Raw genomic sequence first — 112,710 nt, forward strand, 5'->3', positions numbered from 1 at the left:
AAGACGGCCGCACGGGCAGCGTGAGCGCCACGCTCAAGCTGTCGGACACGAAGACGTTTGCGCCTGTGAAGAGCGCCGCATGAAACCCGCGCCGTACCCGCTGGAGAAGCCCCCCACCATGACCACCAAAAAGATCGGCGACGTCATCCTCGACGTCAAGAACATCAGCCTCCGGTTTGGCGGCGTGAAGGCACTCACCGACATCTCGTTCAACGTGAAAGAGCATGAGATCCGCGCCATCATCGGCCCCAACGGCGCAGGCAAAAGCTCCATGCTCAACTGCATCAACGGCGTGTACACGCCGTCCGAAGGCTCCATCACCTTCCGGGGCAAGACGTTTGACCACATGAACTCGCGCCAGGTGGCCGAGATGGGCGTGGCCCGCACCTTCCAGAACCTGGCGCTGTTCAAGGGCATGAGCGTGATCGACAACATCATGACTGGCCGCAACCTCAAGATCAAAAGCAACCTGCTGATGCAGGCGCTGCGCATCGGCCCGGCCGAGCGCGAGGAAATCCGCCACCGCGAGTACGTCGAGCACATCATCGACTTCCTCGAAATCCAGGCCTACCGCAAGACCCCCGTGGGCCAACTGCCCTACGGCCTGCAAAAGCGCGTGGACCTGGGCCGGGCCCTGGCCATGGAGCCACAGGTGCTGCTGCTCGATGAACCCATGGCCGGCATGAACGTGGAAGAAAAGCAGGACATGTGCCGCTTCATCCTCGATGTGAACGACGAGTTCGGCACCACCATCGTGCTGATCGAGCACGACATGGGCGTGGTGATGGACATCAGCGACCGCGTGGTGGTGCTCGACTATGGCAAGAAGATCGGCGACGGCAGCCCCGACGAAGTGCGCAGCAACGAAGACGTGATCAGTGCCTACCTCGGCACGTCGCACTGATCAGGAGAACAACACATGGCATTCTTTCTCGAAACACTGATCGGCGGCCTCATGGCCGGCATGCTGTATTCGCTGGTGGCGCTGGGTTTTGTGCTGATCTACAAGGCCTCGGGCGTGTTCAACTTTGCGCAGGGCGCCATGGTGCTGTTTGCAGCGCTGGCCATGGCCCGCTTTGCCGAATGGATCCCCAAGTGGACGGGCATCGACAACCCCATCGTGGCCAACCTGGCTGCCTTCGTGATTGCGGGCGCCATCATGTTCGTAGTGGCCTGGCTGATTGAAAAGCTGGTGCTGCGCCACCTGGTGAACCAGGAAGGCGCCACGCTGCTCATGGCCACACTGGGCATCACCTACTTCATGGAAGGCCTGGGTCAGACGCTGTTCGGCAGCGACATCTACAAGATCGACGTGGGCATGCCCAAGGAGCCCATCTTTGCCCTGGAGTCCATGTTCCAGGGCGGCATCCTGATCAACAAGGAAGACGTGATTGCCGCGGCCATTGCCGCCGCGCTGGTGGCACTGCTGTCGGTGTTCTTCCAGAAGACCTCTACCGGCCGCGCACTGCGCGCCGTGGCGGACGACCACCAGGCGGCCCAATCCATCGGCATCCCTTTGAACCGCATCTGGGTGATCGTGTGGTGTGTAGCCGGTGTCGTGGCCCTGGTGGCCGGGATGATCTGGGGCAGCAAGCTCGGTGTGCAGTTCTCGCTGACCACCGTGGCGCTGCGTGCGCTGCCCGTGGTGATCCTGGGCGGCCTCACCTCGGTGCCCGGCGCCATCATCGGCGGGCTGATCATCGGCGTGGGCGAGAAGCTCTCGGAGGTGTACCTGGGTCCATTCGTGGGCGGGGGCATCGAGATCTGGTTTGCGTATGTACTGGCGCTGGTGTTTCTTCTCTTCAGGCCCCAAGGCTTGTTTGGAGAAAAAATCATTGACCGCGTGTAACCCATAACAACAAGAACAGGAGACTTCCATGCTCTACCGCGAAAACGGCCAGTTCAAGACCAGCTACCGCGCCGATCAGCAGATCTTCCCCATTGCGCAGGACCGCATTGCCATCGGCATCATCCTGGCCATTGCCTTCATCGCCGTGCCCATGCTGGCCAGCGACTACATCTTCCGCGCCATCCTGATCCCCTTCGTCATCATGGCGCTGGCGGCCCTGGGGGTGAATATCCTGGTGGGCTACTGCGGCCAGATCTCGCTGGGCTCGGGCGCCTTCATGGCCGTGGGGGCCTACGGCGCCTACAACTTCTTCGTGCGCTTTCCGGGCATGCCGCTGATTCCGGCACTGATCCTGGGCGGACTGTGCGCCACGTTCTTCGGCATCCTGTTCGGGCTGCCCAGCCTGCGCGTCAAGGGGCTGTACCTGGCCGTGGCCACGCTGGCCGCGCAGTTCTTCAGCGACTGGATGTTCCTGCGCATCAAGTGGTTCACCAACAACTCCGACTCGGGCTCGGTGTCGGTCAACAACCTGCAGGTGCTTGGCATGCCCATCGAAAGCGCTACCAGCAAATACCTGTTCTGCCTGGCGTTGCTGGTCATCGTGGCCCTGCTGGCCAAGAACCTGGTGCGCGGCGCCATTGGCCGCGAGTGGATGGCGATTCGCGACATGGACGTCGCCGCCGCCGTGATCGGCATCCGCCCCATGTACGCCAAGCTCAGCGCGTTTGCGGTCAGCTCGTTCATCGTGGGCATGGCCGGTGCGCTGTGGGCCTTTGTGCACCTGGGCGCGTGGGAGCCAGCAGCCTTCTCGGTGGAAATCTCCTTCCGCCTGCTGTTCATGGTGATCATCGGCGGGCTGGGCTCGATCATGGGCGGCTTCTTTGGTGCGGCCTTCATCGTGGTGCTGCCCATCGTGCTCAACCAGTTCCTGCCGGCCTTCATGGGACTCTTTGGCATCGAGGTGTCCACGGCGGGCGTCTCGCACGCCGAACTGATGATCTTCGGAGCGCTGATCGTGTGGTTCCTGATCGTGGAACCCCATGGCCTGGCCAAGCTGTGGTCCACCGCCAAGCAAAAACTGCGTCTGTGGCCCTTTCCGCATTGATAGGCCCACGCTGCAGGAAACCCCTTACTCGCAATTCCCGATACGTCCCTGTCGCATTGCCGCGTTAACTGTCTATCTGTTCTGTTTTCCCCCGTGCTTCAACACATTCATCCAAAGGAGACATCCATGAAGCTTTCGAAAATCGTGATCGCCGCTGCGGTGGTTGCTGCCGGTGTATCGTCCATCGCGACGAGCGCCTTCGCACAAGCCAAGGAGCAGTTCTTCCCGCTGCTGTCGTACCGCACCGGTCCCTATGCGCCCAACGGCGTCCCATGGGCCAACGGCAAGCAGGATTACATCAAGATGATCAATGCCCGCGACGGCGGCATCAATGGTGTGAAGCTGACCTTTGAAGAATGTGAAACGGGCTACGCCACGGACCGTGGCGTGGAATGCTATGAGCGCCTCAAGAGCCGCCCCGGCGTGTCGCTGTTTGACCCGCAGGCCACCGGCATCACGTTTGCGCTGACCGAAAAAGCCCCCGTGGACAAGATTCCGCTGATGACGCTGGGCTACGGCCTGTCGGTCGCGCAGGACGGCCAGGCGTTCAAGTGGAACTTCCCGTTCATGGGCAGCTACTGGACCGGCGCCGACATCCTGATCCAGCACATCGGCAAGGCCAATGGCGGCCTGGACAAGCTCAAGGGCAAGAAGATCGCGCTGGTGTACCACGACAGCCCGTTTGGCAAGGAGCCCATCCCGCTGCTGCAGGAGCGCGCCAAGATGCACGGCTTTGAGCTGCAGATGCTGCCCGTGACCGCACCCGGAGTGGAGCAGAAGGCCACCTGGCTGCAAGTGCGCCAGAGCCGCCCCGACTACGTGCTGCTGTGGGGCTGGGGCGTGATGAACTCCACCGCCCTGAAGGAAGCCCAGGCCACCGGCTACCCCCGCGACAAGATGTACGGCGTGTGGTGGGCTGGTGCCGAGCCCGATGTGCGTGACGTGGGCGAAGGCGCCAAGGGCTACAACGCGCTGGCCCTGAACACCTCGGGCCAGCAGCCCAAGGTGATCCAGGACATCCTGAAAAACGTGCACGACAAGGGCCAGGGCACGGGTCCCAAGGACGAAGTGGGCTCGGTGCTGTACACCCGCGGCGTGATCATCCAGATGCTGGCCGTCGAATCGGTGCGCCGCGCACAGGAGCGTTTTGGCAAGGGCAAGGTCATGACCGGCGAACAAGTGCGCTGGGGCATGGAAAACCTGGCCCTGGACCAGAAGAAGCTGGACGCGCTGGGCTTTGGCGGCGTGATGCGTCCCCTGTCCACCAGCTGCGCCGACCACATGGGCTCCACCTGGGCGCGCGTGCACACCTGGGACGGCAACAAGTGGAACTTCTCGTCCGACTGGTACCAGGCCGATGAGCAGATCCTCAAGCCCATGGTCAAGGCTGGTGCGGACAAGTACCTGGCGGACAAGAAGATGACGCGCCGGGATGCGGCGGACTGCCAGAGCTAAGCACATCCCCCAGAGCGGCTTTGCCGCTTCCCCCTTCTCTCTTAGCGCTGCGCGCTGCGGGAAGGGGGACAACGCCAGCGCGGCGGGGCGGCCCTTGCGCGGCGTTCCTCGCTTGGGCTGCGACGGTTTTTACGGCCAGTGGTTCGCGGTTGCGCTCTCGGGGGCAGCCGCCAATCCAAAGGGTTGTGCAACAACCCTTTGGATTGGTACAGGAAGGCAACACCATGGACTCCAACAGCAACATTGTTCTCAACGTCAACGGCATCGAGGTCATCTACAACCATGTGATCCTGGTGCTCAAGGGCGTCTCGCTGCAGGTGCGCGAGGGCTCTATCGTGGCCATCTTGGGGGGGAACGGGGCGGGCAAGACGACGACCCTGCGCGCCATCTCCAACCTGCTGCAGGGCGAGCGCGGCGCGGTCACCAAGGGCTCCATCGAGCTGCGCGGTGAGCGCATCGAAAACCTCTCTCCTGCCGACCTGGTGCAGCGCGGCGTGGTGCAGGTGATGGAGGGGCGGCACTGTTTTGCCCACCTGACGATTGAAGAGAACCTGATGACGGGCAGCTACACCCGCACCAGCAAGGCCGAGATCGCGGCCAACCTGGAGAAGGTCTACAACTACTTCCCGCGCCTCAAGACCCGCCGCACGTCGCAGGCGGCCTACACGTCGGGCGGCGAGCAGCAGATGTGCGCCATCGGACGCGCGCTCATGGCCAACCCCAGCATGGTGCTGTTGGACGAGCCATCGATGGGCCTGGCCCCACAGATCGTGGAGGAGGTGTTCAACATCGTGAAGGACCTGAACACCAAGGAGAAGGTCACCTTCCTGCTGGCCGAGCAGAACACCAACATGGCCCTCAAGTACTCGGACTACGGCTACATCATGGAAAGCGGCCGCGTGGTGATGGACGGCGCCGCAAGCGACCTGGCCAACAACGAGGACGTCAAGGAGTTCTACCTGGGCGTGGGCGGCGGCGAGCGCAAGAGTTTCAAGGATGTCAAAAGCTACAAGCGGCGCAAGCGCTGGTTGGCTTGAGGAGCCCCCTGTGGCGCTGCGCGCCTTCCCCCTCAGGGGGACGCACCCCGCGGCCTGGCAAAGCCAGTTCCACGGGTGCGCTGGTGGGTTAGCGCGGGCGACCAGGGCCGTGTTCTTTTTCAGACCTCGAACGAAATCACTCTCAATTTCATAGCTGCTTACGCTTGGTTGAAAAGCGCTAGAGGCATATTTCACTCAAACAACCTCACAAGGAAACCCAGGCATGAGCACGTTCTATGACGCCCTGGAAACGCGAAGCCCCGCCGAGCGCGAGGCGGCGCTGATGGCTGCGCTGCCGCAGCAGATCGCCCATGCCCAGAAGGCATCGCCCGCATTTGCCGGCATCCTGGCTGGCGTGGATGCAACCACCATCACCGGCCGCACAGCCCTGGCGCAACTTCCCGTCACGCGCAAGTACGAGTTGCTGGAGCGCCAGCAGGCGGGCCGTGCCACCAACGTGTTCGGCGGTTTCAGCGCGTTGGGCTTTGGGCCGGGCATGACCCGCGTGTTCGCCAGCCCCGGCACCATCTACGAGCCTGAGGGCACGCGGCGCGACTACTGGCGCATGGCGCGGGCCATCCACGCCGCAGGCTTTCGCAGCGGCGAGCTGATCCACAACAGCTTCAGCTACCACTTTGTGCCTGCGGGCTCGATGATGGAAACCGGTGCACACGCGCTAGGCTGCACCGTCTTCCCTGGCGGCACGGGCCAGACTGAACAGCAGGTGCAGGCCATGGCCGAGCTGCAGCCTGCGGGCTACATCGGCACGCCCAGTTTTCTGAAAATCATCGTCGAGAAGGCTGCCGAGATCGGCGTGGCGCTGCCCACAGTGACCAAGGCCCTGGTCTCGGGCGAGGCCTTCCCGCCCTCGCTGCGCGACTGGTTTGCCGAGCGTGGCATCGCGGGCTACCAGTGCTACGCCACCGCCGACCTGGGCCTGATTGCGTATGAAACCTCGGCCCGCGAAGGCCTGGTGCTGGATGAAGGCGTGATCGTCGAGATCGTTCGTCCCGGCACGGGCGACCCCGTGCCCGAGGGTGAGGTGGGCGAGCTGGTCATCACCACGCTCAACCCTGACTACCCGCTGATCCGCTTTGGTACTGGCGACCTGTCGGCGGTGCTGCCGGGCCAGTGCCCCACCGGCCGCACCAACACCCGCATCAAGGGCTGGATGGGCCGGGCCGACCAGACCACCAAGGTGCGCGGAATGTTCGTACACCCCGGCCAGATCGCCACCATCGCGCGGCGCTTTCCACAGGTGCAGCGCGCCCGGCTCGTGGTCAGCGGCGAGATGGCCAACGACCAGATGGTGCTGCAGGTGGAGACCACCGAAACCGCCGAGGGCCTGGCCCACCAGCTCAGCGACGCCATCCGCGAAGTGACCAAGCTGCGCGGCGAGGTGCAGATGGTGCCCCCGGGCACACTGCCCAACGATGGCAAGGTCATCGAAGACGCGCGCAGCTACAAGTAGCCCCTGAGAGCCCGCTGGCGTGCTCGCAGGGTCGGCCGGAGCGCGGCGCGAGCCGGTGCTGGCTACGCATGTAGGCGCCCAAAAGATGTGCATGCACATCAATGGCCAGGACATCGCGCCAGCCCTTGCGGCAGCGCAAAACATGTCCACTTTGCGCGTCGGGGTACCGCAGTGTTTACCCTTACAAACGCTATATTTTATATAGCATTTGAGCCAATAAACATCTGCACCACAGGCCTCTTTGGCTTAAAGACCATATGGCTTGTGTGCTACGTACTATCCGCAATGTTGCCGGAAATGCCCCTCGCTATCATGGCCCGTCATTTACAGGAGCACCCATGAAAACAACGCTGAAACTCGCCCTCGTCGCTGCCGCTGCAGTGGTCGCCTTTGGCGCCCATGCGCAGGACTTCCCCGCCAAGGACAAGACAGTCACCCTGGTGGTGCCCTTTGCGGCGGGTGGCCCCACCGACCGTGTGGCGCGCGACCTGGCTGAGGCGCTGCGCAAACCTTTGGGCGCTACGGTGGTGGTGGACAACACCGCCGGCGCGGGCAGCTCCATCGGTGCTGCCCGCGTGGCCCGCGCTGCGCCAGATGGCTACACGCTGCTGCTCAACCACATTGGCATGTCCACCATGCCTGCGCTGTACCGCAAGCTGTCGTTCAGCGTGCCCAACGACTTTGAATACCTGGGCATGGTCAACGAAGTGCCCATGACGTTGATCGCTCGCCCCACCATGCCAGCCAACAACTTCAAGGAGTTGACGGCCTGGATCCAGCAGAACAAGGGCAAGATCAACCTGGGCAACGCGGGCCTGGGCGCGGCCTCGCACCTGTGCGGCCTGATGTTCAAGTCCGCTCTGCAGACGGACATGACGGATGTGCCTTACAAGGGCACGGCCCCCGCCATCACCGACCTGATTGGCGGCCAGATCGACCTGCTGTGTGACCAGACCACCAACACCACCAGCCAGATCGAAGGCAAGAAAGTCAAGGCGTACGCCGTGACCACAGCCAAGCGCCTGACCACACCCGCGCTCAAGGACCTGCCCACTCTGGCCGAATCGGGTCTGAAAGACTTCAACGTGAGCATCTGGCACGGCCTGTACGCCCCCAAGGGCACGCCAGCCGACGTGCAAAAGAAGATCAACGAAGCCCTCAAGGTCGCGCTGAAGGATCCTGAATTCATCAAGAAGCAGGAAGCTCTGGGCGCCGTGGTCATCACCGACAAGCGCATTGAAGGCGCCGAGCACAAGAAGTTTGTGGCTGCCGAGATCGACAAGTGGGGCGCCGTCATCAAGGCCGCTGGCACCTACGCAGACTAATCCCATCGTCCCCGGGCAGGCTCGCCATGCGATCGCTGCCCCCCCTTTAAAAGCCGCCGCGTCGCACGATGCGTTGCGGCTTTTTTCATGGGTGTACGGTGGTGTACCAACCGCGCAATGCGCGAGACCCGCGCCCCCTGCAGATGCGCCGCAGCGACGGGATTGGGGTTATCCATCTGCACCAACCGCAACAGCGCGCGTAGAACCAGTACAGACAGACCTCCCCCCTTCCAACAAGGACCCCCATGGCACGCATTTCCGTTCACGCCCCCACCCGCCCCTCCGTCGCAACGGTTGCTGCCCATCCACGCGCGCGCCGCCAGGTGCTGGTCCTGGCCGCCACCAGTGCCATAGCGCTGGCAGGCGCTGCGGCGCTGTTGCCCTCGACCGCACGCGCCCAGGGTGCATGGCCCACCAAACCCGTGCGCATCGTTGTGCCCTTTGCGCCCGGTGGTACGACCGACATCCTGGCCCGCGCCATGGCACCCGAGCTGTCCAAGGCCTTCGGCCAGCAGTTCATCGTGGACAACCGCGCCGGCGCTGGCGGCAACGTGGGTGCCGAGATCGTCGCCAAGTCGCCCGGCGACGGCTACACGCTGTTGATGGGCACCGTGGGCACCCACGGCATCAACCGCGCGCTGTACGCGAAGCTGCCGTACGACCCCATCAAGGACTTTGTGCCCATCACCATGGTGGCGGCTGTTCCCAATGTGATGGTGATGAATGCCGACAAGGCCAAGGCCCAGGGCATTCACAACGTGCAGGATTTCATCCGGGTGGCCAAGGCAAACCCCGGCAAGATGAACATGGCCTCCAGCGGCAACGGCACGTCGATCCATCTGGCCGGCGAGCTGTTCAAGAGCATGACCGGCACCTTCATGCTGCACCTGCCCTACCGTGGCTCGGGCCCGGCACTCATGGACATGGTGGCAGGCAACGCAGACGTGATGTTTGACAACCTGCCCTCGTCGATGGCGCAGATCAAGGCAGGCAAGCTCACCGCACTGGCCGTGACCAGCTCCGAGCGCTCAGGCGCGCTGCCCGATGTGCCCACGGTGGAGCAGGCCGGTGGGCCCACCCTCAAGGGCTACGAGGCCAGCTCCTGGTTCGGCCTGCTGGCCCCGGCTGGCACCCCCACCGATATCGTCAACCGCATTCAGCAGGAAGTCGCCAAGTCCCTGGCCACGCCCGCCATGAAGGAGCGGCTGCTGGCCCAAGGCGCAATCCCCGGCGGCAACACCCCGGCCGAATTTGCCAAGCACATCGACAACGAGCACAAGAAGTGGGCGCAGGTGGTGAAGACGTCAGGGGCAAAGGTGGATTGATGGCTCCGTCACCCAGGCCACTCGCGCATCGGCGATGGGCCTGGGTCAGGCCTGCGCGCAATCACAGGACGCCACGGTAGCCTTCTCAAAACCTGCTACCGATCAGAGTGCCTGCGATCAGGTCACACACCCCAGACCACATCCACATCCGCCGCAGCACTGCGCTTGAGCATTTCGATGAACGGCGCAACACGCTGGCGCAAGCGCACGGCCTCGTTGAGTTCTTCAGCCGCGGCCTCATCGTTTTCCTGGGCTTCGGGCTGGGCTTCGTCGGCGATCACGGCCGCTTCCAGCGCTGCAATGGCGCCGGGAATCTGGGCAGCGGTCACGATACCGCTGGTGCCGGGGGTCTTGCCGATGATGGCCACGATCTGGCGCCCCTGGGGTTCGAGCATGATCAGGTCGGCAGTCGCGCGGGATTTGAACTTGTAGAGCATGGTCAATGGCCTATCGGAGGAGGTTGCCAGGGTCCGCATACATGTAGTCGCGGGTGAACGGATAGCTCGATTGTGCGCCTGGCATAAGGCATCTGGCCGTGTCGCCATCCGGCTTGATGGCCAGTCTTTGATGCAACGCCATCCAGCCACGTTCAAAACCCAGGGCGCTGCCCGCAAGATGCAGGCGGTACGCACGCAAGACCTTACCACCCTGCTCCACCCCACCTTGTGCGACCAGCACCTCACGGGCTGCAGGCAATCGGGCTTCGAGCCCGTCGGACCCCGCCCACAGCGTGCGCACGTAGTGCGGGCGCAGGTTCTCGGTGTCCACCATCTCCAGGCCCGCCCGGGCCATGTCGCGCAGCACCGTGCTTAGCTGCAACAGTTCGCCGCCCGGGAAGATGTATTGCTCGATGAAGTCACCCATGCCCGCGCCCAATTGCGCGTTGTCCATCCCGCCCGCCGTGATGCGGTGGTTCAGCACCAGCCCGCCCGGACGCAGCAGTCGGGACACTGTCTCAAAGTAACGCAACATCTGCGCGCGGCCCACATGCTCGAACATGCCCACCGGAGCGATCTTGTCGAAGGCTTGCTCCACCTGCAGCTCGCGGCAGTCCGCCAGCTGCATGCGCACGCGCCCCTGCAGCCCGCGCTCTTCAATGAGCCGCAGCACATGCACATGCTGGTTGCGCGTGACAGGGTGATGCCGGTGGCGTCCACGCGATAGTGCTCGGTCGCCCACAGCACCAGGCCGCCCCAGCCCGCGCACATGTCCAAGAAACGGTCGCCGGGTTGCAACTGCAGCTTGCGGCAGATGTCGTCGAGCTTGGCCTCTTGTGCCTGGGCCGGCATCAGGTCGGGTGACCGGTAGTAGGCACACGGATACCCACGGCGCGGGTCCAGCCACAGCGCGTAGAAGTCGTCCGACAGGTCGTAGTGAAACTGCGCATGGCGCGGGCCGGGTCGCGGATCAACAGGCCCGCAGCAGCGGCCATCAGGTCGCGCATGCCGCCTTCCAGCGCCACGCGCTCCTCGACGATGGCAGCGTCCACATTGCCAATCTCGCCCGTGGCCATGGGCACCGGCAAGGTCGCCAGACGCCCCTCCAGGTTGCGCAGCAAGTGCCTCATGCGGCACATCTTGAAAATTTTGCTGCACCGCACCAACACCCCGCGATGGCACCAGGGGGTTCGCCGGGAAGGCCCCATTGACAGCTTTTTGTTTAAGCCTAAACTATTTTGACATGAACATCCTCTGCATTGGCGGTGGGCCCGCCGGTCTCTACTTCGCCCTGCTCATGAAGCAGCAAAACCCTGCGCACCGCGTCACCGTGGTCGAACGCAACCGGCCGTTCGATACTTTCGGCTGGGGGGTGGTGCTGTCGGACCAGACGCTGGCCAACCTGCAGGCGGTCGACGCGCCCACGGCAGCCCTGATCGGCGACGCGTTCAACCACTGGGACGATATTGAGGTGTTCTTCAAGGGGCGCAGCGTGCGCTCCACAGGCCACGGCTTCTGCGGCATTGGCCGCAAGCGCCTGCTCAACATCCTGCAGGACCGGTGCCTGGCGGTGGGCGTCGAGCTGGTGTTCGAGACCGACGTGGCCGACGACCAGCAGCTCGCCGCGCAGTACAACGCCGACCTGGTGATCGCGAGCGACGGCCTCAACAGCCGCATCCGCACCCGCTACGCAGCCACCTACCAGCCAGACATCGATCTGCGCCAGTGCCGCTTTGTCTGGCTGGGCACCAAGAAAAAGTTCGACGCTTTTACGTTTGCTTTCGAGCAGACCGAGCATGGCTGGGTCCAGGCACACGCCTACCAGTTTGACGCCGACACCTCCACCTTCATCATCGAAACGCCCGAGGCCGTCTGGAAGGCCCACGGCCTGGACCAGATGGAGCAGCCCGAGGCGATTGCTTTTTGTGAAAAACTGTTCGCGAAGTACCTGGATGGCAACGCGCTCATCAGCAACGCCACGCACCTGCGCGGCTCGGCCAACTGGATCCGCTTTCCGCGAGTGATCTGCAACACCTGGGTGCACCGCGAGACCATCGGCGGCAAGCAGGTGCCCATCGTGCTGATGGGCGACGCAGCGCACACGGCACATTTCTCGATTGGCAGTGGTACCAAGCTCGCGCTGGAAGACGCGATCGACCTCGCCAACGAGTTCGCCACGGGGTTGCCCATCGATGAGGTGCTGCAGCACTACGAGGCGCGCCGCAGCGTCGAGGTACTCAAGATCCAGAATGCCGCGCGCAACAGCACCGAGTGGTTTGAAAACGTGGCGCGCTACACCGGCATGCCCATCGAGCAGTTCACGTACTCGCTGCTCACGCGCAGCCAGCGCATCAGCCACGAAAACCTGCGACTGCGCGATGCAGCGTGGCTGGAGGGCTATGAGGCATGGCTCGCGGGCGGCAAAGCCGCGATTCCGCCGATGCTCACGCCCTTCACGCTCAAGGGCCTCACGGTCAAGAACCGCATCGTCGTCTCGCCCATGGCCACCTACAGCGCGGTCGAAGGCGTGCCACAGGACTTCCACCTGGTGCACCTGGGCGCCCGGGCGCTGGGCGGCGCAGCGCTGGTGATGGTGGAGATGACCAGCCCCACGCCCGAGGGCCGCATCACCCCCGCCTGCCCCGGCCTGTGGAACGACGCACAGCAAGCCGCCTTTGCGCGCATCGTGAACTTTGTGCACGGCAGCAGCACGGCCAAGATCGGCCTGCAGCTAGGCCACAGCGGCCCCAAGGGCTCCACGCGCGTGGGCTGGGAAGGCACGGACGAGCCGCTGGAGGCGGGCAACTGGCCCCTGCTGGCCGCCAGCCCCCTCGCCTACGGAGCGCAGAACCAGACGCCTGCCGCCATGACGCGCGCCGACATGGACCGCGTGACCGCCGCCTTTGTGGACAGCGCCCGCCGCGCCGTGGCCTGCGGCTTTGACTGGCTGGAGCTGCACTGCGCACACGGCTACCTGCTGGCCAGCTTCTTGAGCCCCGCCACCAACCAGCGCACCGACGAATACGGTGGCAGCCTGGAGAATCGCTGCCGCTACCCGCTGGAGGTGTTGACCGCGCTGCGCGCCGTGTGGCCGGCCGACAAGCCGCTGAGCGTGCGTATCTCCGCGCACGACTGGCTCCCAGATGGCAACACCGCCGACGACGCCATCGTTTTCGCGCGGCTGTTCAAGCAGGCAGGCGCAGACCTGATCGACGTGTCCTCCGGCCAGACCACGCGCAACTCCCGCCCGGTGTATGGCCGCATGTACCAGACACCGTTTGCCGACCGCATCCGCAACGAGGTGGGCATTGCCACCATGGCCGTGGGTGCGATCACCGAGGCCGACCATGCCAACAGCATCATCGCAGCCGGCCGCGCAGACCTTTGTGCCATCGCCCGCCCCCACCTGGCCGACCCGGCCTGGACGCTGCACGCCGCCGCGCAACTGAGCCCCGTGGCCGCAACGCACACCGACTGGCCCGTGCAGTACACCAGCGGCCGTGACCAGATGCTGCGCGAAATTTCCAAGCAAAAGCAGGCGCAAGCGCTAGTGAATCAAGCGCCGACTGCTACAAAAATAGAAGCAATCGAGTAAACCACCATGGACCTCGAAGCCCGCCTGCACGGCGCCGCCCCCAGCGAACATCCCGAGGCCCTGCGCCTGTGGCTGCGCCTGCTCACCTGCACCCAGCTCATCGAAAAGCAGGTGCGCAGCCACCTGCGCGCGCAGTTCGACACCACCTTGCCGCGCTTTGACCTGATGGCGCAGCTGGAGCGCGCGCCGGACGGCATGAAGATGAAGGAACTCTCGCGCCGCATGATGGTGACGAGCGGCAACATCACCGGCATCACCGACCAGCTCGTGGCCGAAGGGCTGGTGGAGCGCATGGACGTGGAGGGCGACCGCCGCGCGTACCTCGTGCGCCTCACGCCGCAAGGCCGCGAGCAGTTCAACACCATGGCGCGCCAACACGAGCAATGGATCGTCGAGGCCTTTGCCACGCTGGGCGAGCGCGACATCGCCACCTTGTACCGCTTGCTGGGCAAGGTGAAGGAACACACACAGAACAATTCTTTGGAGACAGCCGAATGAAGCACTACATCGGGGCGAGCAACCCCATGCGCGAGCAGTTCAACCCGCAGGCCAGCTACGTGGCCGAGCATTTCGCGTGGAGCTTTGCCGACGGTGTGGGCACCGTCACGCTCAACCGGCCGGACCGCAAGAACCCGCTCACCTTCCAGAGCTATGCGGAGCTGCGCGACTTCTTCTACGCGCTGCGCTTTGCCACCGATGTGAAGGCCATCGTGGTCACCGGTGCGGGCGGCAACTTCTGCTCGGGCGGCGACGTGCACGAAATCATCGGCCCGCTGACCACCATGACCATGCCCGAGCTGCTGGAGTTCACACGCATGACGGGCGACCTCATCAAGGCCATGCGCGCCTGCCCGCAGCCCGTGCTGGGCGCTATCGACGGCATCTGCGCCGGTGCGGGCGCGATGATGGCGCTGGCCTGCGACATGCGCTACGGCACCGAGGCGACCAAGACCGCCTTTTTGTTCACCCGCGTGGGCCTGGCCGGTGCCGACATGGGCGCCTGCGCGCTGCTGCCGCGCATGATTGGCCAGGGCCGCGCCAGCGAGCTACTGTTCACCGGCCGCGCGATGACGGCGCACGAAGGCCTGGCGTGGGGCTTTTTCAACGACTTGTATGAAAGCGCCGACCTGCTGGCCAACGTGCAAGCCACGGCGCGCACGCTGGCCAGCGGCCCCACCTTTGCCCACGGCATGACCAAGACCATGCTGAGCCAGGAGTGGAGCATGACCATCGAGCAGGCCATCGAAGCCGAGGCCCAGGCCCAGGCCATCTGCATGCAGACCGAAGACTTCCGGCGTGCGTACGAGGCGTTTGCCGCCAAGCAAAAGCCCGTGTTTCAGGGAGATTAAGAAGGTGTGAACGAACCCGCCATACCCGCTCATCCCGCCAAAACACACCCGCTCGTCGTTGCAAATGCTCGCCATAGCTCAGGCTATGGCTGTGCTTTGCGCCTAGATCGGCCGCGTTTTCGCAGTCTGCTCGGCCACGCCGGGCTCATCCACACCTTCTAACCATGCACGTCGCAACACCCCCAGCCCCCCGCCCGCCATCGACGGCGCACCTGGCCCTGCCCTTTTTTGACGACGCTCACCGCGCGCTGGCTGAGGGCCTGGTGCCCTGGGCGGCCGCGCAAGAGGTGGATGAAACCGATGACCGCGCCGCCTGCCGCGACTGGGTGCAGCGCCTGGGCGCGGGCGGCTGGCTGCGCTACTGCGTGCCCGCCGCACACGGCGGCGCGCTGCCCGCACTCGACTCGCGTGCGCTGGTGCTGCTGCGCGAGACCCTGGCCTACCACTCGCCGCTGGCGGACTTTGCGTTTGCAATGCAGGGGCTGGGCAGCGGAGCGATCACGCTGGCGGGCAGCCCCGCGCAGCAAGCGCACTACCTGCAGAGTGTGGCGCGTGGCGAGTTGATAGCGGCGTTTGCGCTGAGCGAGCCCGAGGCGGGGTCAGACGTGGGTGCTATGCAAACCATAGCTGTGAGCGCAGATTCCACTAGCGCTACAGGCACTTTTCGCTTGAACGGCACCAAAACCTGGATCAGCAACGGTGGCATCGCCGACTTCTACTGCGTGTTCGCCAAGACCAACCCAAGCGGCGGCACGCGCGGCATCAGCGCCTTCATCGTCGATGCGAACACGCCGGGCCTGGACGCCTCGCGCCATATCCACGTGATGGCGCCCCACCCGCTGGCCACGCTGCAGTTCACCAACTGCAACGTGCCCGCCACCGCGCTGCTGGGCGACGAGAACGGCGGCTTCAAGCTGGCCATGCGCACGCTCGACATCTTCCGCGCATCGGTGGCCGCCGCCGCACTGGGCATGGCGCGCCGCGCACTGGCCGAGGCCGTGCACCACGCCCGCCAGCGCCGCATGTTCGGCCAGACGCTCGCGGACTTTCAGCTCACGCAGGCCAAGATCGGCGAGATGGCCGCGCTGGTGGACAGCGCCGCGCTGCTCACCTACCGCGCGGCCTGGCTGCGCGACACCGGTCAAACGCGAGTGACTGCGGAAGCTGCCATGGCCAAGATGGCCGCCACCGAAAACGCCCAGCGCGTCATCGACATGGCGCTGCAGTTGCACGGCGGGCGCGGCGTGGAAGTGGGCAGCAAGGTCGAATCGCTGTACCGCGACATCCGCTCGCTGCGCATTTACGAAGGCGCCACCGAAGTGCAGCAGCTCATCATCGGCAAGGCCGTTCTGCAGGAGTAACACGACATGAGCACCAGCAGCAGCACCGCCCCCTCCGCCCAGCCCGACCATTTCGTGCACGACCGCCTGCCCCCACCCGAGGCCTGGCCCACGCTGCGCTACGACCTGCCCGAGCTGCAGATCGCCAACCAGGCCAACCTGGTGCAGGCTTTGTTTGACCAGGCCGAACGTGCGGGCCACATCGACCGTCCCTTGCTGCGCGGACCGCACCGCACGTACACCTACCGCGACGCCCGCACCGAGGCCGCGCGCATTGCCGAGGTGCTGACGCAGGACCACGGTCTCGTGCCTGGCAACCGCGTGCTGCTGCGCGGCGGCAACACGGTGGAGATGGCGCTGGCCTGGCTGGGTACCGTCTACGCGGGGCTGGTGGCGGTGGCGACCATGCCGCTGCTTCGCGCGGGCGAGCTGGGCAGCATCATCGACCGCGCCCAGCCCACGCTGGCGCTGTGCGACGGCCGCCTGCTGGCCGAGCTGCAGGCCGCGCAGACGCAGCACCCCGTGCTCGCCACCATCGTGCCGTTTCACACCGCGCCGGACGCAGCCGACCTGCTGCAGCGCGCGCAAGGCAAGCCCGGCACCACGCCGCCCTGCCCCATGTCGGCGGACGACATCGCGTTGATGGCCTTCACGTCCGGCACCACAGGTTCCCCCAAGGCGGCCGTGCATACGCACCGCGATGTACTGGCAGGCTGCGAGGCCTGGCCGCGCCATGTACTCAGGGCCACGCCCGATGACATCGTGGCCGGCTCGCCGCCGCTGGCGTTCACCTTTGGCCTGGGCGGCTTGCTGGTGTTTCCGATGTGGGCCGGGGCCAGCGTGTACTTCCCCGACCAGCCCTACACGCCCGAAACCATGGTGCGGCTGATGCGCGACGCGGGCGTGACCATCTGCTACACCGCCCCCACCTTCTACCGGCAGATGGCGCCGTTCGCCAAGCAGATCGGACTGCCCCAGCTGCGCACCAGCGTGAGCGCGGGCGAAGGCCTGCCCGACGCCACGCGCCAGCTGTGGAAGGAGGCCACCGGCCTCGACATGACGGACGGCATCGGCGCCACCGAAATGTTCCACATCTTCATTTCCTCGCCCGGCGGTGAGAGCCGGCGCGGCGCCATCGGCAAGGTGGTGCCCGGCTACACCGCCAAGGTGGTGGACGACGATGGCAACGAGCTGCCACGCGGCACCGTGGGCAAGCTCGCAGTGATCGGCCCCACGGGCTGCAAGTACCTGGATGACCCGCGCCAGGCCAAGTACGTGAAGGACGGCTGGAACTACCCGGGCGATGCGTTCACACAAGACGCGGACGGCTACTTCTTCTACCAGGCGCGCGACGACGACATGATCATCACTGCGGGCTACAACGTGGGCGGCCCCGAGGTGGAAGACGCCCTGCTGCGCCACCCCGCTGTTGCCGAGTGCGGCGTGATCGGAGTACCGGATGAAGAACGCGGCATGGTGGTCAAGGCCATCTGCGTTTTGAAGCCTGGCCACACGGGCGATGCCGCCATGGTCAAGACCTTGCAGGACCATGTGAAAGCCACCATCGCCCCGTTCAAATACCCGCGCGTGGTGGAGTTTGTGGCGGCCCTGCCCCGCACCGAAACCGGCAAGCTCCAGCGCTTCAAGCTGCGCCAGGGTGCTGGCGCCTCGCCATCGCCCTCCCCCACAAAAACAACGACATGACGATGAAAAACACCCTTTTGCAGCCCGAGGGCTGGGTCACCCCCAAGGGCTACGCCAACGGCGTGGCAGCCCGCGGCACCATGGTCTTTACCGGCGGCCAGATCGGCTGGAATGCGCAGCAGCAGTTTGAGAGCGACGACTTCATCGACCAGACGAGGCAGACGCTGCTGAACGTGCGGGCGGTGCTGGAGGCTGGCGGCGCAGGCCCCGAACACCTGGTGCGGCTGACCTGGTACGTGACCGACCGCAACGAATACAACAGCCGCTTGAAGGAGCTGGGCGCGGTCTACCGCGAGGTGCTGGGCAAGAACTTTCCGGCCATGGCCTGCGTGCAGGTGGCGGGGCTCATGGAAGAGCGCGCGAAGATCGAGATTGAAGCAACCGCTGTAATCCCGGACTGAGCTTTTCCAGCCACCGCTGTAGCGCTTGCCCATACAGAATGAACGCCAGCGCCGCCCCAATCAACGGCAGCGCGGCAAACACCCAGCCCGTCAGCAGCTCGCCCCCCAGCGCCACGCCCACCAGCAAAGCCACTGCAGGGTTCACAAACGAATAGCTGCCCGCCAGCGCGGCCGACGTGTTCTGCAGCAGCCACAGATACGCATTGAGCGCTACCAAGGTGCCAAACACCAGCAGGTAGACCCACGCCGCCCACGACTTGGCTGTGACCTGGCCCAGGGCGCTCAACGGCTCAAACCACAACGCCACCAGCAGCCCCATGGCGCCCCCGACCAGCCACTGCGCGGCAGATGCCATGGCCGGGGCGGGCAACGACAGCTTGCGCGATGCATACGAGCCCACGCTCCAGCACAGCGGAGCACCAAAGGCCAGCAACGCCCCCAGCCAGGTGGCCGAAAAATCGCCCTCCAGCGCCAGCAGCAGCGCACCCGCCACGCCCAAGGCCAGGCCGATCCAGCTGGTGAACGGCACGCGCTCGCCGCCCCAGCGCGACCACAGCGCCAGCCACATGGGCATGGTGGTGACCACCGTGGCCATCAGGCCCGAGCCAATGCCCAGCTTCTGCGCAAAGCCCATCAGGTTCATGGCCAGAAACACCATGCAGCCACCCACCACGGCCGAGTTGCGCCATTGCACGCGCGTGGGCAATGCATGGCCTTGCCACAGCGCAATCAGCAGCATTACGCCCCCAGCGCACAGAAATCGGATCGCATTCATCAGCAGTGGCGGCATGCTCTGCAGCGCAATGCCAATGGCGAAATAGGTGGTGCCCCAGACGATGTAGACCAACAGCAGAGCCAGGGCCACCGCCCAGCTGCGCTGTGATTGGGCTTGCGCGTTGAAAATTGCCGGCATATTCTTCACCCGACCGAATAATTTATGGAAACCGTGAGGTTTTCGGAATTTTTACCAAAATCGACCGGCTATGCAAGCAAATATTCAGACAGACGACATGGACGCCAGAATTATTTCGGCGCTGGGAGCCGATGGCCGACGTTCGTATGCCGATGTGGGGGCCGAAGTCGGGCTGTCCACCGCCGCCGTGCACGAGCGCGTGAAGAAGCTGCTGGACAAGGGCGTGATCCGCCGGTTTTCGATCAGCGTGGACCCGGAGCGCGTGGGCCTGAACTTCACCGCGTTCGTGGCCATCCGCAACGACGGCGGCATCCACTGCCGCGATGTGGCGCCCCGCCTGCGCGCCATGCCCCAGGTCGAAGAGCTGCACAGCGTGGCGGGCGAATACGACTTTCTGGCCAAGGTGCGCACCACGCACGCCCGCGCGCTGGAGGATGTGATCTACGAGATCAAGGCCATCGCGGGCGTGGCCCGCACCACCAGCACGGTGGTGCTCAACACCGAGTTTGAGGACCGGCCGCTGGACCTGGGCTGGGTGAACGCTGACAAAGGCGGCTGACAACCGTGGCGGCCCATGAACCCCAGCAGCCCTGCCGCGTAGCGAGCAGCAGATCACGGCGACGGGCCCGCCACCGAACATGGCACCCCTGGATCTTCGTATTCCAGCTGGGTTGCCACCCACTGGCGAGTAGCCACCCCGTAGCGCTGGCCGATCGCCTGCAGGCTGTGGTCCAGCACACAGGCGGGGTGCACGGCCTCGTCCAGCAAGACCTTCGTCGCCGACGCATCGGGCGGCGAAGCCCGCAGCACCAGGCCGCTGCGCAGGTGCAAGGGGCTGGCATGGGCGTGCACCGCCTCGGCGCGTGAGCGGTAGGTGCGCGACCATGCATCGGCCGCCAGGGCCAGCGCCACATCGTCCACCCCGTCCACCACGGGGATGTCGATGCGCTCATGCCGCCAAAAAAGCAGGGTATTGACCGACAGGGCCCACACATGCGCAGGCGCGAGACCAAATAGCTCGCTGCGGTGTGCACTGTCCCAGGACGGAATGCCCAGTTCGGCCGCCACGGCATGCGCCCTCTCAGCACCCGCCAGCGCCTGCACCAAGGCCAGCGACACGGGCAGAGACGCTGACACGCCCGTGGTGGTCACCACAGGCCCGTCGGCCACATAGCGCCGCCCGGGAACATGCACTGCACCCGCGTGGCGCCGCAACAAGGTGCTGCGGTCATACCAGTGCCCGGCAAAGCGGCGCCCATCCAGCAGCCCCGCCCGGCCCAACACGCGCGCCCCCGCGCAGATGCCGACCACCACGGCGCCTTTGGCTGCCTGGGCCCGCAACCACGCCAGCACGGCCGGGTCGTCATCGGTGTGCAGGGCTGGCACCACCACAATGTCTGCGCCCTGGGGATACGCGGCGTCAAACGCCGCGAAGCTGTGTGACACCTCCACTTGCAGCGCAGGCATCAACGTGACAGGGCCTGCGCGGGGGGCCACCGCTTCCACCACGCCAACCTGGGCCTGTTGCAGCACGGCATGGGGCACCAGGAAGTCGGTGGTTTCCGTGCCCTCGTTCAATGCCAGCACGGCAATCACGGGCGCCGCGGCCCCGGCCAGCGGAGGCCGCAGGGCCAACGCCAGCGGCGCAGCAGCACCTGCCTCCTGGGCCGCTCCCGTGGACTGCACAGCGCCCGCTTCTGCACCCACAGCCCACACCACCATCGCTATCAGGCCCATGCCCAGCCCCCCCATCCAACGCCACAATATCGCCACGTCCCGCCTCCTGTTGACACCCATTCTTCGCCACGTTTAACGGCCCCAGCTTAGGTTGCGTCTTGATGTCTTGCCATGCCAAATCTGCCGCAGTTCCTGCCACCCTCACAGGCGCCGGCCCTTGCCGCGACGTAGTCCTGCTGGCTTTTGAAGGGGTGGAGGCCATCGACATTGCGGCACCCGCCAGCGCGTTCAGCAAGGCCGCGCTTGCGGTGCCAGGGACTTATCGTGTGCACATGGCGTCACCCCGTGGCGGCGCTGTGGGCACCAACGCGGGGTTTGCGTTGGCCAACACCTTGCCCATGCACTCCGTGAGCGGCCCCATTGACACACTGATCGTGGCGGGTGGTGAGGAAGACGCGCTGCGCCGCGCCATCTACGAGGACGGAGTGGGCAGATGGCTGGCCCAGGCTGCACAAAGGTCCAGGCGCGTGGCCAGCGTGTGCACGGGCGCCTTTGCGCTGGCTGCCGCAGGCCTGCTGGAGGGGTGCCAGGTGACCACCCACACCAATGCCTGCGACCTGCTCGCCCAACTGTGCCCCGGCGCACAGGTGCAGCTCGACCGCATCTTTGTGCGCGATGGCGCACTGTGGACATCGGCCGGTGTGACCACCGGGCTGGACATGGCCCTGGCACTCATCGAAGAAGACCTGGGCCGCGCCGTGGCCATGCAGATCGCCCGGGACCTGGCGGTGTTCACGCTGCGCTCAGACACAGCGCCGCAATTGAGCCCCGCACTGCTAGCGCAGGCCGATGCATCGGCCCGCCTGCGCGAGCTGATGGCCTGGATCCAGGGGCACCTGACCCACGACCTGTCGGTGGACGCACTGGCCCAGCGTGCGCACATGAGCCCCCGCAACTTCGCGCGTACGTTTGCGGAGCAAGCCCACTGCCCGCCAGCCCGCTTCGTGGCCCAGGTGCGGGCGCAGCATGCGGCGGCCCTTCTGCGACAGACCGACTGGTCCCAGGAGAAGATCGCGGCACGCAGCGGCTTCGGCTCCGTGGATGCGATGGTGCGTGCGATGCAGCAGCACCTGGGGATTGCGCCAGGGCAGTGCCGTGCGGCCAACAGGCTGGCCTGACCGGTCGCGGCACCGCGCTGTGACACCGATGCGGTCAGTCGCCCTGTGGAGGGACCACGTTCAGTGCGCCAAGGCGGCCTCGGGAACGAGGGCCAACCGTTCCACCCAGGCCATGTAGTAGCACAGTGGCTGCGTGACCAGCCCCGGCACCTTGGCATGGTCGTCATAGCGGCGCAGGCGGATGGCCTCCTGCGCAAAGGGCTGGGCCGCAAACTGCATTGCTTCTTGGGGTGTGAAGGCGCCCCCTTGCAACACCAGGCTGTGCTGCGACGCAGGCGACAGCGTCTCCCAGTACCCAGGCTCCATGGTGCACAGATAGCGCTTGGCATCCACATGCAGGCGGATGGGCTCCAGCACCGCGTCGGGCAGCAGTCCACGCAAGAACGGGATGGCCATGTACTGGTGCAGGTCGTCCTGCTCGGCCGTGTCGCCCACCGGTGCCAGCAGGTGTCCCAGGTCGTGCAGCAGGGCAGCTACGACCGTGGCTGGGGTTTCGCCCGATTTTTCGGCCCACTGCGCGCACTGCAGTGCGTGCTCCAGCTGGCTGACCGCCTCGCGGCCGTACTGGTTCCCGCCCCGCGTGGCGAGCAAGTGGGCAATGTCTTCAAGGCTCAGTGCCATGGTGTGCTCCTTGTCAGACCAGTGCCTTGCGGATGCGGGCCGATACCAGGTCGATGACACTCACGGTGACCACTATGATGAGCATGACCGCGCAGGTTTCGGCGTACTGGAAGCCCCGGATGATTTCCCACAGCACCACCCCAATGCCCCCTGCGCCCACCATGCCCACCACAGAGGCCGATCGCACGTTGGCTTCAAAGCGGTAGAGCGTGTACGAGATCCACAGCGGCATGACCTGCGGAATCACGCCATAAATGATCTCGTGCAGCGCGCTCGCACCGGTGGATCGGATGCCTTCCACAGGCTGCGGGTCAATCGCCTCTACGGCTTCTGAGAACAGCTTGGCCAAGGTACCCGAGGTGTGGATCCACAGGGCCAGGACTCCCGCAAATGGACCCAGGCCTACGGCCACCACGAACAGCATGGCGAACACCATTTCGTTGATGGCACGGCACGCGTCCAGCACACGGCGCACCGGCTGGTACACCCACCAGGGCACGATGTTGGACGAGGCCAGCAGCGCCAGCGGCACGGCGGTGACCACCGCCAGCGCCGTGCCCCACAGCGCGATCTGCAAAGTGACCAGCATCTCCTGCACATAGATCTGCCACTGCGCAAAATTGGGCGGAAAGAACTCCGCCGCATAGCTAACCATGTTGCCCGAGTCGTTCCACAGATCGAGCGGGCGCATGTCGGCGCCCTTCCAGGACGCCGCCAGCAACACCAGCAGGATGCCCCACGACAGGTACCAGGCCAGGCTGCGCTTGGGCGACGAGGTGTTGGCCAGTGTGGCCAGCGAGGGATTCAAAGCAGAGGACATGGAGACACCCGGGCCGCAACTAGAAACCTACGGACTACTTCAACGACGCCAGCTGCTGGTCGATCTCGGCCAGGCGGGTCTTCTTGTCGGCATCGGCCAGCGTGGCGTCGGACTCGATCTTGTTGCGCTTGCCGAACAGGTCCAGTTGGCGGATGGGTGTGAGCTGTGCGTTGGTCGATGGCTTGAAGCCAGACAACTTGGAGATCTTCATCACGATCTCCTTCTCGCGCGCATCGGTCTTGGCGTAGTTGTAGAAGAAGTCGCGGATCTTGGTCTTGGTGGCCTCGGGCAAGTCCTTGCGCATTACCAGCGGGTCCAGCGGAATCAGGGGCGAGGTCCAGACGATCTTGATGTCCTTGAACTTCTCGGGTTGGCGCTGCGCGTGATCTTGAAGTGCGTCTTCGCGTCGATCTTGTTCTGTGCAAAGGCGTAGTAGCCGGGCACCAGGAAGCCCGAGGTGGAGTTGGGGTCGCCGTTGCCAAAGCTCAGCGACTTGCCGTTCTTGAGCACGTCATCCAGCGTGGCCAGGGGGCTGTCCTTGTGCACGATGAGGTGCGAGTAGTAGCCCTGCGTGCCGTCGGCGTTCACCATCTGCGCAAAGACTTCGCCATTGGCGCGGTCCACGGCTTCCATGGCCGACTTGTTGCCCAGCCAGGCCACCTGCATCTTGTTGAAGCGCATCGCTTCGATGAGGCCGGCGTAGTCAGACGCAAAGAAGGCATTGATCTTCAGGCCGGTCTGCTTGGCCATGTCATCCAGCAGGGGCTGCCAGTCGGCCTTGAGGTTTTGCGAGGCCTCGGTCGAGATCATGCCGAAGTTGAAGTCCTGGGCCAACGCGCCCGTGGTCAAACCCAGCCCGAGTGTCAGGGCTGCACACAGTTTCTTGAACATGTTGAAAACTCCAGAGAAAGGAATTGAAAAGAAAAAAAGACCGTTCAGGCGGTCTGGACCATGGCGGGCGTCCATTGCGGCGCGGTCGTTGGTGCATGCACGGGTGCTGTGTGGGCACCCGCTGCATCCGACAGAATTTCGTCGGCGTGCACGCCATAGAGGCTGCGCAGCAAGGCGGGCGTGAGGGCCGCAGAGGGGCCGTCGTATACCAACTGGCCGTGGTGCAAGGCCACCACGCGGGGGCAGTATTTGATGGCCACATCCACCTGGTGCAGCGACACGATGACGGTGCAACGGTCCTCGCGGTTGATGCGTGCCAGGATGTCCATGACCTTGCGCGAGGACTCCGGGTCGAGCGAGGCAATGGGCTCGTCGGCCAGCACCACCTTGGCGCCCTGCACCAGCGTGCGTGCAATGGCCGCGCGCTGCTGCTGCCCGCCGGACAACGTGGACGCCCGCTGTGCATGGCACTCGGCAATGCCCACGCGGTGGAGCGCTTCCAGCGCCAGTGCGCGCTCCTGCGGCTTGAACATGCGCAGCCAGCCGCGCCACCAGGGCGTGCGGTGCAGCAGGCCCACCAGCACGTTCATCAACACCGGCAAGCGGTCCACCAGATTGAACTGCTGGAACACAAAGCCCACCTGCGAACGCACCTTGCGGATGTCGCTGTGGATGCGCCCACCCTGCTGTACGCACCGGCCATCCACCTCGATCAGTGAATCACTGGTCGCGTCGGCCACCACCAGGCCCGCCACATGGCGCAGCAGGGTGGACTTGCCGGAGCCCGAGGCACCGATCAGCGCCACCATCTCGCCGCGCTGTACGGTGAGGTTGATGTCGCGAAGGGCGTGTTTGCCGTTGGCGAAATGCTTGTTCAGTTGGTGGATGTGCAGTGCGGCAGTCATGGCAGCCTCCTGAGGGGTTAAGTCGTCTAGACAACCGAAGTGTGGTTGCCACGCGTGACAGTGCTTTGACAGTTGGGAGAAGTTTGGATGTCAGAGCGCGGTCTACAGCACGCGCTGCCCTTCGCGCCAAACACCCCTCACCACGGCCTGGCGGCCACCGTCGGGTAACTCAGCCATGTGCACCTGCACCAGGTCGGCGCGCAGGCCCGGTGCTAGCTCGCCGCGATCGGCCATGCCTGCCGCCTTGGCCGGGTTGCGGGTGACCGTGGCTACAGCCTGTGGCAGGGGCAGGATGTCGTCATGCACCAGCCGCATCACCGCGCTCAGCAGGCTGCCAGGCACATAGTCGGACGAGAGGATGTCCAGCAGCCCCAGCCGCGCCAGATCGGACGCCGCTACATTGCCCGAGTGCGATCCGCCGCGCACCACGTTGGGCCCACCCATCACGGTGAGCAAGCCACGCTCATGCGCCGCCTGGGCAGCTGCCAACGTGGTGGGGAACTCCGACATCGCCGCGCCCTCCGCATGGGCCTGCTCCACATGCGCCACCGTGGTGTCGTCGTGGCTGGCCAGCGAGATGCCGTGCGTGCGACAGTAGTCCACAAAGTACGCCCGGTGCGGCTCGGCGTACTGCGCCTGCAGCGTGGCAGCATGTGCCACCTGGCGCTCGAACTTCTCGGCGCTCCAGCCCTTTTTTCCGGTGTAGTAGGTGCGCGCCTGCTCAATGTTCTCCCACTGCCGCTGGCCCGGGGTGTGGTCCATCAGAGAGATCAACGACAGGCGCGGGTGGCCGTGGAACGGCTCGAACAGGTCGATGGTATTGGGCGCGGGCAGCTCGCAGCGCACATGCAGGTGATGGTCGGCACGCAGCAGGTTGCGCTCGGTGCAGGTGCCGATGGTGTCGAGCACGCGGTTCCAGGCGCTGCCACGCAGGCTGTCCACATCGGCCTCGCCCACACCCAGTGCATCCAGCACCGTGGTGATGCCTGCGGCCGCAATCTCGGCATCGTGCGCCAGCAAGGCAGGCATCTCGGCCCATTGCACTTTGGGGCGCGGCATGAGGTGGCGCTCGAAGTTGTCGGTGTGGATTTCCACCAGCCCGGGCAGCAGGTAGTCACCGCCGATGTCAATGCCCTGCAGGGCGGATGTGCCACCGCCGTCCACCGACGTGATGCGCCCACCATCCATATGCAGACTGCCCCGCACCACTTCGCCCGGCAGCACCATGCGGGCGTTCTTGAACACGGTCGCGGTCATGCTGATGCCCCCCGAAAGTCGCCCACGTTCACGCGGCGCGTGGCCACGGCTGCACCCACCTGGGCGTCGTGAAAAATGCCCACCAGGGCCGCCCCGCGCGCCACCGCCTCGCGGATCATGGCGATCACGGTATCGGTGTTGGCTGCATCGAGCGATGCGGTGGGCTCGTCCAGCAACAGCAACGGCTTGGGCTTGATCATGTTGCGGGCAATGTTGATGCGCTGCTGCTCCCCGCCCGAGAAGGTGGCGGGCGGAAGGTGCCACAGCCGCTCGGGGATGCGCAGGCGGGTCAGCCACTGCCGGGCGGTCTCGCGTGCGGCCTCGATGCCCGCTGGGTCGTCGCCGGCGTCTTCCGCCAGTGGCTCGGCCACCACGTCCAGCGCCGACACGCGCGGGATGACCCGCAGGAACTGGCTCACATAGCCCACGGTGTCGCGCCGCAGCTGCACCAGCGCACGCGGCGTGGCCTGTGTCACATCCACCACGGCGCCATCGGCCGAGCGCACGGTGATGCTCCCTGCATTGACTTGGTAGTTGGCGTAGATCATCTTGAGCAGCGTGCTCTTGCCCATGCCCGAGGGGCCGTCAAGCACCACACATTCACCGGGCTGCACGGCCAGGTCCACGTGGGCGAGCACGGGCAGTTCAATGCCGTTCTGGTGGTGCAGGGTGAAGCGCTTGGCCACCCCTTGCATCTGGAGAATGGGCGCAATGGAAGGTTGGTTCATGGCTGCAGTACCGAAGAAACGAGGAGCTGGGTGTAGGGGTGTTGCGGGTCGTCGAGTACCTGGTCGGTCAGTCCGGCCTCCACCACGCGGCCGCGTTGCATGACCACCATGCGGTGGGCCAGCAGGCGTGCCACGGCCAGGTCGTGCGTGACTACAATGGCCGCCAACTGCATCTGCCGCGTGAGCTGGCGCAGCAGGTCCAGCAGGCGCGCCTGCACCGACACATCGAGGCCCGAGGTGGGTTCGTCCATGAACACCAGGCGGGGCTGGGTGACCAGGTTGCGCGCAATCTGCAGGCGCTGGCGCATGCCGCCAGAAAACGTGCGCGGTGCATCGTCGATGCGCGCCGCGTCGATCTCCACGCGCTGCAGCCATTCGGTGGCCGTGGCGCGCAGGCGGCCATAGTGGCGCTCGCCCAGGCCCATGAGGCGCTCGCCCACGTTGGCGCCGGCAGATACATCCATGCGCAGGCCGTCAGCGGCGTTCTGGTGCACAAAGCCCCAGTCGGTGCGGGCCAGCAGGCGCTGCTGCGCTTCGGTCATGGCATAGATGTCCTGCAGCTCGCCACTGCGCTGGCGGAACTGCACCGTACCCTCGTCCGGAGCGCTGCGCGCCGCAATGGCGTTGAGCAGCGTGGACTTGCCGGAGCCCGACTCGCCGACCACGGCGAGCACCTCGCCAGGCCACAGGTCAAAGGACGCGCCTTGCAGCGCCACGCGGTCGCCGTAGCGCTTGCTGACATTGCGCACGCTCAGCAGCGGCGCAGCAGGTTCGGGGTGGTTCATGTGAGGGTCTCGACGACAAAGCTCAGGCCATGCTGCGCAAAGCCCAGGGATTCATAAAAGGCATGGGCGCCCTTGCGGCGGGCGCTGGACGAGAGCGCGAGCTTGTAGCAGCCCGCCTCGCGCGCCTGCTGCATCGCATGGGCCATCATCCGGCGGCCAATGCCACGGCCCTGCTGGTCCTGTGCCACCACCACGTCTTCAACGATGGCCGAGGGCGCCCCCCGGTGGGCCAGGTTATGCATGATGAGCAGCGCATAGGTGCCCACCACTGCATCGTGCTGCGCAGGGTCACAGGCCACCCACAGGCGGTAGCTGGGGTAGCGCGCAAACTGGGCCCAAACGGCCTGGGCTTCGTCCAGGGTCAACACATCTGCGGGGCTGTCTTCAATGGCTGCATACAGGGCCAGCACCTTCTCCAGGTCATCGCGCCGGGCTTCGCGAATGGGCACGGTGCTCATGCGGCGCCGCCTTCCACCTGCGCTGATTCGGCTTGCTGCGCCTGGCGCTCCTGGCAATAGTCCGAGTCGGAACACACATGCATTCGCCCGCCCTGGTCGTCGGTAATCACTTCGTCCAGAAAGCTGTCGGTGGCGCCACACAGCGCGCAGGCAGCGTCCCAGCGCTGCACTTCAAAAGGGTGGTCCTCAAAACCCAGACTCTCCACCGGCGTGTAAGGCGGCACGGCGTAGATGCGCTTTTCGCGCCCCGCACCAAACAGCTGCAGCGCGGGATTCATGTGCATCTTGGGGTTGTCGAACTTGGGGATGGGCGACGGCGCCATCACGTACCGCCCGTTCACCAACACGGGGTAGTCGTACGTGGTGGCAATGTGGCCGTAGCGCGCGATGTCTTCGTAGAGCTTGACGTGCATGAGCCCGTACTCGGCCAGGCCATGCAGCGTACGCGTCTCAGTCTCGCGCGGTTCCAGGCGCTGCATGGGTTCGGGCACCGGCACCTGGTAGACGATGACCTGGCCTTCGGCCAGCGGCGTCTCGGGGATGCGATGGCGCGTCTGGATCAGCGTGGCCTCGCGCGTGCGGGTGGTGGTGGCCACCGCCGTGGTGCGCTCAAAGAAGCGGCGGATGTTGACCGCGTTGACCGTGTCGTCCGAGCCCTGGTCGATGACCTTGAGGCAGTCCTGCGGGCCGATGATGGACGCGGTGACCTGGATGCCGCCCGTGCCCCAGCCATAGGGCAGCGGCATTTCGCGGGAGCCAAAGGGCACCTGGTAGCCGGGGATCGCCACCGCCTTCAGGATGGCGCGGCGGATCATGCGCTTGGTGCGCTCGTCCAGGTAGGCAAAGTTGAAGTGGCCGTCCACCGGTGCTGCGTCGGCAGGCAGGCCCATCACGGCGGGTTCCATGGGTGCGTTCATGGGGCTTCTTCCTCCAAAGGGGTTGCAGGGTGGGCGGCAGCGGCGCGCATCTTGCGCACCAGCTCCAGCTCGGACTGAAAGTCCACGTAGTGCGGCAGCTTCAGGTGCTGCACGAAGCCCGAGGCTTCCAGGCTGTCGCTGTGGCCCAGCACAAACTCCTGCATCTGTGCGGGGGACTCGACCGGCTCACCCAACTCATCGGCGCGCAGGGCGCGGTCCACCAGGCTCATGGCCATCGCCTTGCGCTCGCTGTGGCCAAACGCCAGTCCATAGCCGCGCGTGAACTGCGGGGGCTGGCTCTTGCTGCCTGCAAACTGATTCACCATTTCGCACTCGGTGATCTCGATGTCACCGATGTCGATGGCAAAGCCCAGTTCTTCGGGTTCGATCTCCACCGCCACTGTGCCCAGCCGCACCTCGCCCACAAAGGGGTGCGAGTGGGAATAGCCGCGCTGCGTGGAATACGCCATGGCGAGCAAAAAGCCCTCATCCCCGCGCGCAAGGTTTTGCAGGCGTGTGGCGCGGTTGGCGGGGAAGCGCAGTGGCTCGCGGGTCAGGTCCGTGGGCGCGGGGTCGCCAGGGGGCACGGGGCGGGTCTCGATCAAACCTTCCTGGTTGAGCAGGTCCACTACGCGCTGCGTGGGTCCGGGTGGCACCGCAGCTGCCGCAGCGGCAGGAGGCGTCACCGTGCCTTCGGCCAGCAGCTTGAAGTCCAGCAGGCGCTGGGTGTAGTCGTAGGTGGGGCCCAGCACCTGCCCGCCGGGCAGATCCTTGAAGGTGGCGGAGATGCGCCGGTCCAGTGCCATGCGGCTGGTGTCCAGCGGGCAGGTGGTGCCCAGGCGCGGCAGCGTGGCACGGTAGGCGCGCAGCAAAAAGATGGCTTCCACCAGGTCGCCCGCCGCCTGCTTAATGGCAAGGGCCGCCAGCTCAGGGTCGTACACCGATCCCTCGGTCATGACGCGGTCCACCGCCAGCTTGAGCTGCTGGCGGATCTGCGCTACCGAGAGTTCAGGCTGCGAGACATCGCCCCGGCGCTGGCGGGCCAACAACTGGTAGCTGTTGAGAATGGCGGCTTCTCCGCCCTTGACGGCTACGTACATGCTCAGACCTCCTGAAGGGCGGCAGCACCGCGCGTCGCCCGCGTTGTGCGCGGCAATCCCACGATGTGGCCCGCCGAGCCCAACAACACATCCACACCGCACGGAAACACTGCGTGGTTGGCCGCCCACTGGGTCTCGAAGTCGTCGGGCAACCCGTCCACCTGCAAAGCCGCCACGTCCTGGATGCCAGGTCCGCGCAACTGCCATGCCCCAGGGGCGTCTACCGTGGTTGCGGCGGTACGTGCCACGTCCACCACGCAGGTCGCCGACTGGTCGGGGTAGATGTCACTGCCCTGGGCCAGGCAGTGCAGCGCAGGCAGGGCGTCGCCCTGCGCCACCCACACAAATCGGGCCAGCGCAGCGTCGGCCACCAAGGTGCAGCCCGTGTGGAAGCGCAGCCACGCCCCCGCATCGCTGGCCGTCAGGCGGGGCGAGAGCCACAAGGTGCAGTCGCTGTCGAGCAGCGCCAGCAGCACGGCAGCCGATGCGGCATGCGCCACAGCCGGGGTCTGCGCGTCGTGCTCTACCGCCACAGTGCGGCCGGGGTGCGAGAGCGCCTGCAGCACCGCGCGGAACACTGCCTGGCTACCAAAGGACTCATTCGGAAATCCGGCACCCAGCGATGCCAAAGAGGTCGTGCTCATTCGGTCTCCTCCTCGTTGTCGGAACCACTTTCGCGCGCCACGGTGAAGAAGTCCACCTTGGTGCTGGCAGCACGCGCCTGGCGCTCGGCCTGGGTGTGGCGCAGATGCGTGCGGATCGGCTCCAACAATTGAGCGTCCAACACCGGCTGCTGCACAGGGTCTTGCAGCAGCGCATCGGCCAGGGCCGCCAACTGCACCTGGCGGTGCGAGCGGCCAAGCACGTAGGCCACGCCCACAGTAGCCTCTGTGGCATCCGATGAATTCGCCACGCGCAGCGCGCAGCGGGTGACGGTGACCTCGCCCAGGTTGAAGCGCTCGCCCGTGCCACCGGCGCGGCCCTGCACCATCATCAGACCGGTCTCGGGTGCACGCAGCCACCCTGCGGGACGGGTGGCATGCTCTTGCAACGCGGATTCGAGCAGCCCCAGCGGCGCCCGGGCCAGCAGCGCCATCCACTGCGCGCGACCCAGGGGGCGATCTGGCCCCGGGTTGTCAAAGGCTTGAAACATGGAAGTGGTACCCTGAAAGTTGTATAGACAAATTGAACAACTGGCGCCAGCTTAAAGAGCGCGCATGTAGGTTTCATGACAGCCAGCACTACCTCTCTCTCGTCCGCATTGCAGGTCGCACCCGCACCGTCCTTGCGCCCTGCGCGCGACAGCTTCTGGACCCGCATTGCCGCTGAACTGGCCGAAGCCATTGGCAGCGGCGTCTACCCACCAGGCCAGCGCCTGCCCTCGGAGCACGCACTGGCCGAGCAGTTCGGCGTGAACCGCCACACCATCCGCCGCTCTCTCGCCAGCCTGTGCAGCCAGGGGCTGGTGCGCATCACGCAGGGCAGTGGCACCTATGTCGAAGACTTTGCGGTGGACCTGGTGCTGGGTAAACGCACGCGCCACCAGCAGGGCCTGGCGCAGGCGGGCCTGCGCGGCAGCCTGGTGGTGCTGCAGGCGCAGACCACGCGGGCCACCGCTGCCTTGGCCAAGGCATTGCAGGTGCCATCGCGCAGCCCGCTGCTGGCGCTGCGTGTGCGGGGTGAGGCTGAAGGCCAGCCCCTCCATGTGAGCGAGCGTTACTTCCCTCTGCCGCGCTTTGAGAACCTGGCCACCGTGGTGCGCGAGACGGGCTCCATCACTGCAGGCTTCACCGCCCACGGTGTGGCTGACTACACCCGCCGCGAAAGCCGCATCACCGCCGAGCTGCCCAGTGCCGAAGTGGCTGCACAACTGCGCCAGCCCACGTCACGCCCCGTGCTGCAGGTGGAGAGCCTGAACGTGGACCTGGCGGGCACGCCCATCGAATGGGCGCGCGCCTGGTTTGCGGGCGACCGCGTGAAACTGACCATTGACCACGATGAACACCCCTGACACGCCCCCCTCCTCCCACCACCGCTATGCGGTCTATTTCGCTCCCAACCCTGGCAGCCTGGGCTGGCTGGCGGGTAGCCACTGGCTGGGACGCTGCGCCGCGCTGCTGCAGCCCCTGCAGCAACTCGCCATCGAAGGCGTCGCCGCTGACGACCTGCACCGGCTGACCGCTGCACCCCGCCGCTACGGCTGGCACGCCACACTCAAGGCGCCGTTTGCACTGGCGTCCGGCACCGACTGGATCACGCTGCACCAGGCCGTGCAGGCCTTGGCGCGCGGGCTGGAACCTTTTGTACTGCCGCCGCTACAGGTGCAACGCATCGACGACTTCCTGGCACTGGTGCCGCCGGCATTGCACCCTGCCAATGCGCAGATCCAGGAGACCGCTGCCACCTGCGTGACGGCACTGCAGCCATTGGCAGCACCGCTGTCCGACGCCGACCTCGCCCGGCGCCGCGCGGCGGGGCTCACCGCCCGGCAGGACGCCCTGCTGCAGCAATGGGGTTATCCGTTTGTGCTGGACGAGTTCCGCTTCCACATGTCCCTCACTGGCAGCCTGGCGCAGGTGGACCCGCCAACGCAGGCCCTAGTGTTCGATGCCGCACAGGAATTCTTCTCGGACCTGCCCATCCTCCAATTCAACAGCCTGGCCCTTTTTGCAGAGCCCACGCCCGGCGCCGACTTTGTGCTGCTGGACCACCTGGAGATGGGCGCATGACCACCGGCAGACTGATCTACTGCATGGGGCCCTCGGGTGCGGGCAAGGACAGCCTACTGGACTGGTTGCGGGCACACCTGCCCACCCCGTGCCCCGTGCACTGGGCACAGCGCACCATCAGCCGTGCCGCCATGCCTGGCGGCGAAGCCCATGAAAGTGTGTCGCCTAAGGCGTTTGTTGCGTTGCGCCAGGAACAGGCGTTTGCCCTGCACTGGGAGGCCAATGGCCTGGGCTACGGCGTTAGGCATGCTCAACTGGCGCCGCTGGCGCAGGGCCACTGGGTGCTGCTCAATGGTTCGCGCGCCTACCTGCCTGAGGCCCTGGCGCGCTTCCCGGACCTCGTGGCGGTGCACATCACCGCCAGCCCCCAGGTGCTGCGCCAGCGACTACTGTCGCGGGGCCGCGAGAGTCCTGAGCAAGTGGAGGCCCGCGTGCAACGCGCCATGGCCTACACACCGCCCCCAGGCTCTGCCAGCCTGGAGGTGCACAACGACGACGCGCTGGGCGATGCAGGCCGACGACTGCAGAACGCGCTGGAGCAGTTGCCAGGCTGGCCCCTGCACAGTGGCAAACTTTCACGCCAGCAACCCGCCTATTCGTAACCCCCGCGTAACCACCGCCATTCCGTCAGCCATCCACAGCGTCCCATGACCGCCATCACCATCTATCACAACCCCCAATGCGGGACCTCCCGCAACACGCTGGCCATGATCCGCAACAGCGGCGTGGAGCCCGAGGTCATCGAATACCTGAAAGCCCCGCCCGACCGTGCCACGCTGGTGGCTCTGATTGCAGCCACGGGCGAGCCGGTGATCAATGCAGTGCGTACCAAGGAAGCGATCTTCACCGAGCTGCAATTGGACGCACCGGGCATCACCGACGCGCAGTTCATCGACGCAATGCTGCAGCACCCCATCCTCATCAACCGCCCCATCGTGGTCACGCCCCTGGGCACGCGGCTGTGCCGTCCGTCCGAGAAGGTGCTGGACATCCTGCCCGCCCCGCAGCAAGGCGCTTTCACCAAGGAAGATGGCGAAGTGGTCGTCAACACGCAGGGCCAGCGTGTCTGAGGCAACCGCACACCCCGACGCCGTAGCGCACCGCGCGGCATGAGCGCCGCCTCGCAACGCTGGACCGTGGCGCGCCTGGGCACGGCCCAGACACTGGCATGGGCCTCGTCCTACTACCTGCCTGCCATGCTGGCCGCGCCCATGGCGCGCGACCTGGGTGTGGCCACTCCCACGGTGTTCGCCGCGTTTTCCGTGGCGCTCATCGTGTCGGCGCTGCTCGGGCCTTTCGCGGGCCGAGCCATCGACCGCCATGGTGGCCGCCCGGTGCTGGTGGGCACCAACCTGTTGTTTGCAGCTGCTCTGGCGGGCATGGCCCTGGCGCAAGGCCCGGTGGGCCTGTTTGCCGCGTGGGTGCTGATGGGCGTGGCCATGGGCTCGGGCCTGTACGAGGCGGCGTTTGCCACGCTGGTGCGGCTGTACGGCCAGGGCGCGCGCAGCGCCATCACCGGCATCACGCTGATCGCGGGGTTTGCCAGCACCGTGGGCTGGCCGCTGTCGGCATGGATGGAGACGCAGTGGGGTTGGCGCGGAGCGTGCGCGGGCTGGGCCGCATTGCACTTGCTGGTGGGCGTGCCGCTCAATGGCTGGCTGCCACGCGCTGGCGCTGCCGAGAAAGCATACCAACCATCGGTGGATGATCCCGCAAAGCCCACCACAGAACCGGCCGTATCCGACACGCCAGCCTCTGCACACCCGCTGCGCACCACCGTGCTGCTGTCCTTTGTGTTTGCGGTCACCTGGTTCACCAGCACCGCCATGGCGGCCCACCTGCCGCGCCTGCTGCAGGCCAGCGGTACGTCGCTGCAGGCGGCAGTGGCCCTGGCAGCGCTGGTGGGCCCGGCACAGGTGGCGGCACGCCTGCTGGAGTTTGGTTTTCTGCGCCGCCTGCACCCGCTGCTGTCGGCCCAGCTGGCAGCCGCCGCACACCCTGTGGGCGCGGGCCTGCTGATGGTGCTGGGCGGGCCTGCCGCAGCGGTGTTCACCGTGCTGCATGGTGCGGGCAACGGCATCCTGACCATTGCCAAGGGCACGCTGCCGCTGGTGTTGTTTGGCCCCGCAGGCTATGGCGCCCGCCAGGGCGTGATGATGGTGCCGGCCCGCGTGGCACAGGCCTTTGCACCGGTGCTGTTTGGCATGCTGCTGGACAGCACCGGGGCGGCCGCACTGTGGCTCACTACGCTGCTGGGCCTGGCTGCTCTGGCCGCCCTGTGGCTGCTGCGGCCCGTGGCGCAGGCCTGATCGATCAACCGCGCGGCACCACAAAATCCGCCCGCGCCGCGAGCGCTGTTTGGCGGGAATGGCAGCCCTCCAGATGGTCGTTCACCAGCCCCATGGCCTGCATGAAGGCGTACACCGTGGTGGGACCCACAAAACTCCAGCCCCGTTTCTTCAGGTCCTTGGACATGGCAATCGATGCGGGCGACGTGGACAGGGTGCGCGCCACTTCGCGCGTGATGCGCTCGGGCCGGTCGGCGGCGGCGGGCTCGTAGCGCCACGCGTAATGTGCGAGCGAGCCGAACTCGCGCTGGAGCTCCAGCGCCCGGCGCGCGTTGTTGATGGTGGACTCGATCTTGCCCCGGTGGCGCACGATGGCCGCGTCCTGCACCAGGCGCTCGACCTCGGCGGGGCCGAAGGTCGCCACCTGCTCGGCGTCGAAGTTCGCAAACGCCGCACGAAAGCCCTCGCGCTTGTTCAAGATGGTGAGCCAGCTCAGGCCCGACTGGAAGCCCTCCAGGCAGATCTTCTCGAACAGCCTGCGATCGTCAGCCACCGGAAAGCCCCACTCGTGATCGTGGTAATGGCGATAGAAAGGCGTGGCTTGGCACCAGATGCAGCGTGGGCAACCGGCCTCGTCGGCGAACAGACCGTCGGCCAGCGCGGGTTGGCGAGCAGGATCGGGAGAGGTCAAAGGGGTCATGCGCGGCATTCTAGAAACCACAACAGCCAGGCTGCGGACAGGGCTGGAGCAATGGGCTCGATCTGCCCATAAACTGCACTCCATGCGCCAGCCACTTCCCCGCCTGCGGGCCACTTTCAGCCTGATGTTTTGCCTGGTTCTGGCTGGCTGCGCCAGCACCACCGGCCCCACCAACGCGTTAGGCTACTACTGGCAATCGCTGCGCGGGCACCTGCAGATCATGCACGCCGCAGAGGCCATCGACGACTGGGTGGCGCGCAAAGACATTGCGCCCGCCCTGCGCGAGCGGCTGCAGATGGCGCAACGCGCGCGGGCCTTTGCGGTGACCGACCTCGGCCTGCCCGACAACGCCAGTTATCGCCGTTATGCCGACCTGAAGCGCCCCTCCGCCGTGTGGAATGTGGTGGCTGCACCTCCGTACTCCCTCACCCTGCACACTTGGTGTTTCCCGGTGACCGGTTGCATTGGCTACCGGGGCTACTTCACCGAGGCAGACGCTAGGGCAGAGGCGGCGGAGTTGGCCGCGCAGGGCCTGGAGGTGGAGGTGTATGGCGTGCCCGCGTACTCCACACTGGGCTACATGAACTGGGCGGGTGGCGACCCGCTGCTGTCCACCTTCATCGCCTGGCCCGAGGGCGACTTTGTGCGCCTGCTGTTCCACGAGCTGGCGCACCAGGTGGTCTATGCCAAGAACGACACCTTGTTCAACGAATCCTTTGCCACAGCGGTGGAGCGCATCGGCGTGGCACAGTGGCTGGCCACGCAGTCCACACCCGCCGCGCGCGATGCCTACGCCACCAGCGAGGCACGGCGCAGGGCCTTCCGAGCGCTCACGCGCGCCACCCGCACGCGCCTGGCGGCTATTTATGAGCAAAAAGAGCTTCAAGCGCTAGAAGTTCATGCCTTGAATGCTATGAAAATAGAAGCAATGAATACCTTCCGCGCAGACTATGCTGCATTGCGTGCGCGCTGGCTGGAGGCGCCCGAAGGCACCACGCCCCGAGCCACTACGGCCCAGGTGGCTGGCTACGACCGCTGGGTGGCGCAGGCCAACAACGCCAGCTTTGCAGCCCAGGCCGCCTACGATGAACTGGTGCCCGCCTTCGAGGCCTTGTTTGAACGCGAGGGCCGCCACTGGCCCCGGTTTTATGATGCCGTACGACAACTGACGCAGCAGCCCCAACCCGAGCGCCACGAGGCGCTGCGCTCCCTTTTACCTGACCCCCAACACCTCAAGGAGACAGCCGGTGCCTGACATTCATATCCACCGCGAACACCGCCTCGGCTTCAAGGAAGCCCGCAAGGTCGCCTTCTCCTGGGCCGAAAAGGCCGAAGAAAAATTCGACATGGAATGCACCTACGAAGAGGGCGAGAAAGAAGACCTGCTCACCTTCACCCGCTCGGGCGTCAAGGGTACCCTGCTGGTAGATGCGCACCAGTTCGAGATGAAGGCGCAGCTGGGCTTTCTGTTCGGCGCGTTCAAGGACCGCATCGAGGCCGAAATTGGCGAACAGCTCGACGCCCTGCTCAATGCGCCCCACCCCGGCGCCAAGAAGCCCACTGCCGACAAGAAGAAGCACGCAGCCGAGGCAAGCACAGACAAGCCAGGCACGAAGGCGGCGGCCAAACCTGCCGCCAAAGCCAAGAAGGCTTAGCCACCAGGGCCGTCACCATGACATCCACCGCCACGGACACTGCCGCCCACAGCCCGGCGTTTGACATCCTCTCCACACTGCTCCACACCCGCTACAGCTGCCGCGCCTTTTTGCCCGAGCCGCTGCCGCGCGCCACCATCGAAGCCATTCTGGCCACCGCGCAACGCACGGCCTCGTGGTGCAACGCGCAGCCCTGGCAGCTCACCATTGCCAGTGGCGCCACGCTGGAACGCCTGCGCGCTGCGCTGCAGTCACACATGGCCACCGCAGCGCCTGCGCCCGACCTGCCCTGGCCCCGCGAATACCGGGGCGTGTACCAGGAGCGGCGGCGTGAATGCGGCTGGGGCCTGTACGAAGCCCTGGGCATTGCCAAGGGCGACCGCGAAGCCTCCGCGCAACAGGCGGCGCAGAACTTCACGATGTTTGGCGCGCCGCACGTGGCCATCATCACCAGCGACGAGGCACTGGGCGTCTATGGTGCGGTGGACTGCGGTGCCTACGTCAGCAACTTCATGCTCGCCGCGCACAGCCTGGGCGCGGGCTCCATCGCACAGGCCGCGCTCGCGTCCTACCCCAGCGTGCTGCGCGAGGCGCTGGGCATTGGCGAGGACCGCAGCATCGTCTGCGGCATCTCGTTCGGCATGGCGGACCCCACGCACCCAGCCAACCATTTCCGCACCACACGCGCCGATCCGGCCAGCAGTGTGGTGTGGCGAGACTGAGAAAGTCTGACCGGACAGGCGTCAGGCAGCAGCGCGCAGCAAAGGGTTGCGCGTGTGCAGCAGCCCGAACAGGTTCTTGGGGTCTGACAGCTCCGGGATGAGTTCGATAGGGTGGCCCATGCCCAGCTCGGCCGCGGTATCGCGCAAGAAGCGCAGTGCAGAAAAGTCCTCCAGCGCAAAGCCCACCGAGTCGAACACCGTCACCGCCGCATCGCTGGCCCGGCCGGCGCATTGGCCTGCCAGCACCTCCCACAGCTCGGTCACAGCAAAGTCGGCAGGCAGCTGCTGGATGTCGCCTTCGATGCGGGTTTGCGGTGCGTATTCCACAAACACCTGCGCCTGCCGCAGCACGTCGGCATGCAGCTCGGTCTTGCCGGGGCAGTCGCCGCCCACTGCGTTGATGTGCATGCCGGGCGCCAGCATGTCGGGCGTGAGGATGGTGGCGTTGGTCTTGTCGGCCGTTACCGTGGTCACGATGTCGGCGCCGCGCACGGCCTCGGCGGAGCTGGTGCAGACCACGATGCGCAGGCCCGTGCCTTGCAGGTTGGCCTGCAGCTTGGCGGTGGCAGCCAGGTCGGTATCAAACAGCCGCAGCGTGGTGATGCCCAGCAGGTGGTGAAAGGCCAGCGCCTGGAACTCGCTTTGGGCGCCGTTGCCGATCAGCGCCATGGTGCGGCTGCCAGGCCGCGCAAGTGCGCGGGCGGCCACGGCCGACATGGCGGCGGTGCGCAGGGCGGTGGTGAGTGTGAGTTCACTCAGCAAAAGCGGAGCGCCCGTAGCCACATCGGCCAGCACGCCAAATGCCATCACCGTGGACAGGCCCCAGCGCGTGTTTTTGGGGTGGCCGTTGACGTACTTGAACGCATAGGTCTGGTTGTCGGCAATGGGCATGAGTTCGATCACGCCGTCGCGCGAATGGCTGGCCACACGCGCCGATTTATCGAACGCGCCCCAGCGCAGAAAGTCGGCATGGATGTAGTCGGCGATACCGTGCAGGCAGGCCTCGACGCCTTTGCGCCGCACCATGTCGATGACATCGGAGGCACTGAGGTAGCGGGTGGAAAAATGATGGTGTGAAGGCATGGCGCTTGTCTCCGAATGGGAATGGATACGGCTCCCTGCAGTGTCCCGAAGCGCCAAAACAATAGGAATCGCCCAATCTGCCGCATATTGCAGAGCTGTTTGCCGGTATGGCAGTCCAAACTGCCACTTTGTTCAAAAGCGCAAGACACCCTCTGGTGGCGCCAGCGCGCTATCCTCAGCGGCTTCATCCGCCCAGCACCATGACGCCTCCCCAAATACTCATCAGCGAAGTCGGCCCGCGCGATGGCCTGCAGTCCGTGCAAGCCACCATGCCCACGGCGGACAAGCTGCGCTGGATCGACGCCCTGGTGGCTGCGGGCCTGCGCGAGATCGAAGTCGGCTCGTTTGTCCCCGCACGCCTGCTGCCGCAGATGGCGGATGTGGCCGAGGTGGTGCGCCACGCGCTCACCTACCCCGGCATCACCGTGATGGCACTTGCGCCCAACCTGCGCGGCGCCGAGGCGGCGCTGGCGGCCGGGGTGCACAAGGTCACCCTGCCGGTATCGGCCAGCGCCGCCCATTCTCTGGCCAATGTGCGCAAGACGCGCGAAGCCATGGTCGAAGAAGTGCGTGCCGTGGCCAGGCTGCGCGACGCGCAGGCTCCCGGCAGCATGCTGGTGGAGGTGGGCTTGTCCACGGCCTTTGGCTGCACCCTGCAGGGCGAGGTGCCCGAAGACGATGTGATCTGGCTCGCAGGCCTGTGTGCCGAGGCTGGTGCCGATGAGGTGGGGTTGTCAGACACCAGCGGCATGGCCAACCCGGCCCAGGTGCGCCGCCTGTTCACGCGCCTGCGCGCTGAGCTGGGCGCCAAGGCCGGGGCTGCCCACATGCACAACACCCGGGGCCTGGGCCTGGCCAACTGCCTGGCGGCCTACGACGTGGGGGTGCGAACCTTTGATGCGTCGCTGGGCGGCCTGGGCGGCTGCCCCTATGCGCCGGGCGCGTCGGGCAACGTGGTGACGGAAGACCTGGTGTTCATGTTCGAAGCCATGGGCATTGCCACGGGGGTGGATCTGGAGCGCCTGATGGCCGCACGCGTGCCGCTGCAGGCGGGGCTGCCGGGAGAGCCGGTCTACGGCATGACGCCGGAAGCGGGACTGCCCAAGGGGTGGGTTCAGCGTTAGGCACCCTTGCACCCAAAGAAAAAGGCGACCGAGGTCGCCTTTTTCTTTGGAAGGAACACCGTATCAGCTCAGCGAGGTGATCAGGTCCACATACTGTTGCTTGGCCTCGTCGGCCCCCGTGCCCTTGAGCTTTTCCCAGGCGTCCCACTTGGCACGGCCCACCATGTCGGAGAAGCTGGGCTTCTTCTCGGTGTTGTCACCTGCGGTGGCTTGCTTGTAAAGCGCGTAGATCTTGAGCAGCGTGGCGTTGTCAGGACGCTCGCTCAGGTTCTTGGAATTGGCCACGGCGGCTTCGAAGGTGGCGTTGAGGTCGGCCATGTCGGTGTGCTCCTTGGGATATGTGGGGGGAGGGAAAGAACGGTGTCGGCAAGGGTTTGCTGCGTTGTATCTTACGGGCTGAGCATAGCCCGGGGCCGCTCAATCCATAGAGGCAAGCCCCCAAAAATCAAACAACAGGTGTACATCTGATGGTGACCCGCATTCCAGCCCCCCGCAAAGCCGCGCCCGGCACTGGTCAGAACCCCTTGCGCAAGGTGCGCGACCAAGCCCCCGAGGTGGCACGCAAGGCCGCCCAGGCCCTGCCCCCCGCAGCCCGCAAGGCCGCCACCGTGGTGCAGAAGAACGTGCGCCGCGCGGCCACCGGCATGCTGGGCCTGTCGGGCGAGCGCATGAGCAAGGTCGATACCGCCTGGCTGCGCATGGACTCGCACAGCAACCTGATGATGATCAACGGGGTGTGGACCTTGTCGCCCGGCATCACCTGGGAGGCCCTGTGCGACCGCGTGCAGCAGCGCCTGCTGCAGTACCCGCGCTTTCGCCAGCGCGTGGTGGAAGATGCCGCAGGCGCCACCTGGGTGGAGGACCGCAACTTCGACATCGCCGCACATGTGCTGCGTGAGAAGCTGCCCCACCAACAAGGCCACAGCATGCAGCGCGCGCTGCAGGACCGCGTGGGCGAACTCGCCATGCAGCCGCTAGATACCCGCCGGCCGCTGTGGCAGATGCACCTGATCGAAGACTTTGTCGGTGACGACGGCGCCAAGGGTAGCGCGCTCATCGTGCGCATCCACCACTGCATTGCCGACGGCATTGCACTCATCTCGGTGACCATGTCGCTGGTCGATGGCGGCTCCGAGCCCCCCAAACGCAAACCCCGGGCCGACAAGGACGGCGCCACCGCCGAGGACTGGATCGCCGACGCACTCATCAAGCCCTTCACCGGCCTCACCGTCAAGGCCCTGGATCTGGCGGGCGACAGCGCTGCCAAGTCGTTGCAGATGCTGGGCGACCCGGAAAAGGCCATGCACCACGGACTGGCCGGCACCATGGACATGGCCCGCGTGGCCTACCAGCTCGTCAGCGATGCGGCGGCATTGGCGCTCATGCCCGACGACTCCCCCACGCGCCTCAAGGGCCAGCCCGGCAGCGCCAAGCGCGTGGCCTGGTGCCCGCCGATCCCGCTGGAGGAGGTCAAGGCCATCGGCAAGGCACTCAACTGCTCCATCAACGACGTGCTGCTGTCATGCGTGGCGGGCGCCATCGGCGGCTACCTGCGCAGCCAGGGAGACGACCCTACGGGCCAGGAGATTCGCGCGATGATCCCGGTCAACCTGCGCCCCATGGAGGAGGCGTGGAAGCTGGGCAACCGCTTTGGCCTGGTGCCGCTGGTGCTGCCGATTGGCGTGGCCAACCCTGTCGAGCGCGTGTACGAGGTGCGCAAGCGCATGAATGCGCTCAAGGGCAGTACCCAGCCCATCCTGGCATTTGCCATGCTGGCCGTGGCGGGCCTGATGATCAAGCCTGCGCAGGATGCGCTGCTCAACCTGTTCGGCCGCAAGACCACGGCCGTGATGACCAATGTGCCCGGGCCCAAGGAGCAGCTGACACTGTGTGGCTCACGTGTCACGCAGTGCATGTTCTGGGTGCCGCAGTCGGGTGACATTGGCCTCGGTGTCTCCATCCTGAGCTACGGTGGAGGCGTCCAGTTTGGCGTGATCACCGACACCACTTTGTGCCCCGAGCCGCAGCAGATCATCGACGCCTTTGCACCCGAGTTCGACCAGCTGTCGCTGCTCACGCTGATGCTGCCGTGGGGCGACTGACTGCATCGGTGCTGCCGCGTATGCCGCCCTGCTCGCGTCTGAGGTGGGTGGTGGCCTTTCTGCTGTCTGCAGGCGGAGCGCACGCGGCCGTCGAAGAAGAAAGCACCCAGCGGCCCTACGTGGTGCGCGCCCAGCCCGGAGAGACACTGCGCGAGGCCCTGCATGCTGCAACCCCCATTTCGGTGGGTGGACAGCGCTTTCATGGCTACACCCGCTGGAACGTGCGCTGGACCTTCCGCTGGTGGCGCGAAGCCTCGGGCCGCTGTGCGATCACCGAGGTCAAGACCCGGCTGCGCACTGAAGTGCAACTGCCCGAGCTGCTGACAGCCAGCCAGGAACAGCGGGCAGTTTTTGATCGGTATGTGCAGGCGCTGTCCCACCATGAGCAAGGCCATGTGCAGATCGGGCGCGACGCAGCACAAGCCATCGACCAGGCCATCCGCCAGATGCCCGCAGCGTCCGATTGCGCCACCCTCGAGCGCGATGCCAACGCGCTGGGTCACCGGCTACTGCAGGACCATGTGGCGCGCGAAAAGCAGTATGACCAGCGCACGCGCCACGGTGCCACACAAGGTGCCCGGCTGAACTGAATACGCGGACTGCCGTCAGCAGGGTTGGCCTAGGCCGGCAAGCCCCTCTTCAAAGGCTCACCCTTCGCGTGGGGCCAGCGCAGGCACCAGGGCATTCGTCAGGCGGGACACCGTGGCCACAACCGCCCGCACGGGTTCGCCCATCTGCACGCGCACGATCGCGCCTTCCACCACTAGCGTCAGCGCTTGTGCATCCTGCGTCTGTTGGGCAGACACAGGTAGCAAGGTGGCGAGCAACGCCGTCATTTCGAGCTTGTGGCGCCTCGCGATCTCCACCACTTCCGGGACGGTCTCCCCCAGCTCGCTCACGCTGTTGATGAAGGCACAGCCCCGAAAGTGCTCACTGCCGAGCCACTCGGCCAGGGCCGGTGCCAGGGCGTGCACGCGATGCGCTCCTTGGCGCAGCGTCTTTCCGTGGCGCTGCAACGCGTCGGAAAACCAGGCCACCCAGCCCGCGTGCCGGTACTCCAGATACGCACAAATGAGGGCGTTCTTGCTCGGGAAGTGGCGGTAAAAGGTGACCTTGGTCACGCCAGATTCCGCGATCACCCGGTCGATGCCCGTGGCCCGAATACCGTCTTGGTAAAACAGCGCATGCGCGGTGTGCAGCAGACGGTCTCGGGGGGGCAGGTCTTGCCAGCCGGGAGGGAGCGGATCAAAGGTCATTCGCCCATTGTAGACAAGTCTGTCTACATGACTTTATGATGGCACGTAGACAGACCTGTCCACATCAACCCTTCACCGTCGAGGTTCCCATGGAAACACGCCCGCCTTTGCCCCCCTTTACACAACACACCGCTGTCCAGAAAGTGCGCCTGGCCGAAGATGGCTGGAACTCGCGCGACCCTGCGCGCGTGGCCCTGGCCTATACCGAGGACACGCGCTGGCGCAACCGCGCAGAGTTCCCCGTTAGCCGCGAGGCCGCGCGGCAGTTTCTCGAACGCAAATGGGCGCGCGAACTGGACTACAGGCTCATCAAGGAACTGTGGGCGTTCAGCGGCCACCGCATCGCCGTGCGGTTTGCCTACGAATGGCACGACGACGCTGGCCAGTGGTACCGCAGCTATGGCAACGAGAACTGGGAGTTCAACGACGCAGGTCTGATGGCCGTGCGCCACGCGAGCATCAACGATCTGCCCATCGACCAGGCAGATCGGTTGTTCTTCTGGCCACCGGGGCGGCGCCCGGACGACCATCCGGGGCTGAGCGATCTGGGGCTGTAAAACCAGAGACGCGATTTACTCCAGGTGGGGCCCTGAAGCGCTGCCCTGTACCGACTGGGCCACCGCATTCCAGAGCGCTTCTGCCGCAGGCCCCAGTTGTGCATGGGTCCGGTACAACCTGATCTCCAGATCTACATTCCAGCTGTCAGGGCCTGCAGCCAGCAGTCTGCCTGCCGCCAAGTCAGCATCAACCAGGCTGCGAGGCAGCCAGGCCATCCCCCGCCCGTCCAGCGCCATGGTCCTCAAGACGGACGCCAGATGGGCCGTGAAAACCGTTTGTGTGTGCGCTGCCCGCAGTGCCCCCTCGCTGGTTTTCTGCAGGATGTTTCCCAACCCGGAGTCCACGCTGTAGGCCAGGAGAGGCGCTATCGCCCCAGAATGCTCCGGCCGGTGAAGGGCTAGGCCATCAGGCCCCGCAGCACAAACGGGGAGCAGGACATCGCAGCCCACGCAGAGGGACGGATATCCCTCTATCTCCAATGGCCCTGGCGCCTGGGCATGCGCATGGCACAGCACAAACTGCACCTTGCTCTGGGCCAGCAGTGCCTCACACCGGTGCAGCATGTCGGACTCCAGCTGCAGCGTGCCTGCCATGGTGTGCGCTTCAAAACTGCGCAGCCAGCCCGGCATGAAGGTCAGCGACAAAGCATGTGTTGCGGCAAATCGCAGGCTCTTGGAATTCGCCTCCGCCACTGCACGCGCTGCACCCGGCAATCGCGCCACTTCGGCGAGCAAATCGGGCGCCACCCCTTGAAACCACTGCCCAGCCACTGTGAGTTTGACTGGTTGTGTGCTGCGGTCAAACAGCTCGGCGCCCAGCCACTCCTCCAGCGCCCGCACCCGGCGGCCAAACGCGGGCTGCGTCATGTGGCGATCTTCCGCCGCGCGCGAGAAGTTTCCGATCGAGGCCAACACCATGAAATCTTCGAGCCAGGAGATGTGCATAGCCGGTGCCTTGAAAGCATTGAAGAGAAGAAAAACGGCATTGGTCAAACGCTGCGCGGCTGCGGATCATACCGATCCCGACATTCGTTTCGATACACGGAGCAAGCCATGAAGATCGTTGAAATCAGAGAGAAAACCATCCCCATCAGTTCGCCCATCCGCAACGCCTACATCGACTTCAGCAAGATGACGCTGAGCCTGGTGGCCGTGATCACTGACGTGATTCGCGACGGAAAACCTGTGGTGGGCTATGGCTTCAATTCGAATGGCCGCTATGGCCAGGGCAAGCTGATGCGCGAGCGCTTCATCCCGCGTGTGCTCGAAGCCAATCCAGACTCCCTGATCGACGACAGCGGCAAGAACCTTGACCCGCACAAGATCTGGAACGCCATGTTCACCAACGAAAAGCCTGGCGGCCATGGCGAGCGCTCGGTCGCCATCGGCACCATCGACATGGCCGTGTGGGATGCGGTGGCCAAGATTGAAGGCAAGCCACTGTTCCAGCTGTTGGCCGACCGCTATGGCAACGGCACGCCCAACCGCAAGATCTTCGTCTATGCGGCTGGCGGCTACTACTACCCCGGCCAGGACCACGGCAAGCTCAAGGACGAGATGAAGAGCTACATAGACCGGGGCTACACCGTGGTGAAGAAGAAGATTGGCGGCGCCTCGCTCGACGAGGACCTGCGCCGCATCGACTCCATCCTCAGCGTGCTGCAGGACGGCCAGAAGCTGTGCGTGGATGCCAACGGCCGCTTCGACCTGGACACCGCCATCCAGTACGCCAAGGCGCTCTCGCAGTACGACCTGTTCTGGTACGAGGAGCCTGGCGACCCGCTCGATTTCGAGCTGCAGGCCACGCTGCGCCACTACTACAAGAACCCCATGGCCACGGGTGAAGACCTGTTCTCGATGCAGGACGCACGCAACCTGATCCGCTATGGCGGCATGCGCCCCGACCGCGACTGGCTGCAGTTTGACTGTGCGCTGAGCTACGGGCTGGTGGAATACCTGCGCACGCTCGACATGCTGAAGGAACACGGCTGGTCAGCCAGCCGCTGCATTCCGCACGGCGGCCACCAGATGTCGCTGAACATCGCCGCTGGCCTGGGCCTGGGCGGCAACGAGTCCTACCCCGACCTGTTCCAGCCCTTTGGCGGCTTCCCGGACGGCGTGCAGGTAGTGAACGGCCACGTGACGCTGCCGGACCTGCCCGGCATCGGCTTCGAAGGCAAGGCCGACCTGTACGCACAGATGCAGGCGCTGTCCGCCTGACCATCGCCCTCAAAACACAAACAGAAGGAGACAACGTCATGGGCATTCTGAAGCAAGGAGCTGCAGCCGCAGCCATCGGACTCATCGCCGCCAGCAGCACTACCAGCACGTGGGCGGAGTTTCCGGACAAGCCCGTCACGCTGGTAGTCCCGTTCTCTGCTGGGGGCCCCAGCGACAAGATAGCCCGAGACCTTGCCGAGGCCCTGCGCAAGCCCCTGGCGCAGACCGTGATCGTGGACAACACTGCCGGAGCGGGTGGCACAGTTGGTGCAGCACGCGTCGCGCGCGCTGCACCAGATGGCTACACCTTGCTGGTGCACCACATTGGCATCTCCACCGCGCCCGCGCTGTACAAGAAGCTACCCTACAAGACCCTGGAGGACTTCGAGTACCTCGGACTGATCAATGAGGCACCGTCCGCCCTGATCGGCAAACCCGGCCTCGCGGCCAGCAACTTTGCCGATCTGCGCCAGTGGATCAGCGCCAACGATGGCAAGGTCAACATCGCCAACGCCGGCGTGGGCTCGGCATCCCACCTGTGCGGGCTGGTCCTGCAGGCCAGCTTGCGATCGAAGATGACCTTCGTACCCTACAAGGGCACGGCGCCTGCCATGACCGACCTGATGGGGGGGCAGGTGGACCTGATGTGCGAGCAGGCCACCAACGCCGTGCCCCAGATCGAGGCGAGAAAAGTCAAGATCTACGGCGTTACCAGCAAGCAACGGATGGCGCTGCCGACATTGGCGCAGACGCCTACCTTGGCGGAGGCAGGGTTGGTGGGCTTCGAAATGTCGGTGTGGCATGGGGTGTATGCACCCAAGGGCACGCCGAAAGCCGTTCTGGAGAAGCTGAATGCAGCCATTCGCACCGCACTCAAGGACCCCGAACTCATCCAGCGCGAAGAAGCACTGGGAGTGCGCGTGGTGACCGACGCACGCCTGGAACCCGCAGAGCACAAGAAGTATGTGGAAAGCGAAATGCGCCGCTGGGCCAAGATCATCAAGGACTCCGGCGAAACTGCCGATTGATGCATGCAAGAAACAGCAAGGGCACGCCCCAAGGCGCGTCCTTGCCGTCGGCCATCCACGGATGGCTCAGGTCGCAGAGCAGGTGAAGCTCTCCGCCTTGCTCGCATCACCCGTGCCGTTGTAGCGCGGGAGCTTGGGGTACTCGCACACCGGGCGCTGGGCCACGGGTGTGCTGGTGCCGGGGGAGAACTTCGTGGCGACCAGCTTGTCAGGCGCCGCGCCCTTTTCCACCCAGGCGTCCATGGCGGCGAGCAGGTCGATGGAGCGCGGCTCGGTGCCTGCGCCGTCCAGGTCATGCCCGTTGGAGGGCGAGGTGACCATGCGCGCAAAGCCCTGCACCTTGCTGGCGCCCAGGCGCTGCTTGACCGTGTCGAAATAGTCTGCCGTGCGGTACAGCGACACGCAGGTGTCGCCCAGGCCGTACCAGATCAGCAGCTTGCCGCCGTTGTCGGCAAAGGCGGAGATGTCGGGGTCCGTGCCATCGATCATCTCGGCCAGCCGCGCGTACTGCGCCTGGTACTGCGTGGGGTCGTGGCTCAGGATGTTGGCGTTGGGGTTGCCCTCCACCAGGCGCGCGGCTTCCGTTACGGCCATGTGGTTGAACGAATCGGGCGTGTCAAAGCTGGTGCCGAACATGTACGACTGCCAGTCCGACGTGGACGCCCCGCCCCGGCCATAGCGCGGGTAGCCCACGGCACCGCGCGACAGGGTCACGGGTGTCTTGTGGTCGCTGTAGATGAGGCGGATGGATTCGATCTGGCCGGCCGTGAGGCAGCTGTCGTTGTCCGCACCCTGGCACAGCAGCTCGGTGGGCACGTAGTTGCACGCCTCGATGTTGCCGATGATGCCGTCCTTCAGGCCATCGAGGCCATCACACGCCGCCACCTCGGCTTTGGCATACAGCGCGATCTTGGCGGGGCTCATCCAGTTGTCGCGGCTCTTGAAGATGTGGCGCAGCACCGTGGGCCCCAGGTTGACCTGGTGCGCCTGCTGGCTGATGGCGGGCTCCATGGCCACCACGCCGTCGTAGTCCTTGGGGTACTTCTGCGTGGAGATAAGCCCCGACCGACCGCCGTTGGAATGGCCCATGTGGTAGCGCCGCACGGGGCGCTTGCCATAGAACTCGGTGGCGATGGAAGTGCCCACCTCCAGCACGAAATGGTTGGCGTCGAACGCGTGGTTGCGCAGCGCCACGTCGCTCTTGCCCCAGGCAAAGCCGCGGATCTGGTGGCCGGAGTCGGAGCTGATCTTCACGTACGGGTTGGCCGACGGGCCCACCAGCTGCTGGTACCACGGGTCGTCGGTGGGGATGAAGCCGTCAAAGCCACCACCACCAATGGTCAGCGTCTTGCCGTTCCACTGGGTCAGCGTGGGCAGCTCCACCGCCCAGTTGATGGTGGACTCGGGCGACGAGACGATCTGCCCGCGCACGATGCACACGTCGGGCAACGTGCCCTCGGCCTTGCGCAGCTCGGTACGGGTGACCTTGGCGCCATGGGGCAAGGCGGTGGATGCGTAGGCGGCGCAGGCCTCAGCCAGGGGCTTGCTGGCCAGCGGGGGATTGGCGTCGCTGCCGCCGCCGCAGGCGGTCAGGGCCAGGGCTGCCACAGTACCCAGGGTGCAGGCAGCGGTCCATCGCCCTGCGCGTGCCAGGGGGTGAGGGTGGCGCCGGGGCGCCACGGCGAAGGGGTGGGGGTTCGGGAACATGCAAGGGTCTCCTGTTATGGCGGTTCTTCAGGAGCCCAGGCCGGGCGGCGGTCTGGCCCGCACCGGTGTCTGGACTCCGGTGCGGACGATAGGAAAAGGCGGCGCGGTTGCAGCCTCTGCAAATGCAGAGGGAGCGGGAAACTACCGAGCCCTGCAAACCCGCGCGGGCCCCCCCGCAGCCGCTCGCTACTGGTGGCGCAGTGCGGCCACCAGCTCCAGCTTGTTGCTCACGCCCAGCGCGGCATAGGCCGTGCGCAGGTAGGTGCGCACCGTGGCGGGCGTGAGGCCCAGCGTGGCCGCAATGTCCTTGTGCGAGCGGCCCTGGGCGTACAGCATGGCGGCACTCAACTCGCGCGGTGCCAGGGCTTGCTTGTGCTGGCGCGACGCTAGGCTCACGGCCACCAGTGGCCCGCAGGGCTCCAAGCGCAGGCGGCAGGCCTTGCCCACCGACAGGGTGCAGGGCGCACCCGCCAGCGCCTGCGCCACCACCGGAGGCAGGTGGGTGCCGTGCCAGCCGGGGCTGGCTTCGCCCAACGCCCGGCTGATGCGCAGCCCGGCAAACAGCAGTTCGCCCGACGGCCGGGCCAGGGCAAAGCTGTCCCAGGGGCGGCCGGGCGTGTCGCTTTGCAGGCGCTGCAGACGGTGGTGCCATTGCTGCAGCAGGTGCAGGACGAATTCGCCGAACAGCACGGTCTCTCCGTCCGAGAATTCCGGCCGCGCTGGCGGGCGGTAGATGGAGACAAAAAACATGAGCCCGCTGTGGGGCAGCTCGGCCGTGAGGGCCATACAGTGGTACAGGCCGTGGCGCTGGCTGAAGGCGGCCACCTCCGGGTGCTCGGGTAACGGGCCCACCACGTCACGCTCACGGATCACCACCCCCAGCTGCTGCATGGACTGCAGCCCAAACAGGTCCACCGCCGCCAGCGCATTCCACTCCTCGGCAAAGCTGCGGCTCAGGCCAATGCTGCCGTGCAGCCAGTTGCGGGGTGCCACCTGCACATCGCCCGCCGAGACCTCGCCCCACCAGGCGGAATCAAAAGGCACCAGCCCCTGCAAGGTCTGCATGGCCTGGTGCAGCAAGTCCTGCGGGGCCACCTGCTGGGCTTGCTCCGACAGCCGGAGCAGGCTGCGGCTCAGCGCGCGCAGAGGGTCAGAGGCCATGGTGTCTCCTGGTTTTTGGAGGCGATGGTAGCCGCCACAGGGTGGCTACCCCAACCCCCCGTAAACCCAGAGCGTCCGCACGACCTCAGCGCAACACTACGATATTGATAGCAACTCAGCCATATAGCACTAGCGCCTGAGGCCTCTGGAACACAAAATCAGGCCGTCAACCCGTCCACTGCCTGGAACATCGACTGCCGTGCCTGGCTGATGATCTGGCCCTTCCACGCGTCCGTGTCGGTGTAGAAGGCCGCCAGCATTTGCGCCTTGATCTGGGCAGCCTTGTCAGCCGGAGTTTCGGGGTGCAGTTGGAGCCATTGCTCGGCACGGATGGCGTTCATCACGTCGAGCACGGGCACGGTGCCGTACTCCATGGCAATGCCGGTGTACTCGGCGTGGGGGCACTCGTCGTAGATCGAGGTCCACATCAGGCCGGTGAGGAAGGCCGAGGTGGACGAGCCGTCATAGATGGAGGTGACCGGCGTGGCGCCGCCGCCGTCCCACCAGGCGCGCGCGCGGGCCACGGCCACGGCGTTGTCATTGCCCGCATAGATGCGCTCGCCATGGCCGCTGGGGCCCAGGCCCGTGTGCAGGTCGATCCAGGCGATCTTCGACGCGGCCGCACCGTGCTGGCGCAGCACCTGGCGCAGCGTGCGGTTGCTCCAGGTGGGCTCGGTGCCGCCAAAGAACACTCCCTGCGGAAACTCGTGCTGGCCTTGCGAGATGGCGGCCTGCCACGCGGCCTCGCCCTTGTTGGCGATGTACTCCGCCACCGCTGCCTGGTTCTCAGGGCCGGGTGGCCACTGCTCGGGCAGCAGCAGGGGCTGCACCTCGCGGTAGGCCGTGTTCACGGGCAGGGGCTTGCTGAAGTCCTGGAAGTTGCGGTTCAGGTCCACGTTCTCGTGTGTGAAGCGGCGCACGTGCGAGAAGCCATACGGGTTGAGCGCGTGGATGTAGAGCGTGGCCACACCGGCATCGCGCGCCTTGGCGCGCCACTCGGCATCGTGCAGCGCAAACACCTGCACGCCGCTGCCGCAGTAGCCCTCGACGCCATGGCAGGCGCTGCTCACGATGAGCAGCTTTTTGGCATCGGCCGGGCCGTCGCGCACCACGTCCATGGCCAGGTCTTCGCCATCGCGGCCCTTGAGCGGGTGGGCGTGCGATTCGATGGACAGGCCGGCGGCTGCAGCGGCCTCCAGAAACTTTGTGCGCGCCTGGGCGTAGCTGGGCGAGAAGGCTTCAACGATTCCGGTCATGGGCAGGGCTTTCAGGAGTCAGTGGGAAGACAAAAAGAAAACCCGGGCACGCGCGCTGCGCACGCCCGGGTGGAGGAGGATCAACGGCGCGTCAAGCTGCTTCAGGCCACTTTGGCGGGCTGGGCCAGCCATTCCTCGGCCAGCTTGACCCAGTAGGTCGCGCCCAGCGGGATCAGGTCGTCGTTGAAGTCGTAGCTGGGGTTGTGCAGCATGCAGGGGCCACCGCCGTGGCCCATCTCGCGGTGGGCGCCGTCGCCGTTGGCAATGAAGCAGTACGCACCGGGCTTGGCCTGCAGCATGTAGGCAAAGTCTTCAGCGCCCATGGTGGGCTCCTGAACCACCACACGCTCTTCCCCCACGATGCCGGTCATGACCTTGCGGGCAAATTCGGCCTCGGCGGGCGAGTTGACGGTGGGTGGGTAGTTGCGCACGAACTCGAACTCGCAGGTGGCATCGTGCGCAGCGCAGTGGTTCTCGGCGATCTGGCGCATGCGCTTTTCAATGAGGTCCGTCACTTCGGTGGTGAAGGTGCGCACCGTGCCCTGCAGCTCGACGCTGTCGGGAATCACGTTGGTGGCCTCGCCCGCGTGGATCATGGTGACCGAGATCACGCCGGCGTCCACGGGCTTCTTGTTGCGGCTGATGATGGTCTGGAAGGACTGCACCATGCCGCAGGCAATCGGCACCGGGTCGATGCCGGTGTGCGGCAGCGCCGCATGGCCGCCCTTGCCACGCAGGGTGATCTTGAACTCGCTGGTCGATGCCATCACCGGGCCGGGGCTCACGGCAAAGGTGCCCACCGGCATGCCGGGCCAGTTGTGCATGCCGTACACGGCTTCCATGGGGAACTGCTCGAACAGGCCGTCCTCGATCATCACGCGGGCCCCGCCGCCGCCCTCTTCGGCGGGCTGGAAGATCAGGTACACGGTGCCGTCGAAATTGCGGTGCTTGGCAAAGTGCTGCGCCGCCGCCAGCAGCATGGCCACGTGGCCGTCATGGCCGCAGGCGTGCATCTTGCCCTGGTGTTTGCTGGCGTGGGCGAAGGTGTTGAACTCCTGCATGGGCAGTGCGTCCATGTCGGCGCGCAGGCCAATCGCGCGGCCACTGGCGCCGCCATCGCGCCCCTTGACGATGCCCACCACGCCCGTTTTGCCCATACCCCGGTGGATGGGAATGCCCCACTCGGTGAGCTTTTGCGCCACCACGTCGGCGGTGCGCACCTCTTCGAAGCACAGCTCGGGGTGGGCGTGAATGTCCCGGCGCACCGCTGCAATACTGGCCGCCTGGGTGACGATGGAGTCAATAACGTTCATGATATGTGTCCTTACGATCTCACAGTCTAGCCCGACAGCAACACACGTGCCAACCCGGGTTATTCGCTAGCCACCCATGATTTCTGCCCACGCCCTCGAACTTGCGCAAACCCTGGTGCGCATGAACACCGTCAGCCATAACTCCAATCTGGAGCTGATCCATTTCATCCGCGACCACCTGGCCAAGCTGGGCGTGAAAAGCCGCCTGACCTTCAACGACGACAAGACCAAGGCCAACCTGTTCGCCACCCTGGGCGAGGGCAAGCCGGCGGGTGTGATCCTTTCGGGTCATACCGACACGGTGCCGTGGGATGGACAGGACTGGACCATGGACCCGCTGAGTGCCCTGGTCAAGGACGGCAACCTGTACGGGCGCGGCAGTGCCGACATGAAGGCCTTTATTGGCATTGCCGTGTCGCACGCAGAACAGTTCCTGAACAGCGACGCGCCTTTTGCGGTCCATCTGGCATTCAGCTACGAAGAGGAGATCGGCTGCTTTGGCGTGAAGGAACTCATCGCCGACCTGCGCGACGCGAACATCAAGCCCCTGGCCTGCATCGTGGGCGAGCCCACCAGCATGATCCCCGCCATCGCGCACAAGGGTGTGTACCGCTACAAGTGCTGCGTGCGTGGCAAGGAGGCGCATTCGTCCCTCACGCCGCATTCGGTCAACGCCATCGAGATGGCCGCCCGCGTGGTGGGCCGGGTGCGCGACATGGCGGAAGACTTTGAAAAGAACGAGCCCCGCTTTGAGGGCTTTGACGTGCCGTTCTCGACCAGCAGCGTGGGCCAGTTCCACGGCGGCATTGCCGACAACGTGGTGCCGCGCGACGCCGAGTTCCGCTACGAGTTCCGCGACCTGCCCACGGCCAACGCCGCGCAAATGCAGTCCGAGGTGGTGGCCTACGCCAAATCGCTGGAGCCCGCCATGAAGAAGGTGGCGCCTGCAGCGGGTTTCGAGTTCGAGACCATCTGCGAAATCCCGAGCTTCCTGGGCAGCAAGGACGACCCGGTGACGCGCCTGGCGCAAGAGCTGTCGGGCGAAAAAGGCACCACCCTGGTGGCCTTTGGCACCGAAGCGGGGCTGTTCAAGAACGCGGGCATCTCCACCGTGGTGTGTGGCCCCGGCAGCATCCAGCAGGCCCACCAGCCCGACGAGTACGTGAGCCTGGAGCAGCTGGGACGCTGCGAGGCGTTCATGCAGGGGCTGGCGCGCACGCGCACGCTGGGCTGATCGCTTCGGGGCGGCGGGGGCCGGCGCGCGCCCGCCCCCCGTTCGGGATCAGGTCCTGACCCGGCCGTCCCCCGTCAGCATCGACATCTCGACAAACTTCGAGGCTGCGTGGCTGGTGCCACTGAACGACACCGGAAAGCCCGAGATCACCTGGTTGCCGATGGACTCGGTGCCCGTGATGAAGCTCTCGCGCGTGACCTTTCCGCCGGCCTGGGCCTGGCGCAGGCCCTCGGCGAACACGCGGGCGGCCAGATAGCCTTCCATGCTGGAGTAGTTGGGCTGCACCTTGTCGCCGCCCTTCTTGATGGTCTCCAGAAACTCGCGCGTGATCTGGCGTGAGGGCTGGTAGGGCGAGGGCACCACCTGCGACACCACCACACCCGCACCGTCCTTGCCCAGTTCGTCGGCCAGCGCCTGCGTACCCACAAACGACACGTTGTAGAACGTACCGCCAAAGCCCGCCTTGCGCGCAGCGCGCACAAAAGCGGCGGCCGACGCGTAGGCCGTGATCTGCACCACCGCATCGGGCGTGGCGGGCACCAGCTTGTCCACGGCCGCTTTCACATCGGTGGAATTGCGCTCTACCGTGGCCGTCGCCACAGGGGTCAGCTTCAGCTCGGCCAGCGCACGGGTCACACCGTCGAGCCCTGCCTTGCCATAAGCATCGTTCTGGTAGAACACCGCAATCTTCTTGAGCCCCAGATTGGTGAGCTGGCGCACGATGAGCGCGGTTTCGTCGTAATAGGACGCACGCACATGAAAGATCAGCCGGTTGAACGGCTGGCGCAGCGCCTCGGCCCCCGTGAAGGGGCCAAAAAACGGCACCTTCTCCTTGGTGAACAAGGGCAGCGCGGCCAGGCTGGTGGGCGTGCCGATGTAGCCAAACAGGGCAAACACCTCGTCGGCAATCAGCTTGCGGGTGTTCTCGGCGCAGCGCTCGGGCTCATAGCCGTCGTCCATGGTGCGGATCTCCACCATGCGCTTGCCCACGCCGCCCTGGGCGTTGAGCTGGTCAAAAAAGAGCTTGGCACCCTGGTTGAACTGCACGCCCAGCTGGGCGGCAGGCCCGGTGAAGGCGGCGGACTGCCCCAGCACGATACGGCCTTCGCCCTGGGCCCGTGCCAGGCCAAAACCACCGATAGCCGCTGCCCCCAAGCCAACCGAAAACTGCCTGCGCCCCAATACTGCGTGGTTCATGGTGAAATCTCTGCTCTTGTATGAAGTGGAGGGCATGCCCCTCTGCGCTGCCGGTAGGCAGCCTCCTTGGAACTGCGGCAACTTATGCATGCCCGTTCCAACCCTGATTGCCAGTTTAACGATCAAGTCCCCGAATGCCCACGCCTTCTGCCGCAAATACCCCTCCATCTGTGCCGATTCAGGTGCGTGGAGCCTGCCCGCACGATTGTCCTGATACCTGCGCCCTGCTGACCACCGTGGACGAGCACGGCGTGGCCACCCGCGTGCAAGGCAACCCCGACCACCGCCATACCGATGGCGTGCTGTGCGCCAAGGTGAGCAAGTACACCGAACGCAGCTACCACCCCGAGCGTGTGCTCACCCCGCTCAAGCGCACGGGCCCCAGGGGCAGCGGGCAGTTCACCCCGGTCAGCTGGGACGAAGCCCTGGCTGACATCGCGCAGCGCCTGCAATCCATCGCCGCCCGCGCGCCCGAGGCCATCCTGCCCTACAGCTACGCGGGCACCATGGGCATGGTGCAGGGCGAAAGCATGGACCGGCGCTTCTTCCACCAGCTGGGCGCCTCGCAGCTGGACCGCACCATCTGCGCATCTGCCGGGGCCGAGGCGCTGGTGCAGACATTGGGCGGCAAGGTGGGCATGAAGGTGGAGTTTTTTGCCGAGTCGCAGCTCATCGTCATCTGGGGCAGCAACTCCATTGGCAGCAACCTCCACTTCTGGCGCTACGCCCAGCAGGCCAAGCGCAATGGCGCACGGCTGGTGTGCATTGACCCCCGCAAGAGCGAGACGGCCGACAAGTGCCACGAGCACATTGCCCTGCGCCCCGGCACCGACGCCGCACTGGCCCTGGCGCTGATGCACGAGCTGATCGTGAACGACTGGCTGGACCACGACTACATCGCCCGCCACACGCTGGGCTGGGAGCCATTGCGCGAGCGCGCACTGCAGTGGCCGCCCGAACGCGCGGCCGAGGTGTGCGGCATTCCGGTGGAGCAGATCCGCCAGCTGGCCCAGGACTACGGCACGACGAAGCCCGCCGCCATCCGCCTGAACTACGGCATGCAGCGTGTGCGTGGCGGCGGCAATGCGGTGCGCGCCGTGGCCTGCCTGCCTGCGCTCACGGGCGCCTGGCGCCACCGCGCGGGCGGCGTGCTGCTGTCCAGCTCGGGCCAGTTCCCCGCGCAGCGCGCCGTGCTGCAGCGACCCGACCTGATGCCGGCCCAGATACCGCGCACCATCAACATGTCCACCATTGGCGACGACCTGCTGCGCGAGGCCTCGCCCGCGTTCGGCCCGAAGGTGGAGGCCGTCGTGGTCTACAACAGCAATCCCGTGGCCGTGGCGCCTGACTCCAGCAAGGTGGTGCAGGGCTTTGCGCGCGAGGACCTGTTCACCGTGGTGCTGGAGCACTTCAAGACCGACACGGCCGACTACGCCGACTACATCCTGCCCGCCACCACGCAGCTGGAGCACTGGGACATCCACCTGAGCTACGGCCACACCGACGTGCTGCTCAACCGCCCCGCCATTGCGCCCCAGGGCCAGGCACGCAGCAATGCGCAGATCTTCCGCGACCTGGCGGCGCGCATGGGCTTTGCCGAGCCCTGTTTTGACGAGAGCGACGAGGCCCTGTGCCGCCAGGCGTTTGGCGACGCAGTGGACTACGCACTGCTTGAAAGCCAAGGCTTTGCCACGCTGGCGCTGCCCGATGCGCCGTTCGCCGAAGGCAACTTCCCATCACCCTCTGGAAAGTGCGAGTTCTACAGCGCCCGCCTGGCCGCCCAGGGCCTGGACGGCCTGCCCGACCACCTGCCCAACTACGAACTGCAGGGCACGGACGCCCGCTACCCGCTGGCCATGATCTCGCCGCCCGCGCGCAACTTCTTGAACTCCACCTTCGTGAATGTGCAGAGCCTGCGCAACATCGAAGGCCGCCCGGTGCTGGAGATCCACCCCGACGATGCCGAAGCACGTGGCATTGCCAACGACGCCGTGGTGCGCGTGTTCAACGACCGGGGCAGCTACCTGTGCCACGCCACCGTCTCGCGCCGCGCGCGGCCGGGCGTGGTCAACGGCCTGGGCATCTGGTGGCGCAAGCTGGGGCTGAACGGCACCAACGTGAACGAGGTGACCAGCCAGGCGCTGACCGACCTGGGCCGCGCGCCCACGTTTTATGACTGTCTGGTGGAAGTGGAGGCCACAGGCGCCGCCGATGTCGGCATGGATGCCGGGGCCCGCGTCGGCACCACGGCCTGAGGGCAGCTTGAGATGCCGAGTTTGCTATCTATTCAATAGCTGCCCGCGCAATATCCACTAGCGCTTGCAGCCATTTTTACCCTTAACCTGCGCAAACACCCGTTCTGCGCAGGATCTGCGGCTGTGCAGGGTTCCTTCGCGGCCCCTTACCCCAACAGCTTCAGCAAGGCATGGGCGCCCTGCTCGGACGATGCCGGGTTCTGCCCTGTGATCAGCGTGCCGTCGGTCAGCACATAGGGTGCCCAGTCAGGGCCTTTGGAATACACGCCGCCGTTGGCCTTGAGCATGTCTTCCACCAGGAAGGGCACGATCTGGGTCAACTGCACCGCGTCTTCTTCGCTGTTGGTAAACCCAGTGACCTTCTTGCCCTTGACCAGGGGCGTCCCGTCGGGCGCCTTGGTGTGGCGCAATACGCCGGGTGCGTGGCACACCAGTGCCAGCGGTTTGCCGGCCGCAAAGGTCTTTTCGATGAGGGCAATGGACTGCGCGTCTTCCGCCAGGTCCCACAGCGGGCCGTGGCCGCCGGGGTAGAACACGGCATCAAAGTCCTCGGCCTTCACGCTGGACAGGGGCACGGTGCTGGCCAGCTGCTGCTTCGCTGAAGCATCGGCCTTGAAGCGGCGCGTGGCATCGGTCTGGGCGCTTTCGTCGTCGCTTTTGGGGTCCAGGGGCGGCTGGCCGCCCTGGGGCGATGCGAGCGTGATCTGCACGCCTGCATCCTTGAACACGTAGTACGGTGCCGCAAACTCTTCCAGCCAGAAGCCCGTCTTTTTGCCGGTGTCGCCCAGTTGGTCGTGGGACGTCAGAACCATGAGGATGTGTGCCATGGAAGTCGCTTTCGGTGTGGGGGGGTTGATCGGAAAAACCAAACCATCACCGTACCAGCCATCGGGCCCGTTGTCCCGCCATGCAGGCCGGTTTGCGGCATTGGCTTACAGCACGGCGCTACAGCACCTGCGGGCCCTCAACCTGTCAACGCAGCTGCCTAGCCAGGAACTCCGCCACCTCGTTCTCCAGCGTGGCGTGGTAGGCCACCCGGTCAAAGCCTTCGGGGTTGGCGGCGGCGTCTCCCGCCTCGGACGCCAGCGGCCAGACAGACTGGGCCATGAAGGCGAAGTGGCCTGCACCCGGCACCGTACTGGCCTGTGCAGACGGCAAATTCGCTGCCACATAGCCGCCGTGGTAGGGGCCCACAAGCACGGCATCGCGCTCGGCCACCATCAGCCGCACGGGCACGCTGATGGCCTTCAGGCTGTCTGGCGTGAACACCACAGCCATGGGCGCCATGGCCACCACGGCGCGGATGCGGGGGTCTGCCACCGAGACCAGCGGACCATCAAGCGCAGGGGCGCCGGCCTGTGTGGTTGCCGCGGTGGCGGCCACAGGTGCCTCCTTGGAAGTCTGGGCGGCCTGGCCACGGGCGGGCAGCTTGCCCAGGCTGCAAAAGCCGGGGTCGTCCGACACGCTGCGGCAGTGCTGTGCCGCACGGGCCGGTTCGGCCTGCGCACCGGCCAGGGCCAGCACGGTGTAGCCACCTGCCGAATGCCCCACGGCACCAATGCGCCCGGCCGGAATGCGGGGGCCCCATTCGGGGCTGGCCAGCAGCGCGTCCAGCACGCGGCTCACCTGGCGGGGGCGCTCGCTGAAGTAGCGGCCCGAGGTAATCATCGACCGGTCTTCCCAGTTGTCGCCCGGGTGGCGCAACGCCGCCACCAGATAGCCGTCGGCCGCCAGGCGCGTGGCCAGGTTGTGGTGGCCCAGTTCATGGCCGCCCGTGCCGTGCGAGATGAGGATCAGGCCCTTGAGGGGCGCGGTTGCCACCGGGGCGCCCGGCGTGACCACGGGCCGCCAGGGCCCCATGGGCTGGGTGCGCGCCACCACCGGCGTGGGGTAGAACAGCGCCACGGTCACGGGCTCTGCGCCCGGTACCACCAGGGTGCGCAGGCCGGCGTACTGGGCCGATGCCGGTGTGGCGCAGGCCAGCATTGCCACAAAAGCTGCCAGCAGCGGGGCACGGGCTTTGCGCCACGCGGAGCGGAGGGCCAGGATGAGGATGAGGGTCACGGTGCGCCTTTCGTCAAATGCCACCCAAGGAGGTGGCTTGACGGCACTGTAGGCGGCGCAAGGGGCGGGCTCCAGCGCCCTGCGACGAAACGCTGCTGCGCGGCGCGAAATGCAGCGCAGGCGGGGCAAGCAGGAGAGAGGGCCTGGGACCCCGCCCTCCCCGTCCACCTCCATTTACAGCGCAGCTTCGAGGATGCGGCGGCTCACCGCCGGGGTGATCTCGCGCTGTTCGCCCAGCGTCACCATGCCGTGCGCTTCCAGCTGCGTCACCACGGTGTTCACCACCTCGCTGCCCAGACCGTAGCCCGACAGGCGCGTGGCGATGCCCATGCTCTCAAAGAAATCGCGCGTGCGCTCGATGGCGGCAGTGATGCGTTCGTCCTCGCTGCCGGTGGTGATGCCCCACACGCGCTCGCCGTACTGCAGCAGCTTGGCGCGCTTGGCCACCCGGCGCTCGTTCAGCAGCGCGGGCAGCACGATGGCCAGGGTGCGCGCGTGGTCGATGCCGTGCAGCGCCGTCAGCTCGTGGCCGATCATGTGCGTGGCCCAGTCCTGCGGCACGCCCGCGCCGATCAGGCCGTTGAGCGCCATGGTGGCGGCCCACATCAGGTTGGCGCGGTCGTCGTACACGGGCTCGGGGGCGGTCAGCAGGCGCGGGCCGATCTCGATCAGCGTCTGCAGGATGCCTTCGGCAAACCGGTCCTGCACGGGTGCGTTGACCGGGTAGGTCAGGTACTGCTCGACCGTGTGCACAAACGCATCCACCACGCCATTGGCCAGTTGCTGGGGTGGCAGGGTGTAGGTCTTGGTGGGGTCGAGCACCGAGAACACCGGGTAGGTGTGCACGCTGCCAAACGACAGCTTGGCGCCCTTGGCGCGGTGGGTGATGACGCCGCCGTTGTTCATCTCCGAGCCCGTGGCGGGCAGCGTGAGCACGGAGCCAAACGGCATGGCGCCCTTGACGTTGCGGCCGTGCTTTTCGAGGATGGCCCAGGGGTCATCGCCTTCAAAACGGACGGCGGCGGCGATGAACTTGGTGGCGTCGATCACCGAGCCGCCGCCCACGGCCAGCAGAAAGTCGAACCCGCCTTCGCGGATCTGCGCCACGGCCTTCATGGAGGTTTCGTAGCTTGGGTTGGGCTCGATGCCGCTGAAGGTGGCGTGCTGGCGTTCGCCCAGTGCGGTGCGCACTTCGGCCAGGGTGCCGGTCTTTTCGGCGCTGGCGCCGCCCACCAGGATCAGCACCTTGGCCGCAGCGGGCACGAGCTTGGCCAGGTCTGCGATACGCCCTTGTCCAAAAACGATGTGGGTGGGGTTGTGGAAGTCGAAATTCAGCATCGGGGTCTTTCTAGGGAAGGCCGGCGCATGCGCCGTCGGGGGACGCATTGTGCGGCGCACCGGCGCCCCGGCGGCGTCGCGCGGGCGATAGCCCTGCCACCGCCGCGTTCATACCGTGCCCTTCAGCGAAAACCGGCGATCTGGTGCACGGTGTCCGCCAGCCGCTGGGGTTGCGAAAAATACGCCGAGTGGCTGGCGTCGATGGACGACACCGTGGCGCAGGGCGAGGCCGCGATCATCTTGCGCTGCAGGTCGATGGTCACGGCCCGGTCCTGCGTCAGCTCGATGTAGTGCCGGGGCACGCTGCCATAGCGCGGCGCCGTCAGCGCAAGCCGCGTGAGTGCGGGCAGCGAAGGCTCGGGCGTGAGCAGCGCCTGGGCCAGCGCCACGTCGGCGTCCGAGCAATCGGCATACAGCGCGGGGCGGTACGCCTCGGGCGCCAGGTGGTCGGTCAAGGTGCTGCGGCTGACATGGATGTGGCGCGCCACCAGCGAGGCCTTGTCCTGCCGGAAGAAGTCCGTCACCCGCTCGCCGTGGCGCAGCATGTAAGCCGCCAGGTAGGTCACGCCCACCAGCTTGTGGGGTCGCAGTTCGGCCACGGTGGACGCCACAATGCCGCCCCGGCTGTGCGCCACGACAAGCGCTGGACCATCCAGCGCATCGAGTACCCGACATACATGCGACGCCATGGCCGAGAGCGTGGTGCGCCCGCGTGCCAGCCGCCAGTGGCGGCCATGGGCGGGCAGGTCAGGCACATGCACCTGGTGCCCCCGGGCCTGCAGAAGCGGAACCACTTTGTGCCAGCACCAGGCGCCATGCCAGCTGCCGTGCAAAAGAACGATACTCATGAAGATGCCTTTGGGTGTTGGGGAGAAGTGCCGGGCGCCAGATGCGCCACCAGCCGGGCGAGCGATGGCAGGGAGCCCCACTCCAGCCAAAGCGTAAAACCGCTCCGCCCCGGGCACTCGCTGAATCCGGACCACCGATTGGCGGCCGGTGGTGCGCCTCACACCCTTCCCTCTGCCCCCTGCCAGCTACCGACCAAAGTCAGGAGGCGACCCCTTGCTGCCACAGCGCCTCTAACCGCGCGGCCACGAAGTCGCGCAGCGCACGCACCAGCGGTGTGAGCTGCCTGCGGCTGGGGGCCACCAAAAACAGCGGGACCGCCTCGGTGGTCCAGTCGGTGCACAGTGGCACCAGACGGCCTGCGGCTAGGTCGTGCGCCACGTCAAAGTACGACTTGTAGGCAATGCCGCGCCCCAGCACCGCCCAGCGGCGCACGGCATCGCCGTCGTTGGCCACGTTGTGGCTGCGTACGCGCACCTGCGCCTCCTGGCACGCCGCGTCCCAGAACCGCCAGCGGTCGTGCACGTCCTCGCCCAGCATGAAGCACAGGCAGTCATGGTCAACCAGCGCATGGGGGGTAGGGGGCGCGCCGTGGGCCGCCAGGTAGGCCGGGGCCGCACACAGCACCCGCCGGTGCTCTGCCGCCAGCGGCAGTGCGACCAGGCTCGAATCCTGGGGATTGCCATAGCGAAAGGCGGCGTCCACAGGCTCGCTGTACACGTTGGCCATGCGGTCCGACAGTTGTAGTCGGACGGTGATGCCCGGGTGCTCGGCTTGGAACTCGTCGAGCCAGGGCAACAACACATTGCGCCCCAGGTCGGATGGCGCCGCCAGTTGCAGCGTGCCGCTCAGCGCACCCGCCCGGCCGCTGGCCAGCTGCCCCTGCACCTGCTGCAGCGCGGCCAGCGCGGGGCGGCAGTGCTCCAGAAACAACGTGCCCTCTGGCGTGAGCCGCAGGCTGCGCGTGGAGCGCACAAACAGCAGCACGCCCAGCTCCGCCTCCAGCCGCTTGAGCGCCGCGCTGGCCGCCGCAGGGGTCAAGTCCAGCGCCCGGGCCGTGGCCGACAGACTGCCGCTGTCCACCGTGCGCACAAAGATGTCGAGGTCTTGCAGGCTTTTCATGGCGGGTTGGGATGTTGTTGGTCCTATTTCCAATTTTTTATTGAATATTCATTCAATATGTCGTCTATTTAAAAACAAATCCAAAAGGCCAATCATCGGTGCATCTCCTTTCAGACACAGGACCACCCATGAAAGCCATCGGCTACCAAACCGCCCACCCCATTGACCGCCCCGAGTCACTGCTCGACATCACCCTGCCCGACCCCGTGGCCACTGGCCGCGACCTGCTGGTGGAGGTGCACGCCGTCTCGGTCAACCCCGTGGACACCAAGGTACGCAAAAGCAGCTCGCGCAGCGGCGACGGCCCTGACTACAAGGTGCTGGGCTGGGATGCCAGCGGCATCGTCCGCGCCGTGGGCCCCGATGTGACGCTGTTCCAGCCCGGCGATCGCGTCTGGTACGCAGGCTCCATCGCACGCCAGGGCACCAACAGCGAACTGCACCTGGTGGACGAGCGCATCGTGGGCCACGCGCCGAAGTCGCTGGACTTTGCCGAGGCCGCCGCACTGCCGCTGACCACCATCACCGCGTGGGAGCTGCTGTTTGACCGCCTGGGCGTGGCGCCAGGCAAGCAGCCCACCAACAAGACCCTGCTCATCATCGGCGCGAGCGGTGGTGTGGGCTCCATCCTCACGCAGCTGGCGGCGCGGCTCACCAGCCTCACGGTGATCGGCACCGCATCGCGCCCCGAAACGCAGCAGTGGGTGCGCGACCTGGGCGCCCACCACGTCATCGACCACAGCCAGCCGCTCACACAAGAGCTGGCCCGCATCGGCCACCCCACGGTGGACATCGTCGTGAGCCTCACGCAGACCGACGCGCACTTCGACCAGATCGTCGAGGCCATCGCGCCGCAGGGCCAGTTCGCGCTGATCGACGACCCGGTGTCGCTCGACGTGACGAAGTTCAAGCGCAAGTCGGTGTCGGTGCACTGGGAGCTGATGTTCACCCGCGCACTGTTCGGCACCGCCGACATGATCGGCCAGCACCGGCTGCTGACCGAGGTGGCGCAGCTGGTGGATGCGGGGCTGATTCGCACGACGCTGGACCAGCGCTTTGGAACGATCAATGCCGAGAATCTGAAGCGCGCACATGCGCTGATCGAGAGCGGCAAGGCGCGGGGCAAGCTGGTGCTGGAGGGGTGGGCCTGAAGACCTGCGGGCCACGCAGGGGGCGTAGCACCACCCGCGCGGCAGATTGTGTGTCGGGCTGAAAAATACTGTATTTATAAACAGTCTTTCAGGTATAAATCAGGGCACCACAACCCGAGGAGACCTCCCATGCTGGACCACATGACCTTCCGTGTCACCGACATCGCCCGCACCAAGGCGTTCTACACCGCTGCCCTCGCGCCTTTGGGCTACAGCCTGTGTTTTGAAGGCAACTACGGCTCGAACATGCTGGGCTATGCCTACCCGGCTCCGTCCGAGCCCGACGGCAAGAAGGCGGATGTGTGGTTCATCGACGGCCCCTCGCCCTACGGCGGCCCGCCCGCCACCACGGGCTGCCACCTGGCGTGGCGGGCCACCACGCGGGCCCAGGTCGATGCCTTCTACCGCGCCGCCATCGAAGCCGGGGGCCAAGACAACGGCGCCCCGGGCCTGCGGCCCGACTACCACCCCCACTATTACGGCGCATTTGTCATCGACCCCGAGGGCAACAACATCGAGGCGGTGTGCCACCTGCCGGAGTAAGAAACGCCGCTGCACCCTCCGCAGAGGGCGCGTCGCCAAGCGAGTGCACCCGTGGAACTGGCTTTGCCAGGCCAACGGGTGCGTCCCCCTGGGGGGAAGCGGCGCAGCCGCTCAGGGGGGTCAGTCGAGTTTCACGCCTGCCGCTTTGATGATCTCGCCCCAGCGCTTGGACTCGGAGCGTGCCATAGCGCGGAACTGCTCGGGCGTGCCGGGCAGGGCTTCCATGCCGAAGTCGGCCATGCGCTTGACCACGGCGGGGTTGAGCAGGGCCTTGTTCAAGTCGCCGTTCAGGCGCGCCGTGATCGCAGCGGGCAGACCGGCGGGCGCCAGGATGCCCTGGAACGCAAACACTTCGGTGTTGGGCACACCGGCTTCGGCCAAGGTGGGCACGTCGGGCAGCGCGGCCACGCGCTTGGCCGAGCCAATGGCCAGCGCACGCACCTTGCCCGAGGTGATCACCGGCAGGCCAGCGGCCAGGTCCAGGAACATGCAGGGCACCTGGCCGCCCATCACGTCCTGCAGCGCAGGCGCCGCGCCGCGGTAGGGGATGTGGGTGAGGAAGGTCTTGGTGCGGTTCTTGAACATCTCCATCGCCAGGTGGTGTGGCGAACCATTGCCGGGCGATGCGTAGTTGAGCTTGCCGGGGTTGGCGCGCGCGTAGGCGAGGAATTCCTTCACCGTCTTGGCTTCAAACGCCGGGTGCACCACCAGCGCCAGCGGAAAGCGGCTGATGCCGCCCACGTAGGTGAAGTCCTTTTCAGGGTTGAACGGCAGCTTGGTGAACAGGTGTTCGTTGTAGGCCAGGATGGCGTTGTCGGCCGACATGAAGGTGTTGCCGTCGGGCTTGGCCGTGGCCACCATCTGGCCACCGATGTTGGTGGATGCGCCAGGGCGGTTGTCCACCACGATCTGCTGGCCCAGCGTCTGGCGCATGGCCTCAGCCACGGTGCGGGCCAGCACGTCGGTGCCGCCACCGGCGGGGTACGGCACCACCCAGCGCAGGGGCTGGTCGGGCCAGGCGGACTGGGCGGCGGCCCAGGGCGCGGCGGTAGTAGCGCCTGCGGCGGCCAGGGCGGACAAGAGGGTACGGCGTTGCATGGGGTTGTCTCCTTGATACTATGAATTTGATAGCTGCAAGCGCATGTTCCTCTAGCGCATACAGCCGTTTTTATTCAAATTTTGCTCTGCGGGGCCTCAGGCGGCCGGTGCGGCAATGGTCTGGTCGATGGCGCCAAAAATGCTGGCGCCGTCCTTGCCTTTCACCTCGATGCGGATGGTGTCGCCAAACTTCATGAAGTCGGTGCTGGGCTTGCCGTCCTGGATGGTTTCGATGCAGCGCTTTTCGGCGATGCAGCTGTAGCCCTTGGGCCACTCCATGCGGCCGTTCTGCTCCACGCCCTTGTTGCTGACAGTGCCGCTGCCCACGATGGAGCCGGCGCGCACGTTGCGCGTCTTGGCGATGTGGGCAATGAGCTGGCCGAAGTGGAAGGTCATTTCGGGGCCCGCGTCGCACATGCCGACCTTGCGGCCGTTCCAGGTGGACTGCACGGTGAGGTTGACGCGGCCGTGGTCCCAGGCGTCGCCCAGCTCGTCCAGTGTGACGGCCACGGGTCCGAAGGCGGTGGCGGGCTTGCTCTGGAAGAAACCAAAACCCTTGGCCAGCTCGGCCGGGATCAGGTTGCGCAGGCTCACGTCGTTGGCAATCATCACCAGGCGGATGCCGTCCAGCGCCTGGTCGGCGGTGGTGCCCATCTTCACGTCGCCAGTGATGACGGCGATCTCGGCCTCGAAGTCGATGCCCATGGCTTCGCTGGGCACCACGACGTCGTCGCAGGGGCCGATGAAGTCGTCGCTGCCGCCCTGGTACATCAGGGGGTCGGTGTAGAAGCTTTCGGGCACTTCGGAGTTGCGCGCTTTTCGCACCAGTTCAACGTGGTTGATGTAAGCCGAGCCGTCGGCCCATTGGTAGGCGCGGGGCAGCGGGGCCATGCACTGGGCGGGGTCAAACGGGAAGGCATGGCGCGCGCGGCCGCTGTTGAGCTGGTCGTACAGGTCCTGCAGCTGGGGCGAGATGAAGCCCCAGTCGTCCAGCACCTGCTGCATCTTGCTGGCAATGCCGGTCGCATAATGGGCCGTGCCCAGGTCGCGGGAGACGACAACCAGTTGGCCGTCGCGCGAGCCGTCTTTGTAGGTAGCGAGTTTCATGGTGGCAGGACCTTTGTCTCAGAAGGGTTGATGGGCACCGCTAGCGAAAATTACGCTTGGGTAAATTGATTTAACTAAACAAAACTCGCAAATTTTAGTGCACATGGACAAAGAACGTGCAGGAATTCAATCGGTCGAGGTGGGTTTTGCCCTGCTGGAGGGGCTGACCCGCTCGCGCGGGCCGCTGATGCTCAAGGACGTGGCCGCCTCGGCGGGCATGAGCGCGGCCAAGGCGCACCGGTATCTGGTGAGCTTTCAGCGCCTGGGCCTGGTCACGCAAGACCCGCGCACCGCGCGCTATGACCTAGGCCCGGCCGCACTCAAGCTGGGGCTGGCGTCGCTGACGCGGCTCGATGGCGTGCGCCTGGCCCGCGAGCGCATGCCCGCGCTGATGGAAACCATCGGCCACACGTTGGCGCTGGCCGTGTGGGGCAACCATGGCCCCACCATCGTGCACTGGGAGGAATCGCCCCAGGCCGTCACCGCCAATCTGCGCCTGGGCGACGTGATGCCGCTGCTGTCATCGGCCACGGGCCGGTGTTTTGCGGCCTTCATGTCGCCCGAGGTGGTGGCGCCGCTGCTGAAAGAGGAGCTGGCCCGCGCCGTGAAGATGCGCCGCACCGACCTGCCCGCCACCATGGCCGAAGTGAACGCACTGCTGGCCGAGGTGCGCGAGCGCGGCGCGGCGCGCGTGGTGGACACGCTGCTGCCGGGCATCGTCGCCTTCTGCGCGCCGGTGTTCGACGCCGACGGCCACCTGGAGCTGGGCATCACCACGCTGGGATCCATCGCCACCTTTAACCCCGAATGGGGCGGCGCCATTGATGCGCCGCTGCGCGCGGCCGCAGCCCAGCTGTCCAGCGACCTGGGCGCAGGCAGCGCCTGACGGCCCCGTACCCGCACACACAAGCAGCGAGCAGATGCCACGGCGCGCGCTGGTTTTCATCACGGCCCTGGTGCTGGCCCTGCACTGGCTGGTGCTCAGCGGCGTGCCCCTGGCCTGGGACAGCCCTGCACAGCCGTCCAGCCAGGTGTTCAGCACGCGCAGCATCGCGCCCGCACCGCCCCCACCAGCCGTTGCGCCCTCCGGCGTGACCGCCGCGCCCGTTGCCGCACCGCAGCCCCCGGCCCGTAAAAAGGCGCACTCCCCCAAGCGCCCCCCAGCCCCTGCCGTCCCAGACCGTCCCGAGGCGCCACTGGCTGCCGCCCCTGTCACGGAAGCCGGCGCGCCTGCGGACCCTGGTGCCGCAACCACCGTGGCCAGCGCAACCCCTGAGACGCCTGCCGACGACGCCGCCCCTGCGCCCGCGCCTGCGGCATCTGCACCCGCAACCCCGCCAGAGCCTGCCACCGAAGACGCCCAGACCGGCACGGGCGTGGACATCCGCCCTCCCGGAGGCACCGGCCGCAGTGCCAGCACCCCACCGCCGCCCGTGCGCATGCCCGACCCCACGCGCCTCGCGTTTGATGTGAGCGGCCAGGCCAAAAAGTTCGCCTACAGCGCCCGGGCCGAATTGCTGTGGCAGCACGACGGCAATCGCTACGAGGCGCGCCAAGAGATCAGCGCCTTCCTGGTGGGCACCCGCACGCAGCGCAGCGTGGGCGCGGTCACAGCGCAGGGGCTGCTGCCCGAAAAATTCTCCGACAAATCCCGCAGCGAGCAGGCCGCGCACTTTGACTACGACAAGGGCCGTGTCACCTTCAGCGCCAACACGCCCGACGCAGCGGCAGGGCCGGGCGTGCAGGACCGCCTGAGCCTGTTCATCCAACTAGGCGCCCTACTGGCCGCAGACCCGGGCCGCTTTGTGCCCGGCACCCAGATCACGCTGACCACGGTGAGCGCCCGCAGCGCCGACCGCTGGACCTTCACCGTGGAAGGCCCCGAAACCCTGGACCTGCCCGCCGGGCCCACGCCCGCCCTCAAGCTGCTGCGCTTGCCCCGCAAGGACTACGACCAGAAGGCCGAACTCTGGGTAGCGCCGGGGCTGGGTTATCTGCCCGTGCGCATCAAGCTCACCCAGGCCAACGGCGATTTCGCCGACCTGCTGCTGCGCGCCAGCAGCCCACCCTGAGAACCTGTTCAAAGCACTGCCTCCGATGGCTCGCGCCGCACGGAGTGTTGCGCCCATACGCCATCCGGGCAAAAAAGCCCCGCGAACCCGGCGTGCTCCGTTTTTCATGAAATACTGCAACGCAGCAGGGGACAAAAAGCCGTGGTTTGGCCCGGGGACCTTGAACTCTGCGCACCCGCTGTCATCTGACATCTATATCGACAAGGGGAACACGATGCACATGCTCTACGACTCAGAATCCTTCGTGGTGGTCCATATGCTGCCCGATGCCGTGGAGAAAAAGAGCGCCCAGGTGCTCAACGACACCGCCCCCGCCGTTCCCCAGCTTGCGCGCCATGGTTTTGAAATCGTGGACAAGCGCTCCGGCAAAGAGGTCTACCTGGACGGCTCCTGGGCCGAGATGTTCCAGGAACAGATCCTGGCCTGGCAGCGCGACACGCCCACCCAGGAAGAAGTGGAAGACGCACTGGATCGCTACGCGGGCCTGGCGCAAAACCCGGTGGTGGTGCACTGACACCGTGACAAAGGCCGGTGCGTTAGCTCAGCCTACCGAGCCTTCGTGTGCGCTGGGCGGATAAATCCGCCGGTACAGCGGGTCCACCAGCATCAGCACCGCAATCAGCCGGCACACCTGGAACGCCGTCACCACGGGCACCCCCAGCTGCAGCACCTTGGCCGTGATGGCCATCTCGGTGATGCCGCCGGGCGAAGTGCCCAGCAGCAAGGTGACCCAGGGCAGCCCCGTCGCCCAGGCCAGGGCACCGGCAAACAGTGCGCACACGCCCATCAGCGCCACCGTGCCCAGCGCCACCGACGCCAGCCAACGCGGCGCGGTGTGCAAGAACTCCGCGCGAAACCGCACGCCCAGGCTCACCCCGATCACGAGCTGCGCTGCGTTGACCATGCCCTGGGGCACCGCCGACAGGCTCTGGCCCGCCATGGTCAGGCCCATGGACACCAGCATCGCCCCCATGAACCAAGGGTTGGCGCGGCCCAGCCGGTCCATCAGCAACGCCCCTGCACCGGTCAGCAGCGCCATCAGCGCCAGCCCCGGCCAGTTCACCACCCGCAGCGTGGGCGGCAGGATATCGAGGCCGTGCAGGCCGCTGAACTGCAGCGCGAACGGAATGGTCACCGTAACAATCAGCAGCCGCAGGCTGTGGCTGGCGGCCACCAGGTCAGTGCGTGCGTTTTCGCGCTCGGACAACAAGGTCATCTCGGACGCCGCCCCAATCGCGCCGGCAAAGTAGCTGGTGGCGCGCAGCATCGGTGCAGGAACACCGTGCATGCGGGGCGCATGCACGCGGTAAAGCCACGCACCAAACAGCCAGCCCAGGAACAGCGCCCACGCAATGCCCAGCACGATGGCCCACCACAGGCCGCCGATCAGCGCGACCACCTGGGGCGTGAAATACAGGCCCAGCGCGGCGCCAATGGTCCATTGCCCGGCGTTGCGCAGCGGGCCCCAGCTTTCGGTGGGGCCGCCGGCCATCGACACGACAGAAGTAGCCAGCAGTGGGCCGATCATCCAGGGCAGCGGGGTCTGCAGGGCCACACAGGCGGCGGCAGCGGCCCACGCCAAGGCCAGGGTGGCCAGGGTGCGAACAATAAAGAGGGGGCGCATACGGGAAACGGCAGGCAGGCAAGCAAGCAAACAGGCGCGGCGGGGCGCGCGCGCAACCCCGCAGTATCGCGCGAGCCGCTGGCCCTGCAGCCGCCAAGGCGCTGCCCAGACGGAACGGCTGGCATCGCCACCGGGCAACGGCCGCGTAGCACAGGGCGCCAAGCAGTCCCTGGGGCAGCTGGCGCCAAATTTCAGCCCTAGCGGCCTCTTGCGCTAGTCGAATATGTGCTTGCAGCTATATTTTTAATAGCAATCAAACCGCACCCCGCCGCGCAGCCATCTCCTGCCCCATCGCCGCAAGGGACGCGGGCGGCAGCAAAGTGGCGGCAGCAGGGTAGGCCACGCCTTCTTCGGCGGCGATGTGAGCGTCATACCGCATGGCAAAACGGTCCAGCGCGGCCTCGTCCTGGGGCGTGAAGCCGGTGGCGCTTTCATCCAGCAACGCTTGCAGCCCGGCCCGGGCCGCTGCCCAGTCGGTGGTCATGGCCACGTGGTCGTGCTGCAGGCGCGTGACCAGCGCCCGGACCTCGGGCGTGGCCTGGGCGAGCAGCAGGGGGAACACATGCAGTTCTTCGTCCTGATGGTGCAGCGGCGCCGCGATGTCGAAATAACGCAGCACATCCCGCGCGGCCTGGCGGGCATCGTGGTCCACGCCCTGCTTTCGCACATGCTCACGCAAGCGGCCCAGCAAATCCAGCGTGCGCTGCACGCGTTCGTGGCAGGCCTCCAGCATGGCAAAAGGCTGCTCAAAGCCCACGGCCGGTGCGCTGAAGCCGGGCAGATGACTTGGCGCAGCGGCAGATACGGATGCCGATACGGGTGCAGATGCGGATGCGGACGCGGGTACGGACGCCTGTGCCATGGCAGGCCTCAGCCAAACCGCACAGGGTGACCCTGGCGGTCAAACGGAATGAACGCCCCATGCGCCCCACCCTTGATCGCATCCACCATGCGCTGCAAGGGCGCCTCGGCATCGGCGCTGGTGGGGGCCTGGTTCAGCGTGCCGGACATCGCCGCCGCAAACACGATCGCCCAGTCGTGACCCGGGGCGGTGAACTGGCGGGCCTCGCCCACCAGTGCGTCGAACGAAGCCAGTTCCTGCGGTGTCTTGTCCACACACATCAGCGGCACCAGGGCACCGCCCTGCCCGGCTTCAAAGCGCGCGCGCTGCGCGGGGGTGGCATCGTCCGGCAGCTCTACCGCCGCAAACACAAACAACAGGCGCTGCGGCTCCGGCTGCATGCGTGCGGCCTGCAGCAGATCGTCAAAACTGGAAATATCCATGAAGAAGTCTCGCAATCCAAGAAAGGTAGGGGCTGAAGTACCGGCTTCAAAAACCGGGCACCACGCCCCGTTCGGTATCCAGCGTGCTCACATAGGCACCTGCCGCAGGGCGAGCGCGCGCCGCCTTGCGCGACAACACGGTGCCAATGCTGATGAAACACAGGGCCTGCTCAGACGCCGCCAGCCGAAACAGGGCACGCAGGCTGGCCGCCTTCAGCGCCTTGCCGCTGGTCAGTGCCGAACCGTAGCCCTGCGCAGTGGCCATCAGCAGCATGTTCTGCACGGCACAGCCGGCGGAGACGGTGCGCTCGGCCAGATCAATCTCGGCGTCGCCCCGCTCGGCATCCACCACCGCCAACAGCAACACCGGGGAGCGGTACGCCTTCTCGCGTGCCTGCTCGGCCTGCTCGGGGGTGGCGGCAGAGTCGCGCTCCAGCAGGGCCTGCGCAAACACATCGGCCAGTGGCTGGCGCGCGGCCTGCGGCACGAGGATGAAGCGCCACGGAAGCAGCTGGCCGTGGTCTGGCGCGTGGGCTGCGGCCTGGAGGATCTGCGCCAGCTCGGCCGCGTTGGGGCCGGGCCCGCCCAGGCGCTTGGGCAGGATGGTCTGGCGCGACTGGATCAGCGCCGCCGCCAGCCCGGCCACATCGTCAGGCGCACTGGCCCGCGCCGCAGCCGGCCGCGCACGGGACGATGGGTTCAACGGCCAGGGGATGACAGACATGGGGAATCCTTCCAATGCTTAACGTGTGCGCCGGGAAGGCCGGTGTTGAACCTGCCCGTTCATCCACAGCTCCCCAGGTGCCCACACTGCGTGCAGTAGTCGCAACCGTCCTTGCGGATGACCGCATGGGCCCCACACTCGCTGCACTTCTTGCCCGCCATGGCCTGTGGCACGGCCACGGGCGGTGGGGCGGGCTCGTCCAGCGGCAGTTGCTGCTGCACCGGGTCGGCCACGCGGCGCGCCAGGATGTTCTGGATGGCATAGGCCATGGCCGCCACTTCGGAGTCGTGCCACATGGGCACCAGCGTGCCATCGTCCTTGCGGTGCGTACCAAGGCGCACAGGCCCGCGGTCCCAGGCCACCTTGCGCATGTCAGACAGCGCCCGCTCCAGAAAGCCGCCCCGCGCCGCCAGCGACAACATGCGCATGCTGGACGTGATCCACTGCTGCGACTCGCCGCTCTGGCCCACCGGCATGAAGAACTCGATGGCGCGGTCGACCGTGCCGGTGCCCACGCCCGTGGGCACCGGCAGGAAGGAAACGATGAGGTACAGCGTCTTGTGACCTTCCTGCGTCCAGTATTCAAGCTTTTCCGCCACCGCCGAGAGCCCCCCTTGCGGACGGCTTTCGATCACGGTGCGCATGGGGTCCACCGGGGGTGCGGGTGGCGCCACAGGCGCAGCAGCGGGCGCGGGCGCAGGTTCCGCATGGGTTTCGAGCACCGAACCCAGAATGCTGTTGGGCCGGTAGGTGGCCAGACCCTTGAGCTTGGCGCGCCAGGCCTGGAGGTACAGGTCCTTGAATCCTTCGTAGGGGTAGTCAGCGGGAATGTTGACAGTCTTGGAAATGGCGGTGTCCACAAACGGCTGCACGGCCTCCATCATGGCGATGTGGCCTTCGGCGGGCATGGCGAGGGCAGAGACGAAATAGTCCGGCAACGCCTGTACATCCCCGCCCAGCTCGCGGTACACGCGCCAGGCGTGGTCCTCCACCGCGTACTCGGTGGTGCTGCCATCAGACTCGCGCTTCTTGCGCTTGTACATCCACGAAAACGGCGGCTCGATGCCGTTGGAGGCGTTGTCGGCAAACGCCAGGCTCACCGTGCCCGTGGGGGCGATGGACAGCAGGTGGCTGTTGCGAATGCCGTGCTCATGGATCAACGCCTTGAGCGATTCGGGCAACCGGCTCGCAAAGGTGCCCTGCGCCAGGTACCCCCGCGCGTCAAACTTCGGGAACGCCCCTTTCTCGCGCGCCAGCTCCACTGACGCCGCATAGGCCGCATCGCGCATGGATTCGGCAATGCGGGCGGCCATGGTGCGCCCCTCGGGCAGGTCATAGCGCAGGCACAGCATGGCCAGCGTGTTGCCCATGCCCGTAAAGCCCACACCGATGCGGCGCTTGGCCATGGCCTCGTCGCGCTGCTGCGGCAGCGGCCAGTAGGTCACATCCAGCACGTTGTCGAGCGCGCGCACCTGCAGTGCCACGGCCCTGGTAAAGGCATCAAAGTCAAACGCGGCCACACCGCCGAACCCGAACGGATGACGTACGAAGCGCGTGAGGATGATGGGCCCCAGGTCACAGCAGCCGTAGGAGGGAAGTGGCTGCTCACCGCATGGGTTCGTCGCCGCGATCTCCTCGCAGTAGTGCAGGTTGTTGTCTTCGTTGATGCGGCCCAGAAACAGGATGCCAGGCTCGGCAAAGTCGTAGGCCGATTGCATGATCGTGTCCCACAGCTCGCGCGCGGGCACGGTGGCATACACCCACAGGCCATCGGCACGCTGGCGGGCGCCCTGTGCCAGCAGGGCGGCACCGGGGCTGGCCTTGTGCACCAGCTCCCACGGCGCGTTGTTCTGCACCGCGTGGATGAATTCGTCCGATACACCCACCGACACGTTGAAGTTGTTCCAGCGGCCTGGCGTGCGCTTGGCGGTGATGAACTCGTGCACATCGGGGTGGTCGATGCGCAACACGCCCATCTGGGCGCCGCGGCGCGCGCCAGCGCTCTCCACGGTGGAGCAGGACTGGTCGAACACGTTCATGTAGCTGCACGGCCCCGACGCCATCGAGGCCGTGGCCTTGACCTGCGCGCCCTTGGGCCGGATGCGGGAGAAGTCATAGCCTACCCCCCCACCACGGCGCATGGTCTCTGCGGCCTCGCGCAATGCCTCGTAAATGCCAGGAAAGCCCTCGTCGTCCACGCCCTGGATGCAGTCACCCACGGGCTGCACGAAGCAGTTGATGAGTGTGGCCTGGATTTCCGTGCCCGCTGCGCTCATGATGCGGCCCGCGCCGATGGCGCCTGCCTTCAGGTTGGCCAGGAACAGGGCTTCGTATTTGTCGCGAAGCTCTGGTTTTTCGACCGAGGCCAGGGCCCGCGCCACGCGCTGGTACAGCTCGTCGGCAGTGGTTTCGCCAGGTTTGAGGTATTTCTCCCGCAGCACATCCAGGCTGATGGGCTGCAGGGAAGAGATGGGGCTGAGAGGGGGCTGAGGTTCGCGTTTCATGGGGCCGATGATTTGGGTTTCACACTGAAACGGGGTTGCGTTCCATCAAGGAGCGCTCATTCCACTCCGAATGCCGACGCATGGCAAGCAGCTGACTGCTCACTCGTCCACCAGCACCTGCCCATCGTGCTCCACGTAGGGCTGGTAGGGGCCGGTGCCGCTGTGGTCCGACTGCGACGCGGGCACAAATCCACCGGTCTGGACGTCGAACACATGCACTTCGCCGTCCTCGATCACATAGTGCCAACCGTGCAGGCTGATCTGGCCCGACTGCACCCGGCTGCGCACCATGGGGTACTCCATGAGGCGCTCCAACTGCAGCACCACCGCGCGCTGTTCAGTGCGGCGCAATACCTCGGGGCCTGGCTGCATGGGCAACAGGGCCTCACGCCCCAGGTCCAGCCAGCGGTTGAGGTTGGGAGCCTCGGGCGACACCTCACCATACATCGCCTTGATGGCCCCACAGTGACTGTGGCCGCACACCACGATGCGGCGTACCTGCAGGTTGAGCACCGCAAACTCGATGGCCGCCGTGGTGCCATGGTGGCCATGCGACCCGTCGTACGGTGGGATGAACGCCCCCACATTGCGCACCAGAAACAACTCGCCCGGCCCCGCACCTGTCAGCAGGTAGGGCACCAGGCGGGAGTCGGAACACCCGATGAACAAGGTGGTGGGATGCTGCCCTTCGTCCACCAGCGCCTGGAACTGCTGGCGGTACTGGGGGAAAGCGTCGTCATGAAAGCGGCGCAAGCGGTCCAGCAACTCGTCGGGCATGGGCAGGCAATCGGGTAAAGGTGGTGTGCGGAGCAACTACTGTACGAGTGGTGTGTCGGCCGCGTCCAGCGCCACCCCTTCGACCACGGCGGCGCCCGCCAGCAGCTGCAGGTACTGGCGCAGCGCGTTCACCCAGGCCTGCTGGCGCAGGGTGAGCGCGATGGCTTGGCGCACGTCCTCGAACGAGGGCTGTTGCCCCGGGTCGCGGGCCACCACCTCCACCACATGCAGGCCGAAGCGGCTGTGCACCAGGCGCGCCAGCACGCCGATCTCGGCGCTGCCAAACACCTCGCGGGCGAACTCGGGAGCACAGTCGGCGCGGGTCAGCCAGCCCAGGTCACCACCTTGCTGGCCACTGGGGCAGTTGGACCACTGGGCGGCGGCCCTGGCGAACTGGGCGCCGCCATCGTCGGCGCAGCGCAATTCAATGAGCAAGGCCTCGGCCCGCAGGCGCAGCTGTTTCACGTCAACGCCTGGCGTCACCGCAAACAGCACATGGCGCAGTTGCGCGCGCTCACCTTGGGCATGGGCTGCGGGGTGGGCCTCGTGGTATCGGCGGCAGGCCTCCTCCGACGGATCGGGAATGGGCAGCTCAGTGTCCAGCAGTTGCTCGATGGCGTTGGAAGCCTCTGTGCTGATGGCGCCCTGGACACCCGGCACATCGTCTGCCGACAGCAGCCCCGCCTGCTGGGCGGCCTGGCGCAGCAGCTCGGTGCAAGCGCGTTGGCGCAGTGCCTCTTCGTCCAGCCGCTCGTGCGGGGCATTGAGTGTCACGCCGTTGACGCGTGCGATTGCCGCCATCGCGCCGCCCATTGCGCCCGCCACGGGTGTCGGGGGGGCTTGCAGGGGCACATCGGCCATGGTTGCAGCCAGGGCCTCGTAGGCGGCAGCCTGCGTGGGGGTCAGCGTGCTGGCAGGGGCTGCCGCAACAGTGCTGTCGGTGGAGCCGCATCCGCAGCTCCCGGTTCCACATCCGCTCATGGTGTGCTCCTTGATAGTCGGTGTATTTCAGGCGCGGCGGTCTTGCGACTGCATGTGGCCTGGGGGCAGATTCAGGCGGCGCGCACGCACCACCTGGTAGGGACGCAGCACATAGGCCAGCGTGCCAAAGCCGCTCCACACATGCACTAGGCGGGTGAACGGGAAGACCAGGAAAATCGTCATGCCGAGGAACATGTGGGCCTTGAAGATCCAGCCCGCCTCGGCCAGCAGCTCCACCCCGCCGCTGCGGAAGGTCACCACGCGCTGCCCCCACTCGGCCAGTTTCATCATCATGGAGCCATCCAGATGCTGCGCCGACATGGGAATGGTCGCCAGGCCCAGCGCCAGTTGCATCCACAGCAGCACGAGGATCAAGATGTCGCTGGTCTTGGACGTGGCGCGGATGCGCGCGTCCGACAGGCGGCGGTGCAGCAGGATGGACAGGCCGATGAAGCCCAGCACGCCAGCGAAGCCGCCGGTCACCATGGCCATGATCTGCTTGGCCCCCGCACTGATGAAGTGCTCGTACAAGAAGTGGGGCGTGAGCATACCGACCGTGTGGCCAAAGAACAGGAACAAAACGCCGATGTGAAACAGGTTGCTGCCCCAGCGCAGGCTGCCGGTGCGCAGCAGCTGCGATGAATCACTCTTCCAGGTGTACTGGTCACGGTCAAACCGCACCCAGCTGCCAATGAAGAAAACGGCCAGGCAAATATAGGGATAGATGCCAAACAACAGGGTGTCAAGCCAGGCGGTCATGCTGAGACTCCTTCGGGTGCCCGCTCGGCGCGGGGGGTACGAACAAAATGCAGAGGCTGCGGTTGGTCGGGCTTGGACTGGCCCTGGGTGCTGCAACCGCCAAACGCTTCGGGCTCAGCCCAGACTTCGTCCATGGGTGGCTCGGGAGTGAGCGCCACCGACTGCACGCGCTGGCCCGACACTTCGAGCACGGCGGCGATCACGCTGGCATAGGGGCTGTTGCGCGCGACCAATGCGCTGAACAAGGCATTCAGGATGTGGGCCATTTCGCCCAGGAACTCCCTGGCCACTTCGGGCGGCTGGGTGGAGGCGAACTCCAGCACCACGGGCAGGTGGTCGGGCAGCTCCTCCGCCTGAAACTGCAGGCCGGCCTTTTCGTAGGTCTGCAGCAGGTCGATGAGCGCCGGGCCCCGGTCGCGCGAGTCGCCGTGCACATGCTCGAACAGGTGCAAAGAAGTCTGGCGGCCGCGATCGAAGTTGTCCACGTAGCGGGCTTCGGCTTCGAGCGGGTCGAGTGCAGCCAGGTGCTCGCACACCGCGTTCAGCTCCTCCATGCGCTCGGCCGTCAGGGCTTGCTCGGTCTGCAGCGCATCGATGAGCTGCGGCATCACGCTGCGCAATTGCGCATCGGGGTAGCTCAGCAGGTAGCCCAGGGCGCGCAGGGTCAGGCGCACGGAGGTCGGGTTCTTCTTGAACATGGTGATTCCTTCCTGTGTGCGATCAGACCGTGGCCTTGATCGGGATCGTGCGGGGCTTCTTGCCGCCGAACATGCTGGTCTCAGTGGCGCCATCGGAGCAACCGTTGCCAAACGAGAAGCCGCAACCACCCCGGATGTCAAACGCGTTCTCGGCGTACTCGCGATGGGCTGACGGAATGACGAAGCGGTCCTCGTAGTTGGCAATCGCCATCACGTGGTACATCTCTTCGACCTCGGCCATCGACAGGCCCGCCTGCTTGAGCACCGACAGGTTCTGGCGCTGCTCCACATGCTTGTCTCGCTGGTAGGTGCGCATGGCCAGCATGCGTTCCAGCGCTCGCACCACGGGGCCGGTGTCACCAGCGGTCAGCAGGTTGGCGAGGTACTGCACAGGAATGCGTAGTTGCGACACGTCCGGGATCTCACCATTCACACCCACATGGCCGGCGTTGGCGGCCGCCGTGATGGGCGACAGCGGTGGCACATACCAGACCATGGGCAGCGTGCGGTACTCGGGGTGCAGCGGCAGGGCCACCTTCCAATCCACCGCCATCTTGTAGACGGGGCTGTTGCGGGCGGCGTCCATCCAGCTGTCCGGGATACCGTCGATGCGGGCCTGCTTGATGACGTCGGGGTCGTTCGGGTTCAGGAAGATGTCGAGCTGCGCCTGATACAGGTCGCGGTCGCGCTCCACGCTGGCGGCTTCCTGGATGCGGTCTGCGTCATACAGCAGCACGCCCAGGTAGCGGATGCGGCCCACGCAGGTTTCCGAGCACACGGTCGGCTGGCCCGCTTCGATGCGGGGGTAGCAGAAGATGCACTTCTCGGCCTTGCCCGATTGCCAGTTGTAATAAATCTTCTTGTAGGGGCAGCCTGAGACGCACATGCGCCAGCCGCGGCATTTGTCCTGGTCGATCAGCACGATGCCGTCTTCCTCGCGCTTGTAGATCGAGCCGCTAGGGCACGATGCCACGCACGCCGGGTTCAGGCAGTGCTCGCACAGGCGCGGCAGGTACATCATGAAGGTGTTTTCGAACTGGCCGTAGATGTCCTTTTGCACATCGTCGAAGTTCTTGTCCTTGCTGCGCTTGCTGAACTCACCGCCCAGGATTTCTTCCCAGTTCGGGCCCCACTCGATCTTCTCCATGCGCTTGCCGGTGATCAGGCTGCGCGGGCGGGCCGTAGGTGCGGCCTTGCTTTCAGGCGCCGACTGCAGGTGGTCGTAGTCGAACGTGAAGGGCTCGTAGTAGTCGTCGATCTGCGGCAGGTTGGGGTTGGCGAAGATGCGCATGAGCAGCTTCCACTTACCGCCCTGGCGGGGGGCGATGGAGCCGTCAGGGCTTCGCACCCAGCCGCCGTTCCACTTGTCCTGGTTTTCCCATTCCTTGGGGTAGCCGATGCCTGGCTTGGTTTCGACGTTGTTGAACCAGGCGTATTCCACCCCGGGGCGGCTGGTCCAGACGTTCTTGCAGGTGACGGAACAGGTGTGGCAACCAATGCACTTGTCCAGGTTCAGCACCATGCCGATTTGTGCGCGAATTTTCATCGTGTTTCTCCTTGGCTTCAGGCGTGGGCTGCGGTGCTGGACACAGGCTCATCGTCGAGCCAGTCCACGCGGTCCATCTTGCGCACCAGCACGAACTCGTCGCGGTTGGTGCCGATGGTTCCGTAGTAGTTGAAGCCGTAGCTGTACTGTGCGTAGCCGCCAATCATGTGGGTGGGCTTGAGCACGATGCGCGTGACCGAGTTGTGGATACCGCCACGGGTGCCGGTAATCTCGGAGCCGGGGGTGTTAATGATCTTCTCTTGCGAGTGGTACATCATCACCATGCCGGGGTTCACACGCTGGCTCACCACCGCACGGGCCGCAATGGCGCCGTTGGCGTTGAAGAGTTCGACCCAGTCGTTGTCCACGATGCCCGCGACCTTGGCGTCGTCTTCGCTCAGCCACACCACGGAGCCACCCCGGTTGAGCGTGAGCATCATCAGGTTGTCGCTGTACGTGCTGTGGATGCCCCACTTCTGGTGCGGCGTGATGAAGTTCAGCGCAATCTCGCGGTTACCGTTGGGCTTCTTGCCTTCGACTTCTTCCAGTGTCTTGAGGTGTACCGGTGGACGGTAGCTCACAAAGCCTTCGCCGAAGTCACGCATCCACGGGTGGTCCTGGTAGAACTGCTGGCGGCCCGTGAGGGTGCGCCACGGGATGTACTCGTGCACGTTGGTGTAGCCCGCGTTGTAGCTGACCTTCTCGCTCTCCAGGCCGGACCAGGTGGGCGAGCTGATGATCTTGCGCGGCTGCGCCTGGATGTCGCGGAAGCGGATCTTCTCGTCCTCGCGGTGCAGCGCCAGGTGCACGTGGTCGCGCCCGGTCTGCTTGCCCAGGGCCTCCCAGGCCTTGCAGGCCACGTGGCCGTTGGTTTCGGGGGCCAGCATCATCACCACTTCGGTGGCGTCGATGTCGGTCACGATGCGGGGCATGCCCTGTGTCACGCCCTCTTCCTTGACGCGGCCGTTCAGGTCACCCAGCTGGCCCACCTCGGTCTGCGTGTTCCAGCCAATGCCCTTGCCGCCGTTGCCCACCTTCTCCATCAGCGGGCCCAGCGCGGTAAAGCGTTTGTAGAGGTTAGGGTAGTCGCGCTCGACCACCGTGACCTGCGGCGCCGTCTTGCCGGGGATGAGTTCGCACTCGCCCCGCTTCCAGTCGCGCACACCATAGGGCTGTGCCATTTCGCCAGCCGTGTCGTGCATGATGGGTGTGAGCACCACGTCCTTTTCGACGCCCAGATGGCCCACGCTGACCTCGCTCACGGCCTTGGCGAAACCCTTGTAGATCTCCCAGTCGCTCTTGGCCTGCCAGGCCGGGTCCACCGCTGTCGACAGCGGATGGATGAAGGGATGCATGTCGCTGGTGTTGAGGTCGTTCTTCTCGTACCAGGTGGCAGTGGGCAGCACGATGTCGGAGTACAGACAGGTGGTGCTCATGCGGAAGTCGAGCGTGACCAGCAGGTCCAGCTTGCCTTCGGGTGCGTTGGCGTGCCACTGCACTTCCTCGGGCTTGGCTTCGTCCTTGCCCAGATCCTTGCCCTGCACGCCATGGGTGGTCCCCAGCAGGTGCTTGAGGAAGTACTCATGCCCCTTGCCCGACGAGCCCAGGATGTTGGAGCGCCACACGAACATGTTGCGCGGCCAGTTGGCGGGGTGGTCCGGGTCTTCGCAGCTCATCTCCAGGCTGCCGTCTTTCAGTGACTGGACCACGTAGTCCTTGGCGTCCATGCCCCTGGCTGCGGCGTCCTTGGCCACCTGTAGCGGGCTGGTCTTGAGCTGGGGGGCTGATGGCAGCCAGCCCATGCGCTCGGCGCGCACGTTGTAGTCGATCTGCGCACCGTGGTAGGCGCTGGCATCGGCCAGGGGCGAGAGGATTTCCTCCATGCCCAGCTTCTCGTAGCGCCACTGGTCGGTGTGGGCGTAGAAGAAGCTCGTGCTGTTCATCTGGCGGGGCGGGCGGATCCAGTCCAGCGCAAAGGCCAGCGCCGTCCAGCCGGTTTGGGGGCGCAGCTTTTCCTGGCCCACGTAGTGCGCCCAGCCGCCACCGCTTTGGCCGATACAGCCGCACAGCATCAGCATGTTGATGATGCCGCGGTAGTTCATGTCGCTGTGGTACCAGTGGTTCATGGCCGCGCCGATGATCACCATGGACTTGCCCTGTGTCTTGTGCGCGTTGTCGGCAAACTGGCGGGCCACGGTGATGATCTGATCGCGCGGCACACCGGTGATCTTTTCCTGCCAGGCGGGCGTGTAGGGGCGGTCGCTGTCGTAGGTAACGCCCTGCTCTTCGCCGGGCAGACCCCGGTCAATGCCGTAGTTGCCAGCCAGCAGGTCGAACACGGTGGCCACCATCACCCGGCCCTGGGCTTCGTGCCCGGCCAGCTCCAGGTGGGACACCGGCACGCGGCGCACCATCACGTCGCCGCCCTGTTCGTTGGCCGTGAAGTTGGGCGTTGCCACGCCGCCAAAGTACGGGAAGGCCACATCAGCCACTTCATGGGCCTGAGCGCCGTCCTCGATCACCGAGAGCTTGAGCTTGACGGTGTTGCCGGTGCGCGCTTCCTTGTTCTCCAGGTTCCACAGGCCCTGGTCGGCACGCCCGTCGGCCCCCCACCGGAAGCCGATGGAGCCATTGGGCAGCGTGACCTGACCCAGCTCGTCGTAGCCCACGGTCTTCCAGTCAGGGTTGTTGGACTGGTCGAGCTGGCCGGGGAAGTCGCTGGCGCGCACATAGCGGTCGGGCACCATCACCGTGCGGCCATCGGGCAGCGTCTTTTCCTTCAGCACCACCAGCAGCGGCAGGTCGGTGTAGCGGCGTGCATAGTCATCAAAGTACGGGCTGCGTCCTTTGCCGCCATCCTTGAAGTAAAACTCCTTCAGGATCACATGGCCCATGGCCATGGCCACGGCGGCGTCCGTCCCCTGCTTGGGGTGCATCCACAAATCGCCCAGCTTGGCAACTTCGGAATAGTCGGGCGTGATGGACACGACCTTGGTGCCTTTGTAGCGCACCTCGGTCAAGAAGTGCGCGTCGGGCGTGCGCGTCTGGGGCACGTTGGAGCCCCAGGCAATGATGTACGAGCTGTTGTACCAGTCGGCCGATTCAGGCACGTCGGTCTGCTCGCCCCAGGTCTGCGGGCTGCTGGGGGGCAGGTCGCAGTACCAGTCGTAAAAGCTCATGCACACGCCGCCAATCAGGCTGAGGTAGCGGCTGCCAGCGGCGTACGAAATCATCGACATCGCCGGAATGGGCGAAAAGCCGATGATGCGGTCCGGCCCGTGCTTCTTGATGGTGTACACGTTGGCCGCAGCAATCATCTGGTTGACTTCTTCCCAGGTACTGCGCACGAAGCCGCCCAGGCCGCGCTGCTTTTGCCATTCGCGCTTGGAGGCATCGTTTTCGACGATGCTGGCCCAGGCATCCACCGGGCTCTTGGCCAAGGCGATGGCAGCGCGCCAGTGCTTGAGCAGGCGACCACGCACCATGGGGTATTTGACGCGGTTGGCGCTGTACAGATACCAGCTGTAGCTGGCGCCACGCGCGCAGCCACGGGGCTCGTGGTTGGGCAGGTCAGGCCGGGTTCGGGGGTAGTCGGTCTGCTGGGTTTCCCAGGTGACGATGCCGCCCTTGACGTAGATCTTCCACGAGCAGCTGCCCGTGCAGTTCACGCCGTGCGTGGAGCGCACGATATTGTCGTGTGCCCAGCGGTCGCGGTAGGCGTCTTCCCAGGTGCGGTCTTCACCGTTGGTTTCGCCATGGCCCTGGGCAAAGGTCTCGCGGGGTTGGGAGAAGTACGAAAGGCGGTCGAGGAAATGGCTCATCGGGGGCTCCTTGTTCTGTTCTGTTCAGGGGTCATCAGCAAGGCATGGCGGCGTTCTTGCGCGCGTAGTGCCACCAAGTGATCACGATGCAAACGAGGTAGAAGGCGAAGAACGTCCACAGCGCGGCATGGGGGCTGCCGGTCAGCGCGATGGAGCTGCCGTAGCTCTTGGGAATGAAGAACCCACCGTAGGCAGCCATGGCGGCCGTGAAGCCCAGTGTGGCGGCGCCCAGGGTGTTGCCCTCCTTGTTGGCCTGGGCCACAGCAGCGGTGTTGCGGGGGTCCACGCCGCGCATGGCCTCGGTCAGGAAGATCACGGGGATCATGCGGAAGGTGGAGCCGTTGCCGATGCCAGTGGTAAGGAACAGCACCAGGAAGCAAACGAAGAAGCCTGCAAACTGGCCTTCGTAGCCCGCCGAGGGCAGGAACACCGTGACGCCCACCACAGCAATCGCCATGACGATGAAGTTCCACAGCGTGACGCGTGCGCCGCCGAGCTTGTCGGCCAGCCACCCGCCAAACGGCCGGACCACCGCGCCCACCAGCGGCCCCAGCCAGGCGTAGGCCAAGGGGTTGACGCCAGGGAACTGGCTCTTGATGAGCAGCGGGAATCCTGCGGCATAGCCGATGAACGAGCCAAAGGTGCCGAGGTACAGCACACACATCAGCCAGTTGTGCTTGCGCCGGAAGATAGCGGCCTGCGCTGCGAACGAGGCCCGCGCGTCGGCAATGTCGTTCATGCCAAACCAGGCGGCCAGCGCCGTCAGCGCAATCCATGGCACCCAGATGAAGGCGGCGTTCTGCGTCCACACCTGAACGGTCTGGCCGTTCTTCACAATGGTCTGGCCTTCACCACCAAAGATGCCGAAGATGCCGGCCGTGACCACCAGCGGACTCAGGAACTGCACCACCGACACGCCCAGGTTACCGAGGCCCGCATTCACACCCAGCGCCGAGCCCTTGCGCTCCTTCGGAAAGAAAAAGCTGATGTTGGCCATGCTGGAGCTGAAGTTGCCGCCGCCCAGGCCACACAGCAGCGCCAGGATGAGCATGGTGGGGTAGGCCGTGGTGTTGTCCTGCACCGCAAAACCGATGCCAATCGCAGGGATGAGCAGCGAGGCGGTGGAGATCGCCGTCCAGCGGCGGCCACCGACCAGTGGCACCATGAAAGAGTAGAAGATGCGCAGCGTGGCGCCCGAGAGCGCGGGCGCTGCGGCCAGCCAGAACAGCTGGTTGGTCGAATACTTGAACCCGAGGCCCGGCAGGCTCACGGCGACCACGCTCCAGACCTGCCAGATGGCAAAGGCCAGAAACAGCGCGGGCACCGAGATCCACAGGTTGAGCTTGGCGATGGCTTCGCCTTCGCGCTCCCAGAACGATTTGTCCTCCGGGGCCCAGAGGGTGAGCAGACGCCCCTGGCGCCCGCTGGTGGTGGTGGCAGACATGGTGAGGGTCCTTTGCAAAAAATTAGCGGGTGGCCGCAGAGGCTGCGGCGCCCTGTGCACCCATGACGGGGGTATGACGCACTTCAGTGAAGTACATCCAGATGAGCGAGACCCACACCACGCCATACATCAGCATGAATGCGCTGGAGCGGATGCCGGTGAGGTCCATCAGCGCACCGAACAGGATCGGCAGCACGAACCCGCCCATGCCACCTGCCAGGCCCACGATGCCGCTGATGGCACCGATGTTCTGGGGGTAGTCGTCGCTGATGTACTTGAAGACACTGGCCTTGCCGAAGGCCCAGCAGATGCCCAACAGAAACATGAGACCGGTGAACAGATACACGTTCAGGCCGATGTGGAAGGTCTTGGGGCCGTTGACGGTGACGATGGTGAAATCGGTCTGTGGGTAGCTCAGCAGGAACAGGCAGATCCAGCTCACCCACATCACCCACCAGGTCACGCTGTGGGCGCCGTACTTGTCAGACAGCATGCCGCCGATGGCGCGCAGAACACCACCGGGCAGCGAGAAGCACGCAGCCAGCAGTGCCGCCACGCGAATGTCGAGACCGAACTCGCCCACGTAGTACTGCACCATCCACAGCGACAGCGCCACATAGCCGCCAAAGACGATGCTGTAGTACTGGCAGTACTTGAGGACCTTGGGGTCCTTCAGCGCCTTGAGCTGATCGGTGAACTTGACGTTGCTGGGCACCAGATGGGCCGGGTCGCTGTAGCTGAACAGCCAGAACAGCACCAGGGTACCGAGCATGATGGCCGCATACACCTGCGGCACCATGGTCCAGCCAAAGGCCACCAGCAGCACCGGGGCCACGAACTTGTTCACGGCGGCGCCCGAGTTGCCTGCGCCATACACACCCATGGCCGTGCCCTGGCGGTGCTTGGGGAACCAGCGGGCCACATAGGGCGTACCCACCGAGAACGAGCCCCCCGCGAGGCCCACGAACAGGCCGATGGTGAGGAAGTGCCAGTACTCGGTGGCGTAACTCATGAGCCAGATGGCAGGCACGGTGGTGGCCATGACAGCGGCCATCACGATGCGGCCACCGAACTTGTCGGTCCAGATGCCCAGCGGCACCCGCACCAGCGAGCCCGTGAGCACAGGCATGGACATGAGCAGACCGAACTGCGTGGAGTTCAGGTTCAGCATCTTCTTGATGGGGATGCCGATGACGCCGAACATCATCCAGACCATGAAGCAGACCGTGAAGGCGAAGGTGCTGACGATGAGCACCGACCAAGCCTGACGGGTGCGCTGCGGGCTGTCGCCCGGGGGCAGGGTTGCGTTGGCCATTGCGCGATTCCTCTCTTTTTGCATGAGAGGAATGGTCGCGTGTGCGGGGCTTTTTGCACATCCTTCACTAGAGGGTGTACGGCGCGGCAGAGGGACTAGTCAACCGGGGCGGAGCATCGTCCGAAAGAACTATGGTGCAAGCGATGTGCGGCGGTGGCCTTTGCACAAACCCGGCCCGCCATGCACGCAGCGCGTGCGGACCAGCGCTATTCGGAGCGCTGCCGGTCCGATGCGTACACAGCAGCCTGCACGCGCGAACTCAGGCCCAACTTGCGCAGAATGTGCTGCACATGGATCTTAACGGTGGTCTCGGCGATGTCGAGCGTGCGCGCAATTTCCTTGTTGCTGGCACCGCGTGCGATCTCGCGCAGCACGTCTTCCTCGCGTGGCGACAAGGGCGTGAAGCCGCTGGCGGCGACCACAGCGGAGTCGGCGGGCACGGGCGGCGCAGGCGCCACGTCGGGCGCGCCCTGCGACTGAAACGCAGCCACCAGCTTGCCCATCAGCTCGGGGCTGACCACGGGCTCGCCCCGGGCGGCGCGGCGAATGGCCTGGGCCAGCAGATCGCCGTCGATGGTCTTGAGCAGGTAGCCCTGCGCGCCGTTGCGCAGCGCGGTCGCCAGGTCCTGCGCATCCTCGCTCACGGTGAGCATGAGCACGCGCGAGGTGGGAGACACCTCGCGCAGGCCCTGGATGGCATCCACACCCATCACGCCCGGCAGGTGGTTGTCGAGCAGGATCACCTGCGGCTGCAACTGGGGAGCGAGCCTCAGGGCCTGCGCGGCATCCCCCGCCTCGCCCACCACGGACAGGCCGTCGTACTGCCCAAGCAGCGCGATCAGCCCACGCCGGAACAGCGTGTGGTCGTCCACCACCAGCAGCGTGACAGGCGGTGTCGCCAGCGCTGGCGCGGGTGGTGTGGCAACGGGCAATGCAGAGGTCGTCATGGCGTGGGGGCGTGGTGGGGGTCGGCGGCGTATGCCGAAGCGGCTGATGGGGTCGAGGCGACGGACTGGTGAGGCTGGGTAGGTGCGACCGAGGGAAGCTCGATGCACACGCGGGTGCCTTGCCCGGGCGCGGACTCCACCTGTATCACCGCGCCAATCCGCTGTGCCCGCTCGCGCATGATGCCCAGGCCTACATGCAGCGAGTCAGGTGGCACGGAGGCCACCTCAAAACCGGTGCCGTTGTCCTGCACCTCAAAGCGCCAGCGCGGGTGGCGGTGCACCAGCACATCCACCCGCGTGGCGCCCGAATGTTTGCGCACGTTCGACAAGGCTTCCTGCACCATGTGCAGCACCTGGATCTGCACGTCCTGCGCCAGCGGCAAGCCGTGGCCCACCATGCCCAGCGTGGTGGCCATGCCGGTCTGGTGCTCAAACTTGGACAACGTGGCGCGCAGCGCGGACTCGATGTCTTCCTCGCTGGTGCGGGTGCGAAAGTGCACCAGCAGCTCGCGCACATCCGAATAACACTCGCGCACACCCACATCCAGCTCGCCGATGCTGCGGTCGCGCTTGGCCTCATCGCCGCGCGCCACGGCATCGCGCAGCAGCTGGGTCTGGATCTTCAGGAAGGCCAGCGACTGGGCGATGGAGTCGTGCAGCTCGCGCGCCAGCAGGCTGCGCTCTTCGGCCACCGCCGCCTCGCGCTCCAGCGCGGTGGCGCGCAAGCCCTCCATGGCACTGGCCAGATGGCGCGTCATGGCTTCGAGCAGATCGCGCAGCTCATCGGTCAGCTCCACCGGCGAGCGGAAAAACAGGTCGACTTCGCCCAGCAGGCGATGCTGCATCTGCACCGGGATGGTGACCATGGTCTGGAAACCCGCCTCGCGGCAATGGGGCAAGGCGACTGCCGTGGACGGAGTGATGGGAATGACCCGCGTGCGCGCCTGGGCCTGTGGCTGGCCGCACAGGCAAGAGCCGGTGTGCAGGCAGTGCTCGCCTTCGGCCATGGTGCGCGGCAGGCCGTCACCCGCCAGCAGCACGTAGCGTTCGTTGGCCTCATTGGACCAGCGCACGGCGGCGGCATCGGCACCGGCCACACGGCGGATCTGCTGCACAAAGCCCTGGGCCAGCAGCTCCAGGCTGCCCGCCGTGCTGGCCAGCGCGCTCACCTCATACAACGCCGCCAGGCGCTGGTTCTGCACAGCGATGCTGGCGGTTTTTTCGCGCACCTTGTGCTCCAGCTCGTCGTGCGAAGCCTGCAGCGCGTGCGCCATGAGGTTGAAGCCCGCTGACAGCTGGCCGAACTCGTCATCCGTATCCACTGGCAGCCGCGTGCCCAGCTCGCCCTGGCGCAGCCGGGCCTGGGCCTGCTGCAGGCGCGCCACCGGGTTGATGACCAGCAGGTAGCTCACGGCCATGAAGGTGACGGCAGCCACGATGGCCAGCGCCATCATGAACAACTGGAACAGGTGCAGCGCGGCGGTCCAGCCCGCGATCTGGATCTCGATGGCGTCCACAAAACCATCGACCTGCTGCACAAAGGCATCGGCCTCCGCCAGATTCCGGGCGCGGTCCGGGGGCAATGCGCTGACCCACCCGGTGCGGGCCTCGGTCCAACGGGCACGGATGCCATCGAACCGCGTACGCGTCTCGTCGCTCCACGGCACAAACAGCGGGCGCGACGGATCGCCCGTGCGCAGCAAATCCAGGCTGGCGTCGAACTGGCGGGCGCGCTCTTGCACGGCCTCGGGTGGCTCGGTCTGCAGCACCAGCACCATGCGCAGCATGTTCATGCGCAGGCGGCCCGCCTCGTTGACGGCAGCCGCGCCGCCTTCGAGCTTCCAGGTCACCCACAGTGTCAGGCCGATGGAAGCAAGCGCTACCAACAAAAAACCCGCGCCCATGGCAAGGAGTTTGGCGGAGAGCGTGGGACGGGAGCGCATGGCGCAGTGTAGGGAAGGGGCATGACCACAACCTTGACCCAGGTCAAGAGCGGCCCGCGTAGCATGGCGCCATGCAACGACTGTCCCTCCCCCTCCTGCGAGCCTGGCTGGTGCTGGGAAGCGCCATGGTGGCGCTGGCTGGCTGCGCCAATTCCCCTGCACCCGGCACGCCGCCCAGCTCCCAACCGCCCCCCCTCTGGCCCGACCGCTTGCAGAGCCTGCTGCCCGCCGATGTACTGCTGCTGGGCGAGCAGCATGATGCGCCCGACCACCAGCGCCTGCAGCGCGAGGCCGTGGCGTGGCTGGCTGCACGGGGGCTGCTGGCGGCCGTGGTGATGGAGATGGCCGAGCGCGGCCACAGCACCCAGGACCTGCCGCGCGATGCCAGCGAGGCCCAGGCCCGGGCCGCCCTGCAGTGGGACAACGCCGCTTGGCCGTGGCAGGCCTATGGCCCGGTGGTGATGGCCGCCGTGGGCGCCGGGGTGCCCGTACTGGGTGGCAACCTGCCCCGCGTCCGCATGCGGGCCGCCATGGCCGACACCTCCTGGGACCAGCACCTGCCCGCCCCGGCGCTGGCCCAGCAGTACCAGGCGCTGCGCGACGGCCACTGCGGGCTGCTGCCAGAGTCACAAATCGCGCCCATGGCCCGCATCCAGATCGCCCGCGACGCCAGCATGGCCCAGACCGCACTGGAGGCGTTGCGTCCCGGCCAGACAGTGCTGCTGGTGGCAGGCGGCGGCCACGTGCTGCGCCACCTGGGCATCCCCACCCACTGGCCCGCAAATGTTTTGTCAAAAGTGGCTCTAGCGCAGGTAGAACATGCACAAGGTGCTATCAAATCAGGTGCAGAGGCTGATGCAGTGATCAGCACCCCGGCGCTGCCCCCGCGTGATGTGTGCGCAGAGCTGCGAGAGCAGTGGCGCCCGGCGCTGCCCGGACAGAAGGTCTGAGCGTGCCGTTTCAGCCCTGAACGGTGGCTACAGGCGCCGCCTGCGTGCGCAGCAGTGCCACAAAATCGTTGGCTGGCATAGGGCGGCTGCACAGGTAGCCCTGGTAGGTGTCGCAGCCCCGCTCGCGCAGAAAGGCCAGCTGCCCCTCGGTCTCCACCCCTTCGGCCAGCACCGACAGGCCCATGCTGTGCCCCATGGCAATGATGGCGGCGCTGATGGCCATGTCGTCCTCGCTTTGCGGAATATCGCGGATGAAACCCTGGTCGATCTTGAGCACGTCGATGGGAAAACGCTTGAGCTGCGCGAGCGACGAATAGCCGGTGCCAAAGTCGTCCACCGCGATGCGCACCCCCAGCTCACGCAGGCGCACCAGCATCTGGCGGGCCTCTTCGGTGCGCTCGGCCAGGGCGCTTTCGGTGATCTCCAGCTCCAGCAGTGCCGCCGGAAACCCGCTGGCCTGCAGCGCGGCCGCCGTGCACCCGGCCAGGTCGGTCAGGTGGAACTGGCGCGGCGATACGTTCAGCGCCAGGGTCAGTGCGGGCAGTCCCTCATCGCGCCATTGCTGGCCCTGGCGGCACACCTCGCGCACCACCCATTCGCCCAGCGGGCCGATGACGCCTGACGTCTCGGCCACCGGGATAAAGCGTGCGGGCGATATCAACCCCTCCTGCGGGTCGTTCCAGCGCACCAAGGCCTCTGCGCCCAGGATGCGCCCTGTGGCAATGTCGATCTGGGGCTGGTAGTACATCTGCAGATGGCCCTGGGCCAGCGCCAGGCGCAGGCGCGACTCCAGCTCCAGCCGCTCGCGGGCAGCCTGGGTCATGGCCTCGTGGAAGAAGCACCAGGCGCCCCGGCCGCGCGCCTTGGCGCCATAGACTGCCGCGTGGGCGCCCTGCAGCAGCAGCTCGGTGGTGCTGGCGTGCTCGGGGAACATGCAGATGCCCACGCTGACACCCGCCACCACCTCCAGCCCGTCGGGTGAGCGCCAGGGCTCAGCCACCGCGCGGATCAGATGGCGCGCCACGGCGGCAGCGCCGTCGGCATGACGCAGGTTGCGCGCCACCACGGCCAGCTCGTCGCCCGCCATGCGGCCCAGCACATCCCCCGGCCGCAGGGCGGACTGCACCTGCCGCGCAATGTGCTTGAGCACCTCGTCGCCCGTGGCATGGCCGTAGCTGTCGTTCACGTCCTTGAAACGGTCCAGGTTGAGCAGCAGCACGGCAATGTGCTCGCCACTGACCTGCGCCTCCTGCACCGCCAGCTCCAGCTGATGCCCGAACCAAGTGCGGTTGGACAAACCCGTGAGCGGGTCGTTGTGCGCCAGGTATTCAAGCTGCCGCTGCTGGGCCTTTTCTTCGGAGATGTCGGTGAACATGCACACGTAGTGCGTGATCTCGCCCGCCGGATCGCGCACGGCCGACAGGGACATGTGCTCCGGGAAGATTTCGCCGTTCTTGCGGCGGTTCCATATCTCGCCTTGCCAGTACCCGGTCTCGGTCAGCGCTGCCCACATCGCCTCATAAAAAGCCTTGTCGTGGCGACCCGACTTGAAGACGCGCGGGGTCTTGCCCAGCAGCTCCTCCTCGGTATAGCCCAGCAGCCGGGTGAACGCCGCGTTGACAGACAGGATGCGGCTGTGGGCATCGGTCACCACCACGCCCTCCATGGTGTTGTCCACCACCGTGGCCGCCAGGCGCTGGCGGGCCTCGCTGCGCTGCAGCGCGGCGCGGGCGGCCTTGATCTCGTCGAGGTCCTGCACCACACACACCAGATGCGCGGGCTCCTCGCCCACGGCGGGTGCCAGTGTCACGGTGCACAGCACCGGCACCCGGCGGCCGCTGTCCAGCCGCTGGCAGTGGCGCTCGCCCACATAGTGGTCGATCTCGCCTGCCAGCAGGCGCTCCAGTTGCGACGCGGCCCAGTCGCGGTCCTGGGCGACCATCACATCGCGAAAATTGAGGCCTAGCGTCTGTGCCAGCGTGGCGCCCAGCAGATCGCACAGGCGGGTGTTGGCCCACAGAAAGCTGCCGTCTCGGGCCACCCGTGCAAAACCGGCCGGCGCATGGCGCACGATCTGCGTCAGCTCCTGCGCCATGGCCATGCGCACTTTTTCGGCGAGGCGCATGCGCCGCAGCAGCCACCAGGCCAGGCCGCTGGTCAGCACTACATAGCCCCAGCCCTTCCAGGTCTGAAAACGGGTCAGTTGGACAGGGTCGGCCACCCAGTGGGCCAGCAACACATCGCCCGCAAACACCCAGGCCACCCCCAGCACCAAGTACAGCAGCATGCCCCGCCAGGGGACCAGTGATGAGGCATAGCCCTCGTTACCCATTGCGCTTCTTGCGCTCCTTGTTGATTTCACGGTTTCACGGCACTTGGCCCTTGCTGCGACAATTGCACAGCTATGACCAACGCCTACATCCTTACCCTGTCATGCCCCGACCGCCTGGGGCTGGTGCACGCCGTCTCGGGCTTTTTGCTGGAGCATGGCGGCAACATCGAAGAAGCCGCACAGTACAACGACCACGCCACGGGCCTGTTCTTCATGCGGGTGCAGTTTGCCTGCGACCAGCACGACCACCCCACCCTCAAGGCGCGCCTGACCAGCTTTGCCGAGCCCTACAACATGCACTGGAGCCTGCACGCCACGGCCGCCCCCATGAAAACCGTGCTCATGGTCAGCAAGGAAGGCCACTGCCTCAACGACCTGCTGTTCCGCTGGAAGAGTGGTCTGCTGCCCATCGACATCCGCGCCATCATCAGCAACCACCGCGACTTCTACCAGCTGGCGGCCAGCTACAACGTGCCGTTTCATCACATCCCGATGACGGGCAGCACCAAGGCCCAGGCCGAAGCCAAACAGTTTGAGATTATCGAGGGCGAAGGGGCCGAGTTGGTGGTATTGGCCCGTTACATGCAGATACTTTCTCTTGACCTATGTCAAAAGTTGGCCGGTCGGGCCATCAACATCCACCACAGCTTCCTGCCCAGCTTCAAGGGCGCCAAGCCTTACTACCAGGCCCATGACCGGGGCGTGAAGCTGATCGGCGCCACGGCCCACTATGTGACGGCCGACCTGGACGAAGGCCCGATCATCGAGCAGGACGTGGCCCGCGCCGACCACACCGACACCGTGGAAGACCTCACGGCCCGGGGCCGCGACACCGAAAGCCAGGTGCTGGCTCGCGCCGTGAAGTGGCACAGCGAGCACCGCGTGATCCTGAACGGCCACAAGACCGTGATCTTCCGCTAACCCGTTCTGCCCCATGGCCACGGCAGTCCCGTCCTCCTTCCTCAGCAGCGCAGCCCGGCGCATCCCACCCATCCAGTGCCTGCTGACGTTCGAGGCCCTGGCTCGCCTGCGCAGCGTGACGCAGACCGCCGACGAGCTGTGCGTGACGCCCAGCGCGGTGAGCCACCGCGTCAAGCAGCTCGAGCAGATCCTGGGCGTGCGATTGTTCGGCCGGGCCGATTTTTCGCTGACCACCGAGGGCAGCGCCTACCTGGCCCATGTGCGCGAGGGGTTGGGTGCGCTGCAGCGGTTCCCCGGCCAGGCGGCCGCGCCCGGGCGGCGGCGGCTCAAGCTGGCGGTCACGCCCACGTTTGCGCGCACCATCCTCATCCCTCGCCTGCGCCAGTTCACCGAGGCCTACCCCGAGATCGACCTGGCCCTGCAGGTGTCCATCCCGCTCCTGGACGTGGTGGCCGAAGACGCCGACCTGATGGTGCGCTTTGGCCCCGGCCACTATGCCGACGTGGAGCATGTGGAGCTGGCCCGCGACCTGGTCACGCCCCTGGCCTCGCCCGCGTTCGTGCGCGAGCACGGCCCGTTTGACCGCCCCGAGGACCTGGAAGGCGTGCCCCTGCTGCGCAGTCCGCTGGAGCCCTGGCGCACCTGGTTTGCTGCCACGGGTCTCGATTGGGCCGAGCCCAGCGAGGGCTCGCAGTTCAACGACATCGGACTGATGTGCGACGGCGCCGCCGCCGGCATGGGCGTGGCGCTGGTGCGTCTCAAGCTGGGCGCGCCCTGGCTGGAGAACGGCACGCTGGTGCGCCTGTTCGACACCGACACCGCCAGCCCCCACGCGCACTACCTGTGCTGGCGCACCGGCACCATGGACCGGTGGGAATGCGCGGCGTTTGCCGAATGGCTGCGCAAAACCATGGCGTAGTAGAAGCATCCCCCTGAGTCGCCTTTGGCGCCTTCCCCCTTCTCTCGGCTGCGCCGGGAAGGGGGACACAGCCCTCGCTACGGGGCGGCCCTTGCTCGGCTGCCCTCGCCCGAGCCGCGCCCTCTTCCACGAATTTCAGACAAAAATCAGCCCCAGCGCTTGTCCATCAAGCGCCAGCAGCTATTAATAAATGAGCATCCGGGTCTTTTTCACAATCCCCTGCAGAAAAGCTCACCCCGCGGCATCCGGCCATCCCCTACAGTGACAGCCATGAACACTGCCGCCGCCCCCACCGCAGCCCTGTCCGAGCGCGCCGCACGCCAAGCCGAAATTGTCCAGGCCCTGGGCCGCGTACTACCGGCCCACGCCCTGCTCTGGCACAGCGAAGACACCACCCCCTACGAATGCGACGGCCTCACCGCCTACCGCCAGCGCCCGCTGGTGGTGTGCCTGCCGGAAACCTACGACGAAGTGCAGGCCGTGCTGCGCGTGTGCCACCAGCTGCAAGTGCCCGTGGTGGCACGCGGCGCGGGCACGGGCCTGTCCGGCGGCGCCATGCCGCACGCCATGGGCGTGACCATGTCGCTGGCCAAGTTCAACCGCATCCTCGACCTCAACCCCGAAAGCCGCACGGCCGTGGTCCAGTGCGGCGTGCGCAACCTGGCCATCAGCGAGGCCGCTGCCCCCTACGGCCTGTACTACGCGCCCGACCCCAGTAGCCAGATCGCCTGCACCATCGGCGGCAACGTGGCCGAGAACTCGGGCGGCGTGCACTGCCTGAAATACGGCCTGACGGTGCACAACGTGCTCAAGGTCAAGGGCTTCACGGTGGAAGGCGAGCCCGTCGAATTCGGCAGCGAGGCCCTGGACGCCCCCGGCTACGACCTGCTGGCCGCCGTGATCGGCAGCGAAGGCATGCTGGCCGTGACCACCGAAGTGACGGTGAAGCTGATCCCCAAGCCGCAGCTGGCGCGCTGCATCATGGCCAGCTTTGACGATGTGCGCAAAGCGGGCGACGCCGTCGCTGCCGTGATTGCGGCAGGCATCATCCCCGCCGGGCTGGAGATGATGGACAAGCCCATGACGGCTGCCGTGGAAGATTTTGTACACGCAGGCTATGACCTCACGGCCGAAGCCATCTTGCTGTGCGAGAGCGACGGCACGCCCGAAGAGGTGGAAGAAGAAATCGGCCGCATGAGCGAGGTGCTGCGCGCTGCCGGCGCCACCGCCCTCTCGGTCAGCAACGACGAAGCCGAACGCCTGCGCTTCTGGAGCGGCCGCAAGAACGCCTTCCCCGCCAGCGGCCGCATCAGCCCCGACTACATGTGCATGGACTCCACCATCCCGAGGAAGCGCCTGGCCGACATCCTGCTGGCCATTCAGGAGATGGAAAAGAAATACCAGCTGCGCTGCGCCAACGTGTTCCACGCGGGCGACGGGAACCTGCACCCGCTGATCCTGTTCGACGCGAACGACGCCGACCAGCTACACCGCTGCGAGCTTTTTGGCGCGGAGATTCTGGAAACCAGCGTGGCGATGGGCGGCACCGTGACGGGTGAGCATGGCGTGGGCGTGGAGAAGCTCAACAGCATGTGCGTGCAGTTCTCTGCGGCGGAGAACGCGCAGATGTTCGGGCTCAAGCATGCGTTTGACCCGGCGGGGTTGCTGAACCCGGGGAAGGTGATTCCGACGCTGAACCGGTGTGCGGAGTACGGGAAGATGTTGGTGCGCGGGGGGCAGATCAAGCATCCGGATTTGCCGAGGTTTTGAGCGGTGGCAGCACTTTCAAATTGAGTGCGCAGCCCCGTACTCCCTTGACTAGAAATTGCAAACTGCCACAGTTTCATCGCCTGACCCAGACCAACGGTGATTTCGCTCGCACCAGATTTTTTTTGGTAGAAGCTACAGTATCCAGCGCTCTGCCAGCCACTCCTGTTATGTGCGCTGGACGGGTTCACCCTCCAAACTGAAAGCCGCCTAGAAAATGCCAATTCACGCGCGCAGCCAAGTTTCGTACCTTCTGCTGTACATGCTCATTGGCGCTCTAGTTTTGGAAGCCTTGCGCGCCATCGCACTTGGAGAGCTGACCAAATCTGTGCTGGTTATTGCTTCAATATTGACCTTGGTGACTCTTGTAAGTTGGTGGATCAAAGCGGTACAAAGTCGCCGTTGGATTGAGATTGATCCACAAACTAGGCAAGTGACCATCCATACCGTCTCCGCGTTCTTTTCGTCCATCCAAAATCACTACCCTCTAAATCAGTTCAGTTCAGTGCGCTCCTACACGACGATAGGGCGTTTCCCAAAGAACCACGTCGAACTTGTCACGAAGAGTGGGGGCGAAGCTTTGATCGTGGCGGTCTTTTTCCCGGGCATCAAGGCCCCGTCGTTTTGGTCCGTGCCAACAGAAGTTGAGAGCGCAAAGGCGATGCACCTCAGGAGGGAGATTTCCAGTCGGTGCGGGCTTATCGATGGAGGCTTCTTGGGTTCAAAGATGGTCGGAGCACTTCTCGAAACCTGACAAAGGTACGCCGAAGGGGTGGAGCGCTGCTCGTGGCCGATAGCGGCCAGCAAAACCTCCGACAATCCTCAACCTTATCCCTCGCCTGTAAGACCCCATGCCCAGCGACTCCCCCTCCACCCTCCTCCAATCCGGCAACGCCCTCGTCGCCCAAGCGCAGGCCGTGGCCACGCAAGACTTTGCCGCAGCGCGGGCGTTGTGGCGACAGGCGGGCGTGTTGTTTCAACGGGCGCATGACGTTGACCCCACGCAACATGCTGCCGCGTTTCGACTGGGACAGGCATGGGTGGCAGAAGCCCACGCGCTGCAGAAAGAAGGATCCGAAGATGCGACCGCGATGTGGCGCCAGGCGGCACTGCAGTGCGAGGTGGCCTTTGTGCTCGACCCGCACCATGCGGTGACGGCCATGCACATCGCCAGTTGCTATGCCTGGGCGCAAGACGCAGAGGCCAAGCTGGCCTGGGCGCAGATTGCGCAGCATCTGCAGGAAGAACACGCGGCCAACATGGCGGCGGATAAGGCTGCACGCTAGCAGCGCAGCGCGGGCGCGGCCGAGCAACGCGATGGCCCGTGTGGCTGTTCGGCTGTTGGCTGTTCGGCTCCCAACCCCCTGCTGACTGCGCCTGCGGCGGGGCGGTTGCGGGGTGGGCATGGGCGTCGGAGCGCCCATGCCTCGTGCTCTAGCTCGCCGTGGTTGTCCGAGCGGCGCTGCGCAGCAGCAAAGCGAGTTCCACGGCGCACCCCGCAACCGCCCCGACGCAGGTTTGCCCCGTAGCGAAGCGCAGGGGTCGCAGACTGGGGGTCGCCTTTCTTTTGGGTACTTTTCTTTGGCGAAGCAAAGAAAAGTACCTCGCCCGCCGGGGCGACTCCCGGCCTCCGCCCTTTGCAAAGGCACGCCGCTCAAACCAGCGGACAAGCACTGGCTACGACAAGCTCAGCCCGAACGGTTGAGGGTGGTACTCAGACTGCTTCAGACTCAGCCGCCCACCACCGCCCGCCAAACCTCCCCCGCGTGCGACACCACAAACAGCACCAGCCCGATCACCCCCCCCACCACGGTGCCGTTGATACGGATGTACTGCAGGTCCTTGCCAATGTTCAGCTCAATCAGCTGCGTCATCTCCTCGGTATCCCATCGCCGCACGGTGTCCTCAATGTGCTGCGCAATGAACGCCGACACATCCGGCGTCAGCCCCTGCGCCCACCGCTCCAGCCGGTCATTGAACGACTGCCGCAGCGCCGCGTCCCCCGCCAGCGACTCACCCAGCCACAACCCCAGCTTGCCCACCTGCCGCGCCACCACCGAATCGGCATCGGCCAAATCACGCTGCAGCGCACCGCGCAGGTCCAGCCACAGCGCCTGCACGTAGCCGCCCACGGTGGCGTCGGTCTGCAGCCAGGTGCGGATCTCCTCGCCCTTGCGCGCCCATTCCGGGTCGCTGCGCAGGCGCTCGATATAGCGCTGCACCGCCACATCAAACTGCGCACGCAGTGCGTGCTGCGGGTTGGCGGCCACATCGGCCATCAGGCTCTCCAGCGCGCGGGCCAGCAGGGCCGAGCCCTTGTCGCCCAGCCAGTCGCTGGGCAGCAACTTCTCGGTGCGCGGGTGGTCCTTCTTGAGCCAGACCACGATGGACTGCGCGACCCAGGTGCGGGTTTGCTCGTTCTGCAGCAGTTCGATGAGCTTGGCCAGCACGTCGTCCAGCAGCGCCTGGTGGCGGCCGTTGTGCGTGAGGGTATCCAGCACCGCCGCCAGGGCGCGCGACATGTCCACTTGGCCAATCAATGCGCGCGCCGCCTTCTGGATGAAACGCTCTACCTGCGCGTCCTGCACCATCTCCAGTGCGGTCGACGCCAGGCGCGTGGCCTGGTGGCCCAGTAGCGCAGCGTTGCCGGGGGTAGTCAGCCACTGCGCCAGCCGCTCGGCGGGGTCGTGCCGGCGGATCAGCGCCACGAGCGAGGGCACATCCAGGAACTTGTCGCGCACAAAGGTGGCCAGATTGCGGCCGATGCGCGCCTGGTTGCGCGCGATGACCGCCGTGTGCGGAATGGGAAGGCCCAGCGGGCGGCGGAACAGCGCCACCACCGCAAACCAGTCCGCCAGCGCCCCCACCATGGCAGCCTCGGCCATGGCCTTGACGCCGTTGAGCCACAGGCCGCGTTCGACCACGCTGGTGGCCACAAACACGGCCGTGACCAGCAGCAACAGGCCCAGGGCTTGTCGCTTGGCACGCCGCAGGGCGCGCGCCGGATCTTCGGCGTTTGAGTGGGATGGAGGAGCGCTGCTGCTCATGCCGACAAGCCGCGCGCGGGTCTGCTCACTGCAGCGCCCTAACGCGGGTCAGGGTGCTGCCGCAATCTGGTCCAACGCTTTCGACAAATGGCCCACTGTGCGGTCCACGTTGTGCCACTTCTCCAGCCCGAACAGGCCGATGCGGAAGGTCTTGAAGTCCGGGCCTTCGTCGCACTGCAGCGGCACGCCAGCAGCGGTCTGCAGGCCCACTTCCATGAACTTCTTGCCGTTCTGGATGCCGGGGTCGGTGGTGTAGCTCACCACCACACCGGGCGCCTTGAAGCCATCGGCCGCCACGCTGGGGAAGCCGCGCGACTCGAGCAGCGCGCGCACCTTGGTGCCCAGCTCAATCTGCTCCTCGCGCACCTTGGCAAAGCCGTAGGCGCGCGTCTCAGCCATCACTTCGGACAGGCGCACCAGCGCATCGGTGGGCATGGTGGTGTGGTACGCGTGCTGGCCTTTTTCGTAGCCCTCGGCAATCTGCATCCACTTCTTGAGGTCGCACGAAAAGCTGCTGCTCGTGGTGCCCTCGATGGCTTCGCGCGCACGCTCGGACAGCATCACCATGGCGCAGCAAGGCGATCCGCTCCAGCCCTTTTGCGGTGCGCTGATGAGCACATCCACGCCCGTGGCCTGCATGTCCACCCACATCGCGCCGGACGCTACACAGTCCAGCACAAACAGCGCGCCCACTTCGTGCGCGGCGGCTGTGATGGTGCGCAGGTAGTCGTCACTCAGGATGATGCCGCTGGCGGTCTCCACATGGGGGGCGAACACGACCTTGGGCTTTTCGGCCCGGATGGTGGCGGCAACTTCTTCAGCGGGGCATGGAGCCCAGGGCGCCTGCGGGCCGCTGCCCTGCTGGCGCGCCTTGCACACCACGGAGCCGCCACCCAGGCCTTTGTCGGCGTCAAAGATCTGCGTCCAGCGGTAGCTGAACCAGCCATTGCGCACGATGAGCACCTTCTCGCGGTTGGCGAACTGGCGCGCCACGGCTTCCATGCCGAAGGTGCCGCTGCCAGGCACCAGCACGGCGGTGTGGGCGTGGTAGACCTCTTTCAGCGTGCCCAAAATGTCCTGCACTACGCCGGTGAAGCGTTTGGACATGTGGTTGAGCGCGCGGTCGGTGTAGACCACCGAAAATTCGAGCAGGCCATCAGGGTCGATATCGGGCAGCAGTCCGGGCATGGTGCAAAGTCTCCATCAAACAGGGGCGCCACCCCGGCACGGGGTGGGCAAGGCGGGCCAGCTTAGCATGCACAGCGCGGCCCGCGCAGGGGCTACCAGGTGTCGATGAACCGGTGCCCCACCGGCCCCACCTGCGCCGACGCCAGCCCCCGCGCCAGCCATGCCCGTGTGTCGGCCGGGTCGATCACCGCGTCGATCTCCAGCGTGGCGGCCATGTGCATCGCCTCGCCGTTGGCGTAGGACTTGGCCAGCAGCTTGGCAAACAGGGCGTCGCGCTCGGTGCCCTCGGGCAGGGCCTCCAGCTCCTTGCGAAAGCCCAGGCGCACGGCGCCTTCGAGCCCCATGGCGCCAAACTCACCCGTGGGCCACGCCACCGTGAACACGGGCGCATGAAAGCCCCCGGCCGTCATGCCCATGGCGCCCAGGCCGTAGCCCTTGCGCAGAACCACACTGAAGGTGGGCACGCGCAGGCTGGCAGCGGTGACGAACAGGCGGCTCACGTGGCGCACCTGGGCCGTGGCCTCGACCTCAGGGCCGACCATGAAGCCGGGCGTGTCCACCAGGCTCACGATGGGCAGGCCATGCGCGTTGCACAGCTGCATGAAGCGCGCACCCTTGTCGGCCGCATCGGCGTCGATGGCGCCGCCCAGGTGTTGCGGGTTGTTGGCCAGCAGGCCCACGGGGCGGCCTTCGATGCGCGCGAGTGCGGTGTGGATGCCCGCGCCAAAGCCGGTGCGCAGCAGCAGCAGGCTGCCCTCGTCCACCAGACCGGTCATCGCCGTGCGGGTGTCGTACACGCGCAGGCGGTTCTCGGGCACCACGGCGCGCAGCAGGCGCTGGTCGGGTGCGGACCACTGCGATGTGCGGCCCTGGAAGAACGACAGATAGTGGCACGCAGCGGCCACGGCCTCGGCCTCGTTCTCCACCAACACGTCGATAACGCCGTTGGCATGTTGCACGCGGCTCGGGCCGATCTGCTCGGGCTTGAACACGCCCAGACCGCCGCCTTCGATCATGGCCGGGCCGCCCATGCCGATGTTGCTGCCGCGCGTGGCAATGATCACGTCGCTGCAACCCAGCAAGGCGGCGTTGCCTGCAAAGCAGCGCCCTGCCGCGATGCCGATGACCGGCACCTGGCCCGACAGCGCCGCGTAGCTCGCAAACGTGTGCACATGCAGCCCCGCCACCACGGGCATGTCGGTGTCGCCCGGGCGCCCGCCGCCGCCCTCGGCAAACAGCACCACGGGCAGCTTCTGCGCCAGCGCGATGCCGAGCATGCGGTCGGTCTTGGCGTGGTTGCGTGCGCCCTGGGTGCCCGCGAGCACGGTGGCGTCGTACGACATGACCACGGCGCGGGACTTCTCGTCGCCAAACAGTGCGCCATTGATGCCGCCGATGCCCGTAACCATGCCATCGGCGGGCGTGTTGGCAATGAGGTCCTCCTTGCTGCGGCGGCGGGCCTGCGCGGCGATGGCGAGGGCACCATATTCGATGAAGCTGCCGTCGTCGCACAGGTCGGCAATGTTCTCGCGCGCGGAGCGGCCGCCTTGGACGTGGCGCTTGGCCATGGCGTCGGGGCGCGCGGCGTCGAGCGTGAAGGCGTGGCGGTCGATCACACGTTGCAGGTCGGCACGGATGTGGTCGGGGTCGTGCGCAGCGCTGCCCTGCACTTCGACATCGGCAGCATCATCCACCGCGTCCAGCACCAGCAGCGGCTGCCCCTGCGCGACGTAGCCACCGGCCACGGCCAGCAGCGCGCCCACGCGGCCTGCGTGCGGGGCCAGCAGCACATGCTCCATCTTCATGGCTTCGAGCACGGCCAGCTCGGCGCCTGCGGCGACCACGTCGCCTTCGGCCACGCTCAGCTGCACCAGGCGGGCGGGCATGGGGGCCACCACTGCGCCGTCAGGGGTGTCAGAGGCAATATGCGGGTCTTTTTCCCCTGTAGCGCCAGTCGAATCTGCCTTGATAGCTATATTTTTTGCAGCAATCAGAAGGTCTGGCAGCGCCGACTCCAGCCAGCGCGTGTGCACCTGCTGGCTCTCCATTTCGGGCCGTGTTGCCAGGGCCTGCAGCAGCGCGAGGTTGGTGGCTACACCGTCGATGCGGCACTCGGCCAGCGCGCGCTGCGAGCGGCGCAGCGCATCGGCAAAGCGCGGGCTGCGTGTGTGCACGATGAGCTTGGCCAGCAGCGTGTCGTAGTGCGGCGACGGCGTGGCGCCCGCTGCGCCGTGCGTGTCCACGCGCACTCCGGGGCCTGCGGGCAGGTCAAAGCGGCTGAGCGTGCCGCTGCCTGGGGTGGCGTTGCCCTGCGCATCCAGCGTCTCGGCGTTGATGCGCCACTGCACGGCAAAGCCCAACACGGCGGGCGGTGCGGCCGCGTCCAGGCCGATGTCCTGCAGCGTGCGGCCTGCGGCCAGCGCGATCTGCGCCTGCACCAGATCCACGCCGGTCACTTCTTCGGTGATGGTGTGCTCCACCTGCAGGCGTGGGTTGCATTCGATGAACACAAACGGCAGGTCGTTCGAGGCCAGATCCACCAGAAACTCGAAGGTGCCCAGGCCCTCGTAGGCCACGGCCCGCGCCATGGACAGCGCGGCTGTGGTGATGCGTTCGCGCAGCGGCGCGGGCAGCGAGGGGCTGGGCGAGATCTCCACCACCTTCTGAAAGCGCCGCTGCAGCGTGCACTCGCGCTCGCCCAGCGCGATCACCTCGCGTCCATCGCCCAGCACCTGCACCTCTATGTGGCGGGCGTTGCCCATCAGGCGCTCCACGTACACGCCGTCCACACCAAAGGCGGCCTGCGCCTCGCTGCGGCAGCGCGCGTAGGCAGCGGGCAAGTCATCGGCCGACGCCACCGCGCGCATGCCGCGCCCGCCGCCACCGCCGATGGCCTTGATGACGATGCCGGCATGGGCGTGCTGCGCGAAGAAGGCCTGCGCCTCCTGCAGCGTCACCGCCGCCTGCGTGCCGGGCATGAGCGGCACGCTCTGCTGCTGCGCCAGCGCACGGGCCTGCGCCTTGTCGCCGAACAGCGCGAGCTGCGCAGACGTGGGGCCGATGAAGCGCAGCCCCGCCTCGGCACACGCGCGGGCAAAGTCGGCACGCTCGCTCAGGAATCCATAGCCCGGGTGCACGGCATCACAGCCCTGCGCCTGGGCAATGGCGATGAGGCGCGCACCGTCCAGGTACGCCGCCGGGCCGGTGGCGCCCAGCGCCACGGCCGCACTGGCTGCGTGCACATGGGGGCTGGCGGCGTCATCGTTGGCATACACGGCCACGCTGGTGATGCCCAGGTCGTGCAGGGCGCGCACGGTGCGCAGTGCGATTTCGCCCCGATTGGCAACCAGCACTTTGGTGAACAGAACAGAAGATGGCATGGGGCAGTCGCTATATTTTGTATAGCTGCCAGCGCATATTCATCCGGCGCCAGCAGCCGATTTCTCGTCAGATCACGCAATATCCCGCAGCAGGCGGCGCAGCACCTTGCCCGCGCCCGTGGCGGGCAGCGCGTCGATGAAACGCACCTCGCGGGGAGCCTTGTAGGGCGCCATGTTCTCGCGGCACCAGGCTACGAGCGCAGTGGCGTCCACGTCCTGGCCGGGCTTCTTGACGATGAAGGCGCGCACCACCTCACCCTTTTCCGCATCGGGCACGCCAATCACAGCGGCCTGGGCCACGGCGGGGTGTTTGATGAGCAGGGTCTCGACCTCTTCGGGGAACACGCTGTAGCCCGAAACCTTGATCATTTCCTTGAAACGGCCGATGAAGGTGACATAGCCATCCGCATCGATCTTGCCCATGTCGCCGGTGTAGACCCAGCCATCGCGCAGCGTTTGGGACGTGGCCTCGGGCTTGTTCCAGTAGCCCTTGAAGTTGCCGGGGCCGTGGATGGTGATCTCGCCCACCTCGCCCGTGGGCAGCGGCGCGCCGGTGTCGGGGTCCACGATGCGCAGGGTGTTGCCCGGCACGGGCTTGCCCTGGGTGCCCCAGCGGATCGCGTCCACCGGCATGGCGGTATCCACGGTGTGGGTTTCCGACAGGCCATAGGCCGCCTCGTGCGCAATGCAGTTCGGCGCGAACTGTTGCCACTGCTGGGCCAGCGCCTCGGTGAAGGTGATGCCAAAGCTGGTGACCGGGTTGCGGCGCAGCGCGCTCCAGTCCATGTCGCGTGCGCCGGGCACCTGCATGAGCGCGCCGTTCATGGGCGCGATGCTGTACCACCAGGTCACGCGGTGGCGCTCCAGCGCCTGGGCCACGCCCAGCGGGTCAAAACGGTACAGCAGCACGGCCGTGGCGCCGGTGTAGACCGGCAGGTTCACGCCCATCACCATGCCGGCGATGTGGTACAGCGGCGCCACCGCCAGCAGCGTTTCGTGCGGTGTCATGCCATTGCAGTCGGCCGATGCAGCGGTCTTGAACGTGGCATTGCCGTAGCTCAGCATCGCGCCCTTCGGCAACCCGGTGGTGCCCGAGGTATAGGTCATGAGCGAGACGTCATCCATCGACAGCGCCACGGGCGCTGGCCGAGCGCCTGTGCGCGTGGCCGCCAGAAAATCTTCGCAGCCCGTGGGAGCAGGCGCCATGGCGGCGCGCATGGCCAGCAGCTCGGCGGGTACGTCGATGCTGGGCGCGCCCTCGGGCAGCATCTCGGCATAGCGCACCACAAACACCTGCTGCAGCGTGGTCTTGGCGCGCACCTTGTCCACCACGGGCAGCAGCACATCGGCCGCGACGATCACGCGCGCCTGCAGGTCGGTGAGCTGGTACTCCAGCTCATGCTCCTTGTTCAGCGGCCCGCAAGGGCAGACGATGGCGCCGATCTTCTGGATGCCGTAGTGCGCCATCACGTACTGCGGGCAGTTGTTCATGAACAGTGCCACGGGCTCGCCCTTGGCCACTCCCAGCGCCTGCAGGCGCGCGGCAAATGCATCACTGGCCGCATCAAGCTGCGCCCAGGTGAGGGGCTGGCCGTACCAGAGGTAGGCGATGCGGTCGGGCGTTTCGCGCGCGTGGCGGCGCAGGTGTTCGTGCAGCGGCAGCTGCGGTGCGGCAGAAGGCATGGCGTTGTCTCCGAGGTGTCTGGAATCGCTGGTTCTTGGCGGCCACTCAGGGTTTTCTCTGGGTGGCCGCGCCCGCCAGCGTCTTGCCAATATATACCGCTCGGTAGAACAATGCTACCCATGAGTATAAATCAACCGTCGCGCAAAGGACACCGATGAACCAGCACCCCCCCGTGCAGGCCAACGGCCGCCAGAAGGCCGCCACGGCCGGGTCGGACGAGAAGCGCGAACGCATCTTGCGCGCAGCCGAGGCGCTGTTCGATACGCAGGGCTACGCCAACACCACCATCGAGCAGATCGTGCAGCAGCTGGGCGTGACCAAGCCCTTTGTGTACTACTACTTCCGCAACAAGCAGGAGATCTTCGAGACGCTGTCGTGGGCGCCTGCCGTGGCGTGTTTCACTGCGATGGACTTTGCGGCGGACGATGACCGGCCTGCGCATGTGAAGGTGACGGAAGGCATCGAGCGGCTGATCCGCGCCACGCTGGAGCACCACCCCTCGGCCTTCTTCCCGTACCGCGAGCCGCAGGTGTACCGGCCCGAGTACCTGGCGGCGCAGAAGGATTTGGCGAACCACTTCTACGACCGGCTGTGTGCACTGCTCGAACAGGGCCGCCAGGACGGCATGTTCGAGTTCAACGACACCAAGATCACCGCCCTGGCCGCCTGCAGCCTGCCCGGCTTTCTCTACAACTGGTACCGCCCTGACGGCCGCCTGTCGCAAGACGAGGTGGCGCAGGAGCTGGCGCAGCTGGCCTGGCGTGTGCTGGGGCTGCGGCGAACCCGCAAGCGCAACTCAGCCTGACGCGCACCGCAGCACCCCTACACCAAGCACAACAACCACCGGAGACAAAACCCATGAAAACCGTGTTCCTCACCCCCCTGGCCGCCGCGGCGGCCTTGCTGATCGGCACAGCCGCCAGCGCGCAGGAGACCTTCAAGGTTGCCTACATCGACCCGCTGTCGGGCCCGTTCGCCAACGTGGGTGAGCTGATGCTCACCCACACGCAGTACGCCATCGAGGACATCAACGCCAAGGGCGGCGTGCTCAAGGGCACCAAGCTGCAGCTGCTGCAGTTCGACAGCAAGCTCTCGGCGCAAGAGAGCCAGAGCGCGCTGCAGGCCGCCATTGACCAGGGAGCCAAGGCCATCGTGACGGGCGGCTCGGGCTCCTCCGTGGTCACAGCACTGGTGCAGGCGGCAGCGCGCCACAACCAGCGCAACCCGGGCAAGGAGATCTTGGTGCTGAACCACTCTTCCATCGACCCCGAGCTGACGGGCAAGGCGTGCAACTTCTGGCACTTCCAGTTCGAGGCCAACACGGCCATGAAGATGAAGGCCATTGCCAACTACATCAAGAAGCAGCCGGACATCAAGAAGGTGTACCTGCTGAACCAGGACTACGCCCACGGCAAGCAGTGGGCGCACTACGGCCGCGAGATGGTGGGGCTGGCACGGCCCGACATCCAGTTTGTGGGCGAGGCGCTGCACCCCATTGGCCGCGTGAAGGACTTTGCGCCCTACCTCGCCAAGGTCAAGAGCACGGAGGCCGACTCGGTCATCACCGGTAACTGGGGGCAGGACATGACGCTGTTGCTCAAGGCGGCGGGCGATGCGGGCTACAACCTGCGCTACTTCAATCACAGTGCAGGCTCCATCCCGGGCACGGTGCTGGCGGTATCGCAGGCCAAACAGGGCCAGCTGACCTGGGTGGCCGAATGGCACCCCGGCCAGGCCGACACCCCCAAAGTGGATGCGCTGGCCAAGACCTACAAGGCCAAGACGGGCAAGGACTTTCTCGCTCCGCGCATCGAGATGACGCCCCGCTTCCTCGCTGCAGCCATCAACAAGGCCCAGTCCACCGACCCGGTGAAGGTGGCCCGTGCGCTGGAAGACCTGACCATCGATTCGGTAGTGGGCCCCGTGCGCATGCGCGGCGAAGACCACCAGCTGCTGCTGCCCCAGGTGGTCAACACCATCGCGCCGGTGGACGGCAAAGTGGTGAAGATGGGCTGGGAAGGCACCAACTATGGCTTTCGCACCGATGCCGCCTACACCGGCAATGAGCTGGCGCAAGGCACGGAGTGCAAGATGGCGCGGCCCTGACAGCACGGCGCTGAAGCGCGCCGTAAACCCCACAGCGGCAACCGCCACGGGCCGCCGCTACCATGGCTGGTCATTGCATTCATTGACCCGACCCACAAGGACCGCGCCCATGCCCGACTTTCGCAGCGACACCGTCACCCAGCCCACGCCCGCCATGCGCGAGGCCATGTTCAAGGCCCCGCTGGGCGACGATGTGTTTGCCGACGACCCCTCGGTGAACGCACTGCAGGAGCATGCGGCCGATCTGCTGGGTTTTGAGGCTGCATTGTTCGCCCCCTCGGGCACGCAGACCAACCTGATCGCGCTGTGGGGCCACTGCCAGCGCGGCGACGAGGCCATCGTGGGCCAGAGCTGGCACACCTACCGCTGGGAGGCTGGTGGCATGGCAGTGCTAGGGTCCATCCAGCCACAGCCCGTCGAGACCCAGCCCGACGGCACGCTGCGCGTGGCCGACATCGCCGCCGCCATCAAACCGGACGACCCGCACTTTGCGCGTACCCGGCTGGTGGTGCTGGAGAACACCACCGGCGGCCAGGTGCTGCCGCCCGCCTACATCGCCGAGGTGGCACAGCTGGCGCGCAGCCGGGGGCTGGCCATGCACCTGGACGGCGCACGCATGTTCAACGCCGCCACGGCCAATGCCGCGCGCAACGGCACCGATGTGTACGACGAAGCGCGCGCGCTGTGCAGCCACTTTGATTCCGCGTCGCTGTGCCTGAGCAAGGGCCTGGGTGCACCCGTGGGCTCGCTGGTGCTGGGCTCGCGCGACTTCATCCGGCAGGCGCGCCGCACCCGCAAGATCTTGGGCGGTGGCATGCGCCAGGCCGGAGTGCTGGCCGCTGCGGGCCACTATGCGCTGCAGCACCATGTGCGGCGCCTGGCGGAGGACCACGCCCGCCTGGACCGGCTGGCCCAAGGGCTGGCCGAAGCCAACCGCAGCCACCCTGTGCTGCAGGGCCGCATCACGGTGCTTCCCTGGCAGACCAACATCCTGTTCACCGACCTGCATGCCGATGTGGCAACCGCCTTCACCGCCTGGCTGGCGCAGCACGGCGTGCGCGTGACCAGCAGCCTGTATGGCGGCGCCACGCGGCTGCGCTGGGTGACACACCTGGATGTGAGCGAGGCGGACGTGACAGCGGCGCTGGATTGCGTGGCGCGCTTCGCTGGCTGATGCGCCCCGAGCGTCAGGCGGAGTAAGTCCGCCCGCCGAAGATGCCGGTGCCCACGCGCACCAGGGTGCTGCCCGCCTGGATGGCGGCCTCCAGATCGGCCGTCATGCCCAGGGACAGGGTGTCGAACTGCCCAAGGCCTGGCTCTCCCACCGCCGATATCTCGTCGAAAAGCCTTCTGGCGCTAGCGTGGATTGCCAGTTGCGCTTCCAATTCAGGAGCATGGTCCGGAATGCTCATGAGCCCCCGCACCACCAGGCGTGGCAGTTTTGCGACAGCGCGCACCAGGTCCAGGGCCTCGGCCGGAGCCACGCCCGACTTGGTGGGCCCGCCGTCAATGTTGACCTGGATACATATCTGCAGCGGCGGCAGGTGATCGGGCCGCTGGGCCGACAGGCGCTCGGCGATCTTGAGCCGGTCCACCGTATGCACCCAGTCAAAGTGCTCGGCCACCAGGCGGGTCTTGTTGCTCTGGATGGGGCCGATGCAATGCCACTGCAGCGCCACGCCGGGCAAGGCAGCACGTACGGCGGCAATCTTGTCCACACCCTCCTGGATGTAGTTCTCGCCAAAGGCGCGCTGGCCTGCGGCCACCGCCTCCAGCACCGCATCGGCGCCGAAGGTCTTGGAAACGGCCAGCAGGCCCACCTGGGCCGGGTCGCGCCTGGCCGCCTGGCACGCTTGGGCGATCCGGCCCATAACCTGTTGGAGGTTGTTAGCAATCGTGGTCATAATGTTTGGCAAGCGTACCAAACGATAGAGGGACTCCGTGGACATTACCCAATTGCTCGCGTTCAGTGTGAAGAACAAGGCCTCCGACCTGCACCTCTCCGCCGGTCTGCCGCCCATGATCCGGGTCCACGGCGACGTGCGGCGCATCAACGTGGATGCGCTGGACCACAAGACGGTGCACGCCATGGTGTACGACATCATGAGCGACGCGCAGCGCAAGACGTATGAAGAGTTCCTGGAGGTGGACTTTTCGTTCGAGATCGAAGGCCTGGCCCGTTTCCGCGTCAACGCCTTCAACCAGAACCGGGGCGCGGCCGCCGTGTTCCGGACGATTCCGAGCAAGATCCTGACGCTGGAGCAGCTCAACGCCCCCAAGATCTTTGGCGACCTGGCCTTGAAGCCACGGGGCCTGGTGCTGGTGACCGGCCCCACGGGCTCGGGCAAGTCCACCACTTTGGCCGCCATGGTCAACTACCTCAACGAATCCGAATACGGCCACATCCTCACGGTGGAAGACCCGATCGAATTCGTGCACGAGTCCAAGAAGTGCCTGATCAACCAGCGCGAAGTCGGCCCGATGACGCTGTCGTTCGCGGCGGCCCTGAAGTCCGCACTGCGTGAAGACCCGGACGCCATCCTGGTGGGCGAAATGCGCGACCTGGAAACCATCCGTCTGGCCATGACGGCTGCGGAAACGGGCCACTTGGTGTTCGGCACGCTGCACACATCGAGCGCCGCCAAGACCATCGACCGGATCATCGACGTGTTCCCGGCCGAAGAAAAGGAAATGGTCCGTGCGATGTTGTCCGAATCGCTGCAGGCCGTGATCTCGCAGACGCTGTGCAAGACCAAGGACGGCTCTGGCCGCGTGGCTGCGCACGAGATCATGCTGGGCACCAGCGCCATCCGCAACCTGATCCGCGAGGCCAAGGTGGCGCAGATGTATTCCACCATCCAGACCAGCAACAGCGTGGGCATGCAGACGCTGGACCAGAACCTGACGGACCTCGTGCGCCGCAACATCATCAGCCCGGCTGAAGCACGCAGCAAGGCCAAGATCCCCGAGAACTTCCCCGGCTGAGCCCCCGACAGCACACCCCCATGAACGACCTTGTGGCCCCCGCAGGCGCCGCATACCGGAGCGCGATATGAAAGGCATTTTGAGCCTTCTGAAATTGAAAACCCGCAGCGGCAAATCATCGGACGACCACACGGACTCCGTGCTGTTTTCCACGGCATTTGCGGGCCAGGGTGTGGACGACTCCATGCTGGTGCCCTGGGAGGCTCGTGCTGTGGAAGTGGGCGCCAAGCGCCTGCCCACCAGCCGGGGCGGCAAGCTGCTGCAAGGCCTGTGGGCCAAGGACAAATACATGGCGCACCTGGACAAGGACGCCGTGGAGCGCATGGAGCGCTTTTTTGAGTTTGCGGCCATCCCCTCCAACCGCGACGTGATCCGCCAGGACGAGTACGGCAACTTCATGGTGGTGCTGCTCACCGGCACCATCGCCGTGGACCGCGTGCAGCCCTGGGGCGAACAACTGCGCCTGGCCGAGACACGCCCGGGGGACATCCTGGGCGAGATGTCGCTGCTGGACAGCGGCATTCGCTTTTCGGCCTGCACCACACTGACCGATTGCGAGATCGCCGTGCTCTCCGCCGAGGCCATGGACGACATGATGACCAAGGACCCGCAGCTGGCTGCCAGTCTGATTGCACTGCTGGCGCGCAAGCTGTCGCTGCGCCTGCGCGTGGTGAGTGCGCGCCTGAGCGATAACCAGAAATGATGCACCTATCCTCGACCCAAGATCGTCCGGCAGACGACCACCCCCGGGAGAACTTCTGATGGAACGCGATCAGGCCAGTAAATTCATCAATGACCTGCTCAAGCTGATGGTGAGCCGCAATGGCAGCGACTTGTTCATCACGGCAGAGTTTCCGCCCGCCATCAAGGTCGATGGCAAGGTGACCAAGGTGTCACCGCAGCCCCTCACGCCCAACCACACGCTCACGCTGGCGCGCGCCATCATGAGCGACAAGCAAGTGGCCGACTTCGAGCGCACCAAGGAGTGCAACTTCGCCATTTCGCCCGCTGGCATCGGGCGTTTCCGCGTCAACGCCTTCATCCAGCAGGGCAAGGTCGGCATGGTGTTGCGGACCATTCCGCTCACACTGCCCACCATCGACGGCCTGGGTGTGCCGCAGGTGCTCAAGGAAGTGACGATGACCAAACGCGGCCTGTGCATCCTGGTGGGTGCCACGGGCTCGGGCAAGTCCACCACGCTGGCCGCCATGGTGGACTGGCGCAATGAGAACTCGTTCGGCCACATCATCACGGTGGAAGACCCCATTGAATTCGTGCACCCGCACAAGAACTGCGTGGTGACGCAGCGCGAAGTGGGCCTGGATACCGACAGCTGGGAAGCAGCCCTGAAGAACACGCTGCGCCAAGCGCCCGACGTGATCCTGATGGGCGAAATCCGCGACCGCGAGACCATGGAACATGCGGTGGCGTTTGCAGAAACCGGGCACTTGTGCTTGGCCACGCTGCACGCCAACAGCGCCAACCAGGCGCTG

General features: G+C 66.0%; 102 protein-coding genes and 2 pseudogenes (2 of these 104 cut by a window edge). 50 read left to right on the top strand and 54 right to left on the bottom strand.

What is annotated here, in order from left to right; genetic code table 11:
• The 9 genes from AC1Q64_RS10985 to AC1Q64_RS11025 all read left to right on the top strand — a co-directional run.
• On the top strand, positions 1-83 hold the 3' end of the coding sequence (locus AC1Q64_RS10985; RefSeq protein ID WP_492251346.1) for an AMP-dependent synthetase/ligase. 1,864 nt of this gene lie to the left of the window's left edge; 83 of the gene's 1,947 nt are visible here — the last part of the coding sequence; the start codon falls outside the window, past its left edge; the stop codon is at positions 81-83.
• 35 nt (positions 84-118) lie between these two features.
• Positions 119-904 carry an ABC transporter ATP-binding protein gene (locus tag AC1Q64_RS10990; protein WP_056060064.1) on the top strand — a complete coding sequence of 262 codons (786 nt, stop codon included), beginning with the start codon at positions 119-121 and terminating at the stop codon, positions 902-904.
• A 15-nt stretch (positions 905-919) separates the two neighbouring features.
• On the top strand, positions 920-1,849 hold the full coding sequence (locus tag AC1Q64_RS10995; RefSeq protein ID WP_274107406.1) for a branched-chain amino acid ABC transporter permease: 930 nt from the start codon (positions 920-922) through the stop codon (positions 1,847-1,849).
• 28 nt (positions 1,850-1,877) lie between these two features.
• Entirely contained in the window at positions 1,878-2,954 is a 1,077-nt protein-coding gene (locus AC1Q64_RS11000; protein WP_056059708.1) for a branched-chain amino acid ABC transporter permease, read from the top strand.
• A gap of 126 nt (positions 2,955-3,080) precedes the next feature.
• On the top strand, positions 3,081-4,409 hold the full coding sequence (locus AC1Q64_RS11005) for an ABC transporter substrate-binding protein (RefSeq protein ID WP_492251347.1): 1,329 nt from the start codon (positions 3,081-3,083) through the stop codon (positions 4,407-4,409).
• Between the two features lie 224 nt (positions 4,410-4,633).
• The gene (locus tag AC1Q64_RS11010) at positions 4,634-5,446 is read left to right on the top strand and encodes an ABC transporter ATP-binding protein (RefSeq protein WP_056060067.1); all 813 of its coding nucleotides are present in this window, start codon (positions 4,634-4,636) and stop codon (positions 5,444-5,446) included.
• A 223-nt stretch (positions 5,447-5,669) separates the two neighbouring features.
• A complete protein-coding gene (locus AC1Q64_RS11015; RefSeq protein WP_492251348.1) occupies positions 5,670-6,917 on the top strand; it encodes a phenylacetate--CoA ligase family protein in 1,248 nt (415 codons plus the stop codon).
• A 338-nt stretch (positions 6,918-7,255) separates the two neighbouring features.
• Entirely contained in the window at positions 7,256-8,242 is a 987-nt protein-coding gene (locus AC1Q64_RS11020; protein WP_492251349.1) for a tripartite tricarboxylate transporter substrate-binding protein, read from the top strand.
• A gap of 245 nt (positions 8,243-8,487) precedes the next feature.
• Complete coding sequence (locus tag AC1Q64_RS11025; protein ID WP_291439099.1) at positions 8,488-9,567, top strand: Bug family tripartite tricarboxylate transporter substrate binding protein; 1,080 nt, start codon at positions 8,488-8,490, stop codon at positions 9,565-9,567.
• Between the two features lie 122 nt (positions 9,568-9,689).
• Here the strand turns inward: AC1Q64_RS11025 and AC1Q64_RS11030 are convergent, their stop codons facing one another.
• Positions 9,690-10,004, bottom strand: a complete 315-nt coding sequence (locus AC1Q64_RS11030; RefSeq protein ID WP_291439096.1) for a DUF1840 domain-containing protein — start codon at positions 10,002-10,004, stop codon at positions 9,690-9,692.
• Positions 10,005-10,014: 10 nt separating this feature from the next.
• Positions 10,015-11,134, bottom strand: a pseudogene (locus tag AC1Q64_RS11035) (class I SAM-dependent methyltransferase).
• A 113-nt stretch (positions 11,135-11,247) separates the two neighbouring features.
• Here AC1Q64_RS11035 and AC1Q64_RS11040 point away from each other — a divergent pair.
• From AC1Q64_RS11040 to AC1Q64_RS11065, 6 genes are all read left to right on the top strand, one after another.
• A complete protein-coding gene (locus tag AC1Q64_RS11040; RefSeq protein WP_492251350.1) occupies positions 11,248-13,599 on the top strand; it encodes a bifunctional salicylyl-CoA 5-hydroxylase/oxidoreductase in 2,352 nt (783 codons plus the stop codon).
• Between the two features lie 6 nt (positions 13,600-13,605).
• Positions 13,606-14,097 carry a MarR family winged helix-turn-helix transcriptional regulator gene (locus AC1Q64_RS11045; RefSeq protein WP_056059723.1) on the top strand — a complete coding sequence of 164 codons (492 nt, stop codon included), beginning with the start codon at positions 13,606-13,608 and terminating at the stop codon, positions 14,095-14,097.
• A complete protein-coding gene (locus tag AC1Q64_RS11050; protein WP_492251351.1) occupies positions 14,094-14,948 on the top strand; it encodes an enoyl-CoA hydratase family protein in 855 nt (284 codons plus the stop codon). The genes AC1Q64_RS11045 and AC1Q64_RS11050 overlap by 4 nt, the downstream gene beginning before the upstream one ends.
• A 164-nt stretch (positions 14,949-15,112) precedes the next feature.
• A complete protein-coding gene (locus AC1Q64_RS11055; protein ID WP_492251352.1) occupies positions 15,113-16,309 on the top strand; it encodes an acyl-CoA dehydrogenase family protein in 1,197 nt (398 codons plus the stop codon).
• 6 nt (positions 16,310-16,315) lie between these two features.
• The gene (locus tag AC1Q64_RS11060) at positions 16,316-17,992 is read left to right on the top strand and encodes an AMP-binding protein (RefSeq protein ID WP_492251353.1); all 1,677 of its coding nucleotides are present in this window, start codon (positions 16,316-16,318) and stop codon (positions 17,990-17,992) included.
• A gap of 2 nt (positions 17,993-17,994) precedes the next feature.
• Positions 17,995-18,393 (top strand): RidA family protein, encoded by a 399-nt coding sequence (locus AC1Q64_RS11065; RefSeq protein ID WP_055400021.1) that lies wholly within the window; start codon positions 17,995-17,997, stop codon positions 18,391-18,393.
• Here AC1Q64_RS11065 and AC1Q64_RS11070 read toward each other — a convergent pair.
• Positions 18,338-19,306 (bottom strand): EamA family transporter, encoded by a 969-nt coding sequence (locus tag AC1Q64_RS11070; protein ID WP_492251354.1) that lies wholly within the window; start codon positions 19,304-19,306, stop codon positions 18,338-18,340. The genes AC1Q64_RS11065 and AC1Q64_RS11070 overlap by 56 nt on opposite strands.
• 97 nt (positions 19,307-19,403) lie before the next feature.
• On the opposite strand from AC1Q64_RS11070, the gene AC1Q64_RS11075 reads away from it, so the two are divergent.
• Positions 19,404-19,865: an Lrp/AsnC family transcriptional regulator gene (locus tag AC1Q64_RS11075; protein ID WP_492251355.1), complete on the top strand. Its 462-nt coding sequence runs from the start codon at positions 19,404-19,406 to the stop codon at positions 19,863-19,865.
• 53 nt (positions 19,866-19,918) lie between these two features.
• On the opposite strand, the gene AC1Q64_RS11080 is transcribed toward AC1Q64_RS11075, so the two are convergent.
• Complete coding sequence (locus AC1Q64_RS11080) at positions 19,919-21,079, bottom strand: DJ-1/PfpI family protein (RefSeq protein WP_492251356.1); 1,161 nt, start codon at positions 21,077-21,079, stop codon at positions 19,919-19,921.
• A 65-nt stretch (positions 21,080-21,144) separates the two neighbouring features.
• On the opposite strand from AC1Q64_RS11080, the gene AC1Q64_RS11085 reads away from it, so the two are divergent.
• On the top strand, positions 21,145-22,161 hold the full coding sequence (locus AC1Q64_RS11085; RefSeq protein WP_492251357.1) for a GlxA family transcriptional regulator: 1,017 nt from the start codon (positions 21,145-21,147) through the stop codon (positions 22,159-22,161).
• Positions 22,162-22,221: 60 nt separating this feature from the next.
• Here AC1Q64_RS11085 and AC1Q64_RS11090 read toward each other — a convergent pair whose 3' ends face one another.
• The 12 genes and pseudogenes from AC1Q64_RS11090 to phnG all read right to left on the bottom strand — a co-directional run bounded on the left by AC1Q64_RS11090 (position 22,222) and on the right by phnG (position 31,796).
• Entirely contained in the window at positions 22,222-22,782 is a 561-nt protein-coding gene (locus AC1Q64_RS11090; protein WP_492251358.1) for a phosphonate degradation HD-domain oxygenase, read from the bottom strand.
• A gap of 13 nt (positions 22,783-22,795) precedes the next feature.
• A complete protein-coding gene (gene phnE, locus AC1Q64_RS11095; protein WP_492251359.1) occupies positions 22,796-23,602 on the bottom strand; it encodes a phosphonate ABC transporter, permease protein PhnE in 807 nt (268 codons plus the stop codon).
• Positions 23,603-23,636: 34 nt separating this feature from the next.
• Positions 23,637-24,493 (bottom strand): annotated as a pseudogene (gene phnD, locus AC1Q64_RS11100) (phosphate/phosphite/phosphonate ABC transporter substrate-binding protein).
• Between the two features lie 44 nt (positions 24,494-24,537).
• Positions 24,538-25,398 (bottom strand): phosphonate ABC transporter ATP-binding protein, encoded by an 861-nt coding sequence (gene phnC, locus AC1Q64_RS11105; RefSeq protein ID WP_492251360.1) that lies wholly within the window; start codon positions 25,396-25,398, stop codon positions 24,538-24,540.
• A gap of 102 nt (positions 25,399-25,500) precedes the next feature.
• Positions 25,501-26,655, bottom strand: coding sequence for an alpha-D-ribose 1-methylphosphonate 5-triphosphate diphosphatase (locus AC1Q64_RS11110; protein WP_492251361.1), 1,155 nt, complete (start codon positions 26,653-26,655; stop codon positions 25,501-25,503).
• Entirely contained in the window at positions 26,652-27,383 is a 732-nt protein-coding gene (phnL, locus tag AC1Q64_RS11115; RefSeq protein WP_492251362.1) for a phosphonate C-P lyase system protein PhnL, read from the bottom strand. The genes AC1Q64_RS11110 and phnL overlap by 4 nt, the downstream gene beginning before the upstream one ends.
• Complete coding sequence (gene phnK, locus AC1Q64_RS11120; RefSeq protein ID WP_291438187.1) at positions 27,380-28,168, bottom strand: phosphonate C-P lyase system protein PhnK; 789 nt, start codon at positions 28,166-28,168, stop codon at positions 27,380-27,382. Before phnK ends, phnL begins: the two co-directional genes overlap by 4 nt.
• Entirely contained in the window at positions 28,165-28,626 is a 462-nt protein-coding gene (locus AC1Q64_RS11125) for a GNAT family N-acetyltransferase (RefSeq protein ID WP_492251363.1), read from the bottom strand. Before AC1Q64_RS11125 ends, phnK begins: the two co-directional genes overlap by 4 nt.
• Positions 28,623-29,543 carry an alpha-D-ribose 1-methylphosphonate 5-phosphate C-P-lyase PhnJ gene (locus tag AC1Q64_RS11130; protein WP_291438185.1) on the bottom strand — a complete coding sequence of 307 codons (921 nt, stop codon included), beginning with the start codon at positions 29,541-29,543 and terminating at the stop codon, positions 28,623-28,625. Before AC1Q64_RS11130 ends, AC1Q64_RS11125 begins: the two co-directional genes overlap by 4 nt.
• Positions 29,540-30,643, bottom strand: a complete 1,104-nt coding sequence (locus AC1Q64_RS11135; protein ID WP_492251364.1) for a carbon-phosphorus lyase complex subunit — start codon at positions 30,641-30,643, stop codon at positions 29,540-29,542. The genes AC1Q64_RS11130 and AC1Q64_RS11135 overlap by 4 nt, the downstream gene beginning before the upstream one ends.
• A 2-nt stretch (positions 30,644-30,645) precedes the next feature.
• Entirely contained in the window at positions 30,646-31,287 is a 642-nt protein-coding gene (phnH, locus tag AC1Q64_RS11140) for a phosphonate C-P lyase system protein PhnH (RefSeq protein ID WP_492251365.1), read from the bottom strand.
• Entirely contained in the window at positions 31,284-31,796 is a 513-nt protein-coding gene (gene phnG / locus AC1Q64_RS11145; RefSeq protein ID WP_492251366.1) for a phosphonate C-P lyase system protein PhnG, read from the bottom strand. Before phnG ends, phnH begins: the two co-directional genes overlap by 4 nt.
• 75 nt (positions 31,797-31,871) lie before the next feature.
• On the opposite strand from phnG, the gene phnF reads away from it, so the two are divergent.
• The 5 genes from phnF to AC1Q64_RS11170 are packed head-to-tail and all read left to right on the top strand — an operon-like array spanning position 31,872 to position 35,681.
• Entirely contained in the window at positions 31,872-32,654 is a 783-nt protein-coding gene (gene phnF, locus AC1Q64_RS11150) for a phosphonate metabolism transcriptional regulator PhnF (RefSeq protein ID WP_492251367.1), read from the top strand.
• Complete coding sequence (locus tag AC1Q64_RS11155) at positions 32,641-33,372, top strand: DUF1045 domain-containing protein (protein ID WP_492251368.1); 732 nt, start codon at positions 32,641-32,643, stop codon at positions 33,370-33,372. The genes phnF and AC1Q64_RS11155 overlap by 14 nt, the downstream gene beginning before the upstream one ends.
• Positions 33,369-33,974, top strand: coding sequence for a phosphonate metabolism protein/1,5-bisphosphokinase (PRPP-forming) PhnN (phnN, locus tag AC1Q64_RS11160; protein ID WP_492251369.1), 606 nt, complete (start codon positions 33,369-33,371; stop codon positions 33,972-33,974). The genes AC1Q64_RS11155 and phnN overlap by 4 nt, the downstream gene beginning before the upstream one ends.
• Before the next feature lie 45 nt (positions 33,975-34,019).
• Positions 34,020-34,442, top strand: a complete 423-nt coding sequence (gene arsC, locus AC1Q64_RS11165) for an arsenate reductase (glutaredoxin) (protein WP_492251370.1) — start codon at positions 34,020-34,022, stop codon at positions 34,440-34,442.
• A 39-nt stretch (positions 34,443-34,481) separates the two neighbouring features.
• The gene (locus AC1Q64_RS11170; protein ID WP_492251371.1) at positions 34,482-35,681 is read left to right on the top strand and encodes an MFS transporter; all 1,200 of its coding nucleotides are present in this window, start codon (positions 34,482-34,484) and stop codon (positions 35,679-35,681) included.
• Positions 35,682-35,685: 4 nt separating this feature from the next.
• On the opposite strand, the gene AC1Q64_RS11175 is transcribed toward AC1Q64_RS11170, so the two are convergent.
• Entirely contained in the window at positions 35,686-36,360 is a 675-nt protein-coding gene (locus AC1Q64_RS11175; protein WP_291438357.1) for a DNA-3-methyladenine glycosylase I, read from the bottom strand.
• A gap of 82 nt (positions 36,361-36,442) precedes the next feature.
• Between AC1Q64_RS11175 and AC1Q64_RS11180 the strand changes: the two genes are divergently transcribed.
• From AC1Q64_RS11180 to AC1Q64_RS11190, 3 genes are read left to right on the top strand one after another with little or no spacing between them, the layout of a single operon-like run.
• On the top strand, positions 36,443-37,615 hold the full coding sequence (locus tag AC1Q64_RS11180) for an aminopeptidase (protein ID WP_492251372.1): 1,173 nt from the start codon (positions 36,443-36,445) through the stop codon (positions 37,613-37,615).
• Positions 37,608-38,015 (top strand): polyhydroxyalkanoic acid system family protein, encoded by a 408-nt coding sequence (locus AC1Q64_RS11185; protein WP_492251373.1) that lies wholly within the window; start codon positions 37,608-37,610, stop codon positions 38,013-38,015. Before AC1Q64_RS11180 ends, AC1Q64_RS11185 begins: the two co-directional genes overlap by 8 nt.
• A gap of 17 nt (positions 38,016-38,032) precedes the next feature.
• A complete protein-coding gene (locus AC1Q64_RS11190; protein WP_492251374.1) occupies positions 38,033-38,737 on the top strand; it encodes a nitroreductase in 705 nt (234 codons plus the stop codon).
• A 21-nt stretch (positions 38,738-38,758) separates the two neighbouring features.
• On the opposite strand, the gene ocd is transcribed toward AC1Q64_RS11190, so the two are convergent.
• Positions 38,759-39,820 carry an ornithine cyclodeaminase gene (ocd, locus tag AC1Q64_RS11195; RefSeq protein WP_492251375.1) on the bottom strand — a complete coding sequence of 354 codons (1,062 nt, stop codon included), beginning with the start codon at positions 39,818-39,820 and terminating at the stop codon, positions 38,759-38,761.
• A 200-nt stretch (positions 39,821-40,020) separates the two neighbouring features.
• On the opposite strand from ocd, the gene AC1Q64_RS11200 reads away from it, so the two are divergent.
• Positions 40,021-40,944, top strand: coding sequence for a hydroxymethylglutaryl-CoA lyase (locus AC1Q64_RS11200; protein WP_492251376.1), 924 nt, complete (start codon positions 40,021-40,023; stop codon positions 40,942-40,944).
• 63 nt (positions 40,945-41,007) lie between these two features.
• On the opposite strand, the gene AC1Q64_RS11205 is transcribed toward AC1Q64_RS11200, so the two are convergent.
• The gene (locus tag AC1Q64_RS11205) at positions 41,008-41,262 is read right to left on the bottom strand and encodes an acyl-CoA-binding protein (protein ID WP_055397012.1); all 255 of its coding nucleotides are present in this window, start codon (positions 41,260-41,262) and stop codon (positions 41,008-41,010) included.
• A 149-nt stretch (positions 41,263-41,411) separates the two neighbouring features.
• Between AC1Q64_RS11205 and AC1Q64_RS11210 the strand changes: the two genes are divergently transcribed.
• The gene (locus AC1Q64_RS11210; protein WP_492251377.1) at positions 41,412-43,046 is read left to right on the top strand and encodes a wax ester/triacylglycerol synthase family O-acyltransferase; all 1,635 of its coding nucleotides are present in this window, start codon (positions 41,412-41,414) and stop codon (positions 43,044-43,046) included.
• 50 nt (positions 43,047-43,096) lie between these two features.
• On the top strand, positions 43,097-43,636 hold the full coding sequence (locus AC1Q64_RS11215) for a DUF922 domain-containing Zn-dependent protease (protein WP_492251378.1): 540 nt from the start codon (positions 43,097-43,099) through the stop codon (positions 43,634-43,636).
• Between the two features lie 57 nt (positions 43,637-43,693).
• On the opposite strand, the gene AC1Q64_RS11220 is transcribed toward AC1Q64_RS11215, so the two are convergent.
• Positions 43,694-44,302 (bottom strand): TetR/AcrR family transcriptional regulator, encoded by a 609-nt coding sequence (locus AC1Q64_RS11220; RefSeq protein ID WP_492251379.1) that lies wholly within the window; start codon positions 44,300-44,302, stop codon positions 43,694-43,696.
• An 89-nt stretch (positions 44,303-44,391) separates the two neighbouring features.
• On the opposite strand from AC1Q64_RS11220, the gene AC1Q64_RS11225 reads away from it, so the two are divergent.
• Complete coding sequence (locus tag AC1Q64_RS11225; RefSeq protein ID WP_492251380.1) at positions 44,392-44,859, top strand: nuclear transport factor 2 family protein; 468 nt, start codon at positions 44,392-44,394, stop codon at positions 44,857-44,859.
• Positions 44,860-44,874: 15 nt separating this feature from the next.
• Here AC1Q64_RS11225 and AC1Q64_RS11230 read toward each other — a convergent pair whose 3' ends face one another.
• Positions 44,875-45,804 (bottom strand): LysR family transcriptional regulator, encoded by a 930-nt coding sequence (locus AC1Q64_RS11230; RefSeq protein WP_291439023.1) that lies wholly within the window; start codon positions 45,802-45,804, stop codon positions 44,875-44,877.
• Between the two features lie 108 nt (positions 45,805-45,912).
• Between AC1Q64_RS11230 and AC1Q64_RS11235 the strand changes: the two genes are divergently transcribed.
• Together AC1Q64_RS11235 and AC1Q64_RS11240 are read left to right on the top strand one after the other, a co-directional pair.
• Entirely contained in the window at positions 45,913-47,079 is a 1,167-nt protein-coding gene (locus tag AC1Q64_RS11235; protein ID WP_291439021.1) for a mandelate racemase/muconate lactonizing enzyme family protein, read from the top strand.
• Positions 47,080-47,117: 38 nt separating this feature from the next.
• Positions 47,118-48,107, top strand: a complete 990-nt coding sequence (locus tag AC1Q64_RS11240; protein ID WP_291439019.1) for a tripartite tricarboxylate transporter substrate-binding protein — start codon at positions 47,118-47,120, stop codon at positions 48,105-48,107.
• Positions 48,108-48,173: 66 nt separating this feature from the next.
• On the opposite strand, the gene AC1Q64_RS11245 is transcribed toward AC1Q64_RS11240, so the two are convergent.
• From AC1Q64_RS11245 to AC1Q64_RS11260, 4 genes are all read right to left on the bottom strand, one after another.
• On the bottom strand, positions 48,174-49,814 hold the full coding sequence (locus AC1Q64_RS11245) for a tannase/feruloyl esterase family alpha/beta hydrolase (RefSeq protein ID WP_492251381.1): 1,641 nt from the start codon (positions 49,812-49,814) through the stop codon (positions 48,174-48,176).
• A 186-nt stretch (positions 49,815-50,000) separates the two neighbouring features.
• Positions 50,001-50,975: a helix-turn-helix transcriptional regulator gene (locus AC1Q64_RS11250; protein ID WP_492251382.1), complete on the bottom strand. Its 975-nt coding sequence runs from the start codon at positions 50,973-50,975 to the stop codon at positions 50,001-50,003.
• Positions 50,976-51,133: 158 nt separating this feature from the next.
• Entirely contained in the window at positions 51,134-52,231 is a 1,098-nt protein-coding gene (locus AC1Q64_RS11255) for a M14 family metallopeptidase (protein ID WP_056059800.1), read from the bottom strand.
• Positions 52,232-52,332: 101 nt separating this feature from the next.
• Positions 52,333-53,544, bottom strand: coding sequence for a M20 aminoacylase family protein (locus tag AC1Q64_RS11260; RefSeq protein ID WP_056059802.1), 1,212 nt, complete (start codon positions 53,542-53,544; stop codon positions 52,333-52,335).
• A 76-nt stretch (positions 53,545-53,620) separates the two neighbouring features.
• Here AC1Q64_RS11260 and argE point away from each other — a divergent pair, with 76 nt between their 5' ends.
• Positions 53,621-54,778 (top strand): acetylornithine deacetylase, encoded by a 1,158-nt coding sequence (gene argE, locus AC1Q64_RS11265; protein WP_056745734.1) that lies wholly within the window; start codon positions 53,621-53,623, stop codon positions 54,776-54,778.
• 48 nt (positions 54,779-54,826) lie between these two features.
• On the opposite strand, the gene AC1Q64_RS11270 is transcribed toward argE, so the two are convergent.
• The gene (locus tag AC1Q64_RS11270; RefSeq protein ID WP_492251383.1) at positions 54,827-55,975 is read right to left on the bottom strand and encodes an ABC transporter substrate-binding protein; all 1,149 of its coding nucleotides are present in this window, start codon (positions 55,973-55,975) and stop codon (positions 54,827-54,829) included.
• 134 nt (positions 55,976-56,109) lie between these two features.
• Here AC1Q64_RS11270 and AC1Q64_RS11275 point away from each other — a divergent pair, with 134 nt between their 5' ends.
• The gene (locus AC1Q64_RS11275; protein ID WP_492251384.1) at positions 56,110-58,230 is read left to right on the top strand and encodes a molybdopterin-containing oxidoreductase family protein; all 2,121 of its coding nucleotides are present in this window, start codon (positions 56,110-56,112) and stop codon (positions 58,228-58,230) included.
• Positions 58,231-58,376: 146 nt separating this feature from the next.
• Here the strand turns inward: AC1Q64_RS11275 and AC1Q64_RS11280 are convergent, their stop codons facing one another.
• From AC1Q64_RS11280 to AC1Q64_RS11300, 5 genes are all read right to left on the bottom strand, one after another.
• The gene (locus AC1Q64_RS11280) at positions 58,377-59,057 is read right to left on the bottom strand and encodes a type 1 glutamine amidotransferase domain-containing protein (protein WP_121941797.1); all 681 of its coding nucleotides are present in this window, start codon (positions 59,055-59,057) and stop codon (positions 58,377-58,379) included.
• A 145-nt stretch (positions 59,058-59,202) separates the two neighbouring features.
• Positions 59,203-60,216 carry an alpha/beta hydrolase family protein gene (locus AC1Q64_RS11285; RefSeq protein ID WP_199227781.1) on the bottom strand — a complete coding sequence of 338 codons (1,014 nt, stop codon included), beginning with the start codon at positions 60,214-60,216 and terminating at the stop codon, positions 59,203-59,205.
• A gap of 252 nt (positions 60,217-60,468) precedes the next feature.
• Positions 60,469-61,632, bottom strand: coding sequence for an iron-containing alcohol dehydrogenase (locus AC1Q64_RS11290; protein WP_492251385.1), 1,164 nt, complete (start codon positions 61,630-61,632; stop codon positions 60,469-60,471).
• A gap of 122 nt (positions 61,633-61,754) precedes the next feature.
• Entirely contained in the window at positions 61,755-62,480 is a 726-nt protein-coding gene (locus AC1Q64_RS11295; RefSeq protein WP_492251386.1) for an alpha/beta fold hydrolase, read from the bottom strand.
• A gap of 199 nt (positions 62,481-62,679) precedes the next feature.
• Positions 62,680-63,600 (bottom strand): LysR family transcriptional regulator, encoded by a 921-nt coding sequence (locus AC1Q64_RS11300; protein ID WP_492251387.1) that lies wholly within the window; start codon positions 63,598-63,600, stop codon positions 62,680-62,682.
• Positions 63,601-63,728: 128 nt separating this feature from the next.
• Between AC1Q64_RS11300 and AC1Q64_RS11305 the strand changes: the two genes are divergently transcribed.
• Entirely contained in the window at positions 63,729-64,751 is a 1,023-nt protein-coding gene (locus tag AC1Q64_RS11305; protein ID WP_492251388.1) for a zinc-binding alcohol dehydrogenase family protein, read from the top strand.
• A 129-nt stretch (positions 64,752-64,880) separates the two neighbouring features.
• A complete protein-coding gene (locus tag AC1Q64_RS11310) occupies positions 64,881-65,294 on the top strand; it encodes a VOC family protein (RefSeq protein ID WP_056745754.1) in 414 nt (137 codons plus the stop codon).
• A 120-nt stretch (positions 65,295-65,414) separates the two neighbouring features.
• Here AC1Q64_RS11310 and AC1Q64_RS11315 read toward each other — a convergent pair whose 3' ends face one another.
• Together AC1Q64_RS11315 and AC1Q64_RS11320 are read right to left on the bottom strand one after the other, a co-directional pair.
• On the bottom strand, positions 65,415-66,392 hold the full coding sequence (locus tag AC1Q64_RS11315; RefSeq protein ID WP_056745756.1) for a Bug family tripartite tricarboxylate transporter substrate binding protein: 978 nt from the start codon (positions 66,390-66,392) through the stop codon (positions 65,415-65,417).
• Positions 66,393-66,488: 96 nt separating this feature from the next.
• Positions 66,489-67,499 carry a fumarylacetoacetate hydrolase family protein gene (locus tag AC1Q64_RS11320; RefSeq protein ID WP_108499870.1) on the bottom strand — a complete coding sequence of 337 codons (1,011 nt, stop codon included), beginning with the start codon at positions 67,497-67,499 and terminating at the stop codon, positions 66,489-66,491.
• Positions 67,500-67,602: 103 nt separating this feature from the next.
• Between AC1Q64_RS11320 and AC1Q64_RS11325 the strand changes: the two genes are divergently transcribed.
• The 3 genes from AC1Q64_RS11325 to AC1Q64_RS11335 all read left to right on the top strand — a co-directional run bounded on the left by AC1Q64_RS11325 (position 67,603) and on the right by AC1Q64_RS11335 (position 70,085).
• Positions 67,603-68,385 carry an IclR family transcriptional regulator gene (locus AC1Q64_RS11325; protein ID WP_492251389.1) on the top strand — a complete coding sequence of 261 codons (783 nt, stop codon included), beginning with the start codon at positions 67,603-67,605 and terminating at the stop codon, positions 68,383-68,385.
• A 34-nt stretch (positions 68,386-68,419) separates the two neighbouring features.
• Positions 68,420-69,571, top strand: coding sequence for a DUF3108 domain-containing protein (locus AC1Q64_RS11330; RefSeq protein ID WP_492251390.1), 1,152 nt, complete (start codon positions 68,420-68,422; stop codon positions 69,569-69,571).
• A gap of 214 nt (positions 69,572-69,785) precedes the next feature.
• The gene (locus AC1Q64_RS11335; protein ID WP_055392879.1) at positions 69,786-70,085 is read left to right on the top strand and encodes a BTH_I0359 family protein; all 300 of its coding nucleotides are present in this window, start codon (positions 69,786-69,788) and stop codon (positions 70,083-70,085) included.
• A 27-nt stretch (positions 70,086-70,112) separates the two neighbouring features.
• Here the strand turns inward: AC1Q64_RS11335 and AC1Q64_RS11340 are convergent, their stop codons facing one another.
• The 15 genes from AC1Q64_RS11340 to AC1Q64_RS11410 all read right to left on the bottom strand — a co-directional run bounded on the left by AC1Q64_RS11340 (position 70,113) and on the right by AC1Q64_RS11410 (position 89,938).
• Entirely contained in the window at positions 70,113-71,195 is a 1,083-nt protein-coding gene (locus AC1Q64_RS11340) for an AbrB family transcriptional regulator (protein WP_056059827.1), read from the bottom strand.
• Between the two features lie 253 nt (positions 71,196-71,448).
• Positions 71,449-72,057: a hemerythrin domain-containing protein gene (locus AC1Q64_RS11345; protein ID WP_492251391.1), complete on the bottom strand. Its 609-nt coding sequence runs from the start codon at positions 72,055-72,057 to the stop codon at positions 71,449-71,451.
• An 8-nt stretch (positions 72,058-72,065) separates the two neighbouring features.
• Positions 72,066-72,479: a ribonucleotide reductase subunit alpha gene (locus AC1Q64_RS11350; RefSeq protein ID WP_492251392.1), complete on the bottom strand. Its 414-nt coding sequence runs from the start codon at positions 72,477-72,479 to the stop codon at positions 72,066-72,068.
• A gap of 46 nt (positions 72,480-72,525) precedes the next feature.
• Positions 72,526-73,203 carry a nitroreductase family protein gene (locus AC1Q64_RS11355; RefSeq protein WP_492251393.1) on the bottom strand — a complete coding sequence of 226 codons (678 nt, stop codon included), beginning with the start codon at positions 73,201-73,203 and terminating at the stop codon, positions 72,526-72,528.
• Positions 73,204-73,262: 59 nt separating this feature from the next.
• Positions 73,263-75,707: an adenosylcobalamin-dependent ribonucleoside-diphosphate reductase gene (locus AC1Q64_RS11360; RefSeq protein ID WP_492251394.1), complete on the bottom strand. Its 2,445-nt coding sequence runs from the start codon at positions 75,705-75,707 to the stop codon at positions 73,263-73,265.
• A 99-nt stretch (positions 75,708-75,806) separates the two neighbouring features.
• Positions 75,807-76,484 (bottom strand): carbonic anhydrase, encoded by a 678-nt coding sequence (locus AC1Q64_RS11365; protein WP_015012284.1) that lies wholly within the window; start codon positions 76,482-76,484, stop codon positions 75,807-75,809.
• Between the two features lie 36 nt (positions 76,485-76,520).
• A complete protein-coding gene (locus AC1Q64_RS11370; protein ID WP_492251395.1) occupies positions 76,521-77,465 on the bottom strand; it encodes a peptidylprolyl isomerase in 945 nt (314 codons plus the stop codon).
• Positions 77,466-77,492: 27 nt separating this feature from the next.
• Positions 77,493-78,224 (bottom strand): respiratory nitrate reductase subunit gamma, encoded by a 732-nt coding sequence (gene narI, locus AC1Q64_RS11375; protein ID WP_291434111.1) that lies wholly within the window; start codon positions 78,222-78,224, stop codon positions 77,493-77,495.
• Positions 78,221-78,922: a nitrate reductase molybdenum cofactor assembly chaperone gene (gene narJ, locus AC1Q64_RS11380; RefSeq protein WP_291434112.1), complete on the bottom strand. Its 702-nt coding sequence runs from the start codon at positions 78,920-78,922 to the stop codon at positions 78,221-78,223. Before narJ ends, narI begins: the two co-directional genes overlap by 4 nt.
• 22 nt (positions 78,923-78,944) lie before the next feature.
• Positions 78,945-80,468 carry a nitrate reductase subunit beta gene (narH, locus tag AC1Q64_RS11385; RefSeq protein WP_492251396.1) on the bottom strand — a complete coding sequence of 508 codons (1,524 nt, stop codon included), beginning with the start codon at positions 80,466-80,468 and terminating at the stop codon, positions 78,945-78,947.
• A 17-nt stretch (positions 80,469-80,485) separates the two neighbouring features.
• The gene (locus tag AC1Q64_RS11390; RefSeq protein ID WP_492251397.1) at positions 80,486-84,289 is read right to left on the bottom strand and encodes a nitrate reductase subunit alpha; all 3,804 of its coding nucleotides are present in this window, start codon (positions 84,287-84,289) and stop codon (positions 80,486-80,488) included.
• Between the two features lie 34 nt (positions 84,290-84,323).
• The gene (locus AC1Q64_RS11395; RefSeq protein WP_291434118.1) at positions 84,324-85,733 is read right to left on the bottom strand and encodes a NarK family nitrate/nitrite MFS transporter; all 1,410 of its coding nucleotides are present in this window, start codon (positions 85,731-85,733) and stop codon (positions 84,324-84,326) included.
• Positions 85,734-85,755: 22 nt separating this feature from the next.
• Positions 85,756-87,048 carry an MFS transporter gene (locus tag AC1Q64_RS11400; protein ID WP_291434120.1) on the bottom strand — a complete coding sequence of 431 codons (1,293 nt, stop codon included), beginning with the start codon at positions 87,046-87,048 and terminating at the stop codon, positions 85,756-85,758.
• A gap of 206 nt (positions 87,049-87,254) precedes the next feature.
• On the bottom strand, positions 87,255-87,995 hold the full coding sequence (locus AC1Q64_RS11405; protein WP_492251398.1) for a response regulator: 741 nt from the start codon (positions 87,993-87,995) through the stop codon (positions 87,255-87,257).
• Positions 87,992-89,938 (bottom strand): type IV pili methyl-accepting chemotaxis transducer N-terminal domain-containing protein, encoded by a 1,947-nt coding sequence (locus tag AC1Q64_RS11410; RefSeq protein WP_291434123.1) that lies wholly within the window; start codon positions 89,936-89,938, stop codon positions 87,992-87,994. The genes AC1Q64_RS11405 and AC1Q64_RS11410 overlap by 4 nt, the downstream gene beginning before the upstream one ends.
• 71 nt (positions 89,939-90,009) lie before the next feature.
• Between AC1Q64_RS11410 and AC1Q64_RS11415 the strand changes: the two genes are divergently transcribed.
• On the top strand, positions 90,010-90,888 hold the full coding sequence (locus AC1Q64_RS11415) for a ChaN family lipoprotein (protein ID WP_492251399.1): 879 nt from the start codon (positions 90,010-90,012) through the stop codon (positions 90,886-90,888).
• 10 nt (positions 90,889-90,898) lie between these two features.
• Here the strand turns inward: AC1Q64_RS11415 and AC1Q64_RS11420 are convergent, their stop codons facing one another.
• A complete protein-coding gene (locus tag AC1Q64_RS11420; protein WP_492251400.1) occupies positions 90,899-93,220 on the bottom strand; it encodes a putative bifunctional diguanylate cyclase/phosphodiesterase in 2,322 nt (773 codons plus the stop codon).
• Positions 93,221-93,292: 72 nt separating this feature from the next.
• Between AC1Q64_RS11420 and purU the strand changes: the two genes are divergently transcribed.
• From purU to AC1Q64_RS11445, 5 genes are all read left to right on the top strand, one after another.
• On the top strand, positions 93,293-94,141 hold the full coding sequence (purU, locus tag AC1Q64_RS11425) for a formyltetrahydrofolate deformylase (RefSeq protein ID WP_056059864.1): 849 nt from the start codon (positions 93,293-93,295) through the stop codon (positions 94,139-94,141).
• A 13-nt stretch (positions 94,142-94,154) separates the two neighbouring features.
• The gene (locus tag AC1Q64_RS11430) at positions 94,155-95,060 is read left to right on the top strand and encodes a LysR substrate-binding domain-containing protein (RefSeq protein ID WP_492251401.1); all 906 of its coding nucleotides are present in this window, start codon (positions 94,155-94,157) and stop codon (positions 95,058-95,060) included.
• A gap of 270 nt (positions 95,061-95,330) precedes the next feature.
• Positions 95,331-96,830, top strand: coding sequence for an FAD-linked oxidase C-terminal domain-containing protein (locus AC1Q64_RS11435; protein ID WP_492251402.1), 1,500 nt, complete (start codon positions 95,331-95,333; stop codon positions 96,828-96,830).
• A gap of 214 nt (positions 96,831-97,044) precedes the next feature.
• Entirely contained in the window at positions 97,045-97,581 is a 537-nt protein-coding gene (locus AC1Q64_RS11440) for a hypothetical protein (protein ID WP_291434134.1), read from the top strand.
• Positions 97,582-97,678: 97 nt separating this feature from the next.
• Positions 97,679-98,113, top strand: coding sequence for a hypothetical protein (locus AC1Q64_RS11445; RefSeq protein WP_492251403.1), 435 nt, complete (start codon positions 97,679-97,681; stop codon positions 98,111-98,113).
• Between the two features lie 444 nt (positions 98,114-98,557).
• Here AC1Q64_RS11445 and AC1Q64_RS11450 read toward each other — a convergent pair whose 3' ends face one another.
• The 4 genes from AC1Q64_RS11450 to AC1Q64_RS11465 form a co-directional block, all read right to left on the bottom strand.
• The gene (locus AC1Q64_RS11450) at positions 98,558-99,874 is read right to left on the bottom strand and encodes a DUF445 domain-containing protein (RefSeq protein ID WP_492251404.1); all 1,317 of its coding nucleotides are present in this window, start codon (positions 99,872-99,874) and stop codon (positions 98,558-98,560) included.
• A gap of 48 nt (positions 99,875-99,922) precedes the next feature.
• On the bottom strand, positions 99,923-101,062 hold the full coding sequence (locus AC1Q64_RS11455) for an aminotransferase class V-fold PLP-dependent enzyme (protein WP_492251405.1): 1,140 nt from the start codon (positions 101,060-101,062) through the stop codon (positions 99,923-99,925).
• 92 nt (positions 101,063-101,154) lie between these two features.
• Positions 101,155-104,427, bottom strand: coding sequence for an acetyl-CoA carboxylase family protein (locus AC1Q64_RS11460; protein ID WP_492251424.1), 3,273 nt, complete (start codon positions 104,425-104,427; stop codon positions 101,155-101,157).
• Positions 104,428-104,514: 87 nt separating this feature from the next.
• Positions 104,515-106,125 (bottom strand): AMP-binding protein, encoded by a 1,611-nt coding sequence (locus AC1Q64_RS11465; RefSeq protein ID WP_492251406.1) that lies wholly within the window; start codon positions 106,123-106,125, stop codon positions 104,515-104,517.
• Positions 106,126-106,280: 155 nt separating this feature from the next.
• Here AC1Q64_RS11465 and AC1Q64_RS11470 point away from each other — a divergent pair, with 155 nt between their 5' ends.
• The 3 genes from AC1Q64_RS11470 (at position 106,281) to ltaE (ending at position 109,406) form a co-directional block, all read left to right on the top strand.
• Positions 106,281-106,931 carry a TetR/AcrR family transcriptional regulator gene (locus tag AC1Q64_RS11470; protein ID WP_492251407.1) on the top strand — a complete coding sequence of 217 codons (651 nt, stop codon included), beginning with the start codon at positions 106,281-106,283 and terminating at the stop codon, positions 106,929-106,931.
• A 53-nt stretch (positions 106,932-106,984) separates the two neighbouring features.
• Positions 106,985-108,232 (top strand): branched-chain amino acid ABC transporter substrate-binding protein, encoded by a 1,248-nt coding sequence (locus AC1Q64_RS11475; RefSeq protein WP_492251408.1) that lies wholly within the window; start codon positions 106,985-106,987, stop codon positions 108,230-108,232.
• Between the two features lie 109 nt (positions 108,233-108,341).
• The gene (gene ltaE, locus AC1Q64_RS11480; protein WP_492251409.1) at positions 108,342-109,406 is read left to right on the top strand and encodes a low-specificity L-threonine aldolase; all 1,065 of its coding nucleotides are present in this window, start codon (positions 108,342-108,344) and stop codon (positions 109,404-109,406) included.
• Positions 109,407-109,419: 13 nt separating this feature from the next.
• Here ltaE and AC1Q64_RS11485 read toward each other — a convergent pair whose 3' ends face one another.
• Complete coding sequence (locus AC1Q64_RS11485) at positions 109,420-110,136, bottom strand: YggS family pyridoxal phosphate-dependent enzyme (RefSeq protein WP_492251410.1); 717 nt, start codon at positions 110,134-110,136, stop codon at positions 109,420-109,422.
• A 37-nt stretch (positions 110,137-110,173) separates the two neighbouring features.
• On the opposite strand from AC1Q64_RS11485, the gene AC1Q64_RS11490 reads away from it, so the two are divergent.
• The 3 genes from AC1Q64_RS11490 to AC1Q64_RS11500 form a co-directional block, all read left to right on the top strand.
• Entirely contained in the window at positions 110,174-111,217 is a 1,044-nt protein-coding gene (locus tag AC1Q64_RS11490; protein WP_015012257.1) for a type IV pilus twitching motility protein PilT, read from the top strand.
• 67 nt (positions 111,218-111,284) lie between these two features.
• Positions 111,285-111,920 (top strand): cyclic nucleotide-binding domain-containing protein, encoded by a 636-nt coding sequence (locus AC1Q64_RS11495; RefSeq protein ID WP_291434154.1) that lies wholly within the window; start codon positions 111,285-111,287, stop codon positions 111,918-111,920.
• Between the two features lie 58 nt (positions 111,921-111,978).
• Positions 111,979-112,710 carry the 5' portion of a PilT/PilU family type 4a pilus ATPase gene (locus tag AC1Q64_RS11500; RefSeq protein WP_492251411.1) on the top strand. It continues 405 nt past the right edge of the window, so 732 of the gene's 1,137 nt are visible here — the first part of the coding sequence; the start codon lies at positions 111,979-111,981; the stop codon falls past the right edge of the window.

The organism is Acidovorax sp. GW835-FHT14G06 (genome assembly GCF_058793595.1).

Coding starts and splice junctions, on each gene's coding strand:
- AC1Q64_RS11090 (WP_492251358.1), bottom strand. CDS start 22,782: ATGGCACTGAGCCTTGAAGACATTGCCCACTTGCTCGCCACGCGGGGC.
- AC1Q64_RS11395 (WP_291434118.1), bottom strand. CDS start 85,733: ATGTCTGCCACCACCACCAGCGGGCGCCAGGGGCGTCTGCTCACCCTC.
- AC1Q64_RS11465 (WP_492251406.1), bottom strand. CDS start 106,125: ATGCCTTCTGCCGCACCGCAGCTGCCGCTGCACGAACACCTGCGCCGC.
- AC1Q64_RS11065 (WP_055400021.1), top strand. CDS start 17,995: ATGAAAAACACCCTTTTGCAGCCCGAGGGCTGGGTCACCCCCAAGGGC.
- AC1Q64_RS11205 (WP_055397012.1), bottom strand. CDS start 41,262: ATGGCCGACCTCAACGCCACCTTCGAAGCCGCCGTGGCCAATTCCAAG.
- AC1Q64_RS11455 (WP_492251405.1), bottom strand. CDS start 101,062: ATGCCCGGACTGCTGCCCGATATCGACCCTGATGGCCTGCTCGAATTT.
- narH (WP_492251396.1), bottom strand. CDS start 80,468: ATGAAAATTCGCGCACAAATCGGCATGGTGCTGAACCTGGACAAGTGC.
- narJ (WP_291434112.1), bottom strand. CDS start 78,922: ATGTTCAAGAAGAACCCGACCTCCGTGCGCCTGACCCTGCGCGCCCTG.
- AC1Q64_RS11470 (WP_492251407.1), top strand. CDS start 106,281: ATGAACCAGCACCCCCCCGTGCAGGCCAACGGCCGCCAGAAGGCCGCC.
- AC1Q64_RS11360 (WP_492251394.1), bottom strand. CDS start 75,707: ATGAAACGCGAACCTCAGCCCCCTCTCAGCCCCATCTCTTCCCTGCAG.
- AC1Q64_RS11180 (WP_492251372.1), top strand. CDS start 36,443: ATGCGCCAGCCACTTCCCCGCCTGCGGGCCACTTTCAGCCTGATGTTT.
- AC1Q64_RS11345 (WP_492251391.1), bottom strand. CDS start 72,057: ATGGCACAGGCGTCCGTACCCGCGTCCGCATCCGCATCTGCACCCGTA.
- AC1Q64_RS11485 (WP_492251410.1), bottom strand. CDS start 110,136: ATGACCACGATTGCTAACAACCTCCAACAGGTTATGGGCCGGATCGCC.
- phnK (WP_291438187.1), bottom strand. CDS start 28,168: ATGAACCACCCCGAACCTGCTGCGCCGCTGCTGAGCGTGCGCAATGTC.
- AC1Q64_RS11020 (WP_492251349.1), top strand. CDS start 7,256: ATGAAAACAACGCTGAAACTCGCCCTCGTCGCTGCCGCTGCAGTGGTC.
- phnC (WP_492251360.1), bottom strand. CDS start 25,398: ATGACTGCCGCACTGCACATCCACCAACTGAACAAGCATTTCGCCAAC.
- AC1Q64_RS11450 (WP_492251404.1), bottom strand. CDS start 99,874: ATGAGCAGCAGCGCTCCTCCATCCCACTCAAACGCCGAAGATCCGGCG.
- AC1Q64_RS11000 (WP_056059708.1), top strand. CDS start 1,878: ATGCTCTACCGCGAAAACGGCCAGTTCAAGACCAGCTACCGCGCCGAT.
- AC1Q64_RS11350 (WP_492251392.1), bottom strand. CDS start 72,479: ATGGATATTTCCAGTTTTGACGATCTGCTGCAGGCCGCACGCATGCAG.
- ltaE (WP_492251409.1), top strand. CDS start 108,342: ATGCCCGACTTTCGCAGCGACACCGTCACCCAGCCCACGCCCGCCATG.
- AC1Q64_RS11050 (WP_492251351.1), top strand. CDS start 14,094: ATGAAGCACTACATCGGGGCGAGCAACCCCATGCGCGAGCAGTTCAAC.
- AC1Q64_RS11250 (WP_492251382.1), bottom strand. CDS start 50,975: ATGGCCTCTGACCCTCTGCGCGCGCTGAGCCGCAGCCTGCTCCGGCTG.
- AC1Q64_RS11270 (WP_492251383.1), bottom strand. CDS start 55,975: ATGAACCACGCAGTATTGGGGCGCAGGCAGTTTTCGGTTGGCTTGGGG.
- AC1Q64_RS11290 (WP_492251385.1), bottom strand. CDS start 61,632: ATGCTGAATTTCGACTTCCACAACCCCACCCACATCGTTTTTGGACAA.
- AC1Q64_RS11325 (WP_492251389.1), top strand. CDS start 67,603: ATGGACAAAGAACGTGCAGGAATTCAATCGGTCGAGGTGGGTTTTGCC.
- phnL (WP_492251362.1), bottom strand. CDS start 27,383: ATGAACCAACCTTCCATTGCGCCCATTCTCCAGATGCAAGGGGTGGCC.
- AC1Q64_RS11235 (WP_291439021.1), top strand. CDS start 45,913: ATGAAGATCGTTGAAATCAGAGAGAAAACCATCCCCATCAGTTCGCCC.
- AC1Q64_RS11240 (WP_291439019.1), top strand. CDS start 47,118: ATGGGCATTCTGAAGCAAGGAGCTGCAGCCGCAGCCATCGGACTCATC.
- AC1Q64_RS11255 (WP_056059800.1), bottom strand. CDS start 52,231: ATGACCGGAATCGTTGAAGCCTTCTCGCCCAGCTACGCCCAGGCGCGC.
- AC1Q64_RS11410 (WP_291434123.1), bottom strand. CDS start 89,938: ATGCGCTCCCGTCCCACGCTCTCCGCCAAACTCCTTGCCATGGGCGCG.
- AC1Q64_RS11170 (WP_492251371.1), top strand. CDS start 34,482: ATGAGCGCCGCCTCGCAACGCTGGACCGTGGCGCGCCTGGGCACGGCC.
- purU (WP_056059864.1), top strand. CDS start 93,293: ATGACCAACGCCTACATCCTTACCCTGTCATGCCCCGACCGCCTGGGG.
- phnE (WP_492251359.1), bottom strand. CDS start 23,602: ATGTCCTCTGCTTTGAATCCCTCGCTGGCCACACTGGCCAACACCTCG.
- AC1Q64_RS11055 (WP_492251352.1), top strand. CDS start 15,113: ATGCACGTCGCAACACCCCCAGCCCCCCGCCCGCCATCGACGGCGCAC.
- AC1Q64_RS11400 (WP_291434120.1), bottom strand. CDS start 87,048: ATGGCCAACGCAACCCTGCCCCCGGGCGACAGCCCGCAGCGCACCCGT.
- AC1Q64_RS11330 (WP_492251390.1), top strand. CDS start 68,420: ATGCCACGGCGCGCGCTGGTTTTCATCACGGCCCTGGTGCTGGCCCTG.
- AC1Q64_RS11440 (WP_291434134.1), top strand. CDS start 97,045: ATGCCAATTCACGCGCGCAGCCAAGTTTCGTACCTTCTGCTGTACATG.
- AC1Q64_RS11010 (WP_056060067.1), top strand. CDS start 4,634: ATGGACTCCAACAGCAACATTGTTCTCAACGTCAACGGCATCGAGGTC.
- AC1Q64_RS11310 (WP_056745754.1), top strand. CDS start 64,881: ATGCTGGACCACATGACCTTCCGTGTCACCGACATCGCCCGCACCAAG.
- narI (WP_291434111.1), bottom strand. CDS start 78,224: ATGACCGCCTGGCTTGACACCCTGTTGTTTGGCATCTATCCCTATATT.
- AC1Q64_RS11130 (WP_291438185.1), bottom strand. CDS start 29,543: ATGAACGCACCCATGGAACCCGCCGTGATGGGCCTGCCTGCCGACGCA.
- AC1Q64_RS11300 (WP_492251387.1), bottom strand. CDS start 63,600: ATGAAAAGCCTGCAAGACCTCGACATCTTTGTGCGCACGGTGGACAGC.
- AC1Q64_RS11075 (WP_492251355.1), top strand. CDS start 19,404: ATGGACGCCAGAATTATTTCGGCGCTGGGAGCCGATGGCCGACGTTCG.
- AC1Q64_RS11295 (WP_492251386.1), bottom strand. CDS start 62,480: ATGAGTATCGTTCTTTTGCACGGCAGCTGGCATGGCGCCTGGTGCTGG.
- AC1Q64_RS11060 (WP_492251353.1), top strand. CDS start 16,316: ATGAGCACCAGCAGCAGCACCGCCCCCTCCGCCCAGCCCGACCATTTC.
- AC1Q64_RS11015 (WP_492251348.1), top strand. CDS start 5,670: ATGAGCACGTTCTATGACGCCCTGGAAACGCGAAGCCCCGCCGAGCGC.
- AC1Q64_RS11110 (WP_492251361.1), bottom strand. CDS start 26,655: ATGACCGCGACCGTGTTCAAGAACGCCCGCATGGTGCTGCCGGGCGAA.
- AC1Q64_RS11305 (WP_492251388.1), top strand. CDS start 63,729: ATGAAAGCCATCGGCTACCAAACCGCCCACCCCATTGACCGCCCCGAG.
- ocd (WP_492251375.1), bottom strand. CDS start 39,820: ATGCCTTCACACCATCATTTTTCCACCCGCTACCTCAGTGCCTCCGAT.
- AC1Q64_RS11390 (WP_492251397.1), bottom strand. CDS start 84,289: ATGAGCCATTTCCTCGACCGCCTTTCGTACTTCTCCCAACCCCGCGAG.
- AC1Q64_RS11275 (WP_492251384.1), top strand. CDS start 56,110: ATGCCCACGCCTTCTGCCGCAAATACCCCTCCATCTGTGCCGATTCAG.
- AC1Q64_RS11175 (WP_291438357.1), bottom strand. CDS start 36,360: ATGACCCCTTTGACCTCTCCCGATCCTGCTCGCCAACCCGCGCTGGCC.
- AC1Q64_RS11045 (WP_056059723.1), top strand. CDS start 13,606: ATGGACCTCGAAGCCCGCCTGCACGGCGCCGCCCCCAGCGAACATCCC.
- AC1Q64_RS11495 (WP_291434154.1), top strand. CDS start 111,285: ATGAAAGGCATTTTGAGCCTTCTGAAATTGAAAACCCGCAGCGGCAAA.
- AC1Q64_RS11230 (WP_291439023.1), bottom strand. CDS start 45,804: ATGCACATCTCCTGGCTCGAAGATTTCATGGTGTTGGCCTCGATCGGA.
- AC1Q64_RS11285 (WP_199227781.1), bottom strand. CDS start 60,216: ATGCTGGCCTGCGCCACACCGGCATCGGCCCAGTACGCCGGCCTGCGC.
- AC1Q64_RS11245 (WP_492251381.1), bottom strand. CDS start 49,814: ATGTTCCCGAACCCCCACCCCTTCGCCGTGGCGCCCCGGCGCCACCCT.
- AC1Q64_RS11430 (WP_492251401.1), top strand. CDS start 94,155: ATGGCCACGGCAGTCCCGTCCTCCTTCCTCAGCAGCGCAGCCCGGCGC.
- AC1Q64_RS11155 (WP_492251368.1), top strand. CDS start 32,641: ATGAACACCCCTGACACGCCCCCCTCCTCCCACCACCGCTATGCGGTC.
- AC1Q64_RS11070 (WP_492251354.1), bottom strand. CDS start 19,306: ATGCCGGCAATTTTCAACGCGCAAGCCCAATCACAGCGCAGCTGGGCG.
- AC1Q64_RS10995 (WP_274107406.1), top strand. CDS start 920: ATGGCATTCTTTCTCGAAACACTGATCGGCGGCCTCATGGCCGGCATG.
- AC1Q64_RS11135 (WP_492251364.1), bottom strand. CDS start 30,643: ATGTACGTAGCCGTCAAGGGCGGAGAAGCCGCCATTCTCAACAGCTAC.
- AC1Q64_RS11355 (WP_492251393.1), bottom strand. CDS start 73,203: ATGTCTGTCATCCCCTGGCCGTTGAACCCATCGTCCCGTGCGCGGCCG.
- AC1Q64_RS11315 (WP_056745756.1), bottom strand. CDS start 66,392: ATGCAACGCCGTACCCTCTTGTCCGCCCTGGCCGCCGCAGGCGCTACT.
- AC1Q64_RS11025 (WP_291439099.1), top strand. CDS start 8,488: ATGGCACGCATTTCCGTTCACGCCCCCACCCGCCCCTCCGTCGCAACG.
- AC1Q64_RS11210 (WP_492251377.1), top strand. CDS start 41,412: ATGGTGACCCGCATTCCAGCCCCCCGCAAAGCCGCGCCCGGCACTGGT.
- AC1Q64_RS11005 (WP_492251347.1), top strand. CDS start 3,081: ATGAAGCTTTCGAAAATCGTGATCGCCGCTGCGGTGGTTGCTGCCGGT.
- argE (WP_056745734.1), top strand. CDS start 53,621: ATGATTTCTGCCCACGCCCTCGAACTTGCGCAAACCCTGGTGCGCATG.
- AC1Q64_RS11040 (WP_492251350.1), top strand. CDS start 11,248: ATGAACATCCTCTGCATTGGCGGTGGGCCCGCCGGTCTCTACTTCGCC.
- AC1Q64_RS11280 (WP_121941797.1), bottom strand. CDS start 59,057: ATGGCACACATCCTCATGGTTCTGACGTCCCACGACCAACTGGGCGAC.
- arsC (WP_492251370.1), top strand. CDS start 34,020: ATGACCGCCATCACCATCTATCACAACCCCCAATGCGGGACCTCCCGC.
- AC1Q64_RS11220 (WP_492251379.1), bottom strand. CDS start 44,302: ATGACCTTTGATCCGCTCCCTCCCGGCTGGCAAGACCTGCCCCCCCGA.
- AC1Q64_RS11030 (WP_291439096.1), bottom strand. CDS start 10,004: ATGCTCTACAAGTTCAAATCCCGCGCGACTGCCGACCTGATCATGCTC.
- AC1Q64_RS11370 (WP_492251395.1), bottom strand. CDS start 77,465: ATGAGCGGATGTGGAACCGGGAGCTGCGGATGCGGCTCCACCGACAGC.
- AC1Q64_RS11445 (WP_492251403.1), top strand. CDS start 97,679: ATGCCCAGCGACTCCCCCTCCACCCTCCTCCAATCCGGCAACGCCCTC.
- phnF (WP_492251367.1), top strand. CDS start 31,872: ATGACAGCCAGCACTACCTCTCTCTCGTCCGCATTGCAGGTCGCACCC.
- AC1Q64_RS11320 (WP_108499870.1), bottom strand. CDS start 67,499: ATGAAACTCGCTACCTACAAAGACGGCTCGCGCGACGGCCAACTGGTT.
- AC1Q64_RS11335 (WP_055392879.1), top strand. CDS start 69,786: ATGCACATGCTCTACGACTCAGAATCCTTCGTGGTGGTCCATATGCTG.
- AC1Q64_RS10990 (WP_056060064.1), top strand. CDS start 119: ATGACCACCAAAAAGATCGGCGACGTCATCCTCGACGTCAAGAACATC.
- phnG (WP_492251366.1), bottom strand. CDS start 31,796: ATGTTTCAAGCCTTTGACAACCCGGGGCCAGATCGCCCCCTGGGTCGC.
- AC1Q64_RS11225 (WP_492251380.1), top strand. CDS start 44,392: ATGGAAACACGCCCGCCTTTGCCCCCCTTTACACAACACACCGCTGTC.
- phnN (WP_492251369.1), top strand. CDS start 33,369: ATGACCACCGGCAGACTGATCTACTGCATGGGGCCCTCGGGTGCGGGC.
- AC1Q64_RS11260 (WP_056059802.1), bottom strand. CDS start 53,544: ATGAACGTTATTGACTCCATCGTCACCCAGGCGGCCAGTATTGCAGCG.
- AC1Q64_RS11475 (WP_492251408.1), top strand. CDS start 106,985: ATGAAAACCGTGTTCCTCACCCCCCTGGCCGCCGCGGCGGCCTTGCTG.
- AC1Q64_RS11340 (WP_056059827.1), bottom strand. CDS start 71,195: ATGCGCCCCCTCTTTATTGTTCGCACCCTGGCCACCCTGGCCTTGGCG.
- phnH (WP_492251365.1), bottom strand. CDS start 31,287: ATGAGCACGACCTCTTTGGCATCGCTGGGTGCCGGATTTCCGAATGAG.
- AC1Q64_RS11190 (WP_492251374.1), top strand. CDS start 38,033: ATGACATCCACCGCCACGGACACTGCCGCCCACAGCCCGGCGTTTGAC.
- AC1Q64_RS11435 (WP_492251402.1), top strand. CDS start 95,331: ATGAACACTGCCGCCGCCCCCACCGCAGCCCTGTCCGAGCGCGCCGCA.
- AC1Q64_RS11420 (WP_492251400.1), bottom strand. CDS start 93,220: ATGGGTAACGAGGGCTATGCCTCATCACTGGTCCCCTGGCGGGGCATG.
- AC1Q64_RS11125 (WP_492251363.1), bottom strand. CDS start 28,626: ATGAGCACCGTGCCCATTCGCGAAGCCCGGCGCGATGACCTGGAGAAG.
- AC1Q64_RS11365 (WP_015012284.1), bottom strand. CDS start 76,484: ATGCCCGACGAGTTGCTGGACCGCTTGCGCCGCTTTCATGACGACGCT.
- AC1Q64_RS11405 (WP_492251398.1), bottom strand. CDS start 87,995: ATGACGACCTCTGCATTGCCCGTTGCCACACCACCCGCGCCAGCGCTG.
- AC1Q64_RS11200 (WP_492251376.1), top strand. CDS start 40,021: ATGACGCCTCCCCAAATACTCATCAGCGAAGTCGGCCCGCGCGATGGC.
- AC1Q64_RS11085 (WP_492251357.1), top strand. CDS start 21,145: ATGTCTTGCCATGCCAAATCTGCCGCAGTTCCTGCCACCCTCACAGGC.
- AC1Q64_RS11415 (WP_492251399.1), top strand. CDS start 90,010: ATGCAACGACTGTCCCTCCCCCTCCTGCGAGCCTGGCTGGTGCTGGGA.